This is a genomic window from Aeromonas sp. DSM 116730, assembly GCF_046581335.1.
Classification (GTDB): Bacteria; Pseudomonadota; Gammaproteobacteria; order Enterobacterales; family Aeromonadaceae; genus Aeromonas; species Aeromonas rivipollensis.
This window is the reverse complement of the sequence record NZ_CP144265.1, coordinates 835,172-950,043: the sequence shown is the minus strand read 5'-3', so window position 1 is coordinate 950,043 and position 114,872 is coordinate 835,172. Positions and strand designations below refer to the sequence as shown.

The following is a 114,872-nucleotide window of genomic DNA, read 5'->3' as shown; positions in this document are numbered from 1 at the left end:
CCAGCGGGGTAAAACTCAACTGCTCCGCCATGCCGAGGATGCCGTTCATGGGGGTGCGGATCTCGTGACTCATGGTCGCCAGAAACTCGGCCTTCTTGCTGGCAGCCCGCTCCGCCAGCTCCTTGGCATGGGCGAGTGCCGCCTCCACCTCGCGGCGGCGCCTTATCTCCCGATGCAGACGCCAGTAGGCGATGCTGAGGATGAGGATGGCGAGCAGGACGCCGGCCCCGATGGGGATCAGGGTGCGCAGCAGCTTCTGCCACGGGATACCTTCGCTGTAGTTCAAGGCCAGCCAGGTATTGCGGATCTGCTGTTTCTCCTTGTCGCTCATGCTCGCCAGCACCCGGTTGATCAGGGGCAGCAGGGGGGCATAGGACTCGCGCACCGCCACCACCAGCTCGTCCCGAAACGGGGTGGGGGCGACTATGTGCAGGTTGTCGCCGAAGCGCTCATCAATCACCCGGGAGAGCACGGCCAGGTTGCCCATATAGGCATCCCCACGACCGGCGGCCACCATTGCCAGCCCCTCCTCAGGGCCGGACACCACAGTGACGATGACATGGGGGATACGTGCCTTCAGCTCGGCCACCAGCATGCGATCGGTCACGATCAGCTGCTTGCCCGCCAGCTCGGCAAAGCCCCCTATGCTGTGGTTGCCCCGCGCAGTGGCGATGACCACGGGGAAGGAGGCGATAGGCTGGCTCACCTGCCAGCCGGTGAGCCGCTGGCTGACGCGAAGGGGCAACACTATCAGATCCACCTCCTGATGGAGCTGCGCCTGCAACAGAGCCGAACGGCTTGGGTCCGTTCGATGGCGATAGGCCAGACCCAGTTTTTCCTTGAACAGGCCGAGGTAGTCGCCGATGAGCCCGCTTACCCGCCCCTGGCTGTCCAAAAACGAGAAGGGCGCCCAACCCTCGAGCAGGCCGACTCTGAGCGGGGGCAACTGAGCGAGCCACTCCCGCTCATCCGGTCGCAGCAAGAAGCCGCTATGACCTTGAAAACTCAGGCGGCTACCCCCCAGCCAGCGCCGTTCAAGCTCGGTGCGCTCCTCCACCGTCAGGGCCTGGATGGCGGTGTCGAGCCGCACCCCCAGACTGGGTTTATGTCTGCTGACTCCCAGATGGAGGCTCTCCATCAGGAGGGGGGACTGGGCCACCACGGCCAGCTCAGGGTGCTGCCCGATGAACTCGTTGGTGACATGCAGATTGCCAATATAGGCATCGGCCTTCCCCTCCAGCACGGCGCGCAGGGCCGAGCTCGAATCGGAAAACAGGATGCGGGAAACCGACGGATAGTGCAGCCGGACCAGCTTGTCCGTCAGAAACCCGATCTCGATGGCGATCCTGGCCTGACTCAGGCCGCTGACATCCCGAAAGAGCGAGCTGTCGTGGCGAACCACGACCACGGTCGGGGATGAATAGTAGGGGCGGCTGTAGGAGATACACTTGCGTTCGTCGGCGCGAAAGGCATCCAGCAAAATATCGACGTCACCGCGACAGCTCGCCTTATATAGATGACGCCAGTCCGAATAGACTTTCCATTCGATGCGATAGTCAAGATTCTTGGCCAATAAGGCCATCAGTTCAACACTGAAGCCGCTGCCATTATTTCCATCCCATTGCTGAAATGGCCCCCAGCCACCCTTCAGCACCCCCACCTTTATCACTTGCAAAGGGAGCTTGCTGGCGGCAATAGCAGAGTGGCAATATAGGATGGAATTAAATAGCAGTGCTAAGGTGGCAACTCTGAATAAAATCGATGGGTAACACTTCACCCTGTCGGCAAGCTGGAAAACATGTTTCATTTTATTGCTCGGAAAAAATCGGCGCATAAAGTATTATATAATCCACATGTTTAACACCCTGAATATTATTCATTGATTTATATGAGGCTCAATCATGTCTTTCAAAATCATTCTCGCCGATGATCATCCATTGATACTGGCCGGGATCCGCAGCCTCATTACCCAGAGTCACATCGGTTGCGATATTGTTGCCGAAGCCCATCAGGTTTCTGAATTATTGAAAACATTGCAGCAACATGACTGCGATCTGCTGATCACCGATTTCAGCATGCCGGGGGATGAACGCTGCGATGGTCTGGCCATGATCCAGCAATTGCGGCGGGAATATCCCGAGCTGCCCATTATAGTGCTGACCCAGATACACAACGCCGGTATCTTGCAATCACTTGCCCAGTCGGGGGTGCGCGGCATCATTCTCAAGAAGGCAGTGCTCAATGAGTTGACGGACGCCATTCGCCAGATAAAGACAGGCCGGCACTACATAGGCAACTCGGTCAACACCGTGCTGGCCGAGGCCGGATTGCTTCACCAGCCCCCCGCGGTGCAGCTCACCCCCAGGGAGAACGAGGTGGTGCGCCTGCTTGCCAGCGGCATGTCGGTCACTCAGGTGGCGGAGTACCTCAATCGCAGCGTCAAGACCATCAGCACCCAGAAAAAGAGCGCCATGCTGCGGCTCGGCCTGCAAAGCGATAGCGCCCTGTTTCACTATGCAAAAGAGATGGGACTGTAATAAGGGTTAATTGATGGTCACATCGATGATGATGGTGATATCACCTCTATAGGTACTGCCAGGATATTTCATCATCTCTTGCACGGATTGCTTTTCCACGACGAATCTGAATGGTCTATTAATGTCAGACAATACTTTATGGTATGCATATATATCGGTTTTTCCAGCATAGACAGGCCATTCCTGATTTCGAATGCCGGTGCCATACACCTTGACTGGTACTTTATGGTCACTCTTGTCATTCTTTATCTGACAGCCATCCCCTCGCGCATTCAAATATTGGCAACTCAAGCTGACACGATAAGGCACTGCGACCCAGAAGCGCGCCGGCAGCACGGCATCCAGATAATCAGGGGTACGATAAATCCAGTGAAACCATCCTCCCGGGGGCTGCAAGACGACGCGATTCCCGCCAGCCGGAAAATCAACCTTGATCTGATGGCGAACCTTGATGGTGAAATTAACGGTCAGCTGAGTGTCCGTATAAGTGCCGGCGCCGAAATCGAAGTCCAGGTTATGCCCCATGGATAATGTCAGCTTGCCGGTATAGGTGCCATTTTCCATCGCCAGTGGATTGGGGGCTTTCAACTTATACCCCAGGTAAATCGAACTGATAGTGAGATCCTTGCCTACCGAGCCCGCGTTTTGTCCATGGCAGCGGCCACCGGATGCGCTGGTGGACTCTTTGACGTTGCGATAGACGAAGAGAGACGAGTTGTTCTTCCATGCACTGGCGTAAGCACAATCCCCTTTTTCCGAGATAGTGGTGTCTGCGGGCACCGAGCCCACATTCATCTCGGAGCCGACCGCCGTCACGATAAATTTGAGGGTGTAGGATGCGCCTCCCCCCTGCTTGACCAGGGTCACGTCACGGGCGCCCGGGAAACCGAGATAGTGCACCCCCTCCCGGCTGTCGCTGCTCTCCTTCACCTTTCGCTTGATATTGGCATCGAACCGAACGGCCTGGGGCGTCTCCACAGTGGCAGTGGTGCTGCACCAGAAGCCGGGCGCGTCCGGAAACTGGGTGCAGGGGGTGGTGTTGATAAACTTGGCCCCCCCCGCTTCATAGGCCGCCGGGTTATATTCCGCCGTCACATTCAGGGTGGCGCCCTGGGCGACACCTGCCATCAGCAGGGCCAGCCCCCAACCACCACGCATCATCTGCACTCTCATCTTCGACTCCTGTTCGAGGGCCTATTGACTGGCCCAAATCTCGGGGCTGCACACCAGATCCCCCAGCAACAACAGATCCTGTTGACGTTCGGTACGGGCCGTATCCAGCGCCAGATCGCACTGCTGCGCACCATGGAATTCCACCTGCAAGCTGGGGTTTCGCTCGCTCATCTCCACCGCAAAGAAGCCATCGGCCTCGCTGACGGTACGCCCCGCGTGGTTGACCACCATGGCCCCCTTGAGCGGCGTTCCCTGCCCATCCAGCAGGCGACCTATCACTGTCACCGTCTTCATCACCCGCACCCTGTGATAGGCCACTCCCCCCTTGTTGAGGTGATAGGGCAGCAGGTTGGGGCGAATGGTCACCGACGGCGCTCCGGCACCCGCCATGTCCAGCTGCACGGCACCACCGCGATAGGCAGTGACCGGCACCAGGTTGCGGCCGGGCCTCAGCATCACATTCCCCCCCTGATCGTCATAGGCGCGCAGGGCCAGCTCGGGAAGGTCGGACTCCAGATCCACTATCATGCCCGCCTCATACCCCTGGGATTGACCGGTCAGGGTCAGGCTGCCCTCATCGCCAAAGGCCAGGGTGCTGTCGAGGTTGAGCCCGCCGCTCAGGGCCCGGTTGTAGGAAGAAGAGAGCAGGTGGGCGTCGCCACTGGCGAGCGCCCCCTGAAAGCGGGCATGGCCCGCCATCCCGACCCCATAGCTGTCGGTGGTCAGGTTGGCCCCGACACTCTGCAAGGCGCCCCACTCCAGCCACTGCTGGTAACCGAGGGAGGCATTGCGCTCCTGGCCGCCGGAGCGGGAGGTCCGGCTGCCAATGCCGATGGCAAGCTGGTTGCGCTCTCCCCCCAGGTTCATGCTCAGGGAGAGCATGCTGCCCCTGTCCCGCGCATTGTCGGTGCTGATGCTGCCCGGGCGGTCGAACACCGTCAGGTTCCAGCTCACCCCCTGGCCGAGCAGCTCGCCGTTGTAACGCCAGCCCAGATCGGCCCCCAGCCCCTGCCCCTCCCGATGCGCCAGATAGAGGTTGGCGGAGTGGTGCTCATCGAGTCGCTGCTGCAACGACAGGTTGCTCTGGGCAAGGTCACGCGCCTCCCCCTCCCGCAGCCCCTGATAGCGCTGCTGCTGGTGACTGAGTACCAGGCTGCCATCCCCATAGTGATAGAGCGCCTGCAGATCGAAGCCGCTGCCCACCCCCTGGGTCGCCATCAGGTTGCCAAACAGCCGCCACTGGTTGCCCGGGCTCCAGTCCGCCGAGAGACCATGCTGCCAGCGCTGGTCTATGTACTGGCTGGACGCCCCCAGGATCACCGAGGGGGTGAGCAGGTGGTTGAGCATGACGCCGCCACTCGTGCTCTCGGGGCGCTTCTCGTCCCGGTCGCTGAGCAGCCGGGTCTGCTGGCCCATAAACAGGTTGAAGCGCCAGGTCTCCTCCGGGTTTTGCCAGTTGCCCGGCTTGTAGATCATCTCCCGCCGCCGCTCTGTGACCTGGCCATCTTCCAGCACCCGCAGCTCCACCTCGTAGATGCCGGTGGGCAGCACCCGGGTATCCAGGGCCTGCAGCCCCGAGCCCACCTGCTGGGAGTTGATGAGCAACCCATCCTTGTAGATCTCGACCATGCCGGGCCGACTCGGGGTGACATAGAGCGGGACTGTGCTGGCCTTGCCCTGCTCCACCAGCAGGGTGTCCGAATCCCCCAGCATGACCCCGAGCACGGTCGGCGTACCGCCGCCAAACTGGGCAGGCTGGCGCACCAGCCCCTGGGCATAGGGGGAGAAATAGCCCAGCCGGTAGAAGCGCCCCTCCCCCTCATGCTCGGCATAAAGCTGCTGCACATGGTGCTGGGCAGGCTGGCCGGAAAACTGGCTCAGCTCCCCTTCCAGCAAGGGGGTCCACTGGCCGAGGCTGCCCTGGGCCGTCAGGTTGTAGCGGCCGCTGCGCTGCTCTTCCTCCCCCAGGGTCAGGTTCAGCTGATGACGCATCAGAGCGCCATAGCTGCCCGCGGCAGGCAACTGGTGGTAGCGGGCCTGCTGTGATCCGCTCTCCACCCGGGTAGTCAGCACCGAGAGCTGGGAGTTCTCCAGGCTGTACTCCAGGGCCAGCACGCCATTGGCGCACTCGCCCTGGCACGGGCCCAGACGGTGAGGCACGGCCAGCACCTCGACCCAGCGCTGGCGTGTGCGCTCGTCCAGCTCACTCTCGTGGCCGTCGGTCAGGGTCAGCAGTTGCACGCTGGTGTCTTTGCCCAGCACTATCTCGCCCTCCCCCAGCAGTTGCCCATCCACCAGGATGCGCACCGCCAGCGGGACGTCGAAGAAGTGATCGGCAAAGCCATCAGGCAAGTCCTGGGCTTGTTGCAACACATCGAGGGGCTGGGTGGCGCGACCCTCAGTCGCCCAGGCAGGCTGGACCAGCAGGGCCAGCGCCAGCAGGAAAGAGAAATAGGGCACGGGTCATCTCACTCTTGGCATCAGCGCAAACAAAAAAGGCTCCCCCGATACAGGGAGCCGAACTTAATCGCCGTCATTTGCTTAGGGCTTTTTGGGAGCTTCCGATTCAAACATCATGTTCACCACGCCCTGATAGTTGCCGGGCTGATAGCCAGCCACAGGGGCGTCGGCGGGGATCACTTCCAGTCCCAGCAACTTGCCGGTCTTGGCATCCTCTGCCTTCATCACCTCGACGGAGGTGGTCGACAGGGCGACACCACCCACCTTGACGGTCAGGGGAATGTTGTCGTTGCCGCTGGCCATCACGGCCGGGTTGGTCAGGTAGCCGGTGATGGCGCCTATGGTGCTCTTGGCATCCAGCTGCTTGCTCAGCGTGTCCAGCTTCTTGGTGTAGGGGTTGTAGGCCAGCTTCTGCGGCGTGCTCATCCAGTTGTCGCCACCGGTCGGCTGCACGTAGAAGGCCTCGCTCGGGATCTGGGCGGTCACTGTGACCTGATGTTCAATGCGTTCTGCCGCCATCAGATGGGCCGATACCAGCATCGCCAGGGGCGCAACAATCCATACTTTCATTACTCTCTCCTCGGTCATAAACAAGAAACATCAGTGTCCAATCACCATGTTTCTACTCTGGTCACCCTCAATCAGCACAAAGCGATAGAGGTGATCTTTCTGTTTCACAAGTTGCTTCTTCATGTTCGGCAACAGATGAATTTTTCCTGGTGTTGAACAGTTTTTTGCCCGTCCATCACACTCCTCGAAAAAGTCCAGCACTATGGTGGCATTGCCGTTATTCACGACAGTGGTCATGGTGTCGGTCTCTATCAATTTCGTATCAAAGCGAGTCTCTTTTGGCATGACAAAAATAATGGCGCCGAATCCGGTCAATATATTTACGCCGGCAGAGACTTGTTGCTGACCATCAATACTCTGGTCATCCATATCGAATCCATCCTCTTTCCTGGGCAGCACGGGAATAAAGCGAACCCTGAAATAGCGCTCCTTGTCTCGCACCCCCATATAGAGCAAGCGGGTAGCCTGTACCCCTTTGGCCGGGATGATCAGGCGCGACGGGCTGGCGATCAGGGCCCGGTTGCCTTCGGTCAGCTCCGCTGACTCACGGGGCTGGCCGGCGCCGTCGTAGGTTATTTCGTGAATGGCCACCTTGACGAAGGCGGTGGTATCGCCCTGATTTCGGATCCGCTTCAAATAGGTTCCCTGCTGACCTGCCATATAGTCAAAAAGGGTGCCTATGCTGATTTCGGCCGATGCCGATACGTTGCCGCTGAGCATCAGCAACAAAATAAAAAATATATTTCTCATCTTTATTCCAGACTGAATTTATTGCGGCACTATTTCTTGAACAAGCTATTAATGAGCCGTTCGAATATCACTGGGGCCAGTTTATGCAGCATGCCGGGGGATGTTAATCGGAATAATCCTATATTGAATTTCAGGCGGCAGGCTCATTATCAGATAATTCCTACAGCTGCCGGGTGGCGGCACCCTGTATTATGCGCAGCCATCCATCGCCATCAGGTGAGAGCCATGTTTGCGTTCAAAGAAGAGTATCCGATGAGTGCCATGGCCACGATGGCCATGGCGGATGTCGCCGTTCCCTTTTACCAGCCGATCATAGGTCGGGACCGTCAGGTCAAGGGCTATGAGGCGCTGGCCAGGCGCTGGGATCCGGTGGCCCAGTGTTACAAAGGCATCGATTTTGCCTCCCTCAGCCAGGACGAATCCCTGCATCTGGATATCGTCATGCTCAGGGCCATCATGAGGGATCTGCCTGTCCTGGCGAAGGGGGGGCCCTATGCGCTTTCCATCAACCTCAACCCGGCGCTCTCCAGCCCGACCTATCAGAACCTGTTGCTGCTGGTGCTGGTGCAGGCACGCAAGGTGGGGATCGACATCTGGTTCGAGGTGCTGGAATACGCCCGGCTGGAGAGCCAATACAGGGAGCTGATTGAGGTGCTGCGCGCCCATGGTGCCCACATCGCCTGCGATGACTTCGGCTCCCGGGAGTGCAACTTTCAGCGCCTGATGGCCCTGCCCTACGAGATAGTCAAGCTGGACCGCTCCCTGCTGCTGCAGGCGGCACGCACCTCACACGCCTTCAAGATGCTGGTGGGCCTGGTGGCCTACCTGCAGCGCCTCGGCATGGCCGTGGTGTGCGAGGGGGTGGAGACCCAGACCCATATCGAGATAGCGAACCGCCTCGGCTGCGACTATCAGCAGGGCTACGCCTACGCCATGCCCTCCCCCCTCTCCCGCTGGTCCTAGGCACCCGGGACCAGAGGGTCAGCCGGGGCTCCTCTTGCCCTCGCGCTTATTCAGAACGGCCAGGCCCCTACCACCACAGGGCCTGGCTGCCCCTTCCTCTTCTTCAGGCTGTGAATAGACTCACACTTTGGCTCATTCAGAGCCCGTTTCAGATCAGCATCTCTATAATGGGCCCGCCTGGGCCTCTTCGGTGTCCTGGCATAACCTATTGATGCTACGGAATATTACAATGAAAAATAGCCACAAGACCCTGCTCGCCGCTGCCATTTCCCTCGGATTGATGGCAGGCTGTCACAGCAACAATGACTCCAAGGCCCCAGATCCCATGGTTCGCTTCGCTACCTTCAACCTCTCCTTCGATCGCACCGCCCCCGGCATGCTCTCCGGCGAACTGGCCCTGGACCGCGCCGCCCAGGACGCCCTGCTGGCCCGCTACCAGGAGGGCGACGCCAGCCTCGGCAAGGCCGAGATCACCCAGGCCAAAAACGTGCAGCAGATCCGCAATATCGCCGAGATAGTGCAGCGCACCCGGCCGGATGTGTTCCTGCTGAACGAATTCGACAACGACGGCAAGGGCGAGAGCACAACGGATCTCAAGGCGTTCAACGACAACTACCTGGCCCATGCCCAGCACGGCGAGGTGCAGGCCATCAGCTACCCGGTGCTGCAGAATTTCGCCACCAACACAGGGCTGATGAGCGGTCATGACCTCAATCTGGACGGCAAAGTGAGCCGCGGGCCGGACGACGCCTGGGGCTTTGGCAACTACCACGGCCAGTACGCCTTTGCGGTGATGTCCCAGTATCCCATCGACACCAAGGGGATCCGCACCTTCCAGCACTTCAAGTGGAAGGACATGCCGGGCGAAACCAACCCCGTCATCGACGACTGCAACAACCCCAAGGCGCCGATCCCGGCCGGCCGCCAGTGTGGCGAGCCCTGGTATGACGCCGCGGCCTGGGCCCAGTTCCCGCTCTCCTCCAAGAATCACGCCGACGTGCCGGTGCGCATCAAGCAGGGCAACAAGGAGCAGGTGATCCACTTCCTCATCTCTCACCCGACGCCCCCCATCTTCGGCAATGCGGCGCGCCACAACGTCAAGCACAACAGGGCCGAGGTTGCCTTCTGGCAGGACTATGTGGAGGCCGCCAGCTACATGGTGGACGACGCAGGCAAGGCCGGCGGTCTGCCGGCGGGTGCCCGCTTCGTCATCGCCGGGGATCTCAACGCCGATCCCCAACTCGGCGACGGGGATCTGACCGCCATCCAGGACCTGCACAACCATGTGCTGGTCAATCAGGCGGTCACCAATGGCGCCCTGATCCCGGTCAGCCAGGGTGGCCCCGAGTGCCTCGCCAGCCAGCCGGATCAGTGCAAGCGCAACAACAACAGGCCGACCCCGGAGCGCATCACCAGCAGCAGCGGCCTGCAGCTCGATCACCTGATCCCCTCCGCCAACCTCAATGCGGTGGCCTCGGGGGTGTTCTGGCCCGCCAGCTTCGAGCCGGGTTACCACCTGGTGTATGACGCACAGCTCGGCATCGCCAAGGGAGTGAGCTCGGATCACCGCCTGGTGTGGGTGGACGTCGAACTGGACCAGTGATGTTCAGGATCACTCGATGAAAAGCGGGGCCATGATGGCCCCGCTTTTTGCATCTGGCGCTAGACCAGCTTCTCGACCCGGGCCGGCAGCCCCTGGCGGGCCGAGGAGCCGATGGCCCAGTCCACCAGGGGATAACGGCCGTGGCGACTGGGATCCAGTACCGCCAGATCGTTGAGGTTCACCCCGGCCCCGCGCAGGGCGCTGGCCGCCACCGGCTGGCCGTCTATCCAGTGCGCCCGCGCCCCCAGCTCCTTGTGACCGAAGCCGTGCTCGATGGCGATGGCATCTTCCTGCACTCCGGCCACGCACTCGGCCAGCCCGATCACGCTGCCATTGGGGGTGCTGACCCGCACCCTGTCCCCGCTCACTATGCCAAGGCGGGCCGCCGTCTGGGCGTTGAGCCGCACCCCGTTGCTGGGGTGCACCTGGCGCAGGCGATCCGAGCTTATGCTCATGGAGCTCATGGTGTGGGACTTGTAGCTGGTGAGCAGCAGGGGCCACTGGGCCGGCTTGAACGCCTCATTGAGCGGCGTGCCGTCGGCGAGCTGGGCCCGGAAGAAGCGCGGGGTGCCGCTCAAGAACTGGCCGCTCTGGCTGTGACGCCGGCTGCCCACCGCCGGGTTCCACAGCATCAGCGGCTTGGGCCAACGCTTGCTCGGCTGCCCCGATTCATCGCGCCCCTTGGCCACCGGCTCGAAGCGCCCGCCCCGGGCAAAGAGGTAGGCGGCGCGACTCGCCTCCTCCGCGCTCAGGGTGGCGTTGAGGGTCGGCATAATGCGCTCCACCCCGGACCAGGCGAGGTCCTCAGGCCCTATGGGAGGAACCGGTTCACCCAGATAGGCGACGTTGGCCGCCCCGTAGAGGGAGAAGTCCGCCGCCTTGTGAAGACCGTGCAGCTTGCCATCCGCCCCCTCGATCGCCCCCTCGCCAAAGCCCGGCAACCCCAGGCGTTTCGCCACGGCGATAAGGAAGGACTCCATGCAGACCGGATCCCCCGAGGCTGTCTTGACGACGCGAGGCTCCACCACAGGCCAGCGCCCGGTCGAGACCTTGGTCATGACCCCGTGCCAGGCGGTGGCCCAGCCCCAAGACTCGTAGGTCAGGGTGTCCGGCACTATGTAGTCCGACAGCGCCGAGGATTCGTTGATGAAACTGTCGATGCTGACAAAGAGCGGCAGCACCTTGGGGTCCTTGAGCTGTTCACCTATGGCCTGGTGCAGCCCCGCCTGACCGTAGAGGGGGTTGCCCATGTGGTTGATCCAGGCTTTGGCACGGTAGGGATAACCGTTCACCGCCGCGGTCAGGTGTTCGCCGAGCAGCGGGCCCGAGATGGGGAACCAGGGCTCGTGAGCCGGATAGGGGTTCTGCCCCGCCTCTTTCTTGCGGCGATATTCGGAGGTCTTCTCGTAGGGGAACTTGGAGCGGGACAGGAAGACGCCGGCGGGTTTCACCATGCCGGGGAAACTCGCCAGATCGTAGCGCGGCCCGGCGCCGAAGGGGTCGAACTTGCCGCCGCTCGCCACGGCGCCGCCCTTGGCGTTGAGGTTTCCTATCATGGCGTTGAGCATCATGATGGCCCAGGCCGTGTAGAAGCCGTTGGCGCTCATGGTGCCGCCGTGGGTGATCACCGCCGCCCGGGTGCCGTGGCTGGTGAACTCCCGCGCCAGCTCCTCGATGTCGGCCACCGGCACGGCGCACTCGGCACTGTATTGCTCGAGGGAGTGCTCCCGGCTCGCCTCGGCCAGCAGCTGGAAGCTGCTCTTGACCGCCAGCTCCCCACCCGGGGTCGAAATGCTGCGCGCCACCCAGAGTCGGGCCCGCTCGCAACGGCCGGCCGGTGTCGGCTCGTCACTCCCCTCTTCGACCACCAGCATGGCGTCCCCCTCGCCATAGGCCTCGCCCTCAAAGGGCAGCCCCAGATCGCTGGCGTGCAACATCTGGCCGAAGCGGGGGTGCGACTCGTCGCAGACCACCAGATGGCTGGCGTTGCTGAAACCGCGATAGCCGGCCCGCTCGGCGGCCTCGGCATTGGGGGCCGCCAGGAAGGGTTCGGCGTAGCGCTCGTTGTCGATGATCCAGCGCAGCATGGCCATGGCCAGGGCCGAGTCCGTGGCGGGCCTGATGGGCAGCCAGCGGTTGGCGGGGGCAGACGGCAGGTTCACCGTGTTCGGCAGGCTGGGGGCCACCACCACATAGGAGAAGGGCTTGCCCTGCCGTGCCCGCCCCGCCGCCAGCTGGCGGGACTGGCGTTTGAAGGGGTTGCCGGACTGCTGGGGGGAGGTGCCCATGAACAGCAGGAAGTCGCTCTCGTCCCAGTCGGGCTTGAGGTGGGCGTTCTTCTCCAGATCGTCCAGCAGGGCGCCGGCCCCGACCCGGAACGACAGGCCGCAGTAGGCGCCGTGGTTGGCGAAGTTGCGGGTGCCGAAGCCGTTGAAGGTGAAGCGCTTGATGAAGGCATCGCGCCCCTCGTCCGAGGCGTTGCTCACCAGCAGCTGGTTGGCCCTGGGGCCATATTCCGGGTTGGCGGGATCGAGCGGCTCGGCGAGGTTGCGAATGGCTCTGAGCCCTTCAACCTGGCCCTCCCCGAACAGATCGCCCCCCTCCACCACCTCCTCGATCAGCTGCTCGAAGGGGATGCTCTGCCAGCGACCGCTGCCACGGGGGCCGACCCGCTTGAGACAGCGGGTGACCCTGTGCGGGCTGTCGAGCTGCTCCAGCATGGCGTTGCCACGGGCGCAGGCGGTGGAGCGGCCATCCAGCCCCCCTTCCTGATAGCCGCTGGTAGCGAGCAGCGCCTGCTTGATCGGCGTCTTGAAGTCGATGTGGTGCAGGGCCGAGAGGGGGTGATAGGGGTTACCGAGGATACGCACTATCTTGTCGCTCTCGTTGTCGATGCGGGCCCGCACCCCGCACAGGGTCCAGCAGCCGAGGCACATGGTGTTGGCGAGCCGCTGCGCCGGGTTGGGGTGAAGTTCCCCTCCCTCATCGACCCTGTACTCCACCGCCAGGGAGTTGCCGTGGATGGGATCCCGGGTCGGCTTGCCCGAGCTGCCGGTGGCCAGCCCGCTCGCCACATGCTTTAGGGTGTCGCTGTAACCGGCCACGAAGAGCCCCGTGCCCCCGGCGATGGCGGCTCCCTTGAGAAATTTGCGTTTGCTGTAATCCATCAGAGTGCCTCGCGAGCGCAATGGGTGGTGGCTGCCTGGGTGGCAGATGAAATTGTGGCGGATGGCAGAGCCGGGGCGCGCACCAGCTCGGAGAGCGCCACCAGCAGGGCCAGCAGCAGGCCGAAGGTGCCGAGGATGCCGAGCACACCGGTCGGCCCCCAGGCTATCTGGTAGACATAGACGCCAGCCCCGTATTTCGGGACGAGCTGCCCCTGGATCAGCACCAGCCAGCGCAGGCCCCACACCAGATGCAGTGCCAGCAGCCCCAGACCCCAGGTTTGCAGGCTCGCAGATAGTCTGGGCCCCGCCAACAGCAGCAGGCCGAGCAGGCCCAGGGTCAGCAGCAGCCAGTGGGCCGCCAGCCGCCAGCTCGGATCCAGCCGATAGAGGGCACTCGCCTCAGCCGCCGAGGCGCCGCCAAAAAGGGCCCAGCCCAGCAGGGAGAGAGCCAGCAGGCTCAAGGTCCAGCCACTCTGGCGCAGCAGCCCAGCCTCCGTGCCCTGCTGCCAGCCGGTCAGCAGGCGGTTGAGCAGCAGCAGGGCGCTCTGGGCCGCCAGCAGGGCGCTCAGCGCCAGCAACCAGGGGAGCCAAGAGGTGTGCCAGAGGGGCCGCGCCGCTACCACCATGGTCTCGAGCCCGGTGTAGAGCGCTATGCTGAGCCCGCTCAAAACCGCCATCAAAGCCAACGGCTTGAGCCAGGGCTCGCCGGTCCAGTTCCCCAGGCAGAGCAGCCGCGCCAGGGCGGCGACCCTGTCCCGTTCCTCGCCGCGCCGGGCCAGGTTGGGCCTTATCAGCAGCCAGCCCAGCAGCATGGAGAGCAGGCTGAACAGGGGCAGCAGGTAGGCGCCATACCACATGATGGAGCCGAAGCGGGTCTGGGCGTAGAAGTGCCAAGCCCGGGCGGGCTGGTGCAGATCCGCGGTCAGGGCGATGGGCGCCACCACCCCAGCCCCCATCATCAGCACCGCGGCCAGGGTCTGCAGCCGCCGATCCGGTGCCTTGCGCCACAGATCGGCCGCGCCCAGCCAGAGGGCCCCATAGGCGAGGCCTATGAGGAAGAAATATTGCACCGCCCAGGGCAGCCAGGTGATGGGTTGATCCGGGGCCAGCAGTTCGTTAATGGTCATGGGCTATCTCCTTGCCGTCGTCGCCAAGCAGGGTGCGCTGCGCCGGATGGCCGTCGATCTTGCTGACAAACGCCTCATCCATGCCCAGATAGAAGACCCGCGGCTGGGTATGGGCCTCGGGCTTGAGCACCTTGAGGGCGGATTCGTGCTCACGCAGCAACCGGCTGATCTGGCTCTTGGGATCGTTCAAGTCCCCTATGATGCGCGCCTCGCCGACGCAGCTCTCCACACAGGCGGGCAGCAATCCCGCCTCCAGCCGGTGGGCGCAGAAGGTGCACTTGTCGGCGGTGTTGGTCTCGTGGTTGATGAAGCGGGCGTCATAGGGGCAGGCCTGCACGCAGTAGCCGCAGGCGACGCACCAGTCGTTGTTGACCACCACTATGCCGTCATCGCGCTGGAAGGTGGCGCCCGTGGGGCAGACGCCGAGGCAGGCGGGCTCGGCACAGTGGTTGCAGAGCCTCGGCAACATCAAGAGGGAGGCGGGGGCATCGAGTGCCGCCAGGTCGCTCACCTCGTACTGGCTGACAGTGGTGCGAAACTGGCCGAGAGGGGGCTGGTTCTCTATGGTGCAGGCCACTGTGCAGGCCTGACAACCGACGCAGCGGCGCAAGTCAATCAGCATGCCGTAGCGCTTGCGGCCATCCCCCCGGCTGATGGCCGCCCGCCCATTGCGGGGCACGGGGACGGACTGGGCCTGAACTTGGGCCTGAGTCACGGGGATCAGGGCCGCCCCTGCGGTGAGGGCGGCGATCCCGGATAACAATCGGCGCTTGCTGAGCTCCATGGCGTCTTTCCTTCTGCTGAGCTGGCTTCCCCCAAGAGGGGGGTTGGGCTGATTGTCCGCAACGCAGCAAGTCGCCTCTATTGTGGTTTTCCACATACCGGGAGCCGGGTTGATCCAGCGCAATAAAACCGGCCCCATAACCGCCAAACTGTGACCAAAGCCCCATTCGCCGCCCCATCACGGCGCCAGGGCGGCCCAGCGCACCGCCCCGGTGATAGACTGGCTTCCCCACCCCCATCAGCCGCCCAAGGAGAGCGCCCTGTTCCGTCACCCCCCCTCATCGCTCGCCCGCCAGCCCCTGCTGGCCCTGTTGCTCTGGATCTGGGTCGCCCCTGCCCTGGCCGGGCCTGTGCCCCCACCGACCGAGCCGGTGCGGGCCTTGGCCGAGCCGGTGCGAGTAGGGGTGCTGGCGACCCGCGGCCCGGCGCTTGCGAAGGCTCAATGGCAGCCGCTGATGGGCTGGCTGAATGAGCGCGTGCCAGAGCGGCGCTTCGCGCTGGTGCCCCTGGAGCTCGATGCCCTGGCCGAGGCCGTCGCGCAAAGCAGGCTCGACTTTGTCATCACCAACCCGGGCCAGTCGGTGAGTCTGGCGCGCCAGTATCCGCTGGCCTGGCTCGCCACCCTCAAGAGCCCGGCGGGGGGTGACAACCTCGCCATAGGCGCCGCCCTGGTGGTGCGCGCCCATGCCCCCTACCGGCACTGGCAGGATCTCGAGGGGCGGCCGGTCGCCGCCGTGTCGGAAAACGCCTTTGGCGGCTACCTCGCCTACCGCTTCGAGGCAGACGAGCAGGGGGTCAGGCTGGAGCGCTTCTTCTCCGCCGTGCGCTTCACCGGCTTCCCCCTGGACAGGCTCATCGAATCGTTGGCGGCGGACCAGGTCGCCGCCGCCATAGTGCCCGTGTGCCAGCTGGAGCGCATGGTGCGGGAGGGCAAGGTCGCCGACTCGGATTTTCGGGTGCTGGACAACCAGGCACCGGCGGGCTTTGGCTGCCAGAGCTCGACCCGGCTCTACCCGAACTGGGCCTTCGCCCAGACGGAGCAGGCCTCCCCTGCGCTTGCCCTGGCGGTGACGCGAGCGCTGTTCGACCTGCCAGCAGACAGCGAGGCGGCCATGGCCGCCGATTCGGCGGGCTGGACAGTGCCCACCAGCCAGCTTGGCATCGACCGCCTGCTCAAGGCGCTGGATCGCCACCCCCTGCAGGGCCCCTGGTGGCAATCGGCCTGGCACTGGCTACGCCAGCATCAGCAGTGGGGCTGGGGCGCCCTGGCGCTGGTGCTGCTGCTCGGTGGCCACCACCTGCTGCTGCAACAGCTGTTCAACCGCAGCCAGCGCCGACTGCTCGCCACCCGCCAGCAACTCGAGGAGAAGGGGCGCCAGCTCGAGCAGGCCAGGCGCCTCGCCGAACTCGGCGAACTCGGCGCCAACATGGCCCACGAGATCAACCAGCCCCTCACCGCCATCGCCAACTACAGCCAGGGTGCCCTGCTGCGCCTCGCGAGGCAGGGGCAGGATCCGGCCACAGCCGCATCACAGGAGCCCCTGCGCCAGGCCCTGGAGCAGATTGGCCTGCAGGTCCAGCGCATCACCCAGACAGTCAACCGGCTGAGAGCCCGGCTGCAAAAGCGCCCGCGCCAAGCCGAGCCCACGGACCTGGTCGCCCTGGTGGAGGGCCTGCAACCCCTGCTCGGTCAGATGCTGGTCCCCCTCGGCGTCACCTTCACACTGCGCTGGCGGGGGCAGCCGCGCCTGCTCCCCCTGGATGGCACCGGGGTGGAGCAGTTGCTGATGAACCTCATCAAGAATGGCGCCGAGAGCGCGGCCCGAACGGACGGCCCAGCGGCGCAAAGGGCTGAGCCGGGCCGGGTCGAGCTGCTTGTCTGCTTCGAGGCAGCGCTATTGATCCTGGAGATCCGCGACAACGGTCCCGGTCTGAGGTTGCCAGAGGCGCAGCTGCAGCAGGCGTTTCACAGCGACAAGGCCGACGGCATGGGGCTGGGGCTCGCCATCTGCCGGGACGTGGTCGAGTGTCATCGCGGCCAGCTCGCCTTGAGCAACCTGAGCCCCCATGGCTGCCTGGCCCGGGTGACCCTGCCCGCCCCTCAGCAGCGGCTTGAGGCCGCTTCCTATCCCAATCCAAGGAGCTGATATGCAGTACGTTGACCGCCCTCCCCTCTACCTGGTCGATGACGACGAGGCCGTGCTCGACTCCCTGCGCTTCATGCTGGAGAGCTGCGACGAGCGGCAGCTGCGATGCTTTGCCGACGGCGAGCGCTTCCTGGAAGAGGTCGATCTGCGCCTGCCCGCCTGTCTGATCCTGGATTGCCGCATGCCGGGGCTGTCGGGCCCCGAGGTGCAGCAGCGGCTGAAGGCGGCCCAGAGCCCCATCGCCATACTGTTTCTCACCGGTCACGGGGAGGTGCCCCTGGCGGTGGAGTCCCTCAAGCAGGGGGCGGTGGATTTCTTGCAAAAGCCGGTGCAGCTGGCGCCCCTGCTCGCCGCCATAGCGCGGGCCGAGCAGGCAACCCTGGCCGCGGCGGCGCGACTTGCCCATAGACACGCCTTCGAGCGGCTCACCCCCCGCGAACACCAGCTGTTGCAGCTCATCGCCCAGGGCCACAAGAACCAGCAGATAGCGAGCACGCTCTGCATCTCGGTGCGCACCGTCGAGGTGTGCCGCGCCAGCCTGATGAGACGGCTCGAGGTCGATTCCCTGGCCGAGCTGATGCTGCGCTATGCGGCGGTCAATGGGCGGCCCTGAATCGCTCACGCCATGGGCAAACCCCAACCCCGGGGCATAAAACGTGGCGAGATCACACACTTGGCGCCGCCTTGGGGGTAGAGTAGCCCCTTCCCTTTATCAGGGCCGACCAAGGTCCTGCGCATTATTTCGAGGAGACATCATGGAACTGCTTCTGCTTAGCAATGGCAAAACCACCGAACACCCGGGCCTGCTCGGCTGGGCCCGCGACCGGGTGCAGACCCTGCTCGCCCGCAAACAGGTCAAGCGCATCCTGCTCATCCCCTATGCGGTGATCCGCAGCGACTGGGATGCCCGCGCCCAGGATCTCACCGAGAGCCTGGGAGTGGAGACCATCAGCATCCACCAGTTCGACGATCCCGTGGCGGCCATCCACCAGGCAGACGCCATCTTTATCAGCGGCGGCAACACCTGGCGCCTGAACCAGCTGCTGCACGAATACGGTCTGGTGGTGCCCATACAGCGGGCCGTACGTGAACGGGGCGTGCCTTATGTGGGCTGGAGCGCAGGTTGCAACGTGGCGACCCCGAGCATCCGCACCACCAACGATATGCCGGTGTGCAGCGCCGCCGTGCTGCCGGCCCTGGGCCTGTTCCCGCTGCAGATCAATCCCCACTATCTGGACGCCAGCATCAGCGGCCACATGGGGGAGACCCGGGACGAGCGGCTCGCCGAGTTCTGCGCCATCAACCCGAGCGAATCCGTGGTGGCCCTGCGCGAAGCCAGCCTGTTGCAGATCAGCGGCGAGAGCAACGGCGAGACCGTCGAGTACTGGAGCGTGCGCGGCGAAGGCTTCAAGATCTTCAAGCACGGCGAGACGACCCAGGAGTATGAGGACGCCGCCCCCCTGGCCGCCCTCACCCCCTTCATCCCCAAGATCTGAGTCTGGGGCGCTGCAATGAAAAGAGGGATGGCCAAGGCCATCCCTCTTTCGTTTGCCCGCTCGCACCGGGGTGAGGTCCCGCAAGGGCCCTCACTCCAGGATCGCCAGCGCCTCCTTGCCGCCGCCACGCTTGGGGGCCTTTAGCAGCAACACCAGCGGAATGGCGCACAGGCTGACCCACATCATCAGGCGGAAGTCCTGCAGATAGGCGAGCAGGCTGGCCTGGCGGGTCACCTCGCCGTTGAGCATGGCGAGCCCCTTGGGGGTGACCAGCGCCGCCGTCCCCATCCCCTGCTGCAAACCGGCATTGAAGGGAGTGATGTAGGAGGCGAACACCTCGTGGTTCATCTGGGTGCGCTGGGCCAGGTAGGTGATGACCACAGAGATGCCGATGCTGCTGCCGATGTTGCGCACCAGGCTGAACAGCGCCGTCCCCTCGTTGCGATAGCGCGGCGCCAGGGTCGCGAAGGTGATGGTAGAGAGCGGCACGAAGATGAAGCCAAGCCCCAACCCCTGGACTATGCCGGTGCGCACTATGTCCCAGCTGCTGATGTCGGTGTTGAACAGCGTCATCTCCCACATGGAGAAGCTGGTGAGCAGCAACCCCAGCAGGATCAGGATGCGCACGTCCACCCGGCCCGACAGCCTGCCCACCAGCATCATGGCGAACATGGTGCCGACCCCGCGCGGTGCCAGCAGGTAGCCGACGTCGATCACCGGGTAGCCCATCAGTCCCTGCATGAAGGGGGGCAAGAGCGTCATGGTCGCCAGCAAGATGATGCCGACGATGAAGATGAACACCAGACCGACGCTGAAGTTGCGATCCTTGAACAGGGCCGGCTCTATGTAGGGATGGGGGTGGGTGAAGATGTGCACCACGAAGAGATAGAAGGCCATCACCATCATGACGGTCTCGATCACTATCTCCCGGCTGGCGAACCAGTTCTGGGATTCCCCCCTGTCCAGCGCCATCTGCAGCGCCCCAATCCCCAGGCTCAGCAGGGCAAAGCCCAGCAGATCGAAGCGGCGGCTGGCATCGAGCCTGGTCTCCTCGATGAAGGCGGCGAGCCCGAACCAGGCCAGCAGGCCGAACGGCAGGTTGATGTAGAACACCCAGCGCCAGTTGTAGTACTCGGTGAGCCAGCCCCCCAGCGACGGCCCGAGGATGGGGCCCACCATGACACCTATGCCCCACATTGCCATGGCGGAGCCGTGCTTCTCGGGAGGATAGGTATCGAGCAGCACCGCCTGGGAGAGGGGCACCAGGCTGGCGCCGAAGATCCCCTGCAGCAGCCGGAACAGCACTATCTGATCCAGGCTCTGGGCCGCGCCACACAGCATGGAGGCGACGGTAAAGCCCGCCACCGACCACATAAACAGTCTTTTCCGACCAATTCTTGCCGAGATAAAGCCGGTCAGTGGCATGAAGATGGCGGCCGCCACTATGTAGGAGGTGAGCACCCAGGAGATCTGATCCTGGGTCGCGCCCATGGCCCCCTGCATGTGGGGCAGGGCCACGTTGGCTATGGTGGTGTCCAGCGCCTGCATTATGGTGGCCAGCATCACCGACAGTGTGATGAAGGTGCGGCGGGAGACCTGGTCTGTGCCCTCCGTATCTGTTGTCGTCATATCAACCTCGACCTGACAAGCCGGGCAGAGTGCGCTGGTGGCCGGTATCGATTTCGGCGGTGGCGCTCAGGCCGGCGCGCAGTGTGGGCAGATCCGCCCCGTCCTCCAGCTTGATCCGCACCGCGACGCGCTGGGCTATCTTGACCCAGTTGCCGGTGGCGTTCTGGGCCGGGATCACCGAAAACTCGGAGCCGGTGGCCGGGCTCAGGCTCTCCACCACCCCGTGCCAGCGGGCGTCCGGGTAGGTGTCCACGCTGATGTCGACCTGCTGGCCCGGCTGCACATGGGTCAGCTCTGTCTCGGTGAAGTTCGCCTCCACCCAGGGGTTGTCGGTCTCCACCAGCATCATGGCGGTCATGCCCACCAGGCTGTACTGGCCGGGCTTGGGCAGCTGGCTGGCGATGCCGTTGGCGGGGGCATAGATGGTGGTGCGGGCCAGATCCAGCTTGGCCTTGGCCAGACCGGCGGCGGCTTCCTGATAGGCGGGCTGCTGCTCCACCGGCAGGTTCACGTCACCGTTCAGGGAGGCTTCTATCTTCTTGAGCCCCTCCTCCAGCGCTACCTGCTGCTGGGCTGTCTGTATGGTGAGCTGGCGGGCGTCATCGTAGTTGGCGGTGGAGGTGAAGTGCTTGGCCACCAGATCCGCCTGGCGACGCTCCTCCTTCAGGGCATAGGCATGGCGCGTGCGGGCCACGTCTATCTCCGCCTGCTGACCGCGATAACTGGTCTGCAGCGCCACCAGATCGGTGCGCACCTTGGCGAGTTCGGCCTCGGCCTTGGTCACGGCGACCCGGAAGGACTCGGGGTCCAGCTCGAACAATGGCTGACCGGCCTTGACCTGCTGGTTCTCGGCGACGAACACCTTGGCCACCCGGCCCAGCACCTCGGTACTGATAGGCACCTTGTCCGCCTTCACATAGGCATTGTCGGTCTCCACATAGCGTCCGCCGTGGAGGTAAATGGCGCCCGCCCCGACCAGGACCAGTGCCGGTACCACCACCAGCAGCAGCAGGCGGGTACGGCGCCGGTTCATCTTGGGACGGGGGGAGGAGGGTGAGTCAGTGGTCATAAAATCGCTCCGCTGTGTGTTGCGTCAAAGTGAGAAATCAGGGATGAGAGAGGTTGGCGCGCAGTATCTTGAGGGAGTGACAGAGCGCATCCGTCGCCTCCTCCCCCAGCTCGCCGATGGCGCGCTGGTGCACCAGATCGGACGCCTGCTTGATCATCGCCAGATAGGGGGTTGCGGCCTCGGTCAGGTAGAGCTGATAGGCCCGGCGGTCGCCGGGATCGCTGCGCCGCTCCACCAGGCCGTTCTCGGCCAGCTGATCCAGCTGGCGGGCCAGGGTGATGGGCTGGATATCCAGACCGTCGGCCAGCTCCACCTGACGGATCCCCTCGCGGCGCGCTATGTGCACCAGGGCGCGGGCCTGGGCCAGGGTCAGACAGCTGCCTTCCAGCTGCTGCTGGAACTGACGGCGCATCAGACGCTGTACGTCGCCGATCAGGAATCCGAGGGAGTCGGGTTGTTTGTTCATAGCATGCAACCTATATAGTAAGCTTTGCTTATTATAAGCCATGAGCAGATATATGCAAACTGGCCCCGGCCGCCGTTTGGGTTCATGCTGGGGACCACCACCTCAACGGCAGGAGAAACATCATGGATATCAGGATGGAGCGGGACAGTCTGGGGGAGATAGCCGTCCCGGCGGACAGACTGTGGGGCGCCCAGACCCAGCGCTCCCTGCACCACTTCAACATCTCGGGGGAGCGCCAGCCCATGGAGATCATCCATGCCCTCGCCCGTATCAAGTCCGCCTGCGCCAGGGTGAACCACGCCCTGGGGCTGCTGCCCGCCCGCAAGGCCCAGGCCATCATGGCCGCCGCCGACGAGGTGCTGTGCGGCCTGCACGACGCCGAGTTTCCCCTGATGGTGTGGCAGACCGGCTCAGGCACCCAGACCAACATGAACCTCAACGAGGTGCTGGCGAACCGGGCCAGCGAGCTGCTTGGCGGCGTACGGGGAGAGGCGCGGCTGGTGCATCCCAACGACGAGGTGAACAAGAGCCAGTCCAGCAACGATGTCTTCCCCAGCGCCATGAACCTGGCGGCCGTCACCGCCATCACCGGCCAGCTGCTGCCGGCTCTCATCACCCTCAAACAGACCCTGGCCAGCAAGGCCGCCGCCTTCGACGACATCATCAAGATTGGCCGCACCCATCTGCAGGACGCCACCCCCCTCACCCTGGGTCAGGAGATCTCCGGCTGGGTCACCCAGCTCGCTCAGGGGGAGCGCCACCTGAATGCCGCCCTGCCCCATCTCTGTGAGCTGGCCCTCGGCGGCACCGCGGTCGGCACCGGTCTCAACTGCCCGCCCGGCTTTGCCGAGGCGGTGGCCAAAACCCTGGCCGAGCAGACCGGCCTGCCTCTGGTGAGCGCCCCCAACAAGTTCGAGGCCCTGGCGGCAAGCGATGCCCAGGTCCATGCCCATGGCGCCCTCAAGACACTCGCGGCTTCTCTCATGAAGATCGCCAACGACGTGCGCTGGCTGGCGAGCGGCCCCCGCAGCGGGCTCGGGGAGCTCAGCATCCCGGAGAACGAACCCGGCTCCTCCATCATGCCGGGCAAGGTCAACCCGACCCAGAGCGAGGCGCTCACCATGCTCTGCGCCCAGGTGATGGGCAACGACGTGGCCATCAACATCGGCGGCGCCAGCGGCAACTTCGAGCTCAACGTGTTCAGGCCCATGATTGCCCACAATTTCTTGCAGAGCGTGCGGCTCTTGGCGGACGGCATGCAGAGCTTCCACGATCACTGCGCCCTCGGCATAACTGCGAACCGGGCGCGCATCGACGAACTGCTGGCCCGCTCCCTGATGCTGGTGACGGCGCTCAACCCCCACATCGGCTATGACAAGGCCGCCGAGATCGCCAAACTGGCCCACCACCAGGGGCTGACTTTGCGGGAGGCCGCCATTGCCTCCGGCCACCTCACGGCCCAGCAGTTCGATGCCTGGGTGGTGCCCGCCGACATGGTAGGACGGCAGCCATAGGCCATCTCAGCCCCCGGGAGTCAGATGCCGGTGCCTGCCCAGATGGTGGGACCAGGTAAATGGAGGCGGTTAAAAACAGAAAGGGCGCCATGGCGCCCTTTTCATTAGCAAAGCCGTCTCAGCTCTTGCTCTGGCAGTTGAACATCCAGCGGGTGCCGAACTTGTCCACCAGAGAACCGAAATAGTCACCCCAGAACATCTCCTGCAGCGCCATCTCCACCTGGCCACCCTCCCCCAGGGCCGCAAACAGCCGGTCGGTCTCGGCCCGGCTGTCCGGCTCCAGGTTGAGGTAGCTGTTGTTGCCCTGCACCAGGGTGAATCCCATGCTGGCGGGGGCGTCCGTGCCCATCAGCACGTGGCCCCCGAGAATGGCCAGCTCCACATGCATCACCAGCTCGCCATCTTCCTGTGACAGGGGCGGCTGACCCGGGCAGCCGGGGGACTCCTTGAATCTGTGGAGGGGGCCGTTGAACTCGCCGCCGAACACCTCGCGGTAGAAGAGGAAGGCCGCCTCCGTCTCCCGGGCAAAATTGAGATAGGTACTGACACGCGCCATGATGAGCTCCTTGGTCATTGATAGCGGATTTCGAGGCCAGCTATCAGCATAGAAGAGCCAACGCCACCCAGGTCGTTCACTACACCAGTGAGTCCTGATTGGTGGTTTCCCTCGTTTCCCCATGAGTACCTGGCTGATATTTCATGAAAAAAGAGCAACCCGACCCCACCGAGGGTTGCACCTCGTTACCCATCCCGAAAACATGTATACAACCCATTAATATTTCGGTGAAAACCTGTATCGAGTCCTATTCATAGGCTCAATCCACCGAGTCATTTGCCATAGGAAAATTCAACAATGTAGCCAGGACATTAAAATTTCTTGCTTGAAGGTTGCACCTGGTTGCGCCATTCTCGGCAAAATTTAACCGTCCGGTAATATTGTTACCTTCTAGACACAGGAAGTCCCATGGCCACTACCACCCTCGGCGTTAAACTCGATGAAGCGACCCGCGACCGTCTCAAGCAGGCCGCCCAGACCCTGGATCGCACCCCCCACTGGCTGATCAAGCAGGCGATCTTCACTTATCTGGAGCAGCTGGAGCGCGGCCTGACCCCGCCCGAGCAGTCCGGTCTGGCCGCTGCCGCCGGGGAAGAGGCCATCGAGACCCTCACCGAGCAGGGGATCCAGGTCTTCCTCGAGTTTGCCGAGAGCATCTTGCCGCAGTCCGTGCTGCGTGCCGCCATCACCTCCGCCTATCGCCGCCCCGAGACCGAGGCCGTGCCCATGCTGCTGGAGCAGGCCCGCCTGCCCAAGGAGAAGGCCGAGGCCACCCAGAAGCTGGCCCTCGGCATCGCCGAGAAGCTGCGCAACCAGAAGAGCGCCAGCGGCCGTCAGGGCCTGGTGCAGGGTCTGCTGCAGGAGTTCTCCCTCTCCTCCCAGGAAGGGGTGGCATTGATGTGCCTGGCGGAGGCGCTGCTGCGCATCCCCGACAAGGCGACCCGCGATGCCCTGATCCGCGACAAGATAAGCGGTGGTAACTGGAGCCAGCATCTGGGCCAGAGTGCCTCCCTGTTCGTCAACGCCGCCTCCTGGGGCCTGCTCATCACCGGCAAACTGGTGGCCACCCACAACGAGGCTGGCCTCAACAGCTCCCTCAAGGGGCTGATCGGCAAGGGCGGCGAGCCGCTGATCCGCAAGGGTGTGGACATGGCGATGCGCCTGATGGGGGAGCAGTTCGTCACCGGCGAGACCATAGCCGAGGCGCTGGCGAACGCGGGCAACATGGAAAACCGGGGCTTCCGCTACTCCTACGACATGCTGGGGGAAGCGGCCCTCACGGAGGAGGATGCCAAGCGCTATCTCGCCTCCTACGAGCAGGCCATCCACGCCATCGGCAAGGCCTCCCACGGCCGCGGCATCTATGAGGGCCCGGGCATCTCCATCAAGCTCTCCGCCCTGCACCCGCGCTACAGCCGCGCCCAGTACGATCGTGTCATGGAAGAGCTCTACCCCACCCTGCTGGGCCTGACCCAGCTCGCCAGGCAGTATGACATCGGCATCAACATAGACGCCGAGGAGGCCGATCGGCTGGAGATCTCCCTCGACCTGCTGGAGAAGCTCTGCTTCGACCCATCCCTGGCTGACTGGAACGGCATCGGCTTCGTCATCCAGGCCTATCAGAAGCGCTGCCCCTATGTGATCGACTACGTCATCGATCTCGCCAAGCGCAGCCGTCACCGCCTGATGATCCGGCTGGTGAAGGGCGCCTACTGGGACAGCGAGATCAAGCGCGCCCAGCAGGATGGCCTGGAGGGTTACCCCGTCTATACCCGCAAGCCCTACACCGATGTCTCCTATCTCGCCTGCGCCCGCAAGCTGCTGGCGGTGCCCGAGTCCATCTATCCCCAGTTCGCCACCCACAACGCCCATTCCCTGTCTGCCATCTATCAGCTGGCGGGGCAGAACTACTACCCGGGCCAGTACGAGTTCCAGTGCCTGCACGGCATGGGTGAGCCGCTCTACGAGCAGGTGGTCGGCAAGGTCGCCGACGGCAAGCTGGGTCGCCCCTGCCGCATCTATGCGCCGGTCGGCAGCCACGAGACCCTGCTCGCCTACCTGGTGCGCCGCCTGCTGGAGAACGGGGCCAACACCTCCTTCGTCAACCGCATCGCGGACAACAGCATCTCCCTGCAGGATCTGGTGCAGGATCCGGTACAGCAGATCGAGCAGATGGCCGCCCGTGAAGGCAGCCTGGGTCTGCCCCACCCGCGCATTCCCCTGCCCCGTGAGCTGTACGGCGAAGCCCGCCCGAACTCCGCCGGTCTGGATCTCGCGAACGAGCACAGACTCGGGTCGCTGTCTGCCGCCCTGCTCGCCAGCACCAACACCGCCTATCAGGCCGTGCCCATGCTGGGCTGCGACATCGACGCACCGACCCAGTTCCAGCACGTGGTCAACCCAGCGGATCACCGCGACGTCGTCGGTCAGGTGAGCGAAGCCACGGTAGAGCTGGTGGACAGCGCGCTGGCCTGTGCTCTCTCCAGCGGCCAGATCTGGCAATCGACTCCGCCGGCCGAACGAGCCGCCGTGCTGGAGCGCGCCGCCGATCTGATGGAGTCCGAGCTGCAACCCCTGATGGGCCTGCTGGTGCGCGAATCCGGCAAGACCTTCGCCAACGCCATCGCCGAGGTGCGCGAGGCGGTGGACTTCCTGCGCTACTACGCCGCCCAGGCACGCGATCACTTCGCCAACGAGAGCCACAGGCCGCTCGGCCCCGTGGTCTGCATCAGCCCCTGGAACTTCCCGCTGGCCATCTTCAGCGGCCAGGTCTGCGCGGCGCTCGCCGCCGGCAATACTGTGCTGGCGAAACCGGCGGAGCAGACCCCCCTCATCGCCGCCCAGGCGGTGCGCATCCTGCGTGAGGCCGGCGTCCCCGCCGGTGCGGTGCAACTGCTGCCGGGCCGCGGTGAAACCGTGGGCACAGCCCTTATCGCGGACGAGCGGGTCCGTGGCGTCATGTTCACCGGTTCCACCGAGGTGGCGGGCATCATCTCCCGCAACCTGGCCGGTCGCCTCGACGCCCAGGGCCGCACCATACCGCTCATCGCCGAGACCGGCGGCCAGAACGCCATGATCGTCGACTCCTCCGCCCTGACCGAACAGGTGGTGATGGACGTCATCTCCTCGGCATTCGACAGCGCCGGCCAGCGCTGCTCCGCCCTGCGGGTACTGTGCGTGCAGGACGATGTGGCCGAGCGGGTGATCCGCATGCTCAAGGGGGCCATGGCCGAGTACAAGGTCGGCAGCCCCGAACACCTCTCCACCGACATAGGCCCTGTCATCGACGCCGAGGCCAAGGCCAACATAGAGCGCCACATCAAGGCCATGGGAGACAAGGGTCGCCGGGTGCACCAGATTGCCCGCACCCAAGAGGGTGCCTGCAACCGCGGCACCTTCGTGCTGCCGACCCTGATCGAACTCGACAGCCTGGATGAGCTGGGCCCAGAGGTGTTCGGCCCCGTGCTGCACCTGGTGCGCTACCCCCGCGCCAAGCTCGGCGAGCTGCTCGCGCAGATCAACGACAGCGGCTACGGCCTGACCCTGGGGGTCCATACCCGCATCGACGAGACCATAGCCCAGGTGGTCAACACCGCCAAAGTCGGCAACCTCTACGTCAACCGCAACATAGTGGGCGCCGTGGTCGGGGTGCAGCCGTTCGGCGGCGAGGGCCTCTCCGGCACAGGTCCCAAGGCGGGCGGCCCGCTCTACATGTACCGTCTGCTCGGGGCGCGCCCGCAGGAGGCGGTGACCAGCCAGCTTCGCCAGGAGCAGGGGGCAACCCCGCAAGCCGAGGCCGCCAAACCGGCACTGCTGGCCTTGCGTGGCTGGGCGAGCAAGCAGGCCCCGGCACTGGTGGCCCTGTGCGATCGCTACGGCGAGCTGGCGCTGAGCGGCCTGACCCAGTTGCTGGTCGGCCCCACCGGCGAGCGCAACAGCTACAGCCTGCTGCCCCGGGAGCGGGTGCTCTGTCTGGCCGCCGACGATCAAGAAGCCAGGGCGGATCTGCTTGCCCAGCTGGCAGCCTGTCTGGCGGTCGGGACGCAAGTGCTGTGGCAGGACAATGCCCAGAACCGCACCCTGCTGGCCAGCCTGCCCAGCGAGGTACAAGGGCGTATCCAGCTGGTGGCGGACTGGGCCAACAGCGACATCGGCTTCGATGCCCTGCTGCACCACGGTGACTCGGATCAGCTGCGGGAAGTGGCCAAGCTTGCCGCCGCCCGTGCTGGCGCCATCGTCGGCGTACACGGCCTGCACCGCGGCGAGACCGACATCCCCCTGGAACGCCTGCTGATCGAGCACGCCCTCTCGGTCAACACCGCCGCCGCCGGTGGCAACGCCAGCCTGATGACCATAGGCTAAGCACCACACACCGACAGAGACCCAAGCCCCGCAGACGCGGGGCTTGAGCTTCTTCAGAGCAAGAGAGCATTAAAAATGCTGTACGGAGATGGTATTCAGCTGACAGTTACCCACCAAAGGGGGTGGTCTACGGCTTCACAACGACTACCCCTAACGTTATTTCCAGTTCAACCCACTCTGGAGGAATAGGAAATAAATTAGCGCTTTTACGAGTATTTTGGTCGGCACGCCCCGCCACCAGAGCATATTCTATGTTATTATCCATGTTATTTTTCTCCAAAAATCTGATCGCAAGGGCAATGTTTAGCATCGTACCCTTCTCGTTTACAATAATTTAAACAAGCGTCAATATCTGGTTGGCGTTTAAATGAATCATCACTACTCCAATTCCCCTTTCCATCGTGGATCATGACCAGGCAAGAACCTGTATAAACTGGTTTTCTCAGAATGCTATTCAATTCAGGTTGTTTGAGACCTCTATTTAACTCTTTCATTAACACTGAATTGATTGGGGATTCATCCAGTAGAACTTTCTCATTAGACTTGGTGATTATCACTAAATTTATGCTATCCAATTCAATGGGAAGTTCTTCTAGCGGAATACGTTGCCATACTGGGTTATGGAACTTAAAAATAACATAAGGAGGATTGGGCCTGCCCCATTTATTGTAAGAAAGACATAATGCGGGTTTTGATATAATATATGGAACCCCATTTAATATGTGAAGGGCAAGCGGTGTGAAATTTGATCTCTTGATATCCTCCCCATACTCATTCTTCCATGAAATATATTCATTAGTACCAGGCATGGTAAATGAGATCGTTTGCTCCTTTATTGGAGGAGATTGCCCTAGTTCACGGCGACCACCATAACTCTGTGATCTATCTACTATGATCTTGCTACCATCGTGCAGCACGACCTCTTCCTGCCAACTCACAGTGCCTGGAGCAGTGCAAGATAGGATGATGACAAATAAAATAATGAGCGGCATAATCAAACGCCAGAGAATTTTTTTAATATTCATTGCTATCCCCGATACAGATCAGCATCTTTACTTTATGGTTATTTATCTCATTTTTCGTTGGGTGAGCATCTTCGCAATCAATCTCACTACACGGTCAACCGAGTGTTACGGTCGCAGCGTATTTATTCGAGAACTTCGTCACCGGTAATTTATATTTTTCGTTTGAAATAACACTAGGGCCAGCACCAGAAAACCATGAAACTAGAGATGTCCGACAGAGACCATGAATAGAATCACCATAGCAACCCCTATTATGCGCCCCATAGTGATCAAATTTCTCGAACGTGGTCAAAATAGGGTTAAGCGCAAACATCTCCGCAAATCGGTTGTATGATCGCACTTTGAAATGAGTGAGGGTGGCATTGGTCACTGTGAGCAAAATAACTTTGCTCATTTTATAACCGACACAAAGACCAATAAACTGGCTCTGCATTTCGGCTCAACCAAAAAATAATATGCAAGCCGTGCAGCAACATTGCTGTTAACACTCCCTGTCGATTCCATCACCCAATCCTAGGCTCAATGACATAGAAGACTCGATATTGCCATGCTCCATTGAATCCATCAATAGTGGCAAGATTGACATTTTTAATGATTACCTTCCGCAGACAACCCTTTCTGGGGAATGCCTCCAATCAGTTGAAGTGATACTTCTCGTTAAAGGCTCCGATCACTTTCTCGTGCATGTCGGCAGAGTGCGAAAAACAGATTGTCTTACGAGCCAGCCGTTTAAGCCGGGTCCGACGTGTCGGGTGACAACTCAATCTGCACAAAAAGGCCGCCTTCTGGGGCGGCCTTTTTGTGCATGCTGGCAATTGGATATAGCGCGACTGGGGCTCATAGCCCCTACACATACTCCATAAAAACTCTGGACGTCAGCTTGGTGATCAGCTCATAGGGAATGGTCCCTATCTCCTCGGCGACCCGCTCCACTGGCAAACCTTCGCCCCAGAGCACGGCCTCCTCGCCAGCCTTGTCGGTGGCGCCTGGGCCGAGATCCACTGTGGTCATGTCCATGGAGACCCTGCCCACCAGGGGGACTATGCGGCCATTGACCAGCACAGAGGTGCCGTTGGGTGCCATGCGGGGATAGCCATCGCCGTAACCGATGGCGATGACGCCGAGTCGGGTATCCCGGGTCGACACCCAGTTGGCGCCATAGCCCACCGGCTCGCCCGCCTTGTGATCCCGCACCGCGATGAGCTGGGTCTTGAGAGTCATCACGGGTTTAAGGTCGTAATCCGCCGCCACAGTGTTCGGGAAGGGGGAGACGCCGTAGAGGATGACGCCGGGGCGCACCCAGTCGCAGTGGGAGTCCGGCCAGGCCAGGATACCCGCCGAGTTCGCCATGGCGCGCTCGCCCTTGAGCGGCGCGGTCAGGCGGCTGAAGAGATCGATCTGCTCGCGGGTAGTGGGCTGCTCGAGCTCATCGGAGCGGCTGAAGTGGGTCATGATGTTGAACGGCTGCACCACGTTCTTGCAGCGGGCCAGCCGCTCGATAAAGGCGGGCATCTCCTCGGCCCGCACCCCGAGCCGGTGCATGCCGGTGTCGAGCTTGAGCCAGGCCACCACGGGTGCCGGCAGCTCGGCCTGCTCCAGCGCTTCCAGCTGCTCCCAGGTGTGCACCGCGGTCTGCAGGTTGTTGGCCGCAAGCACGGGCAAGTCTGCGCTCGAGAAGAAGCCTTCCAGCAGCACTATGGGTTTGACCACGGCGCAGGAGCGCAGCATCAGCGCCTCCTCGATGCGGGCCACCGCGTAGGCATCCGCATCCACCAGGGTGCGGGCCACTGGCAGCAGGCCATGGCCATAGGCGTTGGCCTTGACCACGGCGATGATCTTGCAGGAAGGCGCGTGGCGCTTGACCACGGCGAGGTTGTGGCGCAGGGCCGAGGTATCGATTTGGGCAATAGCCGCTTTCATCTGTTTTCCCTTACGAGGGCATGATGGCGCACCTGCGCCAGGCACCGAGTGGTGTCATCCCTTGATAGTCATCGTCTAAGGCCGGACCGGCAGAATTGTCGAACCGGGAAAACTGTGTCTGGTATCCGGGGCGATCTCGACCCCGGCTTAGTAGTCATCATCAAACGCCGGACCGGCATAGTTGTCGAACCGGGAGAACTGGCCCTGGAAGGTGAGGCGCACCCGGCCTATGGGGCCGTTACGCTGCTTGCCGATGATGATCTCGGCAATCCCCTTGTCGGGACTGTCGTCGTGATACACCTCGTCGCGGTAGATGAACATGATCAAATCCGCGTCCTGCTCGATGGAACCTGATTCACGAAGGTCCGAGTTGACCGGGCGCTTGTCGGCCCGCTGCTCCAGGCTTCGGTTCAGCTGGGAGAGCGCCACCACAGGGCATTGCAGCTCTTTCGCCAAGGCCTTGAGGGAGCGGGAGATTTCACCGATCTCCAGGGTTCTGTTGTCAGACAGCGCCGGCACCCGCATCAGCTGCAGGTAGTCGATCATGATCATGGAGAGACCGCCATGCTCGCGGGCGATGCGCCGGGCACGGGAGCGCACGTCGGTCGGGGTCAGGCCGGAGGCGTCATCTATGTACATCTTGCCCTTCTCGAGCAGCAGCCCCATGGTGGAGGAGAGGCGCGCCCAATCTTCGTCGTCGAGCTGGCCGGTCCGCACCTTGGTCTGGTCGATGCGCCCCACAGACGCGAGCATACGCATGATGATCTGCTCGGAAGGCATCTCCAGAGAGAAGATGAGCACCGGCTTGTCGGCGGTGAGGGCTGCGTGCTCGCACAGGTTCATGGCGAAGGTGGTCTTGCCCATGGAGGGACGGGCCGCCACGATAATCAGATCCGAACGCTGCAGACCGGCGGTCATCTTGTCGAGATCGCCGTAACCGCTGGAAACCCCGGTCACCCCGTTGTGAGGGGTCTTGAACAGCTCCTCAATCTTGTCGACCGTCTGCTCCAGAATGAGCTTCAGGGGCTGCGGGCCCTCGTTGGCGCTGGAGCGCTGCTCGGCAATCTGGAACACCTTGCTCTCGGCAAGATCCAGCAGATCGCCTGAGGTGCGGCCCTGGGGCTCGTAACCCGCTTCGACTATCTCGTTGGCGACCGAGATCATCTCCCGCACCACGGCCCGCTCACGCACTATCTCGGCGTAGGCATTGATGTTGGCGGCGCTCGGGGTGTTCTTGGCGATCTCCACCAGATAGGCGAAGCCACCGGACTCTTCCAGCTGCTCGGAGCGCTCCAGCTCCTCCTGCAGTGTGATGAGATCGATGGGGTTGCCCGCGTTGGTGAGGCGGGTCATGGCCTGGAAGATCAGGCGGTGGGGACGGCTGTAGAAATCCTTGTCGATCACCCGCTCGGCCACCCGATCCCAGGCCTCGTTATCCAGCATCAGGCCGCCCAGTACGGACTGCTCGGCCTCAAAAGAGTGGGGGGGAACTTTCAGCTGTTGTGTCTTGGCGTCTTTTTTCGCCGTCACTTGCTCTGCCATACACATAAAAACCGCAGCGGGAAGGGGACGGGAATTTTACAAAAGAAACCCCGCCATCGCGAGCGCTAATGCGCGCTATTCACCTCATCCGTTGGCCTGCCTGCTTCCGGGTGGCCGGCTCATCGGGTCCTGGGGACCTCCTTGCCCCTCACAGCACGAGGAAGGGCCAGACCAGAGTCTGATCCTTCGCCTTGGATTTGAGCTTGTTGCGCAGCCTGCGCACCGAACGACTCGGTCGTCTGTTTCTCATGGGCATCCTCCTTGGCGCCCCCGGGAGGGGCAATCTGTTCATGAATAATTCATGCCAGACATGTTAATCATACCCGCAAGCTGCAACACAAAAAGGGACCGGCAGCCTGCCATGCGCCTCGCTGAGCTTGCACAAGCAGAGCATGCCCCCACCTACATGAGAGTGAAAGAGTCAAAATGAAAAAGATGCTGACCCTGTTTGCCGTGATCCTGGCCATTGGCCTTGGGGCACCCATAGCCGAGGCCAAGAAATTTGGTGGCGGCAAATCCTTTGGCAAGAGCTACAAGACGGCACCGGCCCAACCGGCTCCGACTGCAGCTCCCGTGAATGGCAAGAACCCGACCCTGGCTGCGGCGCCCAAGAAGAGCGGCATGATGGGTGGCCTGCTGGGCGGCCTGCTGGCCGGTGGCCTGTTCGCTTACCTGCTGGGCAGCGGCGCCTTCGAAGGCCTGCAGGGCATGGACTTCCTGCTGATCGCCCTGCTGGCGCTCGGTGCCGTGTTCCTGATCCGCGCCCTGCGCAAGAACAAGGCGGCTGCGACCCCACCACAGGCGGCCTATGCGGGCTATCAGCCACCGTCGGCGCCGCAGCAGTTCGAGCAGAGCAACGGCGCCCCGCAGGCGACCGGCTTTGCCGACAGCGACGTCCCCTTCCGCCTGCCGCCAGGCTTTGACATGAACGGTTTCCTGTCCGGTGCCCGCGATCACTATCGCACCCTGCAAGAGGCCTGGAACAAGAACGATCTGGAGAAGGTACGCGAGTACGTGAGCCCGGAGCTGTTCCAGCACCTCCAGGCCGAGCGCGCCGAACTGACCGGCGAGCAGCATACCGAAGTGATGTATGTGGACACCCAGCTGGTGCGTGCCGACTACGGCAGCGACTGGGCCCAGGTCAGCGTGCGCTTCAGCGGTCGCTACATGGACCGTCAGGAGCAGGTCGAGGAGGACATCAAGGAGGTGTGGCACCTCGAGCGCAACCTGGCCAAGGACAATGCCCCCTGGCACATCGTCGGTATCGAGCAGCTCTAAGCACGCCCGTCCGGCAAGCATGATAAAGGCGACCTCAGGGTCGCCTTTTTATTGCCATCACACTCATCACAGCTGGCCATGGAATATTCCCCCCTCCCTGTGAGGGGCCGAGAATAATCGCCTTCAGCCCGTGTTGATGACCTTGAAAATAAAAAGAGAGGCAGCCATGGCTGCCTCTCTTTTGCTATTGGCCCAAGGCCGCTCTATTATTTGCAGCCATCAGTCGAGGCGGAATTCACATAGCTGACCTCGCCGGCCGGCTGATAATCGGCCACCTGTATGGTCTTCTTCGCCGCGATATAATCCTTCAACACCCCGGCATCCACCAGACCGGCGTTGATGGTATTGATCTTCGGATAGCCGTCGCCACCGGCCGCGCTGAAGCTCGGGATGGAGAAGCTGTAGCTGGCCGCCGGATCGAAGGCCTTGCCGCCCACGCTGGTGATGGTCACGCTCTTGGCCTGGCAGTCCACCGCCATGTTGATGCCACCAAACTGGGCATAGCCGCCGGTGTTGACTGTCTTGGTCGCCACCAGGCCCAGATAGGTTGCCAGCTCGCTGCCGCTCATGGTCGCCTTGTTGACCGTGTTGCCGAACGGATGCACTGTCAGCACGTCGCGATAGCTGATGTCGCCAGCCGCGATGGAGGCACGCACGCCGCCGGAGTTGACGATGCCAAAGTCGGTGCTCAGCTTCTCGGCGGTGGCCGTGGTGATGAGGCGACCCAGGTTGGTCTGCTTGTTGCGCACGTTGGCACGCTCGCCGTCCAGCACGCCGTCGGTGGAGCCTATCACTACGCCCAGCTCCTGCTGACCCTTCTCCTGATAGGTGAGCAGGGTGTTGTAGAGCTCGGGATCCTTGGTGATCTCTTCCTGAATGAAGGCACCGCCAGCGTCTTTGAGATTGACCGGGATGAGATCGTACTGGATCAGGGTCAGCTTGCCATTCTGGTAGTCAAACTGGGCGCGGCCCACATACTTGCCCCACTCGTGGGCCTGCATGATCCAGGTGCCGTTCTGCTGATCCGGCAGACAGTCGTCACCCGGCTTGAAGTCGGCGTACTTGTCCGCCGTGCCCGGCTCCATGCAGACCGGGTTCTGGGAGTGACCGCCTATGATGGCGTCCAGGGTGCCGGCCGGCAGCCCGCGCGCCATCTCCACATCCCCAGGGGCATTGCTGCCGTGCTGGCCATTCTCGTAGTGACCCATGTGGGTGATGGCCAGGACCAGGTTCGCCTCTTTGCTGTCGCGGATCTGCTTGCCGAGCTCGGCCGCTTCCGTGGTCGGATCGCGGAACTCCAGGGTCTGGACGTTGTTGGGATCCACCAGCTGGGCGGTGTCTTCTGTGGTCAGGCCCAGCACGGCGACCTTGAGGCCGTTCTCCAGCTTGAACACCTTGTAGGGGTCGAAGTAGCGCTTGCCGCTGGCCTTGTCGTAGATGTTGGCGGAGATCATGGGGAACTTGGCCCACTCACGCTGTTTCTCGAGGATGCTCAGGGGGTTGTCGAACTCGTGGTTGCCCACCGCCATGGCATCGTAGCGGATGCTGTTCATGGCCATGAAATCCGGCTCCGCATCCTGCAGATCCGACTCCGGCACCCCTGTGTTCACGTCGCCACCGGAGAGCACCAGCACCTCGCTGCCCGCCGCCTTGGCCTCCCCACGCAGGCGTTCAACCAGGGTCTTCTGGGCTGCCATGCCATATTCACCCTTGTCGTTGTGCCAGAAACGACCGTGGGTATCATTGGTGTGCAAAATGGTCAGCTTGCAGACATTTTCGGTACAGGGGGCGACACTTTCATTTTGTGAGGTATTACAGCCACTCAGCGCGGCTAGCACAGCCAGCGCGACAGTTCCTTTGACAAATTTATAATTCATTTCCATATCACCTTGTTATTTTGTTATTGGACGACCCAAGCCATTAGGTCGGGCGCTAATATAACAAACAACATGTGACGCTTTTTCATCGGTGACTCACAAATTCCGCCAAATGTGATCACCAACGCAACCTGTCTCCTCATATTTCCATCACTAGCCAATCTCCTGCCGCCTCATTTCCCCCGCAGGGATGGCAGCCTGCCGGAAACAGTTATGGCATACTTCCCGCCAATCGATGCCAAGGAGAGCCGTGAATGGCAAAGTACGACAAGATTTCCCCCGAGACCCAGCAGGAGGCGATGAAGGTAGCCCGCGCCAACCAGAAACCGGGGCAGACCAAGGAGCAGACCCAGCTGATCGCCCAGGGGATCCAGAAGGGCATAGACGAATACAAGAAACAGATGAAGGCGCGGGCCAGGGAGGCGAGCCGCCAGAAGAAGCAGCAAGCCAGGACGAAGCAGCCACAGCAGGGCGAGCATGAGGAAGAGGCCCAGGAGATTGAGGTTGTCGAGATCAGCCGCCAGCACCCGTTGCCATGGGTATTGCTGGTGCTGAGCTGGCTGGCATTTGGCTGTGCCTGGATCTGGCTGCGCTGAACCCTTGCCTGGCAAACCTTTGCCCTGGGATCGGCCTCACAGCCCGGGGCCGGCGCGCTGGTCATCCCTAGCCCCGGCTGCTTACACTCTTCCCCCCGTTGTCTGGAGACCCCCATCATGAATCCGGCCCCCCTCTATCTGCTGGCCCCCCTTGTCCTCTTTATCGTGACCCTGGTGCTCTATCGCATCTCGCCCCTGCGAGCGGTCGCCGCCGGCAACGCCCGCTGGTTTATCCTGCCCGCCTTCACCCTCTTCATCCTGCTGATCATCATCAACGGGGCGGCAGACCCTAGCCTGCGCAGTCCCGGCTTTCACTGGCTGATGCCGGGGCTTGGCTTCGCGCTCTGCCTGTTCCCGGCGCTGCCCAAGGCGCTGGTGCCGCGCCTGGCCATCAAGGAGGGAGCCTTCGCCGCCCTGGGCCTGATGCTGATGAGCCTGGCCATGGTCTATTGATTTCGATTGCACGGGCTTTTTCATGACCTGAGGGGCGCCCTGTGACGGGCGCCCCTTGTACAAACAATGGGCGATAGGCATCTTGGTGAGAGGGTAACCAGCCAGGAGGCCAGATGGACAATCCGCCCGATTTCATGGCGCAGTGGGATTATCAGGATCCCGCCGCCACTGCCCTGCGTTTTCACGCGCTTCTTCCTGCGGCGCGCGCCGCCGCCGACCTGCAACTCGAGCTTGAGCTGCTGACCCAACTGGCCCGCACCCACTCCCTGCAGCGCCAGTTTGCACAGGCGCACCAACTGCTCGACGAGATAGAGCCCCGCCTCACCGACGCCACCCCGCGAGCACGGCTGCGCACCTTGCTGGAACGGGGGCGGACGTTCAACTCGGCCGGCGACAAGGCCAGCGCCAGGACGCTGTTCGAGCAGGGGTGGCAACTCGGGCTCAAGCTGGGTGAGACAGGGCTCGCCATAGACGCGACCCACATGGTGGCCATCGCCGCCCCGCTGGAGGAGCAGAGCCGCTGGCATCAACTGGCTATGACCCTGGCCGAGCGCAGTGCCGACGATAAGGTGCGCGGCTGGCTGCCCAGCCTCTACAACAATCAGGGCTGGACCCTGTTCGAGCTGGGACGCTTTGAGGAGGCCAGGGCCTGCCAGCAGAAGTGCCTGGCCTGGCACCAGCAACACAGCAATCAGGGCAAGGCCTTTATCGCCCGCTGGAGCCTGGCACGGCTGAGCCGGGCGCAGGGATTGCACGAACAGGCGATGGCCGAGCTGAGCCAGCTGAAGGCCGACATGGCCGAGGCCAGCGCGCCGGAAGATGGTTACCTGTTCGAGGAGCTGGGGGAGAACGGCCTGATGCTGGACGATCCGGCCGCCCCCGAATACTTCGCCCGCGCCTGGTTCTTGCTCTCGCGGGATGGCTGGCTGCAGGCCAACGAGGCGGAGCGGCTGGCCAGGCTCAAGCGCCTCGCCAAGCTCTGACTGCGCGCCACAAAAAGAGCGGGTGGCTCATGCCGCCCGTCACTCAGGCCAGACCCCCTTCCCGACTCGGCCTCTTGCGATAGATAAAGGAAGGGCTGAGCCCAGCCCTACTTAGGCCTCAAGCCAGGCTCGCCTCTTCCCAGCCCTGCTTCTTGCGGTAAATGAGGGAGTGAAGGGTAGATCTCCAACCTCGCGGCCTTAAGCCCTAAGCCCTAAGCCCTAAGCCAGGCTCGCCTCTTCCCAGCCCTGCTTCTTGCGATAAATGGTCGAGGGGCTGATCTCCAGCAGCGCCGCCGCCTTGGGGATGTTGCCGTCACAGCTGGCGATAGCCTGCTCTATGGCCTCCTTCTCCACCAGCCAGAGCGGGCGCACCGGCAGCGGGATCGACATGGGCTCGGCCAGAGTCTCGGGGGGGTCCTCGGCGGGGGCAGGCACCGCGAGCGCACGGCCGCCGTTGAGCGGCGGCGGCAGTATCTCCTTGCTCACCAGCTCGCGATCATTGAGCACCACTATGTTGCGCACCACGTTCTGCAGCTCGCGCACGTTGCCGGGCCAGGGGTAATCGAGCAGCACCCGCACGGCGTCTGCATCGAAATCCCGGAAGCGCTTGTGCTCCTCCTTGGCATATCGCAGCAGGAGGTCGCGCGCCAGCAGCAGTATGTCTTCGCCGCGCTCGCGCAGGGGCGGCAGGGAGAGCGGTATCACGTGCAGCCGGTAGTAAAGATCCTCGCGAAAACGCCCCGCTTTGACCTCCACCAGGGGATCCCGGTTGGTGGCGCAGACGAAACGCACGTCCACCGTCTCCACCTTGCCACTGCCGACCCGCTGCAGGGTGCCGGTCTGGATGAAGCGCAGCAGCTTGCTTTGCAGGTCGAGATCCATCTCGCAGATCTCGTCGAGGAAGAGGGTGCCGCCGTCCGCCAGGCTGGCCGCTCCCTTGCGATCCCCCTGGGCACCGGTAAAGGATCCCTTCACATGGCCGAAGATCTCGCTCTCCATCAGATCGTGGGGAATGGCGGCACAGTTGAGCGCGATGAAGGGCTGATCCCGGCGCGGGCTGCACTGGTGGATCGCTTCGGCACAGACCTCCTTGCCGGTGCCGCTCTCCCCCGTGATGAAGACGGTCGCCTTGCTCGGTGCCGCGCTCTCTATGATGCGATAGACCGCCTGCATCGCCATGGAGGCGCCGATGAAGCCCGCAAAGGAGCTGCGCTCGAAGTTCTCCCTGTACTGGGCCACCAGCGAGCTGAGCTGCTGATGCTTGAAGGCGTTGCGGGCGGTGGCGCACAGCCGCTTGCCGTCGAACGGCTTGGTCAGGAAGTCGAAGGCACCGCACCGCATCGCCTCCACCGCCACGTCCACCGAGCCGTGGGCGGTGATCACCACCACTGAGCAGGGCAGTTGCTGCTCGGTGATCTGCTGCAATATGGCCATGCCAGACATGTCGGGCAGTTCGAGGTCGAGCAGCACCACGGGAGGAGGGCTGGCCAGCAACTGCGCCAGTGCCTGCTGGCCGCAATCGGCCAGCAACACCTCATAGCCATCCTGAACCAGGTACTGCTCATAGACGACGGCCAGACTGCGGGTATCTTCCACCAGCAGGACACGGGGTTTGCTTTCAGCCACGAGATCCATCCTTGCGATTGATTTTGTTGTCTATTCTGGGGGCTAGCCGCCACACACTCAAGACGGGTCCCTGCTTTCTCCGGCCTATCCTGGCGCGACACAAGTAAAAACGGCTCCCTGGGGAGCCGTTTTTATCGCATTGACTGCTTATTTCTTCGCATCGGCGCCATCGGCAGCCGGCTTTTCGATGGCCAGCAGCTCGACGTCAAATACCAGCACGGCGTTGGCCGGGATGGAGCCTGCACCGTGCTCGCCATAGGCCAGCTTGGACGGCAGGAAGAACTTGAACTTGGAACCGACCGGCATCAGCTGCACGCCTTCGGTCCAGCCCGGGATCACCTGGTTGAGCGGGAAGGTAGCCGGCTCGCCGCGATCGACGGAGCTGTCGAACTTGGTGCCATCGGTCAGGGTACCGGTGTAGTGTACCTTGACGATGTCGGTGGCCTTGGGCTTGGCGCCGTCACCCAGCTTCTCGACCTGATACTGCAGGCCGGATTCGGTGCTCTTCACGCCCTCTTTCTTGGCGTTGGCGGCCAGGTACTCTTCACCCTTCTTCAGGTTGTCCACCGCATCCTTGTCAGCCTTGGCCTTGGTCAACTCGTTGATCTTGGCGTCGTATTCCTGCAGGACCTTCTGGATCTCCTCGTCAGTCATGCTGGCTTCCTTGCCCAGACCGTCGGTCACACCCTTGAGGATGACGCTGTTGTCCAGCTTGATGCCGAGCTCCTGCTGACGTTCCAGGGTATTGGCGATATAACGACCCATGGAGAGGCCGATCGCATAGCCGGATTGCTCTTCAAAGCTCTTGGCTGCTGCCTTGGGGGCCTCTGCCGGCTTGCTGGCTTCTGCCTTGACCTCTGCGGTATTGGCAGCAGGCTTCTCATCTTTTTGGCAAGCAGTCAGACTCACGGCAACGGCCGCAGCCAACAGGGACACCTTCAGAAAATTGTTCATCAGTTTCTCCAAAACTCTAAATACCGCTCTCGGTTCCTTCGTGAAATGAGAGGTTTATCGTGATAAGCGCCTTATACTAACGCCGTGATCGCAGGTAACGAAAGCATGAGACAGGAAAAATGATCAAAAGTGCCATTTATCTCATCGGTATCTGCCTGATGCTGACAGGGTGCGAACAGAGCTCACTTCCCGGCCAGCAGATCCGCCTCGCCAACCAGGGCTTGCTGAGTGCGGATCTCGCGAGCTCCGGCAAGCAGGCCATAGTCTCCAGCCTGGGCCAGGGCACAGTGGTCTGGGATCTGGAACAGGGCAAGGAGCGCTGGCGCTGGCGCCAGAGCGAGGACCAGGAAGAGTTCGTCACCCTCACCCGCTTCTCCCCGGGCGACAGCCACGCCATCACGGCCACCCAGCGCACCTTTGCCATCTGGCGCCTGCAAGATGGTCGCTCCCAAGGCTACTATTCACTTCCTGAATCCAGCCTGAGGGATGCGGCACTCTCGGCAGATGGCCGTCTGGTGCTGATCGGCCGGGAAGATGGCAAGGCGGAGCTGGTGGATACCCGCACCGGGCGCAGGCTGCAGTTCCTCGGCCATACCGAGCAGGTCAATACGGTGGATCTCTCCGCCAATGGTCGCTACGCCCTCACCGGCGGCAACGACTACAGCGCCTATCTGTGGGATACCCGCAGCGGCCAGGTGGTGTGGCGTTTCAATCATGGTGGCCGGGTGGTGATGGCGAGGCTGGATCCCGCGGGGCGCTTCGCCTTCACCGCCGACAGCCGTCAGGCCAGCATCTGGGATCTCAAGACTGGCAAGGAGGTAAGCCGGCTGAAGTTCGATCACCGCTTCGAGGTCTACACCAGCGCCCGGTTCGTCAAGGATGGCGACTGGCTCGTCACCGGCGCCCCCTCCCGCCAGCTATCCCTGTGGCGGGTGAGCGATGGCAGCCTGCTGCAAAGCTGGCGCGTCTCCCCCCATCCCAAGGTGAAACCACCGAGCGCTGTGGTCTATGGCGTGGCTTTGCGCGACAATGGCCACCTCGTCAGCGCCAGCTCCAGTGGCCTGGCCGAAATCTGGACTATCAAGTAAGGACCAAAAGGCCCATGAGTCAGCAAGTTAACGATCGTCTCGAGACCCTGGAAAGCCGTCTCGCCTATGCCGAATACACGGTGGAGCAACTCAACGAAGAGGTGACCACCCAGGGCCGTGAACTCGACCGGCTCAAGCATCAGATCCAACTGCTGGTGGACAAGCTGCAGAGCGTGCAACCAAGCCAGATCGCCAGCATGGCCGAAGAGACGCCGCCGCCGCACTACTGAGTGCGCCGCCATAAAAAAACCCGCACGCAGCGGGTTTTTTCATCTTGCCAGTCGGCAGATCAGTGCTGATGGCCCTTGCCACCGCAACCACCGCCGCCACAGCAACCGCCGTGACCTTGCTCGTCGCCGTGGTCATGACCGTGATCGTGGCCGTGACCGCCGCAGCAACCGCCGTGGTCATGGTCGTGATCGTGATCGTGACCGTGGTCATGGCCATGATCGTGACCGCAGCCACCGGCACCGTGCACGTGGCCGTGAGCCAGCTCTTCGGCAGTGGCGGCACGCACGTCCTTGATCTCGACCTTGAAGCCCAGGGTCACACCGGCCAGCGGATGGTTGCCATCCACCTTGATGAACTCTTCGGAGACTTCGATGACGGTCACCGGACGGTGGCCATCGTCGGTCTCGGCCACAAAAGTATCCCCTTCAGACACTTCCATGCCATCGAACAGCTCGCCGGGCACTTCTTGCACCAGGTTCTCGTCATACTCGCCATAGGCCTGGCTCGGCGTCAGGGTGACGTCGAACGCCTCGCCCACGCTGCGGCCTTCCAGCTCGGCTTCGAGGCCGGAGACCAGATAACGGGTACCGTGCAGATACACCAGAGGCTCTTTACCGACAGTGGTGTCGATGACTTCACCGTGTTCGTCGGTGACCGTGTATTCCAGCGTAACCACGCTCAGGGGAGCTACTTTCATGTCAGGGATCCTGCGGATAGAAAAAAACGGGCCCAGAATACCTTAAAAAGGTGGCCAAGCATATGATCTGCCCCGCTCCGCCATGCTGAAAAAGTCAGCAGTCCAGAACGAGCCTTGTCCCACCCCGGGTATTACCAAGAGGCCCAACACTCGGGGCTAAGCACGCTGATTGCCCGTTCGGCCTCGCGGATGACCTTGTCAACCTCGGCCATCCAGCTCTCCCTTACTCCGGGCGGAACACCCCTATGACCTGTTCGGCCTCACGGGTCGCCTTGTCCACCTCGGCCTGAGTCTGCACCTGGGTATCCCCGCAGTCGACGCAGGTCACCTTCTCGACTCCATGCTCCATATACAGCATCATGGTGTCCATCTTGCCGCACGCCGGGCAAACCGCACCGGCAATGAAGCGCTTTTTACGTCTGGTTTCCATTTGTGTTACCTCCAGGCAGCATCATATCAGGGTTTTTACATGCATCACGCCATCGAATATCAGCATTTTTCCACTCCTTGCCTGCAGGTCGGCCCCCGCAAACGCTCCCCTCTGGGTCAGCTGCTGCGCGTCACCCGGGGTGCGGCACTGCTGAGACTCGGCTCCCATGAGCTGTTGCTGACGGCGGGCAGCCACTTCTGGCTGTGCGCCGATGCCCTCGCCGCCTTCACTCCCCTGGCGGGTTGTCAGCATGATCGGCTGACCTGCTCGGTGCGGGTGGCGCAACCGGCCCAGGCAGGCTGGTTACAACCCACCCCGCTGATGGACGCCCTGCTGGACAGCCTGGCCGCCTGGTCCCGGCCCCGTGACTGGCAGGAGGCCTATGGCCACCGGCTGCGGGTCATAGGAGACGAGTTGCAGGCGTGCGCCATCCTGGCGCAGGCGGATCAGCCGCTGCAAGGTGCCTGGCGCGCCCTGGCCGGTCAGTCTGAAGGTAGCGCCGCGGCCTGGCAGGCTTGCCTCACCCAGCGCGGCATCGAGGATCCCGCCCTGGCAGCCGATGCGCTCGGTGCCCAGTGGCAGTTGCTGCAGGGGGTACGCCTGCTCAGAAGTGGCAGCAAGCCGGTCCAGGTGGTGGCAAAGCTCGGTTACCGGGATGAACAGGATTTGGCGCATGCGTGCCAGCACTGGCTCGGACTGACGCTGGAGGCGGTGGCCTCCGCCCAGTGAGCCGGACGAGAAAATAAATGGTGGTGACAGGGTCCAGTTTTGCAGCTCGCGGTCGCTAATAACAAAGGAGTCATCCTTGTCACCATCCTCTATGCTGAACACCAGATTGACCGTCACCGATTAGATCAACAGGACATCCGCCATGACGAGCAAGGCCAACCAATCCCAGGGCATGTTGCTGTTTCACCTCTCTGCCAGGCAATCCTTCGCCATCGGCACCCTCAAGGTGAAGGAGATAGTCCCCTACACCCAGCTCACCGCCCTGCCCCATTCGCACCCGACCGTGCTCGGGGCGGCCAGCATGCGGGGCACCACCATCCCCGTGATCGACATGGCGATGGCGGTGGGCTATCGCCCGATCAGCCGGGAGGAGATGCCCAACTGCTTCATCATCATCACGGACTGCCGCCGCACCCTGGTGGGCTTTCTGGTGCGGGGCATCGACAAGATCACCGAGTGCAACTGGCGTGACATAGAGCCGCCGCCCCCTTCCCTCGGTCAGAACGTCTTCGTCACCGGGGTGACCAAGGTGGGCGAGCAGCTGATCCAGCTGCTGGACGTGGAATTGATCCTGTCCCGGGTCTATCCGGACGATCCCTGCCACCTCTACCCCGTGCTGACCGATGTGCAGCGCGAACGGCTCAAGCCGATGCGGATCCTGCTGGTGGACGACTCCTCCGTCGCCCGCCGCCAGCTGATGGCGGCCCTCGATTACATCAACATTCCCTACGAGGTGTGCACCAACGGGCGCGACGCCCTCAGCCTGATGCAGGCCAGGGTCGCTCAGGGCAGCCGGATAGACATACTGGTGAGCGACATAGAGATGCCGGGGCTGGACGGTTACGAGCTGGCCTTCGAGGTGCAGAGCGATCCCAGGCTGGCGGAGGCTTACATCATCCTGCACACCTCCCTCTCCAGCGAGATCAGCGTGGAGCGGGCCCATCAGGTCGGCGCCCACGAGGCGCTGACCAAGTTTGAAGCCAACGAGCTGATCCAGGCCATGCTGCGCGGCGCCGAACACCACGACCGCCTGCCCGCCTGATACCGCGGCGGGCCATGGGCTCGCCGCCCCTTTCCTCTTCTGCTGCCCCGAGTCGTTGCATGCTGACAGAAAGCCACTTCCACGCCCCCTGGTGGGCCCGCAATGCCCACCTGCAGACCATATTGCCGAAGTGGCTGCGCCGCACGCCGGCCCGCTTCATCCCGGAACGGTTCGAACTCGCGGATGGGGACTTCGTCGACCTCGCCTGGAGCGGGGCCATCAGCCAGGATGAGCGGCCGCTGCTGGTGCTGTTTCACGGTCTGGAGGGCAGCATTCACTCCCACTATGCCAAGGGACTGTTTGCCCATCTGCAGCGGCAGGGGAACGACGCCGTGCTGATGCATTTTCGGGGATGCAGCGGCGAGCCGAACCGGCTGCTGCGGGCCTATCACTCCGGCGCCATCGAGGATGCAGAGGCGCTGATCGCCGAGCTGGGTCGCCGTTTTCCCGGCAAGCCGCTGGTCGCCATCGGCTACTCCCTGGGGGGCAACATGCTGGTCAATCTGCTGGCGCGGGCCTGTCCGGATGAACTGACCGCCGCCGTGGTGATCTCGGCGCCGCTGCAGCTGGCGAGCTGCGCCGACAGGGTCAATCAGGGGTTCTCACGGGTGTATCAGAGTTACTTGCTGCGCACCATGAGAGCCAATCTGCTGCGCAAGATCCGCCAACAAGCCGCAGCTCGCTGGCAACCGGAGCAGGTGAGTCGCATCGCTACCCTGCGCGACTTCGACGAGCAGGTCACGGCCCCGCTCCATGGCTTCGACAGCGCCGATCACTACTATCAGACCTGCTCCGGCCTTGATCTCCTGGCCCGCATCACCATCCCGACCCTGATCATCCACGCCGCCGACGATCCCTTCATGACAGGGGCCGTGATCCCCAGACCGGAGCAGCTCTCTCCCATGGTGCGCTACGAGCTGAGCCGGCGCGGTGGCCACGTGGGCTTCCTGCACGGTACCCCCTGGCGCCCCCGCTTCTGGCTGGAGGAGCGCATCAGCCAGTGGCTGCGGGAACAGACTCAGGATGCCCGGCGGTAGCAGTTGCGCCCTGCCCCCTTGGCTTCATAGAGGGCGCCGTCCACCCGCTCGAGCAGCATGACCAGGCTCTCCCCCTGTCGCCACTGGGCTATCCCCTGGCTCAGGGTGAGATGGGGATCCACCTCTGAGGCTGCGTGAGGCAGCGCCCGGGCGGCCAGGGTAGTGCGGATCCGCTGTGCGACCCGCTCGCCGGCGGCCAGGTCCGTCTCCTGCAGCAACACCACGAACTCCTCCCCGCCGTAACGGGCCACCAGATCCCCGGGTTCCCGCACGCTCTCCTCCAGGCACTCTGCCACCAGGATCAGGCACTCATCTCCCGCCTGATGGCCGTAGTGGTCGTTGTATCGCTTGAAGAAATCCACATCCAGCAGGATCACAGTGAAGGGTGTCTCCAGCGTCGTGCCCTGTGCGATGGCGTTTTTGCAGACCTGATCGAAGTGTCGGCGGTTGGCGAGCCCGGTCAAAGGATCCCTGTGGGCCATGGCATTCATCTTGCGCGCCAGCATCAGGTTGTCATATTCGCGCGACACCGCCAGCTCGAACCAGCCGTTGAGCATCCGCCGCCCCGTCTCCAGGATGATCAACAAGCCACCGGCCGCCAGCCAGTGCACAGTGACGGACGGCACCATCACCCAGTGCTCCTCGAACAGCAGGAAGATCAGGGGCGGAGCACTCAGGCTATAGAAGACGCGCCACTCGTAATAGAAGGCGATCAGGGCCGTCAGCAGCAACAGGCTGACCATGTTGAATGCCAGGCTGAACCCCCCTCTGAGCTCTATGGTGGCAATGGCATAGGCCGTCATCGCCCAGGCCAGTCCCCACAACATGGCGCAGCCCCAGAGCCAGGGCTGCCATCTCTGTGTTCCCTGGCGAGAGAACCAGCGCCAGCCCAGGGGCGGCAGCACGCTCGCCAGCAGCACCAGGGCAATCTGATACTCATAGCGCCAGGGCAGCCCATCGATCGCCACCAGCCGGGCATCCTGATAGAGATAGAAGCGCGCCAGCAGATAGAGGATCGCCAACTGGTTGATGACCCAGAACCAGCGCAGCCCTGCGCTCAGGGCACGCCGACGCGTATCATTAAGGTGCTGGTCGAACTGACTGGTCGGGCGGCGCTGTTCAGCTGATGCCATGGGAACCCTCGCTCAGGTCCAGATAAACTCCTTGCGCTTGCCGGTCAGACACCGACAATATCCGTATCGCTATGACTGAAGATGAAATCATGATTATCCCTTGGCAAGAACTGGATCCAGATACCCTCAACAACCTGCTCGAGCATTTCGTCCTGCAAGAAGGCACCGAATACGGCGAACAGGATGTCAGCCTGACCGACAAGGTTGAAGAGGTCAGACAACAATTACTACAAGGTAGTGCCGTGCTCGTCTACAGCGAGTTGCACGAGAGTGTCAACGTCGTGCCCAAGACGCATTTGAGCAATGCGCCGAGCGACGACTTCCCGGCAGAATGACACAAGAGAAGGAACGTAGGCTGAACAACGTCCGCACGGGCCCCGCCAAGCACGGCGGTGCGGCGCTCAGTTCAGGGGGAAGAGGGGCGGCTCGCCCGATGAGGCTGGCGTTTCAAATCGGCTTATTTTTTGCCTCCGTCGCCGACTGTCTCGGCGCCGATGGAGACCAGCCGCCGAGGGGCATGGGGGCTAATGATGGCGCCCACGCAGCAAGGCTGCACTTGACCGCACTTTGAACCTGCCTTTATAACGGAACTCCCAAGGAAGAGAGAATTCTATGTCGGCCAAGCATCCCATCATTGCGGTTACCGGTTCGTCCGGTGCCGGCACCTCCACCTCCACCAACGCCTTCCGCTCCATGTTCCACCAGCTCGGATACAAGGCGGCCGTGGTCGAGGGGGACAGTTTTCACCGCTATACCCGGCCCGAGATGGACGTGGCGATCCGCAAGGCGCGCGAGCAGGGGCGCCACATCAGCTACTTCGGCCCCGAGGCCAACGACTTCGGCCTGCTGGAATCCTTTTTCCAGGAGTACGGTCAGAGCGGCAGCGGCCAGTACAGACGCTACCTGCACAGCTTCGACGAGGCGGTGCCCTTCAACCAGATGCCGGGCACCTTCACCCCCTGGCAGGGGTTGCCGGGGGAGACGGACCTGCTGTTCTACGAAGGGCTGCACGGCGGCGTGGTGACCGGCGAACACAATGTGGCCCGTCACGTGGACTTTCTCATCGGCGTGGTGCCCATCGTCAACCTGGAGTGGATCCAGAAGCTCATTCGCGACACCTCGGAGCGCGGGCATTCGCGCGAGGCGGTGACCGACTCCATAGTCCGCTCCATGGATGACTACATCAACTTCATCACCCCGCAGTTCTCCCGCACCCACATCAACTTTCAGCGGGTGCCGACGGTGGACACCTCCAACCCCTTCAGTGCCAAGGTGATACCCAGCCTGGACGAGAGTATGCTGGTGATCCGGTTTCGGGGCATCAAGCAGGTGGACTTCCCCTATCTGCTGTCGATGATAGACGGGGCCTTCATGTCCAGAATGAATACCATAGTGGTGCCGGGGGGCAAGATGGGTTTCGCGATGGAGCTGATCCTGCGCCCCCTGATCCAGCAACTGTTAGAAACCGGCAAGATCACCTGAGCCAAGGAGCTTATGATGCGCGGTGCACTTCTCTCATTCACACTGGCAGCCCTGCTGGGCGGTTGCAGCACTGGCCCCGCCGCCCCCACGGTCGAGACGGGCACCATGGTGGTCCGCCCGGCAGAAAACTGGGCCTACGGGGCGACGCCACGCTATGCGCTGGCGGAGCAGTTCCAGTACGCGGGCACCAGCGCCGCGCCCTGGCTGGAACCGGTGCAGCAGGCCGTCACCCAGGCGCTCGATGGCAAGGGCTGGCGCAGCGTGCCCCTCGATGAGGCCGACGTCTGGGTCGCCATCGGGGTGGCGGGCAGCCAGGACATGAGCGATGGGGAGATATTCTCCCGCATCGGCATGACCCCTGGCCTGAATGCCGCCGCCGATGCCCGCAAGGGCACCCTGGCCATACTGCTGATCGACAGGCGCACCCAGCAAAGCGTCTGGAGCAGCGCCATCCAGCTCGCCAGCGACGTGCCCGTCGCCGAGGACGAGCGCAGCCAGCTTAGCCAGCAGCTCGCCGCTCAACTCCTGGGCTCCCTGCCCGCTCAATGAGCGCCCCATAACACAACGGCCTGCTTCAAGCAGGCCGTTGTGGATACACGCCGTTGCACGGCATGGCGATTACTTCAGTTCGCAGGTCAGCAGAGTCACGCCGTTCTTGACCAGAGTGGCCTGTTTTTCCTGATGGGAGAAGGTGGTCACCCCATCGGAATAGCTGGCGGTCTCTTTGGGTGACTCGATGCGACCCAGCTTGTGATAGACCCCGGCATAAGGGAACTGCACCATGTCGGCCTGGGCATCATAGGTGATGGCCAACAACTCTTCCCCGCACTGATACTGGCTGTATTGATACTGGGTGGGCTGCGGCATGCTGCAGGCAGCCAGCCCGAACAGGGGAAGCAACATCATTATCTTTTTCATCGCACTTTCCTTATGTCATGGCGTTATCGACGGGACAAACTACAACTATCAAGCTTCAACGATTTGATAACTATGGGTAATTTCTACCGCTTTTTCCAACATCAGGGAAACGGAACAATACTTCTCCATCGACAAGTCGACCGCGCGGGCAACCTGTTTCTCGGCCAGCCCCTTGCCGGTCACGACGAACTTGAGGTGGATCTTCTCGAACACCCGGGGCACTGAGTCAGCACGGGCCCCTTCCAGCTCCACATGACAGGCGGTCACGCTCTGGCGCGCCTTCTCCAGAATGGAGACCACGTCGATGGAGCTGCAGCCACCGACAGCCAGCAGGATCATCTCCATCGGGCTGGCACCTTCGCCCGGGTTGGCGCCGTCCAACGTCACCTGATGACCGGACTCGCTCTCGCCCACAAACTTCATGCCTTCCACCCAGCTGACCTTGGCTTTCATCTCACATTTCCTCTCAATGACGACGGTTCTGACGCCCATAGCATACCTCAAGCAGGGGTCGAGTGGCACATGCCCCGTCACGTTGCGCCACTCCCGGTTTCATGACCGCCGAGTCCCCGCGCCGCGACTTGTTCCGAAACCGCGGCAGACCCTGAAGGAAATAGATCGAAATCAACATATCTCCCCCCCTTCTTGCCTAGAATGGCCCGGATGGCGCAGCAGATCGATGCACACAGATGGACACCAAAGTCCCAAAGCCTTGTCAGCACAGACAAAGGCTCTTATTCTACTGCGACCAAAGACTAAGGAATGGCAAGCTTGGCAACTTGCCTGGACGCACAGTCCATAAAAATGACACTACAGAGGAAGTCTCATGATCATTGGCAAACCGCAAAGCGATCCCACCCTCGAGTGGTTCTTGTCGCATTGCCACATTCATAAGTATCCCGCCAAGAGCACCCTTATTCACGCCGGTGAAAAAGCGGAAACCCTCTACTACATCGTCAAGGGTACAGTCGCCGTCCTGATCAAGGATGACGAGGGCAAGGAGATGATCCTCTCCTACCTGAATCAGGGGGATTTCCTGGGCGAGATGGGGATGTTCGAAGAGAACGAGAATCCGGAGCGTTCCGCCTGGGTACGTGCCAAAGGCGCCTGTGAAGTCGCCGAGATCTCCTACAAGAAGTTCCGCCAGCTGATCCAGGTCAACCCGGACATCCTGTTGCGCCTCTCCGGCCAGATGGCCAAGCGCCTGCAGCACACCAGCCAGAAGGTCGGCAACCTCGCCTTCCTGGACGTGACCGGCCGGATTGCCCAGACCCTGCTGAACCTGGCCAAGCAGCCGGACGCCATGACCCACCCGGATGGCATGCAGATCAAGATCACCCGCCAGGAGATAGGCCAGATCGTCGGCTGCTCTCGCGAAACCGTCGGCCGCATCCTCAAGATGCTGGAAGAGCAGGAGCTCATCTCGGCCCACGGCAAGACCATAGTGGTGTTTGGCACCCGCTGACCGGGTTCCCCGACGGCTCAGCACAGGGCCGTTGGATAAAAAAGGCTGCCACGGCAGCCTTTTCTGATCTCCTCCCCTATAATCCCGCACGCCCTTCCCCGGCCTCAACCAAGCGAGTGTGTATGCATCTTCAATGTCCCCTGTGCCGCAGCCCCCTGCATCTTCATGAAGCCTCCCGCGGGGTCTATTGCGACAACAAGCACCATTTCGATCCGGCCCCGGAAGGTTATCTGGATCTCATCCCGGGCAAGAAGGATCCCAAGGACAGCGACAGCCGTGCCCTGCTGCGCGCCAAGCGCCGCTTCCTGGAGCAGGGACACCAGCTGCCGCTGGTGGAGGCCATGGCGACCCTGCTGGCTCCGCTAGGCGAGCGCGAACTGATCCATCTCGGCTGTGGTGAGGGGTACTACTGCCGCGCCCTGGCAGAGCGCCTGCCGGGCTGGCAATTTGGCGGCCTCGATCTGGCCAAGAATGCCATCTTCGCCGCCAACAAGGCGCAACCCGACGGCCATTTCGTCATCGCCGATCCGGCCAAGGCGCCGCTGCTGGCCGGCTCAGCCCAGGTGCTGCTGGTCAACGACCTCAAGATCAAGACAGAGCTGCTGGTCAGCCTGCTGACCCCGGGCGGCTACCTGCTTCACCTGCAACCCGGCCCGCGCCACCAGTGGCAGCTGAGGGTCAGCCTCAACCCGGTGAGCATGGAGCACCCCCTCAGCTGGCCAGCCCTGGCCGGGCTAGTCCCCGTTGAGCGGCAACGCTGCCAGTTCTCCATGACCATGGATCAGAGTCTGCGCGCCCATGTGCTGGAAACCAGCCGCCTCGGCTGGCGCGCCGGCGGTGAACAGCGTCACGCCTTCACCCAGCAGGGGCCGGACGAGCTTGAACAGGATCTGCTGCTGAGCCTGTGGCAAAAACCGCTCTGAATCCCATGAAAAAAGGCCCGTACGGGCCTTTTTTTATTTGGCGTCTCAGCCAGTGGCAATGCGTTCTCTCACGGCAATGAAGGAGCGCCCCCCTTACTCGAGCGGGCGCCCGTTGACGGTGAAGGAGAGATCCACTTCCGGCGCCGATATGGACCTCTGATCCAGGGTCCCGGCGGCGCAGATCACGGCGGCGCCCCGTGGCTCGCTGGCCGTGGGCACATTGACATGGAACTTGTTCATCAGGTTGGCATTTAGCCGGTGATTGGCCAGCCGGAAGTGCAGCAAGCCCTCCCGGGTCTCCACCTGCAGCTGGCAATCTCCCGCCCCGATCCGCTCGCCGTCATCCCCATAGCTGAAGCCGTAAGCGCCATGCAGGGCCGGATAGAGGTAGCTCGGCAAGAGCCCGCGAGGATCGTAGTAGCCCACCAGGGTCGTCACCGGCACCCCGAATGCCTGTGGCTTACGCGATACCCGTGCATCCGCCACCGGCCCTTCGTTCCAGCGGCTGCCGTCCGAGGTGTAGCTCTTCTTGAAACCGCGGGAGAGGGTGATCTGCTGACCGTTGATGAAGAGGATGCTGTTGTAGCCGGCACCGTGCTCCAGGGTCAGGATACGCCCCGCATTCCCGGCAGCAGCAGGGGGCACCTGGATGTTGCGCGTCCAGTTGCCGTCCCACATGGCTACCTTGACCAGATCATACTCCGCCAGCAGGGCCGCCAGCTTCACCTCGCTCAGATCCTTGATAGGTGCGCTGATCTGCTCCAGCTGCTCGACCCTGTGCTGATAGGGCACCATGGTGGCGGTGGCAGCATCCCACTTGCGAAATCCGGTCGGGGAAGCGGCATCGAACACCGCCTTGCTCTCGAGGAAGCGCTGGATGATGGCGGCCGAATTCGGGGTGTAGAGGGTAAAGCGGTTGAAGCCGGAGAAGGGCGATCCACCCGCCATGGCATCGAAACCGAACGAGTGCCCCTCGAAAGGCGGCTGGCACTGACCGTCGAGGCAGGCGCTCTGGCCGCTGCGGGTGACGCCGAAGTTGGGAATGAAGCGATTGCGATCCCCATCCCAGCCCCAGCTCGAATTGACTGCCTCGGCGCTGCGGTGCACCGAGCCCTGGAAGCCGCCGACATAGTGGCCTAGGCCATAGTTGTGGCCCACCTCATGGCTGAATTCGTTGCCCAGAGAGGCGTCGAGCGTGACTATGCCGCCTCCGCCCGAACCACCGTGCACCTGCACGCCGTTGGCGTACTTGCCACGGCTGTTATGGGCCGCCAGCTGGGCCACCACATAGGGATGGCTGCTCTCCCCCTCGCCGGCGGTGCTGTTGATGCCGTAGTTCGCATTGTCTATCCCGTGGGAGATCAGCTCCTTGCCGATGCGCTGGCGCATGGTGCCCTCGTGCCAACCGCCCTGGCCGGGATCGAAGTCGGTGAGCAGGGTGCCATTTGGCAGCATCACCTCCGGCAGCGACAGGGGAGCATACTGGCTGACAATCAGCCGGCTGGTCGGCACCGTCTGGAAGTACTCGCGATGGGCTTCGGGATCCCTGGCGAAGGCAAACTGATCTCGGGGAGTAGTCAGCATGCCAAGGTCTATGGTGTGGATGAGCAGCTCGCTCGGGGCACCGACCTGCAAGTCCGTCAGCTCACCGCTGAGCCCGCCCTGGCTGAGTTGCAAGCTGATACCTGGCCGGATCCAGTCCGCTGGCAGCACGACGCTCCAGGTGTCGGTCGCATAGCGGATGCCGTTGTTCTCGAGCTCCCCGTCACGGATCCACTGACCGCCCGCGAACTTGAATTGCAGCGTCTGACCGCGGGAGAGGGTCACCTGGCGGCCGCTGTAGCGCACCGTCGAGGTGTAACCGGCATTGGAACTTGCACGCACCATCTTTCCTTCTAGGGCGGCCACCTCTGGCAGATAGATATCCCTGACCCATCGGCCATCTGCGGTCTTCACCTCCACTAGGGCATGCTGCCCCAGGCGATCCTGCAGCAAGGTCGCAGTGGCATCACCCAGCCGGGCCAGCTCGGCACTGCTGCTGATGACATTGGTGGTCCCCACCGCCGGGGTGAAGTCGACCCCCTCTTCCGGCGAACCATCGAGGTAATAGGCCGTCTTCGGCAACTGCTCGGGCGGGTTGAGGTTGAGCGTCCCTAGGGTCTGTCCGGCGCCATCTCGCGCCGTCACCGTCATAGGCACACCGGTCTCGGCTTGCAAGGGCCTGACCAGCAGCAGGCTCTTGCGCAAGGCGGTCAGCCTGGGCTGGCTGTCCCCTTCGGCGGCATGGGCCGGCAGGATCTGGCTCTGGGCGAATTGAACCTGCGCCGCCAAGGATCCTTGCAGATCGTTGGTCGGTGGCTGGGTATTGAAGGGCAAGGTGGTGGGAGCCTGAACGGCAGCCAACAGAGGGCCGCTCGCCAGGGCGGCCATGATGAGGCTGGCTAACTGTGTTTTTTTCATTGTTATGGTTCTCATTGTGATGGGCATGTCCACATGCCCTGTTGCAGGAAGCGTGACAGCATGGACGCCGGCTGCCGGGTCCTGCACCCGGCGAATTCGGTTCAGCTTGCCCTGCGGCGCCATGACCGCAGACTGACACCGGCGTGGATAAAGGAGTGGGGCCCAGGTCCCACTCCCGCAGACAATCAGTGACAGGTGGCAACCCCCTGATCGGCCCAGACGTCGGCCGTACTGGGCTCGTTGCCCTTGGTCCAGTAGCGGGCCTGCCACTTGCGACCCTTGTGGTTGGCAAGCTCACCGGCGCTATAGGCCACAGCGGCATGCCAGCCAAGCTGCACCTGGCTCACCAGCTTCCACTGATCGGCGCTCTGGCTTGGCTCGTTGCCCCGGGTCCAGTACTTGGCCTGCCACACCAGTTGCTTGTGGCTCACCTTGTCATTGGTGTTGTAGACGGTGCCGGCGCTCCAGGCTGGCCAGTAGGCCGCATCCGGATCGCTTGTCTCGCAGCCGCCACCCGAGCTGAGCGGCCTGACGGTCAGACGGGTGCCGGCGCTGGCGTCCAGCGCCCCGTCGGTCACCATCAGGGTCAGGTCATAGAGGGTGTCGCTGGCGACGTTCGGGCCTGTCACCACCAGGGTCTTGCTGTTCTGGCCGCTGGCACTGAGACCGGCCGGTACAGTCCATTGGTAGCTGAGTGCATCCCCATCGGGATCTGTGGCGCTGGCGGTGACGCTCACCTGCTTGCCCGCCTGTACCGAGGCGGGAGCCAGTGCCGCCAGCACGGGTGGCTGGTTGGGCGGTGGTGCCTGGTGGGTCACCACCATGCTGTCCACACCTGCCTGCCCCTGCTCATCGGTGACGGTCAGCTCGAACGCCAGCTGGGTATCTTGAGAGACTGTGCCCAGACTCAGCCTGGCTCGTGCCTGCTCCGCATCCCTCAGGGAGGCCTGCGGACCGCCGACCTGGCGCCATTGATAACGCAGGGCACCGTTCTCCGGATCCCGGGAAGCGGAGCCGTCGAGCACCAGCTCGGCTGGTCCCCTGGCACTGAGATCACTGCCCGCATTGACCAGGGGGGGCTGATTGACGGCGGGTGGCGGCAGCTCTGGCTCGGCATTCACCTCGCTCACACCGGCATCTCCGGCCGCGATTCTGGCCTCGATGGTGTGGTGCATGGTGCGCCACTGGTCAGCGAAGAAGACCCCCTCGGCTCGACCCGCCGTCATAATGTTGCTGGCCCGGTAAGGCTCCTCATCCCCTGTGTGCCACAGCCCCAGATTGTGACCCAGCTCATGGGTCAAGGTCAGCGACTGCCCATGGACGGTGAGGTTGCCGGGACAGGCGTATCGATAACCGACGCGCGGCGCACCGTCGGTGGCCCCCATACCGATGGAGGAAGCACTCCCCATGTAACTGCACGCCTTGGCGTCATTCTTGTAGCCGCGCAGTACATAGAGGTTGGAGAAGACCTGATCCGCATTCGGGATCCAGCCCTCATTCAACGGAGCCTCAATCTCCGAGCGATCGGGTTCGTTAGCCTGACCATTGCCATTCTTGTCCCATTCGTGCACCAGCACGCCGTGATCCACCCAGTTGACCCGAATGTTGTAGGGGGCCAGGCGGCGGCTCATGTCCGCCATTATGATGTCACCGTCGTCCCACAGGTGGCTCTTGCGCTCACCAGGGAAGGCGATGTAGCTATAGGAGAGGCTGATCGCCTTGGGGGAGGTGATAAACAGCCGCACCTGCTCCACCAGCCGACCGTCTGCCAGGATCTCGAGCCAGGTCTCTCCTTCTGTCAGCCCCTGCAGTTGCAGCCGATCCTGGATCTCGCCCTGCACCAGTTGCAGGCTCGCCAGCGCGGGGTTGGCGATGCGATAGCTCAGCGCGACCTGCTGGTTCGGCACCTTGCCGATCAGCAGCGCCTCCGGCACGCCCTGGCTGCTGAGCAGCTTCTGCTTCATGGCTGAGTCTAAGCCCGGGTCGAAAGCCAGCTTGTTGGCTGGATCGGGCAACACCTGGGCATAGGGGTTCGCCTCATGCACCTGCCGCCCCTCAGCCGTCAGCCAGAGCTCCCCCTCCTCGTTGGCACGAAAGCCCTGTTCGCTCGGACCGGAAACATAGGTCAGACGGAACTCATAGTCTTGATCCGCCCGCAGCTTGATGGGGGCGGTCGGGGTCAACACCTTGCCCGAGCCGAGCAAAACGCTGCCCTCGTAGGCGGGTTCGCCGCTCTCCTTGTCGGTGAGGCGCAGGCTGAACTGGCGATTGTTGCCGCCCCAGAGCCCCTCCTGCACCCTGAACAGGGTGATCTCCAGTTCATCCCCGCTCAGGGGGTGCTCGGTTGAGGTGATACGGATCGTTCGGCTCAGGCTCTGACCGGGACGCTGTTTCAGCAGGCCATTGCCGACAGGGGCCTCCTGCCAGAGGGTGCTCAGCGGTTGAATCAGACTCGGCACGGCCACGGCGGGATCATAGACGGTGACGGGCAACGAGAAGGTCGTGGTGCGAAAACCCCACCCCATATAGCCCACCCCTTTGGGTAAACCATTATCGCTAACCTCGAACTTCGCCAGATAGCTGCCGACCTGCTGGGTGTTCACGCTGCCTACCTGTTTGATACGGCCGCTGAGATCCCCGTCGTTCTCGTCCCAGGCCGTCATCTGGGGGGCGAAGGTCGCTCCGAGCGGCAGTTGCAGGGCGAAGTTGTTGACCCAGGCCTGCTGGTTGTAGAGGCGTGGCGGCGTCTGATCCTTGCGCCACTCCCCGGTGACGGTGTTGTACTCTGCCATGGCACCGGTACCCACGGCCAGCAGGGCGAGCATGCCCCCCTGCACCGCCAGATATCCCTTGTTCTTCTTCATCTGCATCCCTTGATTTCCCTATTATTGGCGCCTGCCAAGGTGGCAAGCTCGTCGTTGTTATTGCGTTGACATGAGCACAGGATTCAATCCCCTCCTCTGCCGCCATTGGCGGCGATCACCTTGACCGGGGGGGTGAGCGGACAGGTTGAGCTCGGTGATGATGAACCGGGTCTCACCCCAGCCGAGGTCGGATTTGTCGGGAGAGGCGACATAAAGGAAGGAGGCGCCAACCAAGGTGGTCGACAACACAGAGGGGTGGACTTTGCATGGCGAATAATCCTTTTCGTTATTAGTCAATACGATAAGGACAAGGCAACCAGCAGATGGGCAGGGTCTTCCCTTGGCAGAAGATCGATACGACCTGTGGCGGCCCCGCTGTCCTAGATCATGGATCCTTAGACCGGAAGCTTTGCGTCCCGGCCTTTCAACCGGTTTGCCCTTATACACAAATTAATCAGTAGTGCGTCGCGATTATTCTCCATAGGCGCAGTCACTGCAAATGGCAGAGCGGGATCTTGACTGGGTGTTCTATCAAGAAATGCCCCTGAAGGCAGGGTTAAGCTCGGCGTGAGAGCGGATGTCAACCATCCAACTCACTCTCTTGAAAGCGATTTCAAGATGAAAATATTTTTTCAACTTTAGGGGGATGATTAATTTCTTAGAAAAGGCTGACGCTGATGGCCATTGCTGGCGGTTGATCCGCCCCGAGCTGAGGTCAGCCCGCCAAGCGCCACAGGAGAAAGGAATGGGGCCAAGGCCCCATTCCCTATGACCATCAGTTGCAGCTGGCAGCCCCCTGATCCACCCAGACGGCGGCCTTGCCGGGCTCATCGCCCTTGGTCCAGTACTGGGCCTTCCACTTGCGTCCGTTGTGGTTGGTGAGATCCCCGGCGTTGTAGGCCACGGCGGCATTCCAGCCGAGCTGCACCTGGCTCACCAGCTTCCACTGATCGGCGCTCTGGCTTGGCTCGTTGCCCTGGGTCCAGTACTTGGCCTGCCACACCAGTTGCTTGTGGCTCACCTTGTCATTGGTGTTGTAGACGGTGCCGGCACTCCAGGCCGGCCAGTTGGCCGCATCCGGATCGGTTGCCTCGCAGCCGCCACCTGTACTGGCTGGCTTGACGGTCAGGCGGGTGCCGGCGCTAGCGTCCAGTGCCCCGTCTGTCACCATCAGGGTCAGGTCATAGACAGTGTCGCTGGTGACGCTCGGGCCTGTGACCACCAGGGTGGCGCTGTCCTGGCCGGTGGCGGTGAGACCCGCTGGCAGGCTCCACTGGTAGCTCAGGGCATCACCGTTCGGATCGGACGCCGTGGCCTTGATGGTCACCTGCTTGCCGGACTCGACGGTCGCACTGGCCGGTACGCTGACCACCGGGGGCAGATTCGGCTGCGGCGCCTTGTTGGTCACCACCACCTGATCCTTGGCCGAGAGCCCTTGATCGTCTGTCACCGTCAGCTCGAACACCAGATTGACGTCGGCACTGACGGCGTCCAACACTACCCGGGCCTTGGCCTGGGTGGCATCGAGCAAGCCAGCCTGCGGACCCGAGACCTGCTTCCAGCTGTAGGTCAGCACGCCGCTTTCCGGATCGTGGGAGGCGGCGCCGTTGAGGGTCACCTCGGCCGGGCCTGTGACGCTCAGATCGCTGCCGGCATTGGCTACCGGCGGCTTGTTGACCGGCGGCAGTGTGCCCTCGCCGTGGCCCAGCCCCTCGTGCATGGCGTTGAGGATGTCGCCGTTGTCCGCATCTATCTCCCAGGCGAACAGGCCACCGAGCTGGTTCGCCAGCACGTACTGCCCCTTGGCCTTGACCGAGCGATCGTTGTCAAAGCTGATGAGATCGCCGCTGCTGGCCTTGAACACATAAGGGGCCTCGGCCGACTCGTCATAGCCCTGCTCCCAGCCTGCGCCCATGCGGTTGTTGACGATGTCGCGATAATCCACCACGCCGTTTTCCCAGGTGCCGCTGACCGGCCCGGTGGCGGTACCTGTGAAGGGGTTGCCGGCCTGGTAGTTCTTCACTCCGGTCCAGCCACGGCCATACATGGCCGCTCCCACCACTATCTTGCCCGGTGTCACCCCCTGACCCAGCAGCGCCTTGACGCCCTTGTCGGTGGTGTACTTGGTAGCCGGATCCCAGCTGGAGGCGAAGAGGTTGGTCTGGTGGGCCAGATTCGTCAGGTCGAAGGCGCCGCTGAAGTCGTAGCTCATCAGGAAGATGTGGTCCATGTACTGCTGGGCCGCCTGATAATCGACCTTGGCAATCTTGTCACCGCCAGCGCTGATGGCCGAAGTGAGCTCATACTGGCGGCCGGTCTCGGCTTCCAGCTCATCGAGCATGGCCCGCAGCTCCTTCATCAGCACCACATAGGTGGCGCCATCGCTCGGGCCGCCCAGGCTGGGGTTGGCCCCCTGACCGCCCGGGAATTCCCAGTCGATGTCCACCCCGTCGAAGAACTTCCAGGTCTGCAGGAACTCTTTGACCGAGGCGACGAAGGTGTCGCGCTTGGTCTTGTCCCCCAGGAAGTAGAAGGGATCGGAGAGGGTCCAGCCCCCGACCGACGGCAGGATCTTGAGGTCCGGATGGGCTTGCTTGAGGGCCATCAGGTTGCCGAAGTTGCCCTTGTAGGGTTCATCCCAGGCGCTGAGGTTACCCTGGGACATCTGAACAGCCGCCCAGGGATCGTGGATGGAGACCTTGAAGTCCTCACGACCGGCACAGGAGCGCTGCAGCGCCTCGAAGCTGCCTGAGATCTCTTTGAGGCTGTCGTTGATGCCGTTGCCGCCGCAGATGGGGGTGAAGCCGTAGAGGATATGGGTCAGGTTCTGGGCCGGGATCTTGTCCACTGTGAACTTGCGTCCATAGACGCCCCACTCCACGTAATAGGCCCCCACCACCTTGCCGGACTTGTTGGCATAGGGCTTGTTGTTCTCCTTGAGGGGCGCATTGAGCGGTGCCAGGTGGCTGCCGTCGGTATCGGCGACCATCAGCTCCTTCTTGTCGGAGAGGGTGCAGCCATCGGCGTTGCACAGGGCGACCTGCATCTGGTAGCGGCCCCCCTTGGTCACCTTGAAGTTGGCGGTGCCCGCGGCGGAAGCCGGGCCTGACCATACCTCCTGGCCATCGAGCAGCACCTTGGCGGTCTGGCCGACATCACCGGACCAGAGGTTCCAGGTCACGCTGACGGGGGCGCCATCCTTGTGGACTGTCACCAGCTGGTTGTAGGCAGAGGCAGCCTGATTGACTTCGACGATGGCGAACTTGGTGGGGCCCGAACCTATGGTGGGTTTGCCCGGGGCAGCGGCGAAGGCGGAGGTAGCACAGAGTCCCCCGACCAGGAGCGCCAGCAGGGAAAGTTTTGGACTTAACATATTTGAACTTCCTTATTTCGTTATTGGAATTAACAACGAAAAAGGCAACGCAACCTGCCAGGTAACGCAGACATCATCGCCACCATGGCTTGGCCCATGGACGATACAACCTGTGGTGACCCCGCTATCCTAGGTACTTTGACCCTTAGACCGGAGGCTTTGCGTCCCGGACTTTCGTCCGGTTTGCCTTTTTGCACAACTTGATTTGCGACAAAAATAATCGCCGAATGACTATAGATGAGCCTTCGGGCACCACCACCTGGCAGAAATGACATCGATGGACGGCAATTCATACAAGTTGCCGCCATATTACGCGAATGCGAGGGCATTGGTGGCGATACGCCACTTAAAACCCAGATTCACCATCTGCATTTCACGTGCTGGTTCTGTGAACTGCCTCACTCTATTGGCAGCAGCAGGCTGTTCATCAATGCCCGCAGCTTGAGGGGTTTGACCGGCTTGCTGACGTAGCCAAAGCCGTGCTCGCGGATCTGGGTCTGCAGCTCGCTCTTGCGATCCGCGCTGATGATGATGCCGCCTATACCGTTACCATGGGCCAGCCGGATCATGTGCAGCGCCTGCAGCCCCGTCTTGCCGTCATCCAGGTGGTAGTCGGAGAGCACCAGCCGGGGCAGGAAGCCAGCCCCTATGATCTCCTCTGCCTGCTCCAGGCTCTGGGCGCAGCGCACCTCGCAGCCCCAGCGTCCCAGCAGGGAGGCCATGGCGATGAGGATCTCCTCCTCGTTGTCGATACAGAGGATCCTGACCCCTTCCAGCTGGCTGTCCCGCACGGCGGGCGCCGCCACCGGACTCGGCATCACGGGCCGGGTCGCGAGGTTGAGGGTGATGGCAAACACGGAACCCGCCCCGGGCCAGCTGCGCAGGGAGAGCTGATGGCCAAGCACCTGGGAGATGCCGCGGGCGATGGCGAGCCCGAGGCCAAGCCCCTGCTCCCTGGCGGTGCGGGAGTGATCGAGGCGGGAGAACTCGTCAAAGATCGCCTCCTGCTTGTCCAGCGGTATGCCGGGGCCATTGTCCCACACCTCGATACGCACCTTGTCCCCCAGTCGGCGACAGCCGAGCAGCACCCGCCCGCCCGGGTTGTAGCGAAACGCATTGGTGAGGAAGTTCTGCAACACCCGGCGCAGCAGGCGCACGTCGCTGTAGACGGCGAGGCGGTTCTCCACCACGGAGAACTGGATCTCCCCCGCCTGGGCCAGCACCCCGAACTCCGCCTTAAGGTTGCCCAGCACGTCGCTCAGGGCGAAGTCGAGCTTCCTGGCCTTGAACTTGCCCGCCTCGAGCCGCGAGATGTCCAGCAGATCAGTGATGAGATCCTCGGTCGCCCCCAGGGCATCGTCGATGTGGCGGGCGATGCGGACCTGCTCCGCCGCCTGCTCTCCCCCCTGCGGCAGCATCTCCAGCAGGGACGAGGTAAACAGCTTGGCCGCGTTGAGCGGCTGGGTCAGATCGTGGCTCACCGCCGCCAGGAAGCGGCTCTTGGAGTGGTTAGCCCGCTCCACCTGCTGGTTGACCAGCAGCAGCTGGCGGTTGAGCTCGGAGAGTTCGTGGGTACGCTCGGCCACCCGCGCCTCCAGGTGCTCGTTCGCTTCGCGCAGCACCCGCTCCGCCGCCCGGAAGGGGGTGATGTCGGTGAAGGTCATCACGAAGCCCCCCGCCGGCATGGGATTGCCCTGCATCTCGATCACCCGGCCGTCCGGTCGCTCCCGCGCCGAGACATGGGGGCTGCCCCGCTTCATGAAGGCGACCCGGCGCGCCACCTGGGCCTCTATGTCTCCCGGACCGCAGAGCCCCTGCTCGGCGTTGTAGCGGATGATCTCCTCGATGGAGCGCCCCACCTGGATAAGCCCGTGCGGATAATGGAACAGCTCTATGTAGCGCCGGTTCCAGGCCACCAGCTTGAGCTCCCTGTCCACCACCGAGATCCCCTGCCCCATGTGCTCTATGGCTCCCTGCAGCAGGCCGCGGTTGAAGCGGAACACGTCCGAGGCCTCGTCCACTATGGTGGCTATCTCCTCCAGCTGCATGTTGCGCCCCTGCAGGGCAGAGGCCAGCACCAGCCGGGCGGACGAGGTGCCAAACACCCCGGCCAGCAACCGCTCGGTATGGGCAATCAGATCGGCCGACGCCTGCATCTGGGGCGCCAGGGTGCCGCCGTGCTCGCCGGCGAAGCGACCGAAGGCGCGCTTGACCCGGCTCGAGCCGACGAAGCGGGCCGCCAGCATCTCCAGCTCCTTGACCGAGACCCGCGCCTGGTAGAGCGCCGTGGTGTCCCGGCTCGGCTTGCCGACGAAGTTGGCGGCCTGCAGCCGCTCGCTCACCGCCGCCCGTGACAGCAAGGAGCCCGCCACGTAGCCGAGCAGGTTGAGCAACAGGCTCAGGAAGATGCACCAGGCCCCCAGGCTCAGCTCGCGAAAGGCGGGCCAGTCGGGGGGCGCCAGCAGCGCCTCCAGGGGTGAGCCCGCCAGCAGGCCGCTTTCGGCCAGCAGGGTGAGGAACCAGAGGCTGACCCCCAGCGCCAGCCCGAGGTAGACCCCCTTGCGATTGCCGTGCCGCCAGTAGAGGCCGAGCAGCAGGGCCGGTGCGAACTGGGCCACGGCGCCGAACGACAGGTAGCCGATGCGCGACAGGCTGGTGAGATCCCCGAGCCAGAGATAGAGCACCCAGGCCGCCAGCAGGATCAGCAAAATGGCGCCCCGGCGCACCTGCAGCAGCAGCCGCATCAGGCGCTCGTCCCGCCCCTGCTGCCAGAAGCGGCGCAGCAGCACCGGCAGCACCAGATCGTTGCTGACCATGATGGCCAGGGCTATGGTGCAGACGATCACCATGCCGGTGGCCGCCGAGGTGCCGCCGAGAAACGCCAGCATCGCCATGCCGTCGAAGCCGAGCGACATGGGCAGGCTGATGACATAGGTATCCGAGGCCATGTCGGCCCCCACCCACTGCTTGCCCGCCAGCGCCAGCGGCCAGATGAAGAGCCCCATCAGGAACAGGTAGAGCGGGAACAGCCAGCGCGCCCAGTGCAGATCCTGGCCCTGATTGTTCTCCACCACAGTCACGTGGAACTGGCGCGGCAGGCAGATGACGGCGCACATGGCCACCAGGGTATAGATGGCGAGCTCCAGCAGACTGCCTGGCGACACCGCCACCACCGCATCGAGAAAGTCGGTGGCCACCAGGGTGCGAGCCTCGCTCGGCCTGGCGATGATGAGCCAGAGCGCGAAGCCCCCCACCGCCATGAAGGCGAGCAGCTTGACCACGGATTCGAAGGCGATGGCCACCACCATGCCGCGATGGTGCTCGGTGGCATCCAGGTTGCGGGTGCCGAACAGTATGCTGAACAACGCCAGCAACAGGGCGACGCCGAGAGCCAGCTCGGCCGTGTTGCCCGTGGGCCCCGCCGGCACCGAGTTGGCCATCAGCAGATCCAGCCCTGTGACTATGGCCTTGAGCTGCAGCACCAGGTAGGGAAGTATCCCCATGACGGCGATCAGGCTGATCACCATGGCCAGGCGCTGGGACTTGCCATAGCGGGCGGCGATGAAGTCGGCGATGGAGGTGATGTGCTCGCGCTTGGCCACCAGGATGAGGCGGGCCAGCAGGCGCCAGCCAAACAGGAACACCAGCATGGGGCCAAGATAGATGGGCACCGGCGACCAGGGGGATTCGCTGGCCTGGCCCACTGTGCCGAAGAAGGTCCAGGAGGTGCAATAGACGGCGAGCGACAGGCTGTAGAGCAGGGGCTGGCCCTTGAGCCGGCGGCGCTTGCTCTTGTCCGCCACGTAGGCGATGAGGAACAGCAAGCCCAGATAGGCGAGCGACAACCCGATCAGCAGCCATCCTTGGTGCATCTACATTCTTCCCTTGTTCAGATGTGTTGAGCGCCACGCCGGCTCAGCGTGCCGACGGGCAACCGTCATTAAGTGTGCCCGCTCAGGCGGCGGCGCCCTCATGCTCCCCGCGCAGCCGCAGCACGAAGACCGGCAGCACCACCAGCACCATGATGAAGAAGATGCCCCCACCAAGCGGCTCGAACAGCACACCGCAGATCGCCATCAGGGCCGCCACCGTCATGCCGAGGCCGAGCGCCGCATAGAGCGCCTGGGTGGGGATCTGCTGCTCGGCGGGCAGTTGCCGGGTCATGAAGCGCACGGCGCCGAGGTGGCTGATGCAGAAGGTGACCCCGTGCAGCAGCTGACCCAGCACCAGCACCGCCAGCTCGGTGGAGGCGCCGAGCAACACCCAGCGCACCACGCAGCCGACGGCCCCCACCAGAAACAGGGTCTGGGCCCCGAAGCGGTGGAAGAAGCGCTTGTCCGCGGCAAACACGGCGATCTCCGCCACCACCCCCAGGGCCCACAGGTAGCCGATCAGGGTGCCGCTGTAGCCCGCCCCCTTCCAGTACATGGCGCTGAAGCCGTAGTAGGCGGCATGACTACCCTGCAGCAGGGCGGTGATGAGCAGGAAGCGGCGCACCGGCGCCGACTTGAGGGTGACGAGCAGGGAGGCCCGGGTCCGCTCCCCCTTGAGCTCCTGGGGCAGCGGCCGCAGCGGCAGCACGCTCAGCGCCAGCATGGCCAGCAGTCCCGCCACCATGGTGTGCAGCACCCAGTCGCTGCCGAAGTTGCTCACCAGGGCGCCGACCAGGGTGGAGGCGACGATAAAGGCGAAGGAGCCGCACAGCCTCACCTTGCCATAGTCGAGGTGCGTCTGCACCACCATGCGGGTGGCGAGCGCCTCCCCCATGGGCATCAGGGTCGGGTAGATGAAGTTCGCCACCAGGGTCAGCAGCACCAGCCACCAGAGGCTGTGGCTGAGGTAGAAGCCCAGAAACGCCAGCAGGCTCAGCAGGCAGAGCAGCCGGGTGACGGGCAGCAACTGACCGGCCCCCTTGACCCGTCCCATCACCATCAGGTTGCCGGCAAAACGGATGGCCATGCCGACCCCCAGCAGCAAGCCTATCTGCTCGGCGCTCACCCCTTTGCCCTCGAGCCACAGGGACCAGAACGGCAGATAGGCGCCGTAGACGAAGTAGAAGGCGCCAAAGAACAGGGCTAACCAGGAGAAGGCGGGCATAGGGGCTCGGCAGCGGGACAAGGGGCACAAATGATAACCGATTTTGGCGCGGGGATCCCCAGGGGTAAGAAGAGATAAAAACGATAAATATCAATAAAGTTGAACCTTTGTCACATCCCCCTGTCTATTGGTTAACACCGCTTCCTGATGAGTGTTGCAATCCTTACACCCGCCCCTGGCGGGTTTCTTTTTGGGGCCGGTTTGGGCCGCCAGAAACAGAGAAGGGGCCCTGGGGCCCCTTCATCATCGTCATTGGCAAATATCAGAACACGTACTTGACCCTTGCGCTCAGGTTGCGGCCCGGCTCGGTCTGGTTGCTGGTGTCCGTGGTGGCGGAGAGACCCGTGATGCTCTCGTAGCTGACGTACTCCTTGTCAAACAGGTTGAAGACACCGACGTTGAGCTGCAGATCCTGCATCGGCTTGAACTGGGCGTAGATATCCACCACGCCCCAGCCGGCGCTCTTGATGTTGTCGTTGCCTCTGGCGTCCTTGCCCACCTTGTCCATGTCGTCGGCGAAGCGCAGTGCGGTGTTGATGTTCCAGTTCGGCTGTTCCAGACGCACACCCAGGCTGCCGTTGAACGGGCTCAGGCTGTTGATGTAGTTGCCGTCGCCGTCCTTGCCCTCTATGTAGGCCAGGTTGCCCCAGACGTTCACCAGCTCGTTCAGCCAGTAGTCCGCCTTGACCTCGGCCCCCTTGGTGGTTGCCTTGTCCAGATTCTGGTACTGATAGATGGCGGTGCGCCCTTCGGTCCCCACGGCCGTCAGCTCGATGAAGTCATCAAACTGGTTGTAGAAGGTCGCCACTTCATAGCTGAAGCCGCCACTGCTGCCGCGTACCCCCAGATCGATGCCGTCGCTGCTCTCGGGCTTGAGGTTAGGGTTCGGCTCGATGCGATAGCCATAGGCCTGATGGTTCAGGGTGGAGAAGGCGTTGTCATACATGGGCGCCTTGAAGCCGTGGCTGTACTGGGCGAACAGGTTGGCCGCCTCATGTGCCTTGAACACCAGCCCCAGCTTGGGCGAGAACTCCCCTTCGGAGATCTTCTGCATGTTCTCGCCGGTGTAGGCGGGGTCCTGGTCCGGGGTCATCTTGTAGTAGTCGTAACGGGCACCCGGGGTCAGCACCCAGCGCTCGCCAAACTTGATCTCGTCGAAGGCCCAGAGCGCGCTGCGCTCGCTGGTGGTGGAGGGGAAGCTCAGCTCGCTGTAACCGACGAAGTCACCCGGAGTGGTCGGCCCCTTGAAGCGGGTACGCTCGTTGTCGGTGTGCTCATACTCGACACCCCAGGCCAGACGCTGGTTGGCGAGCGCCTTGCTGAACTTCACCTGGGCCCCCAGGCTCTCCTGCTCGAAGCCGTTGTGATCCAGGGAGTTCTTGGTCACATAGGGGTTGCCCGGATTGACCGGATACTTGGAAGAGGCGTACTGATCCAGGGTCTGCTTGGTGCGGGTGTAGTAAATCTTGCTGTCCACCCGATCCGCCCAGGGGGCGTTCAGGGCGAGGCCGTGATCCAGCACCAGGGAGAGGTTGTCGGTCTCCTTGTCGGTGATCGGCTGATTGAAGACGGAGCCCGCCTTGGTCAGATCGATGGCATCCGGATCCTGCCCCTCGGTGAAGTAGTCGACCGTCAGCTTCAGGAACTGATCATCGGAGAGGTTCCACTTGCTCTTGAGCAGCACCGCCTGGCTGACGATGTCGAACTCGTCCTTGTCGCTGTCGTAGTTCTGGGTCACCCCGCCGTCACGCCAGGTGTAGCGCAGCAGATTCTCGAACTCGCCGGTGCGCAGCGCCCCCGTGATGCCGGCCATCTTCTGGTGGCTGCTGGAGGCATACCCAGTGGTCGCGTCCAGGTAGCTGTCCTTCCCCTTGAGGAAGTCGCCGGCATCCTTGGTGGTGATGGCGATGACGCCCCCCAGGGCATCGGAGCCGTAGGCCGCGGACGCGGGCCCCTTGGCCACTTCCACCTGCTTGATCATGTCGGTGTCGAAGTAGGTCTGGCCCACACCGCCGTTCTTGTAGGCGTCGTTCTGGCGCACCCCGTCCTGCACCACCTTGACCCGGTTCTCGCTCATGCCGCGTATGGTGAAGGTCTGTGCATCCCCCGCCCCGCCCTGCACGCTCACGCCCGGCTCATAACGGAACAGATCGGCGACATTGCTGACGACCTGCTCCTCGATCTGCTCCGAGGTGATGACGGCGATGGGGCCGGAGACGTCTTCCAGCTTCTGCTCCATGCGGGAGGCGCTGACGACCATGACTTCATCCGTTTTCTTGTCTGCGGCGAAAGCAGGGGATACCAGCCCGGCCGCCACGGCGAGGGCAATCAGAGAGGGGGTGTTGTTGTGCGCCACTGCAAAGTCCTTATTGAGAATCATTATCAACCGAACGGCATCTTACCCAGCCCGCAACAAAGATCAATAATAAAGTGAATCATTCTCATTTTCTTTTGCTTCTAAACGGCTTTACACTAGCGCCTCTTTTTTCCTACTCGCCATACTGCCATCGTATGGTGCAGTGCCTTTGCCAATCTCTGCCTCTGTGAGTGAGATGCCATGACTCGACGACTCCCCCTGCTCGCCCTGCCCCTGCTGCTGGCCGCCTGCGCCACCCCGCCGCAGAGCCAGCCTCCCCAGACCCTCTATCACTACCAGCTTGGCGAGGGGACGGACGACAGGCCCCTCAGCCTCGCCCAGGCGGTGGACAAGGTCAGGGATGCCGACATAGTGCTGGTGGGCGAGCTCCACAGCCACCCGGCCGTGCACCTGCTGCAGGCAAACCTGCTGGCACAGCTGGCCGGCATGTCGCGCGTCGATGGCCGGGGGCTGGTGCTCTCCATGGAGCAGTTCACCCGCGCCGATCAACCCGTGCTGGATGCCTACCTGGCCGGGCGCATCGGCGAATCCACGCTAATCCGCGAGGGCCATGCCTGGCCCAACTACCCGAGCGACTACCGCCCCCTGGTGGAATTTGCCAAGGCGCAGCAGCTGACGGTGATCGCCGCCAATGCCCCCAAGCCGCTGGTGAGCTGTGTCGGTCAGGAAGGCCCCGAGTGGCTCGACAAACTGCCCGCCAGCCGCCGCAGCCAGCTCGCCCGCGAACTCACCCTGGGAGAGGATCCCTATCGCCAGAAGTTCATGGCCTCCATGCATCATGGGGATGCGGACGGCAATGCCCGCCGCTTCGCCGCCCAGACCAGCTGGGACGACACCATGGCCGAGAGCATGGTCGATTATCTCGAGCAGCATCCCGGCCGGCGCATCATGCACATCGCCGGCAACTTCCACGTGGAGGGGGGGCTGGGGATCGCGAGCCGCATCGCCAGCCGCAATCCGGCGCTGAAAGTCGCCCTTGTGGTGCCTGAGACTGGCTCCCAGGATGGCAAGGCCGCCCCCGGACGGAGCGCCGACGTGCGGGTGCACATAGCCCCCCTGCCGGAACGCTGGCTAAATGCAGAGGAAATGAAGCAAGATATGGGCGCGCTGCATCAATCCCGCAGCCGTGACTGCAGCCAGTGGCTGCAACCCTAATCTTCCAGGATACGGCGGGTAAAATATGGACGTGTTACTGATCATCGATGTGCAGCAAGGGGTCATGAAAGCGACCCATCACCAACAGCCACAAGTTCTGGCCAACATCAACCGGGCCGCGGCCCATGTCAGACAGCATCATGGCCGGGTCATCTACATCCAGCATGACGACCTGCCAGGGGACGAGCTGGAGCCTGGTACCCCGGGCTGGCAACTTCACCCGGCGGTGCAACCCGCCAAGGGGGACAGCCGGGTGCGCAAGACGGCGTGCGACAGCTTCCTCGAGACCGAGTTGGCCTTCCTGTTGGCCGAGCAGTCCGTCGACCGGCTGATCCTCTGTGGCAGCAACACCGATTTTTGCGTCGATACCACGGTACGCAGTGCCGCGGCTCATAGCTTTGAGGTGCTGGTGTTGAAGGATGGTCACACCACAGCCGATCGTCCCCACCTGAGCGCCGAGAAGATCATCGAGCACCACAACTGGATGTGGCAGCACCTGAGCCTGCCAGAGGGCAGAAGCATAACCCTGCTCACCACGGATCAGCTGCTCGAGGCGGCTCAACCTGCGCTGGCGTGCTAATCTGCCCGCTTTGAAGTGATCACCTGATTGGAGTCTTGCGTGCGTCTATTCTCTGCCGTTGCCCTTGTGCTGTTGTTACCGGCGATCACGGCCTGCTCCGGAATGCCGGGCACCACGCCCGACGGCCCGGCTCCCCTGTTTCATACCAACATCAACGAAGAGGGGAGCAAGCGCTTCACCTTCGAAGCCGCTCCCCTCGACGTCCTGCCGAGTCGGTTGCAGGAGGATGACAGTCGGCTGAGCCGCAACAGCAAGAGCCTGCTAGAGCGCCGCGAGGCCCTGCAGGACGAGCAACTGACCGAGACGCTGGCGGCACGCAACTATTGCCGCACCGGCTACATAGTCCTCAGCCAGACCTCCTGGAAGATCCGGGGGGAATGCAACGAGACAGCCACCCAGGCCGATCGCGACGCCTTCCCCAACAAGGCCTCCTGGCTGGAGTGATCCCGATTTGGGGACAGGCAACAAAACGGGCAGCCCAGGCTGCCCGTTTTTTCATCTCATGACCTCGATCCTCAGACAGGTGCGTCCGTCTCGCTGGTCAACTCGGCGCCGTTGTCGACGCGCTTGTGCCCCTCCACCAGATGGACGAAGTCCACCAGCTCGTCACCGGAGACCCGGAACGCCTGGCCGAAGCCCTTGACGAACAGCCCCTGCTCGGGCTTGAGGCGAAACAGCACGAAGTCCTTGAGGTTGGAGAGCCCTTTGACGATGTCGCCGAAACGCCCTTCCAACGCCGCTATCGCCTTGCCCCAGCGCTCGTCATCCCGCGCCACCACCTCGGCCACGGCGTCAAAGGTGAGCCGCTTGCGAGCGAACAGCTCCCGGGCGCCGGTCTCGTCCTCGATCAGCATCAGGGAGACCTTGGGCACCTGCTGCAGGTTGCGGGCATGGCGGGCTATCTCGGAGATCAGCACATAGTAGCCATCTTCCTGCAGCACGAAGGGGGCGTAGCTGGCATTGGGGTTCCCTTCGCCATCCACGGTCGCGAGTTGCAGGGTGCGGCAACCGTCACGAAATTCGCGGATCTCCGGTTGCAGACGGTTCTGCAGACGCTCCTGACGTTCACTCATGCTTTCACGTCCTCTTGATACTGGTGGCGCAGGGCCTTGAAACGCTCCACCTGGTCAGGCAGCAGCTGACGCTGCTCGTCACGCCCCAGGTAGATCTTGAAAATGCAGCGGCCGCTGTGGCCGAAGAACTGGAAGGAGTGCCCCTCCTTGCCCATGAACAGCTTGCTGACCAGGGCTATGCCGACCACGTTGTCGAGCTTGAGATGACCGTGCATCTCGCCGTCCCGCCCCATCAGGTTGTAGTAACCGCGGGCCGTCTTGCCCTTGGGGAAGGGGGCCTTCACCTCGAAGATGGAGCCGTCGGACTCCACAATGGTGGTCACCTGACCCCAGCTGGCCAGATCCGCCAGCAGGGCTTCGGCCTGATCGCTCGGCACCAGCGTCATCAGCTCGGCGGGCAGGTGGCGCACCACCTCCCATTCACTGACGGCCAGCTCGGTGGCGATGCTGGAAGGATGGGCGCTGGGATCTTGTTCCAGCAGCGCATGAATGCGTTGTGCAATGCTCATCGGTTCTCCCTGGATGATCTGGCGATGGTGCTCAGTCTCGCGGCGGATACTGTAATAAAGCGGCCCCATTAACGCAATTGATAATCGCTTTCATTATCAGTGCATTTTTTTCACCGGCTTGATATTCTCGGCGGCAATCCCACTCTCATAGACCCTTCGGAGGTTCGCATGGGCCGTCGTTTTGCCCTCGCACTCAGCCTGCTCGGCTGTTCAGCCCTTTCCCTGCCTGCTGTCGCGCAGGAACGTATCGTCAGCATAGGCCCGGCCACCACAGAGCTCATCATGGCCCTGGGGGGCGAGCAGAGCCTGATTGCCACCGACGTCAGCAGCCCTGAACCCAAGGGGCTGCCGAGAGTCGGCTACCACCGCGCCCTGGCTGCCGAAGGGATACTGAGTCTGGCCCCGACCCGACTGGTCGGCAGCGACGAGATGGGGCCGCCACCGGCCCTGGAGCAACTGCGCCGGGCCGGCGTCGAGGTGACGGTGCTGCCGACGGCACCCACCCTGGCCAACCTCAACGAGCGGATCGACGCCCTGGCCGGCTTGCTGGGAAATGAAGCCGCCGGCACCAGGCTGAAAGCCGAGATCGCCGTCCAGAGCGACCAGCTGGCGGCGCAGGCCAGACAGAACAAGCCGCTCAAGGTCGCCTTCCTGCTGCTGCACAAGGGCCAGCCCACCAGCATAGCCGGTGGCAATACCACCGCCAGCGCCCTGGTGACCCTGGCTGGCGGCATCAACCCGGTCGCCCGCTTGCACGACTACAAGCCCGTCTCCACCGAATCCCTGATCGAACTGCAGCCGGATCTGGTGCTGGTGAGCGGCCGTGACTGGCAACAATACCAGAGCGCCGACAGCGTGCTGGCCCAGGTGCCGGCCCTGGCCGCCACCCCGGCAGGCAAGAACAGGGCCATCCACGCCATCGACGGTCACGCCCTGCAAGGGGGTCTCAGCCTGAGATCCTTGCAGCAGGCCAACCAGATAGCCCAGTGGATCAAGCAGGGTTCATGATGCGTCTGCCGCTGCCCTGGCTGCTGGTGCTCACCGGTTGCACGCTCGCCCTGCTGCTGGTCGGCTCCCTCGCCACCGGCCCCATGTCGCTCTCCTTGGCCGAGAGCCTGCAGGCCCTGTTTGCCGGGGCAGAGAGCGGGATAGAGGCACACAAGCTGCTGATAGTGCAGGAAATCCGCCTGCCACGTACCCTGCTGTGCATCGCCGTGGGGGGCATTCTCGGCCTCTGCGGCGCCGTGATGCAGGGGCTGTTTCGCAACCCCTTGGCCGACCCCGGCATCATAGGGGTCTCCGGCGGCGCGGCGCTCGGTGCCGCCCTGGCCATAGTACTGCTGGCCCCCCTCGGCCAGCAGTTGCAGAGCCTGCTCGGCCTCGGTCTGCTACCCCTGCTCGCCTTCCTCGGCGGGGCGCTCACCACCACGCTTGTGTATTTGCTCGGCACCCGTGAGGGGGGCACCTCGGTCACCGTCATGCTGCTGGCGGGCGTCGCCATCACGGCGCTGTCAGGGGCCGTGATAGGGCTGCTCACCTACCTGGCGGACGATCAGATGCTGCGCAACCTGAGCCTGTGGCAGATGGGCTCCCTGGCCGCCGGCAAGCCGGTGGATGTGGGGCTGGCGCTGGCGACCCTGGTCGCCCTGCTGTGGCTCTTCATGCGCGATGCCAATCCCCTCAACGCCCTGTTGCTGGGGGAGGGTGAGGCCCGGCATCTGGGGGTGAATGTGCAATGCCTCAAGCGGCGCCTCATTCTGCTCACCGCCGCCGGCGTCGGCGTCGCGGTGGCAGTGGCCGGCATGATCGGCTTCGTCGGCCTGGTGGTGCCCCACCTGGTGCGGCTGCTGGCTGGCCCCAATCACGTCAGGCTGCTGCCGCTCAGCGCCCTGCTCGGCGCCGCCCTGTTGCTGGGGGCCGACATGCTGGCCCGCACCCTGCTGGCGCCGGCCGAGCTGCCGGTGGGCATCATCACGGCCCTGCTCGGTGCCCCCTTCTTCATCTGGCTCTTGGTCAAGAGTCGCCGGACGCTGTAACAGGAGAACGTCATCTTGCCCGGATCCCCCTCCCCCCTGCTCACTTGCCAAAGCGTCAGCCTCACCCGGGGCAATCGCCTCATCCTGGACAGCCTGGATCTCGACCTGCATGGGGGCAGCCTGACCGCCCTGCTCGGCCCGAACGGGGCGGGCAAGAGCTCGCTGCTCAAGTGCCTGACCGGCGAGCTGACCTATGAGGGCACCATCTCCCTGTTCGGTCGCAAGCGACAAGAGTGGGCCGGCGAGACCCTGGCCCACAGAGTCGGGGTGCTGCCCCAGAGCTCGTCCTTGAGCTTCCCCTTCCTGTGCGAGGAGGTAGTGGCAATGGGGCGGCTGCCCCACTGCGAGCCCGTCAGCCGCCGCGACCAGATAGTGCAGGCCGCCATGACCCATGCCGGGGTCGAGCACCTGGCCGGCCGCCTCTATCCCGGCCTCTCCGGAGGGGAGCGCCAGCGGGTGCAGTTTGCCCGGGTACTGGCCCAGATCTGGCAGGAGCCGTCACCGGGACGGCTGTCGGATCCCGAGCAGCCGCGACTGCTGCTGCTGGACGAGCCCACCTCGGCCCTCGATCTCAAGTACCAGCATCAGCTGCTCACCATGGCCCGCGCCCTGGCCGCCCGCAACACCGCCGTGCTGGTGGTGCTGCACGACCTCAACCTGGCGGCGCGCTACGCCGACCGGCTGGTGATGCTGGAGCAGGGCAGGCTGATGGCGGACGGCTCCCCGGCAGAGGTGCTCACCCCCGAACTGATCGCCCGCCTCTACGATTATCCCGCCCAGGTGATCCATCACCCCGAGACGGGGCAGCCCATGGTGGTGTGAGAGGGTTCGGGATCCTGGATAGCAAAAGAGCGCCCTTGGGCGCTCTGTCTTCAAAGTGAAGGGGGGCTCAGGCGATCTGGTAGCGGCCCGGCTTGTGATTGAGTGTCAACACCAGGTTACAGATGATGGCCGCGACCACGGAGAGCGCCAGCAGCCAGGGGGAAACCACGAAGAAGGAGGCGATGACGATGGCGCAATCCAGCCCCATTTGCAGCTTTCCAGCACGGATGCCGAACTTGTCCTGAATAAACAGCGCCAGGATATTGAAGCCGCCCAGGCTCGCCTTGTGGCGGAACATGATGAGCAGCCCCATGCCGATCAGTGTACCGCCGATCAGGGCCGCATAGACGGGCTCTATCTTGCCTATCTGCAGCACGGCATTGAGGTGATCCGTCATGAAGGAGACGGTCGCCACGGCGGCGAAGGTGTTGAGGGTGAAGCGCGGCCCCATCCTGAGCCAGGCCAGGGCATAGAAGGGCAGGTTCATGGCGAAGAACAGCAGACCGAAGCTCAGGCCAGTGACCTGCTGCAGCAGCAGCGCCAGCCCGGCGGTGCCGCCGGTGAGCAGACCGACCTGATGAAACAGGAAGATGCCGAGGGAAACGAAGCCTGCCGCGGTCAGCAGGGCGAGCACATCCTCATAGAGCGGATGGGCCGAACGGGGGGTGTTGTCCATAACCTTATGTCCAGTAGCGAAGTGAAAAGAGTGTCTGAGGCCCGGTGACGGGCGCGAGCCCCGTGAGTCGGGACTTCGTTATGGTCACAGTGTCCATTTTGAGTGACCCGGATCACAAGTACGGGATCGAATGCGCCGAAATGGTGCGCGTCAGCGCCGCGTTACAACCCTTGCACCAAAATATGTCACGCCCTCCCCCTCTCAAGCTGAAGCCAGCCTGAAGCGCGCCTGAAAAACCCGGGCTATCTCGCTGCCAGCAGGCGGGAATCGTTCTAAAATGAACCCCTTGCCACAGGCTGCGGAGCGACAGCAGATGAGAGTCAGCGTATTCGGAATAGGTTATGTGGGGCTGGTTCAGGCCGCCGTGCTCGCCGAGATGGGCCACAGGGTAACCTGCGTGGACGTGGACGCCGCCAAGGTCGAGCGCCTCGAAGAGGGCATGATCCCCATCTTCGAGCCCGGTCTCGCCCCCCTGGTGCAGGCCAACCATCAAGCCGGTCGCCTGCAATTCACCACAGATGTCGCCCAGGGGGTGGCGTTCGCCGAGCTCATCTTCATCGCGGTCGGCACCCCGCCGGATGAAGACGGCTCGGCCGATCTGCAGCACGTACTGGCGGTGGCCGGCACCATAGGGCGGCTGATGCAGGACGGCAAGGTGGTGGTCAACAAGAGCACAGTGCCGGTCGGCACCGCACACCGGGTGCACCAGCATATCGCAGCCATCCTGCGCGATCGCGGGGTCGACTTGCCCCTCGAGGTGGTCTCCAACCCGGAGTTTCTCAAGGAGGGGGCCGCGGTGGCCGACTGCCTGCGGCCGGATCGCATCATCATAGGCACAGACTCGGCCCACGCCCTCTCCCTGCTCGAAGAGCTCTATGCCCCCTTCAACCGCAATCGGGATCGCATCATACAGATGGATACCCGCAGCGCCGAGCTGACCAAGTACGCCGCCAACGCCATGCTGGCCACCAAGATCTCCTTCATGAACGAGATGGCCACCCTGGCGGAGAAGCTCGGTGCCGACATCGAAGCCGTGCGCAAGGGCATAGGCGCCGACCCGCGCATCGGCCATCACTTCATCTATCCCGGCTGCGGCTATGGCGGCTCCTGCTTCCCCAAGGACGTCAAGGCGCTGATCCACACCGCCAGCCAGATTGGCTGTGATGCCCCTTTGCTCCATGCGGTGGAACGGGTCAACGACGGCCAGAAACACAAGCTCATGGCCCGCCTGCAGCAGCATTTCGGTGCCGATCTCACGGGGCGGACCTTCGCCCTCTGGGGCCTGGCCTTCAAGCCCAATACCGACGACATGCGCGAAGCCCCGAGCCGGGTGCTGATGGAGGCGATCTGGGCCGCCGGTGGCAAGGTGCAGGCGTTCGATCCCGAGGCCATGAGCGAGGCCCAGCGCCTCTATGGCCTGCGGGACGATCTGACCCTGTGCGGTACCCAGGAGGCCGCCCTCAAGGGGGCCGACGCCCTGCTCATCTGCACCGAGTGGCAGCAGTTCCGCGCACCGGACTTCGAGCTGGTGCGGCAGACCCTGAAGCAGGCCGTCATCATCGATGGCCGCAACCTCTATGACCCGGCCCGCCTGCGCCAGCGCGGCTTCACCTACTACGCCATAGGCCGGGGCGACAGCCTGGCCGCGGGGCTGTGCGAGGAGCAACAACAATGAAATATCTGGTCACCGGCGCCGCCGGCTTCATCGGCTTCCATGTGGCGCAGCGGCTCTGCCGCGACGGCCATCAGGTGGTTGGCCTGGACAACCTCAACGACTACTACGAGGTCAGCCTGAAGGAGGCGCGGCTGGCCTTGCTGCTGCCACTGCCCGGTTTTCGCTTCGAGCGGATGGACCTCGCCGATCGCGCAACCATGGCGGCGCTCTTTGCCCGCGAGCGGTTCGATCGGGTGATCCACCTGGGGGCCCAGGCCGGGGTGCGCTATTCGCTGGACAACCCCTTTGCCTACGCCGACAGCAATCTCAACGGCACCCTCACCGTGCTGGAGGGGTGCCGCCATCACGGGGTGCAGCACCTGATCTACGCCTCCTCCAGCTCGGTTTATGGCCTCAACGAGCAGATGCCGTTCAAGACCTCGGACGGGGTGGATCACCCCGTCTCCCTCTATGCCGCGAGCAAGAAGGCCAACGAATTGATGGCCCACTCCTACTCCCACCTCTACGGGTTGCCCACCACGGGCTTGCGCTTCTTCACCGTCTACGGCCCCTGGGGGCGACCGGACATGGCGCTGTTCAAGTTCGTGCGCGCCATCCTGAGCGACGAGCCCATCGACATCTACAACCAGGGCCAGCTCAGCCGGGACTTCACCCATATCGACGACATAGTGGAGGGGGTGATCCGGGTCGCGGACAGGCCCCCGCAAGGAGACCCGAGCTGGCAGGGAGCGGCCGACACCAGCCCGGCCCCCTACCGCCTCTTCAACATCGGCCATGGCAGCCCGGTGCGACTCATGGATTTCGTGGAGGCCATAGAGGCGGCGCTCGGCAAACGAGCCATCCGCAACCTGCTGCCCATGCAGGCCGGAGACGTGCAGGCAACCTGGGCCGATACCCAGGCGCTGTTCGATGCCACCGGCTACAGAGCCGGAGTCGGGCTTGAAGAGGGAGTTGCCAGCTTCGTCGACTGGTACAGGGCCTACTACGGGGTCTGACCCGAACACCCGGGATGAAAAGGGGCTGCCACTGGCAGCCCCTTTTGCTGGGTCCCTGCCTCAGGGGCCCGGGGTATAGCGGAAGGGTTCGAGCCTGGGGGTCAACCCCTGGCATGCGGGCTTGAGGGCCTCAGCCCCCGCCAGCAGCCAGTCGGTGCGATGGCGGTTGCCGAGGTTTTCCATCTTCTCGGGCTCGAAACACAGCACCATCAGATCCGCGCTGCCCAGCACATGGCGATTCGGCGCGGCCGCCACCCAGGCCGCCGCCTCGCGAGCCTGCTCCCCATCCCCCAGCAGGTAGGGGTAATGTTGCACGGGTTGCCGGGCGAACAGCAGGTGCTGTTCCTTGAAACCGGCAAGCAGCAGTTCCTCCCCCGCAGGCACCTTCTGGGCCGCCAGCGCCATCACCCCCTGCGGCGTGCGCATGTCGTTGAGGCGCACGCAGATCCAGCAGGAGTAGAGCAGCCAACCCACCGCCAGCGAACAGAGGATGGCGCTGAGCGGTGCCCGGCGCAGCAGCACATTGACCAGTAGCAGCACCGCCCCCAGCACCAGCAGGGGCAGCCAGGGTGCTGGTCCCAGATCCCCCAACCGGTTCGCCAGCTTGTCGCTGACGGCCAGGGCCCCGGCGCCACCCACGCAGACGATCCCCAGCAGCCAGCCGAGCCCCCCCAGCAGACGCCCGGGCCAGACCCGCGCCAGCAGTGTCCCCATGTAGGGAGCAGTCAGCAGCGCCAGTGCCGGCGTGCCCGGCGTGACATAGACGCCGCGTTTGCCCGGCGACAGGGAGAAGAACAGCACCACCAGCACCAGATAACCGAGCAGCAGTATGATGCGCTTGTCCTGGCCCTGGATCCCCTTGCGCCACTCCAGCACCAGCCAGGGTATCAGCAGGGAGAGCGGCAGCCAGAACGGCGGGATCACCGAGCTGAGGTAGTACCAGAAGGGTTTGACGTGATGCCAGGCATTCGCATAGCGGGTCACCGTCTGGCGCAGCAGTATGTTGTCTCTATAGGCCTGCAGCACTGGATCCCCGCTCTGGGCCACGGCGCTCAGCATGGGCACCAGCCACAGGCCGATGGCCAGCAGCATGAAGAGCGGCCCCGCCAGCGCCTTCAACCAGTCGGCATTGGAGGCGGCGCGGATCTTCTCCCTGTGGGTCCAGACAGCCGGGATCAGGATCAGCAGGGCCAGCAACCCCACCCCCTTGGTGATGATGCCGAGCCCGGCGGCAAACCAGCCGAGCCAGTACCAGCGCCAGCCTCCCTCGCAGAGCAGGAAGCGCATGAAACCGTAGACCCCTAGCGTGATGAAGCTGGTCACCAGCGCATCGATCTGGGCCGTCTTGGCCTGCAGAGTGAACTGGACGGTGAACAGCAGCAGCAGCCCGGCCATGAAGCCCGTCGCCGGGTTCCACAGGCGGCGACCCAGGTCCCACACCAGCACTATGGTCAGCAGACCCGCCAGCAGGGAGGGCAGCAAAAACGCCACCTTGATGGAGCCGGTCAGCAAATACCCTATCGCTATGCCCCACATAAACAGGGGGGGCTTGTCCGGGTAGATCTCGCCGCCACGCATGGGGAAGAGCCATTGGCCGCTCTCCACCATCTCCTTGGCGATCAGGGCGAAGCGCGGCTCGTCGGCGGGCCAGGGATCCCGCAGGCCGAGGCCTGCACCCAGCACCATCAGGGCGATCAGCAGCAACCAGCCGAGGGAGCGCTGATTGAGCAGGAAGCGATCATTTACCATGGCGGACCTCATTGATATCGACGAGCTTGCCACGTCTCCAGCCTTGGAGCGGGATGACCAGAGGGAAACGACGGAACTGGACATGCTCATTTGCCATGGTGGATCTCGTTCTCATCGACGAGCTTGTCCCGCTTCCAGCCCCGGTGCTGGATATCCAGATAGAGGCTGTAGAGGGCGGTGAAGGTGGGGAAGAGATTCTGCAGCACGCCGACGGAGTCCTGCTTGGGGGAGAAAACAAAATAGCTAAGGGTCATCAGGCTGCCGAGCACGCTCATGTACCAGAACATCCGGGGTATGACGGGTTTGCCGGCCCGCTTGGAGGCCAGGAACTGCACCAGCCAGCGGCCGCCGAACATCAGCGCCCCGGTGTAGCCGATGAGCTTCCAGCCGGTGACATGCAGGCCGGTCCAGTCGAACCAGGTCAGCTCCATGGAGAGCAGGGCATCGATCATATCAGCCACTCCAACGGCATCGAGAGCAGAGAGTCGATCACTCGAGTGTCTCCCTGACTTCGACCACCTTGGAGCGGCGTTGCAGCCAGCAGACACCGACCACGTCCACCAGCCCGACCCAGAGCCGGTTCCAGACCCCGTATTTGGAGACACCCGCCTGCCGTGGCCTGTGGTTGACCGGCCAGGGGGACATGCGCCCGCCCTGGGCCTGGATCAGAGCCGGAATGTAGCGGTGCATGTGGTTGAAACCGGGCAGGCGCAGATACCAGTCGCGCCTCACCACCTTGAGACCGCAGCCGGTATCCGGGATGCCGTCGCGCAGCAGCAGATCGCGAAAACCGTTGGCCAGCCTGGAGGAGAGTCGCTTGACCCAATCATCGCGGCGGTTGACCCGGTGTCCGATAAGTCCCACTTGCGTGGGATCCTGCGCGAAGCGGCGCTTGGCCTCCTCCAGCATGGCGGGAATGTCGGCCGGATCGTTCTGGCCGTCACCATCCAGCACCACCAGCCAGTCGCCGCGACCGTGGCGCACGCCACTGAGCACCGCCATGCTCTGGCCCACGGCCCTGGCATGGCGGATCACGCGCAGCCCGGCATAACGCCTCTTCAGATCGCACAGGACGGCATAGCTGTCATCCTCGCTGCCATCGTCCACATAGAGCAGCTCGTAGCTGTATTTCCCCGCCAACGCGGCATCTATCTCGCCGATGAGGGGGGCCAGATTGTCCCGCTCATCCTTGGCGGGCACGACGACAGAGACATCGATTGAATCAAGCATATGAAGTTCCCGACCATGACGAGGAACGCAGTCGCCTCGACCGCCTTTCCTCATTAACATTCTCTCGACAAGCGGACTAACATCATGCAAATACAAGGCGTTAGACAGCAAGTGCGGCAGTTTATTGCCCCAAAAGTAATAAATCTATCAATTTGAGTTGTGCCGCGATCAGAGGGCCAGGTCGCACAACCCCCAGGCTCCCCTTCACACTCACCAAGAGCGCCTTTTTTTCTCTGCCAAAAGTTCCAGACCGTTTTCATCTCTGATGGCCTGACACATAACCAGATGTTCCATCCCCTGGCTGGCGTCCCCCCCATATCGGGCCTATATCTTGCGGATACGAAATTCGAGGTATCCATCATGCAGAGACTCTGCACCTGGGGCTGGGGAGTCCTGCTACTGCTTGCCACTTACACCCATGCCGACGCCTTTCGTCAGGCCCCCAAAGCGATGAGTGCCTTGCGCCAGGGCGCCGCCATGGAACAGAGCAACCCGCGGCGAGCCATAGCCCACTACTGCACCGCGGCCAGCATGGGCAACCCGGAGGCCTACTATCGCATCGGCCGCCTGCTGGCTCGCGGGCCCCAGGGGATCCGCAGCCCCCGCCACGCCAACGCCTACCTCGCCATGGCCATGCGCCTTGGCAATCAGCAAGCGGCTCGCTACTACAACGAGCGGGTGGGCAATGCCCCCCTGGGCACCTGCGGTATCGGCGGGGGCGGAGGAGGCGCACCCTGGGTACGCCCCAGCACCCCCTTCGATCAGGATAGCTATCTGGCTCGGCAATCCCTCACCAAACAGAAGCTGGCCGTCATGATCCGCCAGGCCGCCCACCGTCACAAGGTCGACCCCCAGCTGGCGCTCGCCATCGCCATCGCCGAGTCCAATCTCAACAGCACAGCCGTCTCCCCCAAGCAGGCGCAAGGGGTCATGCAGCTCATTCCTGAGACCCAGGTGCGCTTCGGCGTTACCCGCCCCTTCGATGCGCAGCAGAACATCCGTGGCGCCATGATCTACCTGAAGTGGCTGGAGAAGCAGTTTGGCCCCGACTGGGTCAGGATCAGCGCCGCCTACAACGCCGGCGAACAGGCCGTGATCCGCCATGGCGGCGTACCGCCCTACCAGGAGACCCAGGAGTATGTGCAACGGGTGCTCTACTACTCGGGGCAGGACCCTGCCAAGAGCACCAGGCAGCCCCGCTGACCCTTGGCATAAGCTGATTCCATGGCTTCTCAAGGTCAGCTGATGAATCCTATCGAGCCAGAGTTAAGGAAGTCTTAAGCCAGCTCGACCCGGAACCTTGATCGGCCATCTGCCAGATGCCAGCCTCTTTTCCTCCCTCTGCCGGAGGGGATCCCGACACTCAATGCCCCCCGGTTGTCCACTTTGCCGCCCTCTTCCCATTGGTTTACAATCGACGGGTTTTTTGGAACCGGGTCGGCCCCTGCCGACCAGGCCCCACCACGACGTCAGTTTGTTGATGCAAAGACATTAAACTGCTGAAAAGGAAGAGAATTAGCCAATGGCTCAATTTATTTACACCATGAACAGGGTCGGCAAGGTCGTGCCGCCCAAGCGTCATATCCTCAAGAACATCTCCCTCTCCTTCTTCCCGGGCGCCAAGATCGGTGTGCTGGGTCTGAACGGCGCCGGTAAATCCACCCTGCTGCGCATCATGGCGGGGATCGACACCGAGATCGAAGGGGAAGCCCGTCCGCAGCCCGGCATCAAGATCGGCTACCTGCCCCAGGAGCCGAAGCTGGATCCGGAGCAGACAGTACGCGAAGCGGTGGAAGAGGCGGTCGGCGAGGTGAAACGCGCCATGGCTCGCCTGGATGAGGTCTATGCGGCCTATGCCGACCCGGATGCGGATTTTGACAAGCTGGCCCGCGAACAGGGCGAGCTGGAAGCCATCATCGCCGCCCAGGGTGGTCACAACATGGAGAACCAGCTGGAGCGCGCGGCCGACGCCCTGCGCCTGCCGGCCTGGGACGCCCAGATCAAGCACCTCTCAGGTGGTGAGCGCCGCCGGGTAGCCCTGTGCCGCCTGCTGCTGGAAAAGCCGGACATGCTGCTGCTGGACGAGCCGACCAACCACCTGGATGCGGAATCCGTGGCCTGGCTGGAGCGCTTCCTGCACGACTATGAAGGCACAGTCGTCGCCATCACCCACGATCGCTACTTCCTCGACAACGTGGCGGGCTGGATCCTGGAGCTGGACCGCGGCGAGGGTATCCCCTGGGAAGGCAACTACTCCTCCTGGCTGGAGCAAAAAGACGCCCGTCTGGCTCAGGAAGCCAGCTCGGAAGCGGCCCGTCGCAAGTCCATCGAGAAAGAGCTGGAGTGGGTGCGTCAGAACCCGAAAGGCCGTCAGGCCAAGTCAAAGGCCCGTATGGCTCGCTTCGAGGAGCTCAACACCAACGACTACCAGAAACGCAACGAGACCAACGAGCTGTTCATTCCGCCCGGACCCCGTCTCGGCGACAAGGTGGTCGAGGTGGCGAACCTCTGCAAGTCCTACGGTGACAGGCAGCTGATCGACGATCTCTCCTTCGCCATTCCGAAGGGGGCCATCGTCGGCATCATAGGTCCGAACGGCGCCGGTAAATCCACCCTGTTCCGCATGATGTCGGGCCAGGAGCAGCCGGACTCCGGCACCATCACCCTGGGCGATACCGTAGTGCTGGCGTCTGTGGATCAGTTCCGCGACAGCATGAACGACAAGAAGACGGTGTTCGAAGAGGTCGCCGACGGTCAGGACATACTGCGCATCGGCAACTACGAGTTCCCGAGCCGTGCCTACATAGGTCGCTTCAACTTCAAGGGCGCCGATCAGCAGAAGCGGGTAGGCGAGCTCTCCGGTGGCGAGCGCGGCCGTCTGCACCTGGCCAAGCTGTTGCAGACCGGCGGCAACGTCTTGCTGCTGGATGAACCGACCAACGATCTGGACATCGAAACCCTGCGCGCCCTCGAGAACGCCCTGCTGGAGTTCCCGGGTTGTGCCATGGTCATCTCCCACGATCGCTGGTTCCTCGACCGTATCGCCACCCACATCCTGGACTACCAGGACGAGGGCAAGATTGCCTTCTTCGAGGGCAACTTCACCGAATACGAAGAGTGGAAGAAGAAGACCTATGGTGCCGATGCGGTTCAGCCACACCGCGCCAAGTACAAACGCATTACCAAGTAATTGCGTCTGGCGATGGAGTGAGGCGGACCAACCGCACCGCTCCAGATAGACAAGCGCATCGCCCCATCGGGGTGATTGCAACGTCACAAGGGGAGCCCGGGCTCCCCTTTCTCTTGCCTTTTCGCTTACAATCTTCCCGCTTCCCCCTACCGGCACTCACCGATGACCCAGACCAGCGCCCCCCCGAAGAGACTCACCATCCAGATCCGGATCGAACCCGGCTGCCTGGGCCCGGATGGCAAGCGCCACATCGATACCTTCTGCGCTGCGGCCGGCCGTATCTTTGCCGCCATCGAACCCGAACGGGTGAGCTGGGTGCTGCTGCCGCGTCATGACAAGCAGTTGCCCGAACAGGAGTTTTTCATTGAGGGGCGCAAGCTGAGCGAAGAGCAGGCCAGCCTGCTGCTGCAGCGCATGGGGCTGACGCTCGCCACCTTGCAGGAGCACAGCGACGCCGTGCTGGCCCAGCTGGTGGAGCGCTACCTCAAGAGCCTCTGAGGGTCGCCATCGCAGCACAAGCCTCTATCGAACCTTGTTTTTACCTCTCGATGGGCAAACGTTTGAATTTTTACTCTATTCATTGATCCCCCTCGCAGATCCGGGGTTTGTAAACGTCGCGGCCTGTGTAAAAATGTGCGCGCTGTCACGGTATCAGGACGAGTCTGGTCACTCAGTCGCCAGAAACAGGGCCATTTACCCCGCATGGATGGGATTGGCCGTTCGCCTGCTGCTTATTTCACGTCACCCATTGGAATCCAACATGAATCAACAACACCAAGCTGCCAGCCAGGCCGCCGGGCAAGGATTGCTCGAGCGCCTGTTTGCCCTGAAAGGCCATGGCACCACGGCCCGCACCGAGGTCATCGCCGGCATCACCACCTTCCTGACCATGGTCTACATAGTGTTCGTCAACCCGCAGATCCTCTCTGCGGCGGGCATGGACACCCAGGCGGTATTCGTCACTACCTGCCTCATCGCCGGCATCGGCAGCATTCTCATGGGGTTGCTGGCGAACCTGCCCATCGCCCTGGCCCCCGCCATGGGGCTGAATGCCTTCTTCGCCTTCGTGGTGGTGGCCGGCATGGGCTACTCCTGGCAGATCGGCATGGGCACCATCTTCTGGGGCGCCTTAGGATTGCTGATCCTCACCCTGCTGCGGGTGCGCTACTGGCTGATTGCCAACATCCCGCTCACCCTGCGGGTCGGCATCACAGCCGGCATAGGCCTGCTCATCGCCCTGCTCGGCCTGCACAACGCCGGCATAGTGGTAGCGAGCCCCGCCACCATGGTGACGGTGGGCGACCTCACCTCACTGCCCTGCCTGCTGGGGCTGCTCGGCTTCTTCCTGATCTGCATCTTCTCCGCCCGCGGCGTGCACTCCGCCGTGCTGATCGCCATAGTGGTCACCACCACTCTGGGCTGGCTGTTCGGCGACGTGACTTTCAAGGGCTTCGTCTCTGTGCCGCCGAGCATCACCCCCGTCTTCGGTCAGCTGGACCTGATGGGGTCGCTGGACATCAGCCTAGCGGGGATCATCTTCTCCTTCATGCTGGTCAACCTGTTCGACTCTTCCGGCACCCTGATCGGCGTCACCAACCGCGCCAAGCTGGCGGATGACAAGGGCCACTTCCCGCGCATGAAGCAGGCGCTGCTGGTGGACAGCGTGAGCTCGGTGGGCGGCGCCTTTATGGGTACCTCCTCGGTCACGGCGTATATCGAGAGCAGCTCGGGGGTGGCCGTCGGCGGCCGTACCGGCCTGACCGCCATAGTGGTCGGCGTGCTGTTCCTGCTGGCGATCTTCTTCTCCCCGGTCGCCGCCATGGTGCCGGCGTACGCCGCTGCGGGGGCCCTCATCTACGTGGGCGTGCTGATGTGCTCCGAGCTGACCCGGGTCAAGTGGGAAGACCTGACCGAAGCGGTTCCGGCCTTCATGACAGCGGTGATGATGCCGTTCAGCTTCTCCATCACAGAGGGGATAGCCGTGGGCTTCATCTCCTACTGCGTGATGAAGGCGGGCACCGGCCGCTGGCGCGAGATCAACCCTTGCGTGCTGGTAGTGGCCCTGCTGTTCGTGCTCAAGTTCGTCTGGGTCGACAGCCACTAACCCCGGCTTGCGCACACAAAAATGCCCGTCATCGACGGGCATTTTTTATGGCTGGCAAAGGGCAAGGTTCAACGGATGCCGCGGGCCTCGCGGATCCACTCCCAGGCCTGCTGGATCTCCTGGGTCTTCTCCTTGGCCATCTCCATCATCTCGGGCGGCAGCCCCTTGGCGGCCAGCTTGTCCGGGTGATGCTTGCTCATCTCCTTGCGATAGGCGCGCTTGATCTCCTGATCGCTGTCGCTCTCGCTCACCCCCAGCAGCTGGTAGGCATCCTTGAGACGATCCTGGGAGGGGGCCTCCTGCCGGTATTGCTGCCCTTGTCCACTCTGCTGCTGGCGGTGGAAGAAGTTCATCTGCGCCTCGGCCATCGCCAGGATCCGCCCCAGCTCGATACGGCTGAAGCCGAGCTCGTCCGCTATGGTCTGCAGGATGGCGCGCTCGTTGGCCTCCACCTTGCCGTCGGCAAAGGCGGCCTGCAGCTGCACCTCGAGGAAGAAACGCAAGATGTCACGCTGCCCCAGACTGGCACGGCGGAATTCCGCCAGGGTTTCCCGCAGCGGGAAATCGCTCTCCTTGCCCTGGCGGAACGACTCCTGGGCACGCACCCGCTGCTCGCCGGAGAGACGCATCCTGTCCATCAGGCTGGAGGCGACCCGGATCTCGTGCTCGGTGACCTGACCGCTCGCCTTGGCGATGTGGCCCATGACGGCGAAGGTGGCGTGGAAGAAGACCGCCTGCTGCTGCTGGCTGGGGGCACGCTGGAACGCCCCCCGAATGCCCATGCCCCGATCGAAGCGGTGGCCGATCCAGAGGCCAAGCAGGGCGCCGAAGATGTTGCCGAGCAGAAAACCGAAGAAGGCGCCAAGCACCTTACCCCAAATACGCATGGTTCAAGACCTCGTGATGTTAATGAGTGCCGGCAAGCAGCTGGTCATCCAGCTCGCGCAGCCGATCGACTGTGCCTATGTCACGCCATTCGCCGGTCAGCAGGCTGCCACCGACCCGGCCTTGCGCCATCCAGTCGCGCAGCAGGGGTGCCAGCTTGCGGGCACCGCAAGGCAGGGAGACAAAAGCCGCCGGGTGATAGAGGCCGACGCCGCTGAAGGTCAGCGCCGGCGCATCCAGCACCCGGCCGCCTTGCAGGGAGAAATCCCCCTGAGGGTGCTGGGGCGGATTAGGCACCAGCCAGAGATGGGCCAGGTCATCCGCCAACGGCTGATTCACCAGAGCGCCATAATCCCCATCAATCCAGGTATCGCCATTGATCACCAGAAACGGCGCCTCACCCAGCAGTGGCAATGCCTGCACTATGCCGCCCGCGGTCTCGAGGGCGCTCTCCTCCGCCGACCACAGGATCTCGACCCCGAACTGGCGGCCATCGCCGAGCGCCTCCACCAGCTTGTGGCCGAGCCAGGCGTGGTTGATCACAAGCTGGGTCACCCCGGCCGCCTTGAGCTTCTCGATGTGGTGGACGATGAGGGGCTTGCCCCCCACCGCCAGCAGCGGCTTGGGCAGCAGGTCGGTGAGCGGGCGCATCCGCTCCCCACGACCCGCGGCCAGGATCATCGCCTTCATGAGGCCACCCCGGTGCGTGCCAGACCGGGCAGCACCACCCGCTGCAACCAGTCGCCGAAGCGAGCCAGCACCGGATGCTCGGCACCATGGGTGTGGCAGACATCCACCACATAGCCCAGGGTGCGGGGGATGTCCTTGAGGTAGCCAGACTTGCCGTCGCGATGGTAGAGACGGGTGAAGAGGCCGGCCGCCTTCAGGTGGCGCTGCATGCCGGTCAGGTCGGCGTGACGACGGAAGCTGGCATAATCGAGCCCGCCGAGCAGGCCCGCCCGGCTCAGGGTGTCGAAGCCATGGCCCATACCCTGCTCGATCACCTCATCGGGCCAACGCACGTAACAGTCTTTCAGCAAGGAGACCAGGTCGTAGCTCAGCGGCCCCATAACCATGTCCTGGAAGTCGATGACGGCAAGTCGGCTGTCGTCCGGCGTATCGCCGCCGCACACCATCAGGTTGCGGCTGTGGAAGTCTCTGTGCATCACCCCCTGGGGCTGAGCCAGGTTGTTCTCGGTTAGGCAGGCGAACATCTCGTCCAGCAGTTGCTGTTCGGTCTCGTCGAGAATCAGGTTCAGGTGATGACCCAGCAGCCACTCGGGGAAGATGGCATTCTCGCGCGCCATGAAGGCCTCGTCGAAGGGCTCGAGCGCCAGCCCGACAGCTCCCAGCCGGGGCAGCAGCCCTATGGCCTTGTCATACCAGGCCAGCACGTTGCCATCGTTCAGGCAGCCGATAAGCTGGGTATCGCCAAGGTCACTGACCGCCAGCAGGCCCTGCTCGTAGTCCACCGCCCTGACCTCGGGAGCCAGCAGCCCCACGGCGTGCAGGGCGGCCGCATTGCGAACGAATTCATGATTTTTTTCGGTTTTCGGATTAGCATCCACCCACACCAGGCCACCACCACGGAAGTAGCGGCGGAAACTGGCGTCACCGGAGATCAGGGTCAACTGGAGGTTGGCATCACCGGTAATCCGGCGTGCCCATTGCAATAGCAGGGAAGTGCGATCGTGCATGAGTCGGGAACCAAATTGGAAAGCAGCACTTGGCTGTTAGCCCTGGCCGCAATAATGCTTTATCATTGCCGGCTAACATAAAGCAATGACATGCAATGTCAACTCGATGGATCCTGACATAAAATGCATGCCCTGAATCAACCGTTTTTACTACGGATTGCGCGAGCCCTTCACATGACAAAATGGACACTGGGGTCTTCTTATCCCATCGCCCTGACCATCAGCCTTGTTCCTGCCCTGAGTCCGCTCACGGTCCAGGCGGCGCCCCTCAACGCGCCACCGGCCACCGGGATCCTCAACAGCCTCTGCTATGACTATGTCCCCAAGGTCGAGAAACCCAGCGCGAGTCAGGACGCCAATGCCCAGCCCGTCGAAGTGGATGCCGATCGCCTGGAGGCCAAGCAGGGCGGTACCGCCGTCTATGAAGGTGACGTCAAGGTTCGTCAGGGCGTGCGCAAATTTGACTCCGACTACGCCCAGCTGGATCAGAAGAGCCGGGATGTCATCGCCATCGGCAACATCTATTACAACGATGGCCAGATTACTGTCACCAGCGACAAGACCCTCAAATCCAACCTGGACACCAAGAATTCCGAACTGGAAGAGGGCAAGTATCAGGTACATGGCTCACCGGTGCGCGGCTTCGCCGAGAAAGTCACCATGACCAACAACAACCAGAACATCACCCTGGAGGGCGCCCAGTACACTACCTGCCCCCCGGGTCAGGAAGCCTGGACCCTGAAAGCTGGCAGCATAGACATCGATCAGTCCGAGGTGTTCGGGGAAGCCTGGAACGCCAGCCTCTGGCTCTATGACTATCCGGTCTTCTATTTCCCCTATATCAACTTCCCCATCAAGGATGAGCGCAAGACGGGCCTGCTCTACCCCGGCTATACCCAAAGCTCCAAGAACGGCATGGACATCACCCAGCCGTTCTACTGGAACATAGCCCCCAACTACGACTCGACCATCACCTCCCGCTTCATGGACAGACGGGGCCTGATGGAGCAGGTCGAGTTCCGCTACATGCCGGATCCGGCCCACTCGGGCAGCCTCTATTTCGAAAACCTGGCGGATGACAAGCAGTACGACGAGACGGACAGCCTCAATGACTACCTGTCCGACGGGCATCGCTATCTGCTCAACGCCCGCCACACCTCCATGTTCATGGACAACACCCTGCGAGTGTCGGTGGACTACACCAAGGTGCGGGATCGGGACTACAACTACTTCAACGACTTCTCCCCCAGCGTGGGCACCCAGGTCGACAACCAGTTGCAGCAGTCCCTCACGGCCGGCTACTTCCAGCAGAACTGGAACCTCAATGCCGAGGTGCGGACCTACCAAATTCTGCTGGCCAGCGCCCAGCAGCCCCACGAGCTGATGCCGCGCATCAACCACAACTACTACCAGCAGGGCAGCTGGTACGATCTGGCCTGGAGCACAGAGCTGACCAACTTTGGCTACAACAACGACCAGGCAGTCCAGCAGAACCAGGGAGAGGCCTATACCGGCACCCGTGTCTACACGGCGCCCACCCTGACCATACCGCTCATCGACGAAGCCGGCTACTTCCTCGACAGCCAGTACAAGCTGATGTACACCCGTTACGATCAGACGGTGCCGGATGACATGAGCAGCACCTTCACCAACAGGTTCACTCCGCAAGGTGGGGGGGATGTCACCCTGGAAGAGGGCATCATCACCCGGGTTCTGCCCTCGTTTCGCCTCAAGGGCGGCATGACCTTCGAGCGCAACCAGCAATGGTTCGGCGAAGGGGCCAGCCAGACCCTGGAGCCTGAGTTCCAGTACCTCTATGTGCCCTACAAGGATCAGGACAACATAGGTGTCTACGACTCCACCACCATGCGCCAGGACTACTACAGCCTGTTCAGCGACCGTCGCTTCGCCGGCTTGGATCGCATCAGCGACTCCAACCGGCTCTCGGTCGGCGTCACCACCCGCATCTATGATCCGGCCGGCGATGAACGAATTCGGCTGGCCGTTGCCCAAGCCTTCGACTTCGTGGCCCCCAGGGTCAAGCTCTACTCCAGCGACGCGCTGAGCACCAATACCCGCTCCCCGCTCTCATTCGAGGGAGACGCCAAGATCAACGAGCAGTGGTATGCCCATGCCGGGGCGCAATATGACCTGGAGCAGCGTCAGATAAGCTCCTCCAACAGCGCCCTGGAGTACCGCCACGAGAAGCTGATCAGCCAGTTGAGCCACCGCTTCGTGCGGGACGCCAACTACGACCTGGATCGCAAGGGCGAGGTGACGGATCTCAACCAGATCGGCCTGCTGTTGACCACACCGCTCAACGATCAGTGGCACCTCTATGGCGGCTACTATCAGGAGCTCGACCAGAACGTCAAAGTTGACCGCAAGGTGGGTCTGAAATATGACTCCTGCTGCTGGAGCATCAACTTCAACCTGGAGTGGGTCAATACGCCGGACAACGTGAACCTGGCCCCGACGTCCGAGCGCAGCCTCGGCATTCAATTTGAAATGAAAGGATTGGGTAGCGTGGGTACCGGCTCCAAGGGTACCTCCCTGGATACCGAAGCACTGCCTTACATTCGTCCGTTTAACCTGCGAGACCAATAACGGGTCTGGCAAACGCCTTGAGAGATGGATATGAAGAAGACGTTGATTTCCCTGCTGACCGCAGGCCTGTTTGGAGTCATGAGCCAGGGTGCCTTCGCCGCGCCCGAACTGGTGGACAAGGTGCTTGCCGTGGTCAACAAGGACGTGGTGCTGGCCAGTCAGCAGGAAGCCCTGGTGCAGAAGGTGAAGGCCTCCGCCCAGGAGAGCGGCCAATCCCTGCCCGATGACGTCACCCTGCGCAAGCAGGCGCTGGATCGCCTGATCCAGGAGAGCCTGCAGCTGCAACTGGCGGATCGCCAGGGGCTCAAGATCAGTGATACCCAGCTGGAGCAGGCCATCCAGAGCATAGCCGCCGACAACAAGATGAACCTGGAGCAGCTCCGTGCCCAGCTCGAGCGGGAAGGGCTGACCTATGCCCAGTACCGGGAAGAGGTGCGCCGCGAGATCCTGATGAACGAGGTGCGCCGCAGCCAGGTGCGCCGCCGCATCAACATCTCCGAGCAGGAGGTTAAGCAGGTGGTCGAGGCCCTGAGCAAGCAGGGTCAGCAACAGAGCGAATACCACGTCGGCCACATCCAGGTTGCCCTGCCTGACAACCCGAGCGCCGAGCAGCTCAACGCCGCCAAGGCCAAGATAGAACGCATCCTTGCCGCCCTGAAGGAAGGGGCAGACTTCCGCAAGCTGGCCATCGCAGAGAGTAACGGTCCCAAGGCCCTGGAAGGGGGTGACTGGGGCTGGATGAGCCCGCAGGAGATGCCCACCCTGATGTCAGAGGCGGTACAGGGCGCCAGCAAGGGTGACATAGTCGGGCCGCTGCGCTCGGGCGCCGGTCTGCACATCGTCAAGATCTTCGACACCAAGGGTCAGCAGCAAGTGATGCAGACCGAGGTGAAGGCCCGCCACATCCTGATCAAGCCCTCCATCATACTGAGCGAGGAGAAGGCCAAGGGAACCCTGGACGGCATTCTGCACGACATCAAGAGCGGCAAGGCCAGCTTCGCCAGCATGGCGGAGAAGTACTCCGAAGACCCGGGCTCTGCGGTGCAGGGTGGCGAGCTGGGCTGGTCCGATCCCAACGTCTATGTGCCGGAGTTCCGCGACATGGTCAACCGCCTGCAACCGGGCCAGATCAGCGAGCCCTTCCGCACCAGCCACGGCTGGCACATAGTGCAGCTGGAAGATCGCCGCAGCCAGGATGCCACCGGCAAGGCCCAGGAGCAGCGCGCCTATCAGCTCATCTTCAACCGTCGCTTCACCGAAGAGTCCCAGGCCTGGCTGGATGAGCTGCGCGACGAAGCCTACATCCAGATCGAACCCAATTAATGGGCGATGAGCAGATGAACAGCCATCGTCTTGCCATCACGCCGGGTGAGCCCGCCGGCATAGGCCCGGACCTGGTGCTGCAGATAGCCCAGCGGGACTGGCCGCACCAGCTGGTGGTGATCGCCGACCCGGCGCTGCTGCGTGAGCGCGCCGCCCTGCTGGGGCTGCCCATCGAACTGGAACCCTATGATGCCGCTGCCCCCGTGAGGGGTCAGCGGGCGGGAACCCTGACGGTGTGTGCCGTTCCCCTCGGTGCCCCCGTGGTGCCGGGCGAGCTCGACGAGGGCAATGGCGCCTATGTGCTGGCCACCCTGCAGCGCGCCTGCGACGGCAACCTGAGCGGCGAATTCGCCGCCGTGGTGACAGGCCCGGTGCACAAGGGGATCATCAATCAGGCGGGCGTCTCGTTCAGCGGCCACACCGAATTCTTCGCCCAGCAGTCAGACACCGCAGACGTGGTGATGCTGCTGGCCACCGAAGGGTTGCGGGTGGCGCTGGCGACCACCCACATCCCGCTCGCCTACGTGGCCATGGCCATCACGCAGGAGCGCCTTGCCAAGGTGATCCGCATCCTGGATGCGGATCTCAAGGGCAAGTTCGGCATAGCACACCCCAGAATTTACGTCTGCGGCCTCAACCCCCATGCCGGGGAAGGGGGCCATCTCGGCCGTGAAGAGATCGACGTGATCGAACCCGCCCTGGCCAGCTTGCGCCAGGAAGGGATAGATCTGGTCGGCCCCTTGCCTGCCGATACCCTGTTCCAGGAGAAATACCTCAAGGATGCGGATGCGGTACTCGCCATGTACCACGACCAGGGGCTGCCAGTGCTCAAATACAAGGGCTTTGGCAACTCGGTCAACATCACCCTCGGACTTCCTTTCATCCGTACTTCGGTGGATCACGGCACAGCGCTGGATCTGGCAGGCAAGGGCCTGGCAGACTCGGGCAGCCTGATCACCGCGATTAACCACGCCATCCAGATGGTAGAGAAAAAAAGATATGAGCAGTAAGGTGCAGAGCAACAAGGTGCACATGGGCCACACGGCCCGTAAGCGTTTCGGTCAGAACTTCTTGCACGACCGTTATGTGATCGATCAGATAGTCGCCGCCATCAACCCGCAGCCGGGTCAGAACCTGGTGGAGATAGGCCCGGGTCTGGCGGCACTGACCGAACCGGTCGCCTCCCAGATGGACAAGATGACTGTGGTCGAGCTTGACCGGGATCTGGCGGCTCGCCTGCGCGAGCACCCGACCCTCAAGGACAAGCTGACGGTGATCGAGGCCGACGCCATGCGCTTCGACTTCGGCACCCTGATGGGAGAAGGCAAACCGCCCCTGCGCATCTTCGGCAACCTGCCCTACAACATCTCCACCCCGCTCATCTTCCACCTGTGCGAGTTCGCCGACCGGGTGGAGGACATGCACTTCATGCTGCAAAAGGAAGTGGTATTGCGGATGTGCGCAGGCCCGGGCAGCAAGGCCTATGGCCGCCTTAGCGTCATGGTCCAGTACTACTGCCAGGTGATCCCGGTGCTGGAAGTGGGCCCGGGTGCCTTCAAGCCTGCCCCCAAGGTGGACTCCGCCGTGGTGCGACTGGTGCCACACAAGAACCCGACCATAGTCGCGAAGGATCTGCGCTGCCTGAGCCGGGTCTGCACCGAGGGCTTCGGCCAGCGTCGCAAGACCATCCGCAACAGCTTCTCCAACTTCATCACAGACGCTCAGCTGACCGAGCTTGGCATAGATGGCAACCTGCGCCCGGAGAACCTCTCCCTCGAGCAGTTCGTCATGATAGCCAACTGGCTGGCCGATCAGCAGCAGGCCTGATCCCATGGCATCCCCCCGGATAGTGGTTCGCCCGCACCCCAGCTATGTGGCGGGCACCGAGGATCCTTACCATTTTCTCTATCTCATCGAGATAGAGAATTTGGGGCCGGGCAAGGTGCAGCTGCTGCACCGGCGCTGGCTCATCACGGATGCCAATGGCAAGATGCTGGAAGTGGAAGGTCCCGGGGTCGTGGGCGAGCAGCCCTTCATCGCCCCCGGCGAGACCTTCAGCTATCAGAGTGGCGTACCGCTGGCCACCCCCTTCGGCGTGATGGAAGGCAGTTACACCCTGCAAGACGAATCGGGGCAGCAGTTTGAGGCCCCCATAGCCCCTTTCACACTGGCCGTTCCCAACATTATCAACTGAGGTTTCATGGCGAATTGTTTCGTCGGTGATATCCAGGGCTGCTACGACGATCTGCGCCGTCTGCTGGATCTTGCCGAATTCGACCCCGACAACGACACCCTCTGGCTGTGCGGCGACCTGGTCGCCCGCGGGCCGGACTCTCTCAACACCCTGCGCTTCGTCAAATCACTGGGAAGCCGCGCCGTGACCGTGCTCGGCAACCACGATCTGCACCTGCTGGCGGTGGCTCATGGGGTCGCCCCCCTCAAGAAGAAAGACAAGCTGCAGGCCCTGATGGAGGCCCCGGATCGGGACGAGCTGCTGGAATGGCTGCGCCACCGTCCCCTGCTGGCGGAGCACCCGGACCTGCCCATCATGATGGTCCATGCCGGTCTCTCTCCGGCTTGGGATGCCCACACGGCACGCAGCTGCGCCCGCGAGGTGGAGACGCTGCTGCGCGGCGATCAGTACAGCTGGCTGCTGCACAACATGTATGGCGATCAGCCCGATACCTGGGACGAAAATCTGCTGGGGATAGAGCGCTACCGCTACATCATCAACAGCTTCACCCGGATGCGCTTCTGCTACTTCGACGGCCGACTCGACTTCAAGTGCAAGAAGGGACCCACGGAGTCCACCCCTGGCCTGCGCCCCTGGTTCGAGCAGCGGGAGCACCACGTGGACGATCCCATACTGGTGTTCGGCCACTGGGCGGCCCTGATGGGCGCCACCGGCAAGGCGGACATCAAGGGGCTGGACACCGGCTGCGTCTGGGGCAACAGCCTCACCCTGTGGCGCTACGAAGACGATGCCCTGATAGCTACCCCCTGCCCCGCTTACGCCAAATAAGCCGTCGGTGCAGCCGCCCAGCCAGCACCGAGTTAGGCGATAGACGGACAATAAAACGGGCCCGGCATTGCCGGGCCCGTGCTTTATGGGGTGAGGTAGCGGCTTACAGCTTGCGCCCCAGCCGTTTCTCGACCTGGCGTCGCTCCCAGTCGGGCCCGAACAGCTTGAACGGCTGGAACAGGTTGATGGCGTGGGACATCAGGCCCAGCCCCCAGCCCAGCATGGGCCACCAGGCCCAGATATAGTCCGGGTTGCTCAGGTAGTTGATGACAAACAGACCCCCTATCACCAGCACATAGCTGATGAGGTGGCCGTAGAAGCCTTTGAGCCCCTCGACGAACTTCATCGCCTCCCGCTCATCCCTGGCCACATGCACTGTCCCCTGACTATCTGTCTCGTTCCCTTTCATCTCGCTCTCCTGCAGTTGAGTCACATCGAGCTCAAAGACGGAGGCCAGGGCCTTGAGGGATTCCAGTCCAGGTTGCTGGCCCTGCTCGATCCGCTGTATGGTGCGGACACTCAAGCCAGTCAGGGTCGCCAACTGATCCTGGGACCAACCCCGTTGCAATCTCAACTTCCTGACGATCATCTCGAACTCCTTGTGGTGACTGACAGGGCCAGCATAGGGCCGGTGAGGCCAGAGGTGACACGACATAGGGCCGACATCCACCTGACTATTCTTTAAAATCAATCAGTTGTAACTAGCTGTTGGATTGATACCTATGCCCGGGCGCACAGACCAGCGCGCCCGGTCAGGCCTTCACAGGCTCCGCATCAGCTCGGCGGCGATCTCGAAAGAGCGCAACCTGGCCTGATGATCGACGATGGGACCGTTGAACATCAGCTCGTCGGCCCCGGTTTCGGCCAACAGGGCCTTGAGGCCGTGACGCACCTGATCCGGATCCCCCACCAGGGATCGAGCCAGGGTCTGCTCCATCGCCATCAGCTCCCGGGGCGACCACTCCTCTCCCAGACTCTGCACCGGCAGCGGCAGCTTGCCGGCATCACCCCGATAGAGGCGCAGGAACTGCTGCTGGAGCGTGGTGAACAGGAAGCGGGCCTCCCGGGTTGTGTCGGCAGCGATCACATTGATGCAGACCACCGCATAAGGCTTTGGCCAGCGCGCGGAAGGGCGGAACTGGGTACGGTAGATCTCGAGTGCCTGCAACAGCAGGCCGGGAGCAAAGTGAGAGGCAAAGCCGAACGGCAAGCCCATTGCCGCCGCCAGTTGCGCGCTGTAGAGGCTGGAACCCAGCAGCCAGATGGGCAGATGCAGCCCCTGACCGGGCACCGCCTGCACGGCGCCGACCTCGTCACCGAAGTAGCCCATCAGCTCGCGCACGTCCGCCGGAAAGTCATCCACCTCGCCGCTGCGCTGGCGGCGCAGCGCCTGCATGGTGCGTTGATCCGTGCCAGGCGCGCGACCGAGACCGAGATCGATGCGATCCGGGTAGAGAGAGGCCAGCGTGCCGAACTGCTCGGCGATAACCAGAGGGGAGTGGTTCGGCAGCATGATGCCGCCGGCCCCCAGCCGCAGTGTGCTGGTGGCACCGGCCAGATGGCCGATCAGGACCGAGGTGGCGGCGCTGGCGATCCCCGGCATGTTGTGGTGCTCCGCCAGCCAGTAGCGGTGGTAGCCCCAGCGCTCGGCATGGCGGGCCAGATCCTGCGAATGACGAAACGACTCGGCTGGCTGGCTTCCTTCGGGGACGGGCACCAGATCCAGGACGGAATAGGGGATGGCAGACATGGGACACTCCATTGATTCACAGGCGATTCACCAGTGGAGCAATGTAGCACGAGATATCTGAATGAATCACCTGACCAGGCTGTCGGGACCCGCGCCATGCAGCTCGCGGCAAGGGGAACGCCGGAAGATAACGGTTCCTCTTCTGGCCCCACCTCCTATGCTTTTTGTCATCTTGCGAGCACACTGTTGGCAGATCATCGCGGGAAGCGCCCGTAGGACAAGGATAGGTCCATGACAAAAGCAAGCCTCGGCAGCAAGCCCTTTTACGTGCACATTGCCACCCTCTTCATACTGCTGTTCTCCGTGCTGGGGGGCGCCCTCATCATGCTGCAGTTCCAGCAGGGCCTGCAGCAGGGGCTGGAGCACGAACGGCAAAACTTCCAGCAGTACAGGGAACAGCTGGCGCTCGCCATCAAGCTGAACCAGCGCCCGGCCCGCATGTCCCTGAGCCTGCTGCGCAGTGGCCAGCTGGCCGCCATGACCAGCCTGGAGTCCCGCCTCGGCTACCTGCCCCAGCTGGCCGAGGTGCTGGCCAACAGCGCCAGCTATGGCGCCATCTATGCCGGTTACGAGAACGGCGACTTCTTCCTGGTACGCAAGCTGACCGAGCGGGCCAGGGGGGTGCTGGACACCCCCCCTCCCGGAAGCCACCTGCTGGTGCAGAGTCTGACTGAGGGCCGGGGAGAGTTTCTCTATTTCAACCAGCGCCTGCGGCTGCTGGAGCGGCGGCCCATGCCGGACTACCAGTTCGATCCCCGCGATCGCGGCTGGTACAAGGAGGCCCGCTGGGGCACGGGCATCATAGTGACCCACCCCTATCTCTTCTTCACCACCAAGGAGCCGGGCATGACGCTGGCGGTGGAGAGCGACGATCGCCGGGCGGTGATAGGGCTGGATGCAGGCGTGGAGGGGCTCTCCTCCCTCATCGGCGAGCTGCCCCTGCCGAGCCACTGCCAGCTGGTGCTGTTCGACGAGTTCGGTACCCTGCTGGCGACGGATCCCAAGCGGCTGCCCAGCTTCGAACAGCTGAGTCGCCTGCCCATGCTGTCGGCGCTCAAGCACCCCATACTGGCCAAGCTGCAGCAGGAGATGGCATCCAGGCCCACCCTGCTGCACGCGCCGACCGAGCTGACCCTGGCCGCCGAGGATGGCAGCGACTGGCTGGTCAACCTCTCCTCCCTCGACGAGGGTTCCCCCTTCTACCTGGCCCTGCTGGTACCGGCGGACGAACTCACCGCCCCGGCCCGCCACGATGCCCTGCGTAACCTGGCCTGGGCCCTGGCCGGTCTGCTGCTGCTGCTACCCGTCATCTGGCTGGTGGCGAGGCGCACCGCCGCCCCCTTGCTGGCACTGACGCAAGAGGCCGAGCGGATCCAGCACTTCGACTTCGGCGAGAGCGAGCGGCCAGACTCGGCGATCCGCGAGATAGACGATCTCGCCCGCGCCATGTCCAGCATGCGGCTGACTCTGGGCAACTTCATGAGCATGGGTCTGGCGCTGGCGGCGGAGCACCGCTTCGATTCCCTGCTCAGCCGCATACTGCACGAGACGGTGGCGGCGGCCCAGGCGGAGGGCGGCTGCCTCTATCTGGCCCAGGACAAGCAGATGAAGGCGGTTCAGGCCATCTGGCAACGGCAGCCCCTGGATTGTGAGCGGGTGCACTGGCAGGAGTCCCTGCTCGGCGGCCTCTATCATTCCGAGCGGCTCAGCCTGCCCCTCAATGCCGAGCAGTGGTCGCACTACCTCGTCGACTGGGGCCCCTTCCCCGGCCCCCGCCAGCTGCTGGCCGAGCCCCTCTACAACCACCGCCAGGAGTTGATCGGCTGCCTGTTGCTGATCCTGCCGGACTGCGCGCCACGGGAGCTGGCGTCGCGCATCAGCCTCATCGAGGCGCTGGCGGGCATGTCCGCCTCCGCCATCGAGAATCAGCGCCTGCTGGAGGAGCAAAAGCAGTTGCTGGAGGCCTTCATCGAGCTCATCGCCGGCGCCATCGACGCCAAGAGCCCCTACACCGGAGGCCACTGCCAGCGCGTGCCCGAGCTGACCCGCATGCTGACGGAGGCGGCCTGCGCCCAACGCCAGGGCCCCTTTGGCGATTTCACCCTCAACGACGAGGAGTGGGAGGCCATCCATATCGCGAGCTGGCTGCACGACTGCGGCAAGGTCACCACACCTGAATTCGTGGTCGACAAGGCCACCAAGCTTGAGACCATCTACGACAGGATCCACGAGATCCGCACCCGCTTCGAGGTGCTCAAGCGCGACGCCCATATAGAGGCGCTGGCGGCCCGATTACCTGCCCCCGAGCAACAGGCAGCCCTCGAGGCCGTGGCCCCGACCTGGCAGATGCTGGATCAGGAGTTCGCCTTCGTCGCCGAGTGCAATCTGGGGGGCGAGTGGATGGCACCGGAAAAACTGGCACGGCTCGATGCCATCGCCAGCCGCACCTGGCTGCGTACCCTGGATGATCGCCTCGGCGTCAGCCCGGAGGAACTCAGACGCCATCCCGGGGAGGCGGCTCCGCTGCCCTGCCGCGAGCCGCTGCTGGCCGACAAGCCGGTCCACCTCATTCCCCGCCCCGCCCACGACAACCTGGCCAGGCACAATCCCTGGGGCTTCAAGGTCAGGGTCCCCACCCATCTCTACAACCGGGGGGAGCATTACAACCTCGCCATCGTTCGTGGCACCCTCACCGAGGAGGAGCGCTACAAGATCAACGATCACATCATCCAGACCATCCGCATGCTGGAGCGGCTCCCCTTCCCCCGCCACCTGCGCAAGGTGCCGGAGATAGCGGGGGGCCATCACGAGCGGATGGATGGCACCGGCTACCCGCGCCAGCTGCTGGGTGAGCAGATGAGCATTCCCGCCCGCATCATGGCCATCGCCGACATCTTCGAGGCCCTGACCGCAAGCGATCGCCCCTACAAGTCGGGCAAGACGGTCTCCCAGTCGCTGACCATAATGCTGCGCATGGTGCAGGAGCGGCACATAGACGGGGCGCTCTTCGAGCTCTTCGTCGACAGCGGTGTCTGGCGGGACTATGCCCTGCGTTTCCTCGCCCCAGAACAGCTGGACGAGGCAGCCTGTCAGGCCCTGCTGGCGGAGCCGCGCTAGCCGCAATCCCCCCGAGCGCCCATAAAAAAACGGTCAACCCAGGTTGACCGTTTTTCATCTCCAGGCAGCCCCTTAGAACAGCAGGTGCGCCACGCCGGCGATGACCGGCAGGGTGACCAGGGTGCGCAGCAGGAAGATGACGAACAGCTCCCACAGCTTGACCGGGATCTTGCTGCCCAGCAGCAGGGCGCCCACTTCCGACATATAGATGAGCTGGGTCACCGACATGGCGGCGATCACGAAGCGGGTGATGTCGCTCTCTATGGTCGAGGCCAGCACAGCCGGGATGAACATGTCGGCGAAGCCCACCATGATGGTCTTGGACGCCGCCTCGGCCTCCGGCAGTTGCAGCAGCTCAAGCAAGGGCACGAAGGGGGCGCCCAGCCAGTTGAAGATGGGAGTGTGCTCGGCCAGCATCAGGGCACAGGTCCCGATCGCCATGACCACCGGCAGCACGCCAAACACCATGTCCAGGGCGTTCTTCACCCCTTCCCGCGCCACGGCGCCGAGATCCGTCATGCTGTCGGCCTTGGCCAGGGCCCGCTGATAGCCATAGCTCAGCACGCTGTGCTGATGGGGAATGGCCTCCTGTTTGCGGCACAGGGGAGTGCCGTCGCTGTAGACATCCTTCTTCCAGGAGAGCGGGGGCAGGCGCGGCACCACTATGGCGGCCACCACCCCGGCCAGGCAGACGGTCAGGTAGAAGGGGACGAACATATGCTCCAGCTTCACCTGGGAGATCACCACCAGACAGAAGGTGATGGAGACAGCCGAGAAGGTGGTGCCGATGACGGCGGCTTCACGCTGGGTGTAGAACTTGCCCTCGTACTGCTTGCTGGTGAGCAGGATGCCGACGCTGCCATCCCCCAGCCAGGAGGCGAAGCAATCCACGGCGGAGCGACCTGGCAGGCGGAACACAGGGCGCATGATGCGGGTCATCATGGTGCCGACAAACTCCAGCAGACCGAAGTCCAGCAGCAGCGGCAGCAGCAAGCCGGCGAAGATGAAGACGGAGAACAGCACCGGCAGCAGATCGTGCAGCACCAGGCCACCGGTAGCCCCGGAACGCAGCACCTCGGGACCGGCCTCGAAGAAGGTCAGCAGCACGAAGAGGCCCCCCAGTACCCGCACGCAGGCCCAGAAGGGGGAGACGTTGAACAGGCTGTTGAGGAAGGGGCGTCTCACCAGGATCGCCGGCTTGAACAACCAGGCGATCAACGTCATCAGCATGGTGGTGGTAATGATGGCGCTGACCATGGCCACCAGATAGTCGGCGAACACCGTCTGTACCAGCTTCGCCAGCACGGCGACGGGGATGGTGACATTGCCGTCATAGATGACGGGAGTCATGAACAGCAGGATCCCGATGAGCGACGGGATCAAAAACATCAGCACGTTGCGGCGAGTATGGATCGCCGGTGCTTCCAGGGTCTTTTCCAACATGATAGACAGCCTTAAATATGACTTTTCCTTCAGCCAGGCAGCCTGCATATTCATGCCCTCGCCCGGCAAACGGGCGCAAGAATAACCCAAAAAACTGCACAAACAAGCTTTTAATGGATTATTTCAAGCATAAATATTTTATCAGGCGAACCATCCATAAGAACAAACCAAAACAGTCATGCATATCAATTCAGTTTGACAGGTTAGCATAATGTTTCAAATTGGTTACGTTCAGGGGCGCAGTATAATCAGTTGCGGTTGGCAGGCAATAAGTGGCATGAGAAATATATCTATATGGTGATCCCGTCGATCCTCCCATAAAAAAAACCGGAGCCTGTCGGGGCTCCGGTCTTGTCACGAGAGAGTGTCTCAGTCGCGTACGTAGATCACTTCGACGCCGTCGTCGTCTTCGTCATCCCAGTCGTCGTCCTCGTCCAGCGCCTCATCGAAGGCCTTGGAGGCCGCCAGGGCTTCCGCCTCGGCCTGGGCCAGCTGGTTCTTGTGGTAGTCGTCCCACTTGAACTCCACCTTCTCGATGGCGGCCTTGGCATCGGCTTCCAGCTGACGGGGCATGGTGTCCAGCAGATCCAGGATGTCGTAGCAGACCTTCTTGGTGCCTTCCTTGCTGATGGCGGTGATCTGGTAGACAGGGCCTTCGTAGGCCAGCGCGGCCTTGACTCTGTCCATCACTTCCTGGGCTTCTTCTTCCAGGATCAGATCCATCTTGTTGAACACCAGCCAGCGCGGTTTGCCTGCCAGCTCGGGGCTGTACTTCTCCAGCTCCCGGACTATGGTCACGGCATTCTCAGCCGGATCGGAACCGTCAACCGGGCAGATATCCACCAGGTGGATCAGCACGCGGCAACGCTCTAGGTGCTTGAGGAAGCGGATACCGAGGCCGGCGCCTTCGGCGGCACCTTCGATCAGACCCGGGATATCGGCTATCACGAAGGAGCGGGAGTTCTCCCCACGCACCACACCCAGATTCGGCACCAGGGTAGTGAAGGGATAGTCGGCCACTTTCGGGCGGGCGGCAGAGACGGCGCGAATGAAGGTGGACTTGCCCGCGTTGGGCAGACCCAGCATGCCGACGTCCGCCAACAGCAGCAGCTCCAGCTTCAGGGTGCGAACTTCCCCCGGGGTGCCGTTGCTCTTCTGATAGGGGGCGCGGTTGACCGAGCTCTTAAAACGGGTGTTGCCAAGGCCGTGGAAACCGCCCTTGGCGACCAGCAGCTTCTGGCCGTGGGTGGTCAGATCCCCCAGCAGTTCACCGGTATCTTCATCGCTGGCTCGGGTACCGACCGGGACGCGCAGGGTGCGATCCTTGCCGCGACGACCGGTACAGTTGGCGCTCTGGCCGTTCTCGCCACGCTCGGCGGCATGGAAACGTTCGAAACGGTAGTCGATCAGGGTGTTCAGGTTCTCGTCGGCGATCAGATAGACATCGCCGCCGTCACCACCATCACCGCCGTCCGGACCACCGTTCGGGATGTACTTTTCACGGCGAAAGCTCACACAACCGTTACCACCGTCACCGGCATCGACTCGAATCTGGACTTCATCAACAAACTTCATAGGTAACCGTCACCTTAATTCGAAAAACCGATACGCAATTATAGTGGTACAGGCCCCTTGGGGCGAGACGCAACTGGCCGATGAGGCCCGTCTGCGCCGGCTCATCCGCGTGCCGTTTTTTCGTCAAACTCATCAGAAAAACAAAAGCCCCGCCTGTTGGCGGGGCTTCGGATCCTTGCGGTCCGTAATTACTCAGCAACGATGCTGACGTACTTACGATTCAGCGGACCTTTAACTTCGAACAGGATCTTGCCAGTCGCTTTCGCGTACAGGGTGTGATCCGTGCCCAGGCCAACGTTGGTGCCAGCGTGGAATTTGGTACCACGTTGACGAACGATGATGCTGCCTGCCAGAACTGTTTCGCCGCCGAAACGCTTAACGCCAAGGCGTTTAGCTTCAGAATCGCGACCGTTGCGGGATGAACCGCCAGCTTTTTTATGTGCCATTTATCGGACTCCTCTAATTAAGCGCTGATGCCAGTGATTTTGACTTCAGTGAACCACTGACGGTGGCCCGCTTGCTTACGATGGTGCTTACGACGACGGAACTTGACGATAGTCACTTTCTCGCCACGGCCGTGAGCCACAACTTCAGCTACAACCTTGCCACCTTCAACGAAAGGAGCACCTACTTTAAAAGTGTCGCCTGCAGCAACCATCAGAACTTCGTTGAAGTCGATGGTAGCGCCAGTCTCAACGTTCAGCTTTTCCAGACGAACGATTTGACCTTCGGCCACACGGTGTTGTTTTCCGCCGCTTTGGAATACCGCGTACATTTGATTAACTCCGTAAAGGCGTGTCTTTTGCTCAAGGCCAGACACGCGCAAAAACCTATAACAATGGGCGGGCATTCTACGCAGAACGATTTGCCTAGGCAAGGCCAATTTAGCAAAAAGTTTATTTTGTGCGCATATCTGCCGCCGTGAATAAACGCTTAACTGTAACCCATTGTGAAATCGTGTAGAATCCCCGCCATTGCTAAAAACGCAGTAATTGCTGCCGTCACGTTACGAGACTTATGGACCAACAGACTATCCGTGCGCTCTGTGCCGCCGACATGACGGCGGTCAATGAACTGATCCTGGCCAGACTCCAGTCCGATGTCAGCCTGATCAACCAACTGGGTTTCTACATTGTCAGTGCAGGCGGAAAACGGATGCGCCCCATGCTGACGGTAATGGCCGCCCGCGCACTGGGGTACCAAGGTCAGGACCATCTCAAGCTCGCCGCCATCATCGAATTCATTCATACCTCTACCCTGCTGCACGACGACGTGGTCGATGAATCCGACCTGCGCCGCGGCCGGGAGACCGCCAATGCGCTGTTCGGCAACGCCGCCAGCGTGCTGGTCGGTGACTACCTCTACAGCCGCTCCTTCCAGATGATGAGCGAGCTCTCCAACTTGCGGGTGATGGAGATCCTGTCGGATGCCACCAACACCATAGCCGAGGGGGAAGTGCTGCAGTTGATGAACTGCAACGATCCGGACACCACGGAAGAGAGCTACATGACGGTCATCTACTGCAAGACCGCCAAGCTGTTTGAAGCCGCCACCCGCCTCGCCGCCGTGCTGACCCATCAGCCCGAGCCCGTCGAGCAGGCCATGACCGACTACGGCAAGTACCTGGGTACCGCCTTCCAGATCATCGACGACGTCATGGATTACTGTTCCCAGAGCGATGAGATGGGCAAGAACGTCGGTGACGACCTGGCCGAAGGCAAGCCCACCCTACCGCTGCTGCGCGCCATGGCCGTGGGCACCCCGGAAGAGCGTCAGCTCATCCGCGACGCCATCGAGCACCGCAACGGCATGGAGCATCTCGACCGCATCCTGGCCATCCTGGATCGCACCGGTGCCCTGGAGTACTCCCGCGAGCGGGCCCGGGAAGAGGCCGACAAGGCCATTGCCGCCCTCGCCATCCTGCCGGACTCCCAGCACAGGCAGGCGCTGGAGACCCTGGCCCAGATGGCGGTACAGCGCAGCGCCTGAGCCTATGTGTCAGCATCCATAAAAAAAGAGGCCATAGGCCTCTTTTTTTATGGTCTGCGTTTTGCTCTCAGGCGCTGTATTGACTGCTCAATGGGCCAGCGCCCAGAGGATGACGGCCCCCGCCACCACCAGACAACCGCCGATGCGACGCAGCTGCTCCGGCGGCTGATCGCTCATCAGTCTCAGCATCTGTTGCCAGGCCCTAGGCGCCAGCAAGGGGCCCAGCCCCTCGAACAGCAGCAATAGCCCCACTCCCATCAAGATGGCTGCCAGCATGACTCCTCCTACCCTCTGGGCCCTTGTCTCATCAAGCAAAAGGGCCTGAATCATCAGGCCCTTTGGGTTATGGCGCTATGCCTGCTTACTGCTTGTCACCGTGAGGCGACTTGAGGTAGCGGAAGAACTCGCTGTCAGGCTTCAGGACCATGAGGTCGTTGCCGCCGGCGAAGCTCTTGCGATAGGCCTCCATGCTACGCACGAAGCTGAAGAACTCGGGGTCCTTCTTGTAGCTGTCGGCATAGATCTTGGCGGCTTCGGCATCCCCTTCACCACGCAGCTGACGCGCATTACTCTCGGCGTCGGCGATCATGACGGTGACCTTGCGGTCGATGTCGGCACGCAGGATCTCGGCCTGCTCGCGGCCCTGGGAGCGGTGCTCACGGGCTACCGCAGTCCGCTCGGCACGCATCCGCTGATAGATGGAGCTGGAGACTTCCACCGGCAGGTTGATCTGCTTGATGCGCACATCCACCACCTTGATGCCGAGCTCGGAGGAGCGCGCCATCTTCATCAGGGCATCTTCCATCACGGTACTGCGCTCACCGGAGACTATGTCCTTGATGGTGCGGTTACCGATCTCGGAACGCAGACCGTTGTTGATCTTGCGCTTGAGCAGGTCTTCGGCCTGGATCTTGTTGCCACCACCTGTTGCCAGGTAGTACTTGGAGAAGTCCTCGATCTTCCACTTCACGTAGGAGTCGATGATGAGGTCTTTCTTCTCTGAGGTGACGAAGCGATCCGCCTGGCCTTCCAGAGTCTGGATGCGGGCATCCATCTTGCGAACCTGGTCGATGAGCGGCACCTTGAAGTGCAGGCCCGGCTCATAGAGGCGGGGCTCACCGGAGTCAACCCGCTTCACCTTGCCAAACTGCACCACTATGCCCTTCTGACCTTCATCGACGATGAAGACGGAAGAGAAGCAGACCATGGCGGCCACAGCGATGACACCAATAGCTATTTTCTTCATCTATTAGTTTCTCCCTGTGCTGAAACGATCACCGCCACGCAGCGGGGTCGGAGTGGAATTGGCCCCTTCGTTGGACGGCTGGGCCGGCTCCACCGCAGGTGTGCCCGCCGGACCCGCCGGTTGCACGGCATTTGCCTTGCCGGAGAGCTTGTCGAGCGGCAGGTAGATCATGCTGTTGTTGCCAGCAGGCATGTCGACCAGCACCTTGTTGGCTTGCTGATAGAGCTCTTCCATGGTTTCCAGGTAGATACGCTCACGAGTCAACTCGGGGGCGGACTGGTACTGGGGCAGCAGCTCGTTGAAGCGCGCGACTTCACCCTTGGCCTTCAGCACGATCTGGGACTTGTAGCCTTCGGCTTCCTGTTCCAGACGCTTGACCTGACCACGGGCCTTGGGCTCGACTTCACGGGCATAGGCTTCCGCTTCACGGATGAAGCGCTGTTCATCTTCCTGGGCGGAGATGGCGTCATCGAAGGCGTCTTTCACCTCTTCCGGCGGACGCGCCGGCAGGAAGTTGACGTCGACGATCTGCAGACCCATCTGGTAGGGCTCTATGATGCCATCGATCACCTGCCAGGTCTCCTGACGGACTTTTTCCCGACCCGTGGTCAGGACATCATCCATCTTGGTGTGACCCACCACGTAGCGCAGGGCGCTGTCGGTGGCCTGGCTCAGACTCTCGTCTGCATTGGTGACGCTGAACAGATACTGCTCGGGATCGACCACGCGGTACTGCACGTCCATCTCGACCCGGACCACGTTCTCGTCCTGGGTCAGCATGAAGCCGGAGGCAGGCAGGGAGCGCACCGATTCCACATCCACCGGGATCACCCGATCGATGAAGGTCGGCTTCCAGCGCAGACCCGGATCCACGTTATGGGAGTACTCCCCAAAACGCAGCACCACGCCCCGCTCGGCTTCGCGAATGGTGTAGAAGCCGCTGACGACCCACACCACCACGGCCACCACCAAGGCGATGGAGAGGCCAAACTTGCCCACATCACCACCCGATTTGCCACCACCGAACAGGCCACCGAAACGACGGCTCACCTTGCGCAGCATCTCATCCAGATCAGGGGGTCCCTGATTCTTGCCGTTGTTCCCCCAAGGGTCACGGTCTTTGCCGTTGTTACCAGGCTCATTCCAAGCCATCAGCGTCTCCATTAATACATGCGGATGGATATCATCTCTACCGGGCCATCAACCCTTGACGAAGTCTGTCTTCATCGCCGGATCAATGCCTGATAAAGCGTTGTAAACTCTCACCTTCTTGTTTCATGAGGCGGTTCCAGTCGGCAAGCTGCAAGCGTACCTCCAGGACAAAATCCCCCTCCTCGCTGAAACCTTCCTGCTCGATGCCTTTCAGCCGATAGAGCGCACTGCGCAATCTCGCGGCCGAGGGCGGCAACTGCAGGGTGTGATGGACCATGGATCCGGCCAGCAGTTCGGTCAGGGCCTGGAACAGGTATTCACTGCCTTCACCAGTCTGGGCCGACAGCCAGACCCGCTGCGGGCGCCCTTCGTCATCCCGCTCCAGACCGGCCGGACGATCGGTCAGCTTGTCGATCTTGTTGCAGATCATCAGCTGGGGACGGTCGTCCGCCTCGATCTCGGCCAAAACGGTCTGCACCGAATCGACATTCTCCTGCATCTGCTCATCGGCACAGTCCACGACGTGCAGCAGCAGGTCCGCTTCGCGGGTCTCCTGCAGCGTCGCCTTGAAGGCCGCGACCAGATCATGGGGCAAGTGCCGAATAAATCCAACTGTATCCGCCAGGATCACATCACCCACATCCTGGATCACCAATTTACGCAGCGTGGGATCCAGAGTTGCGAACAATTGGTCGGCAGCATACACGCTGGCATCTGTAAGTTGGTTGAACAAAGTGGACTTTCCGGCGTTGGTGTAGCCCACCAGCGACACGGTCGGCACCTCGTTGCGGTTACGGGCGCGACGGCCCTGCTCCCGCTGCTTCGCCACCTTGTCGAGCCGACGCAAAATCGCCTTGATGCGCTCTCGCAGCAGGCGTCGGTCGGTTTCAAGCTGGGTTTCACCCGGGCCGCGCAGACCTATGCCGCCCTTCTGACGCTCGAGGTGGGTCCAGCCTCGCACCAGGCGAGTAGAAAGATGTCGCAATTGGGCCAGTTCGACCTGCAACTTGCCTTCGTGGGTACGGGCGCGCTGGGCGAAGATATCGAGGATGAGGCCTGTCCTGTCCACCACACGGCACTGGAACAGACGCTCCAGGTTGCGTTCCTGGGCAGGAGTCAGGGCATGGTTGAAGATGACCACGTCCGCACCCAGCATCTGGACCTGGGACGCGATCTCTTCCGCCTTGCCGCTGCCGACAAAATATTTGGCACTGGGCGCGCTGCGACTGGTGGTGATCACCCCCAGCGCATTGACCCCGGCCGAGCTCACCAGCATCTTGAGCTCGTCCAGATCCTCCCGCTCACCCTCATCGCTGAAGTTGACATGTACCAGAACGGCCTGTTCACCAGCTTCGTAACGGTCAAACAAGCGCTTGCTCCTTGACAGGTATCATGATGATTCTGAGTTGGCGAGTGGGCTCGCCGCGGGATATCACGCCTCGGCTTCACCCTGCTCTTCACCGGCGGCGCCCGGGGCGTGCTGGTGATGGTTGACGGCACGGGCCGGCACCACGGTGGAAATGGCGTGCTTGTAGACCATCTGGCTCACGGTGTTCTTCAGCAAAATGACAAACTGGTCAAACGATTCGATCTGACCCTGCAGTTTGATGCCGTTCACCAAATAGATAGAAACAGGAATCCGCTCACGGCGCAGCGCATTCAAAAACGGGTCTTGGAGAGATTGCCCCTTAGCCATCTTTCTTTTCCTTATAGTTTGTTGTTTTTAAACACCGGATATCAATATAACAACCTGATTATACAGGGAGTGTCAAGCCGCACCAGCTCGGGCGACCACCCTGGCCACATTGCCAGACTCACCAGATTCCAACCAGGTCAGGTCGGGCCAGCCACGCAACCAGGTCATCTGGCGCTTGGCCAGCTGACGGGTGGCCACGATGCCACGATAACGCATCTCATCATATCCCACTTCCCCTGCCAGGTAGTCCCACATTTGGCGGTAGCCAACGCAACGAATAGCTGGCAGATCCGGGTGAAGATCACCCCTCTCATAGAGCGCCCTGACCTCCTGTTCGAACTCCCCCTGCAGCATCTTGTCGAAACGCAGCTCGATACGCTGATGCAGCACGGCGCGATCGGAGGGGGCAATGGCAAACTGGTGCACCCGGTAGGGCAAGCCTTCCCCCTGCACCTGGGTCAGCTCGGTGAGGGTCTTGCCGCTGATGCGATAAACCTCGAGCGCCCGGCTGAGCCGCTGAGGGTCGTTGGGGTGGATGCGGGCACCGGCCACAGGATCGATGCGCACCAGCTCATCGTGCAGGGCTTGCCAGCCGAGGCGAGCGGCCTCTGCCTCAATCTCGGCGCGAATGGCCGGATTGGCGGAGGGCAGCGGAGAGAGCCCCTCCAGCAGCGCCTTGAAGTAGAGCATGGTGCCCCCCACCAGCAGCGGGATGCGGCCGCGGTCGGCGATCTCTTTCATCTCGCGCAGGGCATCGCGGCAGAAATCCGCCGCCGAATAGCTCATGGCCGGATCCAGGATGTCGATCAGGCGATGCGGGGCCTGGGCCAGCTCGGCGGCAGTCGGCTTGGCGGTGCCAATGTCCATGCCGCGATAGATGAGCGCGGAGTCCACGCTGATGATGTCGCAGGGCAGGGCCTGACACAGAGCGATGGCGAGATCCGTCTTGCCGGAGGCCGTCGGCCCCATCAGAAAAATTGCAGTCGGCAAGTCAGCCACTTTCATGTTCCTCTGGCACGGTCGCCCCGTCGGGAGGCGTACCATGCAAATAGCGTTCAATGGATTGAAGAGGTCAGCCCCGGCGGTTCAATCGCCCCGTGCAAACCCCTCCAGCACGGCCGCCAACGACAGAGGGCGCACCATGCGAATGTCTGCCAGTTGGTCACCGTAATCGGTCACAAGTTCCGTCAGCAGCCGGCTGGCCGTTGAAAAATCATATATTTTCTCGGTGCTTATCCCCTGCTCCACCAGCCACTGGCATAGTACTTCAGCCTGCTGGTCGGCATCACTGTCAGATCCGCTCTCGATCAATTGCAGCAATTCGGGTAAGAGGCGTACCAGATCGGTCTGGCGCAGCAAGGCGGGCACCCGAGTCAGGATCATGGTGTCGCGCCCCCCGCTTTTCAACTCCAGCCCCATGCGTTTGAGCAAACGTTCCTGCTCCTCCGCCAGCGCAATCAGGTTCTTTGGCAGCTTGAAGGAGACCGGCAGCAGCAGGGGTTGCGCCGCCAGTCCCTGGCCCCAGGTCTCCAGCAGCCAGTGGCGCAGCAGCACCCGCTCGGCCCGCACCAGGGAGAGCAGCGCCAGTTGTCCCTCCCGCTCGATCAGCAGATAGGCCTGCTCCACCAGGGTCAGGGCGCGAGTCCCCTGGGGCGACGGACCGGCCGGGGTGACGGGAGCAGCCTGAGACGCCTCCCCCACCACCGGCAATGTGGTGAGCAGGGCGCCCATGCCGCGCATCGCCTCCCGGCTGGGGGGCTCGGGGGGCTGGTAGTTGCCCGCGCGGCCGGCACCTTCGCGCACGGCACCGCCATCCCGCGTCTGGGCGGGGGCTCTATAGCTGTGCTCGGCGCCATACCACTCGGGGCGTGGCGCCTGGCCGGGATACTCGATCTGCGGGCTGGTCGGCAGCTCGACCAGGCTCTCGGCCAGCGGCTCGTCCTGCTCGCTGGCTCCCGCCCCTTCCCGGCGCAGGGCGGTAAAGAGCGCCTGGAAGATAAAGTCGTGGATGAGCCGCGCCTGATGGAAACGCACCTCGTGCTTGGCGGGATGGACGTTCACATCCACCTGACGGGGATCCAGCTCTATGTAGAGCACATAGGCGGCGAAGCTGCCGGCAGGCAGCAGCTCGTCATAGGCCTGGCGGATGGCGTGGTTGATGAGTTTGTCGCGCATCATGCGGCCGTTCACATAGGTATATTGCAGATCGTTTTGCGGTCTGGCCCCCGCGGGCAGCGCCAGCCAGCCCCACAGACGCACGTCGCTGTGCTCGCTCTCCACCGCCAGCGCGTGGTGCATGAAGGGGGTGCCGCAGACGGCGGCGAGGCGGCGCTCCTGCTCAGGCACCGTATTGGCGGCCTTGTACTGGCGCACCACCTTGCCGTTGTGACGCAGGATCAGGGTGATGTCGAAGCGGGAGAGCGCGATGCGGCGCACCAGCTCGTCGATGTGGGCAAACTCTGTCTTCTCGCTGCGCATGAACTTGCGTCGCGCGGGCGTATTGAAGAAGAGATCCACCACCTCTACAGTGGTGCCCACCGGGTGGGCTGCCGGCTTGACGGTGACGCTCATCTCGCGTCCCTGCGCCTCGGCCTGCCAGGCTTCGGACTGCTCCGCAGTGCGGGAGGTGAAGGTGAGACGGGAGACAGAGCTGATGGAGGCGAGCGCCTCGCCGCGAAAGCCGAGGCTGTTGATCCCTTCCAGGTCATCCAGAGTCGCCACCTTGGAGGTCGCGTGCCGCGACAGCGCCAGCACCAGCTCGTCCCTGGCGACACCGCTGCCGTTGTCACGGATGCGGATCAGCTTGGCGCCCCCCTTGTCGATGTCGATCTCGACCCGGTCGGCCCCCGCATCCAGGCTGTTTTCCACCAGCTCCTTCACCACCGAGGAGGGCCGCTCCACCACCTCGCCGGCAGCAATCTGGTTGGCCAGGATAGGAGGCAATATACGGATCGGCATGGCTGACTCCTGCTTTTTAACCTTGGGGATCTAGGTTGGTGCTGAGCGAAGCCCAACATGGAAAAGATGAACACATCAACCTCACCCAGCCCTCCTCTTCATAAGGGGAGGGAGCACAAGACTCCCCCCCTTTGAAGGGGGAGGCTGGGAGGGGGTTAACCCAACGACAACCGTGTTTTCGATGGGCTATCCACCCGAACAATCACTAAAACAACCCATTTATTTCGGGATATAGAGCACCTGCCCTATCTGGATATCCCGTGACTTGAGCTTGTTGATCTCCACCAGCCGCGCCTGGCTCACGCCGTGCTTCTCGGCGAGGCGGGAGAGGCTCTGGCCGCGGGTGACCACGTGGCGGATCATCTGGGACTTGTCATCGCTCTGCACGCTTGCGACCGGCACGCTCGGCTCCTTGGCCGCCACCTTGTAGGGTTTGATCACCCCGGCACCGGAGGCGCTGCCGACGCTGCTGACCGGGGCGCCGCCATCACTGCTGCGGCTCGGCACTGTCGCCGGCATCCGGTTGGTCACCTGCTGCCGGGGCGCGGGGGCGACCGCCACCATTTTCGCCGCTGGCTGGCTGGCGCTGGCCACTCGCTGCCCCTTGCCCGTCATCATGGGGCCCTTGGTCGGGTGGCTGCGATAGTAGCTGCGGATCCCCTCGAAAATGGCCCGGGCCAGCTGATCCTGGTAGCTGGCAGTGGCCAGCAGCTTCTCTTCCGCATGGTTGGAGATGAAGCCGGTTTCCACCAGCACGGAGGGGATGTCCGGCGCCTTGAGCACCGCCAGGCTGGCGTGCTCCGGTGCCTTCTTATGCAGCCGGGCAACCCGTCCCATGGAGCGCAGTATCTGGCGACTCACCTCATAGCCCTCGGCCCTGGACTTGTCCATGGAGAGATCGAGGAAGGTCTGCGCCAGATAGGGATTGGGGTCGGATTCGGCCAATACCTTGCCGACGCCGCCCAGCAGTTCCCCCTGCTTCTCCTGCTTCTCCAGCCAGCTACCCATCTCGCGGTTGGCGCGATTGGTCGACAGCACCCAGACCGAGGCGCCGCGCGGCGTCGAGTTGTGGAAGCTGTCCGCATGCACGGACACCAGCAAATCCGCCTTGGCCTTGCGGGCGATTTCGGAGCGCTTGTTGAGGTCGACGAAGTAGTCACCACGACGGGTCATCACGGCACGCATGCCCGGCTCGCGGTCGATCAGCGCCGCCAGCTTCTGGGACACCGACAGGGTCACCCGTTTCTCGTAGGTGCGGCGCGGGCCTATGGAGCCGGGATCTTCCCCGCCATGGCCCGGATCGATGGCGATGACGATGGCCTTGCCCTGGCCGCCGACGGGAGCGGGCTGCGCCGTGGCGCCCCCTTTCTCTTCATAGGGCAGATCGATCACCAGGCGATGGCCATAGGGGCCGGCCGGTGCCAGCGGGAACACCACCGGCTTGATGGCGGAGCTGAGATCCAGCACCAGACGCATACTGCCCTTCTCAAGGGGCGTGCTCTCGCGGATCTTGCGCACCAGCTCGCTCTTGTTCTCGATGCGAGCCAGGTTGGCGGCGTTGCTCGCCCCCTTGAGATCGATCACCAGGCGACTCGGGCCGCTCAGGGTGAAGTAGTTGAAATTGGGGGCGCTGCTCATGTCGAGCACCACCCGGGTGTTATCCGGCGATGGCCAGACCCGCACACTCTTGAGCTGATTCGCCCAGGAGGGTAAGGCCATCAGGGAGAGGGCAATAACAAGGATCAAGCGCACTGAGATGACAACCGTTCCAGAATGGCTTCGCCAATAGCAGTGCGGGCCGCAATCAGGGCCTCGCGCTGCTCGTTCACATACGTCAGGGTAATCTCGAGATCGGGGGATGGCAGCCAGCCCTCCCCTTTCTCCGGCCACTCCACCAGACAGAGGGTGTCGGCGCCGAAATAGTCCCGAATGCCCATGAATTCCAGCTCTTCCGGATCCGCCAGTCGATAGAGATCGAAGTGATAGACCTGCCAGTCGGCCAGTTCATAGGGCTCCACCAGTGTATAGGTAGGACTCTTGACCTTGCCTTGATGGCCAAGCCCTTGCACCCAGCCGCGGGTCAGGGTGGTCTTGCCGGCCCCGAGGGCGCCGTGCAGAAATACGGTAGTGGCCTGCTGGCACGCCTGCGCCAGACGGCCACCCAGTGCCACAGTTGCTGCCTCGTCCGGCAGTGTCATCATCAAGGTTTTTGCCATGTTCTTCTTGTTACTTGTTACGGTGTCGGATTGACCAGACGGCGGATCCAGGGCAGCAGATCCGATGCCAACATGCCCCGCTCACCCTCGGCGGCGGCCAGATCGGCGGCCTCTGCGTGGATCACGGCCCCCAGTCGCGCGGCCATGCCGGCAGACCAGCCCTGGGCCAGGAGGGCGGCGATTATACCAGATAACAGATCCCCCATGCCGCCACTGGCCATGCCGGGATTGCCTTCATCGCAGAGGCTGATGCACTGGCCATCGCAGATGAGCGAGCCCGCCCCCTTGAGCAGCACCACGCCGCCGTATCGCTGCTGCAGCCGGGAAACGGCGGCGAAGCGATCCGCCTCGATCTCGGCGACGGCGCAGCCCAGCAGGCGGGCCGCCTCCCCGGGGTGGGGCGTGAGCACCCAATTATCCTGATGACGGG

At 62.8% G+C, this 114,872-nt stretch carries 96 protein-coding genes, 1 pseudogene and 2 riboswitches (2 of these 99 running past the window's edge); of the genes and pseudogenes, 42 read left to right on the top strand and 55 right to left on the bottom strand.

What is annotated here, in order from left to right:
* Positions 1-1,807, bottom strand: the 5' portion of a protein-coding gene (locus Aeroheme_RS04520; RefSeq protein ID WP_411166767.1) for a transporter substrate-binding domain-containing protein. Its footprint begins 1,643 nt before the window's first position; the window shows 1,807 of its 3,450 coding nt (coding positions 1-1,807); its start codon is at positions 1,805-1,807; the stop codon falls past the left edge of the window.
* Between the two features lie 94 nt (positions 1,808-1,901).
* Here Aeroheme_RS04520 and Aeroheme_RS04515 point away from each other — a divergent pair, with 94 nt between their 5' ends.
* Entirely contained in the window at positions 1,902-2,537 is a 636-nt protein-coding gene (locus Aeroheme_RS04515) for a response regulator (protein WP_338890804.1), read from the top strand.
* A gap of 6 nt (positions 2,538-2,543) precedes the next feature.
* Here the strand turns inward: Aeroheme_RS04515 and Aeroheme_RS04510 are convergent, their stop codons facing one another.
* The 4 genes from Aeroheme_RS04510 to Aeroheme_RS04495 form a co-directional block, all read right to left on the bottom strand.
* Entirely contained in the window at positions 2,544-3,710 is a 1,167-nt protein-coding gene (locus Aeroheme_RS04510) for a hypothetical protein (protein WP_411166766.1), read from the bottom strand.
* A gap of 21 nt (positions 3,711-3,731) precedes the next feature.
* Positions 3,732-6,170 carry a CS1-pili formation C-terminal domain-containing protein gene (locus Aeroheme_RS04505; RefSeq protein ID WP_411166765.1) on the bottom strand — a complete coding sequence of 813 codons (2,439 nt, stop codon included), beginning with the start codon at positions 6,168-6,170 and terminating at the stop codon, positions 3,732-3,734.
* 81 nt (positions 6,171-6,251) lie between these two features.
* Positions 6,252-6,740, bottom strand: coding sequence for a CS1 type fimbrial major subunit (locus tag Aeroheme_RS04500; protein ID WP_202047046.1), 489 nt, complete (start codon positions 6,738-6,740; stop codon positions 6,252-6,254).
* A gap of 30 nt (positions 6,741-6,770) precedes the next feature.
* Positions 6,771-7,490, bottom strand: coding sequence for a hypothetical protein (locus Aeroheme_RS04495; protein WP_411166764.1), 720 nt, complete (start codon positions 7,488-7,490; stop codon positions 6,771-6,773).
* A 225-nt stretch (positions 7,491-7,715) separates the two neighbouring features.
* On the opposite strand from Aeroheme_RS04495, the gene Aeroheme_RS04490 reads away from it, so the two are divergent.
* Both Aeroheme_RS04490 and Aeroheme_RS04485 read left to right on the top strand, forming a co-directional pair.
* A complete protein-coding gene (locus tag Aeroheme_RS04490; RefSeq protein ID WP_408752635.1) occupies positions 7,716-8,453 on the top strand; it encodes an EAL domain-containing protein in 738 nt (245 codons plus the stop codon).
* A gap of 229 nt (positions 8,454-8,682) precedes the next feature.
* On the top strand, positions 8,683-10,056 hold the full coding sequence (locus Aeroheme_RS04485; protein ID WP_411166763.1) for an endonuclease/exonuclease/phosphatase family protein: 1,374 nt from the start codon (positions 8,683-8,685) through the stop codon (positions 10,054-10,056).
* A 59-nt stretch (positions 10,057-10,115) separates the two neighbouring features.
* Here the strand turns inward: Aeroheme_RS04485 and Aeroheme_RS04480 are convergent, their stop codons facing one another.
* The 3 genes from Aeroheme_RS04480 to dsrO are packed head-to-tail and all read right to left on the bottom strand — an operon-like array spanning position 10,116 to position 15,134.
* Complete coding sequence (locus tag Aeroheme_RS04480; protein ID WP_411166762.1) at positions 10,116-13,223, bottom strand: tetrathionate reductase subunit A; 3,108 nt, start codon at positions 13,221-13,223, stop codon at positions 10,116-10,118.
* Positions 13,223-14,350 (bottom strand): NrfD/PsrC family molybdoenzyme membrane anchor subunit, encoded by a 1,128-nt coding sequence (nrfD, locus tag Aeroheme_RS04475; protein WP_411166761.1) that lies wholly within the window; start codon positions 14,348-14,350, stop codon positions 13,223-13,225. Before nrfD ends, Aeroheme_RS04480 begins: the two co-directional genes overlap by 1 nt.
* The gene (gene dsrO, locus Aeroheme_RS04470) at positions 14,340-15,134 is read right to left on the bottom strand and encodes a sulfate reduction electron transfer complex DsrMKJOP subunit DsrO (protein WP_411166760.1); all 795 of its coding nucleotides are present in this window, start codon (positions 15,132-15,134) and stop codon (positions 14,340-14,342) included. Before dsrO ends, nrfD begins: the two co-directional genes overlap by 11 nt.
* A gap of 307 nt (positions 15,135-15,441) precedes the next feature.
* On the opposite strand from dsrO, the gene Aeroheme_RS04465 reads away from it, so the two are divergent.
* The 3 genes from Aeroheme_RS04465 (at position 15,442) to pepE (ending at position 18,776) form a co-directional block, all read left to right on the top strand.
* The gene (locus Aeroheme_RS04465) at positions 15,442-17,280 is read left to right on the top strand and encodes a PhnD/SsuA/transferrin family substrate-binding protein (protein ID WP_411167219.1); all 1,839 of its coding nucleotides are present in this window, start codon (positions 15,442-15,444) and stop codon (positions 17,278-17,280) included.
* 1 nt (position 17,281) lies between these two features.
* A complete protein-coding gene (locus Aeroheme_RS04460; RefSeq protein ID WP_411166759.1) occupies positions 17,282-17,893 on the top strand; it encodes a response regulator transcription factor in 612 nt (203 codons plus the stop codon).
* 142 nt (positions 17,894-18,035) lie between these two features.
* Positions 18,036-18,776, top strand: coding sequence for a dipeptidase PepE (gene pepE / locus Aeroheme_RS04455; protein ID WP_408752641.1), 741 nt, complete (start codon positions 18,036-18,038; stop codon positions 18,774-18,776).
* A 90-nt stretch (positions 18,777-18,866) separates the two neighbouring features.
* Here the strand turns inward: pepE and Aeroheme_RS04450 are convergent, their stop codons facing one another.
* The 3 genes from Aeroheme_RS04450 to Aeroheme_RS04440 are packed head-to-tail and all read right to left on the bottom strand — an operon-like array spanning position 18,867 to position 21,940.
* Positions 18,867-20,405 (bottom strand): DHA2 family efflux MFS transporter permease subunit, encoded by a 1,539-nt coding sequence (locus Aeroheme_RS04450; RefSeq protein ID WP_303807484.1) that lies wholly within the window; start codon positions 20,403-20,405, stop codon positions 18,867-18,869.
* 1 nt (position 20,406) lies between these two features.
* A complete protein-coding gene (locus tag Aeroheme_RS04445; protein WP_139745949.1) occupies positions 20,407-21,474 on the bottom strand; it encodes an HlyD family secretion protein in 1,068 nt (355 codons plus the stop codon).
* Positions 21,475-21,511: 37 nt separating this feature from the next.
* Positions 21,512-21,940 carry a MarR family winged helix-turn-helix transcriptional regulator gene (locus Aeroheme_RS04440; RefSeq protein WP_106885974.1) on the bottom strand — a complete coding sequence of 143 codons (429 nt, stop codon included), beginning with the start codon at positions 21,938-21,940 and terminating at the stop codon, positions 21,512-21,514.
* A 122-nt stretch (positions 21,941-22,062) separates the two neighbouring features.
* Between Aeroheme_RS04440 and fumC the strand changes: the two genes are divergently transcribed.
* Complete coding sequence (gene fumC, locus Aeroheme_RS04435) at positions 22,063-23,454, top strand: class II fumarate hydratase (RefSeq protein ID WP_411166758.1); 1,392 nt, start codon at positions 22,063-22,065, stop codon at positions 23,452-23,454.
* Positions 23,455-23,572: 118 nt separating this feature from the next.
* On the opposite strand, the gene Aeroheme_RS04430 is transcribed toward fumC, so the two are convergent.
* Positions 23,573-24,010, bottom strand: coding sequence for a VOC family protein (locus tag Aeroheme_RS04430; RefSeq protein WP_411166757.1), 438 nt, complete (start codon positions 24,008-24,010; stop codon positions 23,573-23,575).
* Positions 24,011-24,418: 408 nt separating this feature from the next.
* Here Aeroheme_RS04430 and putA point away from each other — a divergent pair, with 408 nt between their 5' ends.
* The gene (gene putA / locus Aeroheme_RS04425; RefSeq protein ID WP_411166756.1) at positions 24,419-28,372 is read left to right on the top strand and encodes a trifunctional transcriptional regulator/proline dehydrogenase/L-glutamate gamma-semialdehyde dehydrogenase; all 3,954 of its coding nucleotides are present in this window, start codon (positions 24,419-24,421) and stop codon (positions 28,370-28,372) included.
* Positions 28,373-28,638: 266 nt separating this feature from the next.
* Here the strand turns inward: putA and Aeroheme_RS04420 are convergent, their stop codons facing one another.
* From Aeroheme_RS04420 to dnaB, 4 genes and pseudogenes are all read right to left on the bottom strand, one after another.
* A complete protein-coding gene (locus Aeroheme_RS04420; protein WP_290030209.1) occupies positions 28,639-29,397 on the bottom strand; it encodes a hypothetical protein in 759 nt (252 codons plus the stop codon).
* 635 nt (positions 29,398-30,032) lie between these two features.
* Positions 30,033-30,146, bottom strand: a pseudogene (locus Aeroheme_RS04415) (IS1 family transposase); the annotation flags it as partial.
* A gap of 97 nt (positions 30,147-30,243) precedes the next feature.
* On the bottom strand, positions 30,244-31,317 hold the full coding sequence (gene alr / locus Aeroheme_RS04410) for an alanine racemase (RefSeq protein WP_411166755.1): 1,074 nt from the start codon (positions 31,315-31,317) through the stop codon (positions 30,244-30,246).
* A 147-nt stretch (positions 31,318-31,464) separates the two neighbouring features.
* On the bottom strand, positions 31,465-32,859 hold the full coding sequence (gene dnaB, locus Aeroheme_RS04405; protein WP_106885969.1) for a replicative DNA helicase: 1,395 nt from the start codon (positions 32,857-32,859) through the stop codon (positions 31,465-31,467).
* A gap of 426 nt (positions 32,860-33,285) precedes the next feature.
* Between dnaB and Aeroheme_RS04400 the strand changes: the two genes are divergently transcribed.
* A complete protein-coding gene (locus Aeroheme_RS04400) occupies positions 33,286-34,137 on the top strand; it encodes a Tim44 domain-containing protein (protein ID WP_106885968.1) in 852 nt (283 codons plus the stop codon).
* Between the two features lie 206 nt (positions 34,138-34,343).
* On the opposite strand, the gene ushA is transcribed toward Aeroheme_RS04400, so the two are convergent.
* Positions 34,344-36,014, bottom strand: coding sequence for a bifunctional UDP-sugar hydrolase/5'-nucleotidase UshA (ushA, locus tag Aeroheme_RS04395; protein WP_411166754.1), 1,671 nt, complete (start codon positions 36,012-36,014; stop codon positions 34,344-34,346).
* Positions 36,015-36,268: 254 nt separating this feature from the next.
* Between ushA and Aeroheme_RS04390 the strand changes: the two genes are divergently transcribed.
* The 3 genes from Aeroheme_RS04390 to Aeroheme_RS04380 all read left to right on the top strand — a co-directional run bounded on the left by Aeroheme_RS04390 (position 36,269) and on the right by Aeroheme_RS04380 (position 38,046).
* The gene (locus Aeroheme_RS04390) at positions 36,269-36,610 is read left to right on the top strand and encodes a DUF2956 domain-containing protein (RefSeq protein WP_411166753.1); all 342 of its coding nucleotides are present in this window, start codon (positions 36,269-36,271) and stop codon (positions 36,608-36,610) included.
* A 117-nt stretch (positions 36,611-36,727) separates the two neighbouring features.
* Entirely contained in the window at positions 36,728-37,063 is a 336-nt protein-coding gene (locus Aeroheme_RS04385; protein WP_025328067.1) for a hypothetical protein, read from the top strand.
* Between the two features lie 113 nt (positions 37,064-37,176).
* Positions 37,177-38,046: a tetratricopeptide repeat protein gene (locus Aeroheme_RS04380; protein WP_411166752.1), complete on the top strand. Its 870-nt coding sequence runs from the start codon at positions 37,177-37,179 to the stop codon at positions 38,044-38,046.
* A 219-nt stretch (positions 38,047-38,265) separates the two neighbouring features.
* Here Aeroheme_RS04380 and Aeroheme_RS04375 read toward each other — a convergent pair whose 3' ends face one another.
* Positions 38,266-39,672, bottom strand: coding sequence for a sigma-54-dependent transcriptional regulator (locus Aeroheme_RS04375; protein WP_234568327.1), 1,407 nt, complete (start codon positions 39,670-39,672; stop codon positions 38,266-38,268).
* Positions 39,673-39,819: 147 nt separating this feature from the next.
* The gene (gene fkpA, locus Aeroheme_RS04370; RefSeq protein WP_111909827.1) at positions 39,820-40,626 is read right to left on the bottom strand and encodes an FKBP-type peptidyl-prolyl cis-trans isomerase; all 807 of its coding nucleotides are present in this window, start codon (positions 40,624-40,626) and stop codon (positions 39,820-39,822) included.
* Between the two features lie 119 nt (positions 40,627-40,745).
* Between fkpA and Aeroheme_RS04365 the strand changes: the two genes are divergently transcribed.
* Both Aeroheme_RS04365 and Aeroheme_RS04360 read left to right on the top strand, forming a co-directional pair.
* Positions 40,746-41,714 (top strand): WD40 repeat domain-containing protein, encoded by a 969-nt coding sequence (locus Aeroheme_RS04365; RefSeq protein ID WP_163148728.1) that lies wholly within the window; start codon positions 40,746-40,748, stop codon positions 41,712-41,714.
* A gap of 14 nt (positions 41,715-41,728) precedes the next feature.
* The gene (locus Aeroheme_RS04360) at positions 41,729-41,944 is read left to right on the top strand and encodes a SlyX family protein (protein WP_005330500.1); all 216 of its coding nucleotides are present in this window, start codon (positions 41,729-41,731) and stop codon (positions 41,942-41,944) included.
* A gap of 59 nt (positions 41,945-42,003) precedes the next feature.
* On the opposite strand, the gene Aeroheme_RS04355 is transcribed toward Aeroheme_RS04360, so the two are convergent.
* Positions 42,004-42,642 (bottom strand): FKBP-type peptidyl-prolyl cis-trans isomerase, encoded by a 639-nt coding sequence (locus Aeroheme_RS04355; RefSeq protein WP_411166751.1) that lies wholly within the window; start codon positions 42,640-42,642, stop codon positions 42,004-42,006.
* A 223-nt stretch (positions 42,643-42,865) separates the two neighbouring features.
* Positions 42,866-43,072, bottom strand: coding sequence for a YheV family putative zinc ribbon protein (locus tag Aeroheme_RS04350; protein ID WP_033130616.1), 207 nt, complete (start codon positions 43,070-43,072; stop codon positions 42,866-42,868).
* 39 nt (positions 43,073-43,111) lie between these two features.
* Between Aeroheme_RS04350 and Aeroheme_RS04345 the strand changes: the two genes are divergently transcribed.
* From Aeroheme_RS04345 to Aeroheme_RS04335, 3 genes are all read left to right on the top strand, one after another.
* Positions 43,112-43,801, top strand: coding sequence for a hypothetical protein (locus tag Aeroheme_RS04345; protein WP_411166750.1), 690 nt, complete (start codon positions 43,112-43,114; stop codon positions 43,799-43,801).
* Positions 43,802-43,943: 142 nt separating this feature from the next.
* Positions 43,944-44,843 (top strand): chemotaxis protein CheV, encoded by a 900-nt coding sequence (locus Aeroheme_RS04340; protein ID WP_411166749.1) that lies wholly within the window; start codon positions 43,944-43,946, stop codon positions 44,841-44,843.
* 59 nt (positions 44,844-44,902) lie between these two features.
* The gene (locus tag Aeroheme_RS04335; protein ID WP_139745961.1) at positions 44,903-45,880 is read left to right on the top strand and encodes a hydrolase; all 978 of its coding nucleotides are present in this window, start codon (positions 44,903-44,905) and stop codon (positions 45,878-45,880) included.
* On the opposite strand, the gene Aeroheme_RS04330 is transcribed toward Aeroheme_RS04335, so the two are convergent.
* Positions 45,862-47,013 carry a diguanylate cyclase gene (locus tag Aeroheme_RS04330; protein WP_106885959.1) on the bottom strand — a complete coding sequence of 384 codons (1,152 nt, stop codon included), beginning with the start codon at positions 47,011-47,013 and terminating at the stop codon, positions 45,862-45,864. The two genes, Aeroheme_RS04335 and Aeroheme_RS04330, sit on opposite strands and share 19 nt — an antisense overlap.
* Before the next feature lie 89 nt (positions 47,014-47,102).
* On the opposite strand from Aeroheme_RS04330, the gene Aeroheme_RS04325 reads away from it, so the two are divergent.
* The 3 genes from Aeroheme_RS04325 to Aeroheme_RS04315 all read left to right on the top strand — a co-directional run bounded on the left by Aeroheme_RS04325 (position 47,103) and on the right by Aeroheme_RS04315 (position 49,044).
* The gene (locus Aeroheme_RS04325) at positions 47,103-47,348 is read left to right on the top strand and encodes a YheU family protein (protein ID WP_411167218.1); all 246 of its coding nucleotides are present in this window, start codon (positions 47,103-47,105) and stop codon (positions 47,346-47,348) included.
* Between the two features lie 277 nt (positions 47,349-47,625).
* On the top strand, positions 47,626-48,495 hold the full coding sequence (locus tag Aeroheme_RS04320; RefSeq protein WP_106885957.1) for a phosphoribulokinase: 870 nt from the start codon (positions 47,626-47,628) through the stop codon (positions 48,493-48,495).
* 15 nt (positions 48,496-48,510) lie between these two features.
* Positions 48,511-49,044 (top strand): DUF4136 domain-containing protein, encoded by a 534-nt coding sequence (locus Aeroheme_RS04315; RefSeq protein ID WP_411166748.1) that lies wholly within the window; start codon positions 48,511-48,513, stop codon positions 49,042-49,044.
* A 69-nt stretch (positions 49,045-49,113) separates the two neighbouring features.
* Here the strand turns inward: Aeroheme_RS04315 and Aeroheme_RS04310 are convergent, their stop codons facing one another.
* Both Aeroheme_RS04310 and Aeroheme_RS04305 read right to left on the bottom strand, forming a co-directional pair.
* The gene (locus Aeroheme_RS04310) at positions 49,114-49,413 is read right to left on the bottom strand and encodes a hypothetical protein (RefSeq protein ID WP_025328080.1); all 300 of its coding nucleotides are present in this window, start codon (positions 49,411-49,413) and stop codon (positions 49,114-49,116) included.
* A gap of 48 nt (positions 49,414-49,461) precedes the next feature.
* Positions 49,462-49,866, bottom strand: a complete 405-nt coding sequence (locus Aeroheme_RS04305) for an OsmC family protein (protein ID WP_106885955.1) — start codon at positions 49,864-49,866, stop codon at positions 49,462-49,464.
* Positions 49,867-50,239: 373 nt separating this feature from the next.
* Here Aeroheme_RS04305 and crp point away from each other — a divergent pair, with 373 nt between their 5' ends.
* Both crp and Aeroheme_RS04295 read left to right on the top strand, forming a co-directional pair.
* Positions 50,240-50,878 (top strand): cAMP-activated global transcriptional regulator CRP, encoded by a 639-nt coding sequence (gene crp, locus Aeroheme_RS04300; protein ID WP_025328082.1) that lies wholly within the window; start codon positions 50,240-50,242, stop codon positions 50,876-50,878.
* A gap of 122 nt (positions 50,879-51,000) precedes the next feature.
* Complete coding sequence (locus Aeroheme_RS04295; protein WP_171276757.1) at positions 51,001-51,801, top strand: putative RNA methyltransferase; 801 nt, start codon at positions 51,001-51,003, stop codon at positions 51,799-51,801.
* Between the two features lie 93 nt (positions 51,802-51,894).
* Here the strand turns inward: Aeroheme_RS04295 and Aeroheme_RS04290 are convergent, their stop codons facing one another.
* The 6 genes from Aeroheme_RS04290 to Aeroheme_RS04265 all read right to left on the bottom strand — a co-directional run bounded on the left by Aeroheme_RS04290 (position 51,895) and on the right by Aeroheme_RS04265 (position 67,951).
* Positions 51,895-54,261 carry a M66 family metalloprotease gene (locus Aeroheme_RS04290; protein ID WP_411166747.1) on the bottom strand — a complete coding sequence of 789 codons (2,367 nt, stop codon included), beginning with the start codon at positions 54,259-54,261 and terminating at the stop codon, positions 51,895-51,897.
* 185 nt (positions 54,262-54,446) lie between these two features.
* On the bottom strand, positions 54,447-57,125 hold the full coding sequence (locus tag Aeroheme_RS04285; RefSeq protein WP_411166746.1) for a PKD domain-containing protein: 2,679 nt from the start codon (positions 57,123-57,125) through the stop codon (positions 54,447-54,449).
* A 362-nt stretch (positions 57,126-57,487) separates the two neighbouring features.
* Positions 57,488-57,573, bottom strand: a riboswitch (cyclic di-GMP riboswitch).
* Positions 57,574-57,900: 327 nt separating this feature from the next.
* Positions 57,901-60,498 (bottom strand): glycosyl hydrolase family 18 protein, encoded by a 2,598-nt coding sequence (locus Aeroheme_RS04280; protein WP_411166745.1) that lies wholly within the window; start codon positions 60,496-60,498, stop codon positions 57,901-57,903.
* Positions 60,499-60,609: 111 nt separating this feature from the next.
* A riboswitch (cyclic di-GMP riboswitch) is annotated at positions 60,610-60,696 on the bottom strand.
* 200 nt (positions 60,697-60,896) lie between these two features.
* Positions 60,897-64,370: a NahK/ErcS family hybrid sensor histidine kinase/response regulator gene (locus tag Aeroheme_RS04275; RefSeq protein ID WP_411166744.1), complete on the bottom strand. Its 3,474-nt coding sequence runs from the start codon at positions 64,368-64,370 to the stop codon at positions 60,897-60,899.
* 82 nt (positions 64,371-64,452) lie between these two features.
* Positions 64,453-65,595: a 3-phenylpropionate MFS transporter gene (locus tag Aeroheme_RS04270; RefSeq protein WP_411166743.1), complete on the bottom strand. Its 1,143-nt coding sequence runs from the start codon at positions 65,593-65,595 to the stop codon at positions 64,453-64,455.
* Positions 65,596-65,857: 262 nt separating this feature from the next.
* On the bottom strand, positions 65,858-67,951 hold the full coding sequence (locus Aeroheme_RS04265; protein WP_411166742.1) for a TonB-dependent hemoglobin/transferrin/lactoferrin family receptor: 2,094 nt from the start codon (positions 67,949-67,951) through the stop codon (positions 65,858-65,860).
* Between the two features lie 201 nt (positions 67,952-68,152).
* On the opposite strand from Aeroheme_RS04265, the gene Aeroheme_RS04260 reads away from it, so the two are divergent.
* The 3 genes from Aeroheme_RS04260 to Aeroheme_RS04250 are packed head-to-tail and all read left to right on the top strand — an operon-like array spanning position 68,153 to position 70,151.
* Complete coding sequence (locus Aeroheme_RS04260; protein ID WP_411166741.1) at positions 68,153-69,127, top strand: ChaN family lipoprotein; 975 nt, start codon at positions 68,153-68,155, stop codon at positions 69,125-69,127.
* A 25-nt stretch (positions 69,128-69,152) separates the two neighbouring features.
* Entirely contained in the window at positions 69,153-69,707 is a 555-nt protein-coding gene (locus Aeroheme_RS04255; protein ID WP_411166740.1) for a cysteine hydrolase family protein, read from the top strand.
* A gap of 39 nt (positions 69,708-69,746) precedes the next feature.
* Positions 69,747-70,151 (top strand): hypothetical protein, encoded by a 405-nt coding sequence (locus Aeroheme_RS04250; protein ID WP_392416865.1) that lies wholly within the window; start codon positions 69,747-69,749, stop codon positions 70,149-70,151.
* 71 nt (positions 70,152-70,222) lie between these two features.
* Here Aeroheme_RS04250 and hutZ read toward each other — a convergent pair whose 3' ends face one another.
* Positions 70,223-70,780, bottom strand: a complete 558-nt coding sequence (gene hutZ / locus Aeroheme_RS04245; protein ID WP_005329149.1) for a heme utilization protein HutZ — start codon at positions 70,778-70,780, stop codon at positions 70,223-70,225.
* Positions 70,777-71,289, bottom strand: a complete 513-nt coding sequence (gene hutX / locus Aeroheme_RS04240) for a heme utilization cystosolic carrier protein HutX (RefSeq protein ID WP_411166739.1) — start codon at positions 71,287-71,289, stop codon at positions 70,777-70,779. Before hutX ends, hutZ begins: the two co-directional genes overlap by 4 nt.
* A gap of 168 nt (positions 71,290-71,457) precedes the next feature.
* On the opposite strand from hutX, the gene Aeroheme_RS04235 reads away from it, so the two are divergent.
* From Aeroheme_RS04235 to Aeroheme_RS04225, 3 genes are read left to right on the top strand one after another with little or no spacing between them, the layout of a single operon-like run.
* Positions 71,458-72,297, top strand: coding sequence for a hemin ABC transporter substrate-binding protein (locus tag Aeroheme_RS04235; RefSeq protein ID WP_411166738.1), 840 nt, complete (start codon positions 71,458-71,460; stop codon positions 72,295-72,297).
* Positions 72,294-73,325: a FecCD family ABC transporter permease gene (locus tag Aeroheme_RS04230; protein WP_234691670.1), complete on the top strand. Its 1,032-nt coding sequence runs from the start codon at positions 72,294-72,296 to the stop codon at positions 73,323-73,325. The genes Aeroheme_RS04235 and Aeroheme_RS04230 overlap by 4 nt, the downstream gene beginning before the upstream one ends.
* 15 nt (positions 73,326-73,340) lie before the next feature.
* Positions 73,341-74,147 (top strand): heme ABC transporter ATP-binding protein, encoded by an 807-nt coding sequence (locus Aeroheme_RS04225; RefSeq protein WP_368169797.1) that lies wholly within the window; start codon positions 73,341-73,343, stop codon positions 74,145-74,147.
* Between the two features lie 67 nt (positions 74,148-74,214).
* On the opposite strand, the gene Aeroheme_RS04220 is transcribed toward Aeroheme_RS04225, so the two are convergent.
* Entirely contained in the window at positions 74,215-74,823 is a 609-nt protein-coding gene (locus tag Aeroheme_RS04220) for a YitT family protein (protein WP_106885945.1), read from the bottom strand.
* Positions 74,824-75,136: 313 nt separating this feature from the next.
* Here Aeroheme_RS04220 and Aeroheme_RS04215 point away from each other — a divergent pair, with 313 nt between their 5' ends.
* Positions 75,137-76,498: a UDP-glucose/GDP-mannose dehydrogenase family protein gene (locus Aeroheme_RS04215; RefSeq protein WP_368169796.1), complete on the top strand. Its 1,362-nt coding sequence runs from the start codon at positions 75,137-75,139 to the stop codon at positions 76,496-76,498.
* Positions 76,495-77,493: an NAD-dependent epimerase gene (locus Aeroheme_RS04210; protein WP_368169795.1), complete on the top strand. Its 999-nt coding sequence runs from the start codon at positions 76,495-76,497 to the stop codon at positions 77,491-77,493. The genes Aeroheme_RS04215 and Aeroheme_RS04210 overlap by 4 nt, the downstream gene beginning before the upstream one ends.
* 60 nt (positions 77,494-77,553) lie before the next feature.
* Here the strand turns inward: Aeroheme_RS04210 and Aeroheme_RS04205 are convergent, their stop codons facing one another.
* The 3 genes from Aeroheme_RS04205 to Aeroheme_RS04195 all read right to left on the bottom strand — a co-directional run bounded on the left by Aeroheme_RS04205 (position 77,554) and on the right by Aeroheme_RS04195 (position 80,472).
* Positions 77,554-79,242: an ArnT family glycosyltransferase gene (locus Aeroheme_RS04205; RefSeq protein ID WP_411166737.1), complete on the bottom strand. Its 1,689-nt coding sequence runs from the start codon at positions 79,240-79,242 to the stop codon at positions 77,554-77,556.
* A gap of 86 nt (positions 79,243-79,328) precedes the next feature.
* Entirely contained in the window at positions 79,329-79,694 is a 366-nt protein-coding gene (locus tag Aeroheme_RS04200; RefSeq protein WP_234568359.1) for a lipid-A-disaccharide synthase N-terminal domain-containing protein, read from the bottom strand.
* A 37-nt stretch (positions 79,695-79,731) separates the two neighbouring features.
* Positions 79,732-80,472, bottom strand: coding sequence for a glycosyltransferase family 2 protein (locus tag Aeroheme_RS04195; protein ID WP_411166736.1), 741 nt, complete (start codon positions 80,470-80,472; stop codon positions 79,732-79,734).
* Positions 80,473-80,832: 360 nt separating this feature from the next.
* Here Aeroheme_RS04195 and Aeroheme_RS04190 point away from each other — a divergent pair, with 360 nt between their 5' ends.
* From Aeroheme_RS04190 to Aeroheme_RS04175, 4 genes are all read left to right on the top strand, one after another.
* Positions 80,833-81,675 (top strand): lytic transglycosylase domain-containing protein, encoded by an 843-nt coding sequence (locus Aeroheme_RS04190; protein WP_267965447.1) that lies wholly within the window; start codon positions 80,833-80,835, stop codon positions 81,673-81,675.
* Between the two features lie 319 nt (positions 81,676-81,994).
* Positions 81,995-83,662: an energy-dependent translational throttle protein EttA gene (gene ettA / locus Aeroheme_RS04185; protein ID WP_106885939.1), complete on the top strand. Its 1,668-nt coding sequence runs from the start codon at positions 81,995-81,997 to the stop codon at positions 83,660-83,662.
* A 162-nt stretch (positions 83,663-83,824) separates the two neighbouring features.
* Positions 83,825-84,160, top strand: a complete 336-nt coding sequence (locus tag Aeroheme_RS04180; protein ID WP_106885938.1) for a hypothetical protein — start codon at positions 83,825-83,827, stop codon at positions 84,158-84,160.
* Positions 84,161-84,422: 262 nt separating this feature from the next.
* Entirely contained in the window at positions 84,423-85,766 is a 1,344-nt protein-coding gene (locus Aeroheme_RS04175) for an NCS2 family permease (RefSeq protein ID WP_139745139.1), read from the top strand.
* Between the two features lie 68 nt (positions 85,767-85,834).
* On the opposite strand, the gene djlA is transcribed toward Aeroheme_RS04175, so the two are convergent.
* The 3 genes from djlA to Aeroheme_RS04160 are packed head-to-tail and all read right to left on the bottom strand — an operon-like array spanning position 85,835 to position 88,348.
* On the bottom strand, positions 85,835-86,653 hold the full coding sequence (djlA, locus tag Aeroheme_RS04170) for a co-chaperone DjlA (protein ID WP_163137104.1): 819 nt from the start codon (positions 86,651-86,653) through the stop codon (positions 85,835-85,837).
* 19 nt (positions 86,654-86,672) lie between these two features.
* The gene (gene murU, locus Aeroheme_RS04165; RefSeq protein WP_234690448.1) at positions 86,673-87,341 is read right to left on the bottom strand and encodes an N-acetylmuramate alpha-1-phosphate uridylyltransferase MurU; all 669 of its coding nucleotides are present in this window, start codon (positions 87,339-87,341) and stop codon (positions 86,673-86,675) included.
* The gene (locus tag Aeroheme_RS04160; RefSeq protein ID WP_234690449.1) at positions 87,338-88,348 is read right to left on the bottom strand and encodes an aminoglycoside phosphotransferase family protein; all 1,011 of its coding nucleotides are present in this window, start codon (positions 88,346-88,348) and stop codon (positions 87,338-87,340) included. The genes murU and Aeroheme_RS04160 overlap by 4 nt, the downstream gene beginning before the upstream one ends.
* A 174-nt stretch (positions 88,349-88,522) precedes the next feature.
* On the opposite strand from Aeroheme_RS04160, the gene lptD reads away from it, so the two are divergent.
* The 6 genes from lptD to Aeroheme_RS04130 are packed head-to-tail and all read left to right on the top strand — an operon-like array spanning position 88,523 to position 95,300.
* The gene (lptD, locus tag Aeroheme_RS04155; protein ID WP_411166735.1) at positions 88,523-90,955 is read left to right on the top strand and encodes an LPS assembly protein LptD; all 2,433 of its coding nucleotides are present in this window, start codon (positions 88,523-88,525) and stop codon (positions 90,953-90,955) included.
* Positions 90,956-90,985: 30 nt separating this feature from the next.
* Positions 90,986-92,278 carry a peptidylprolyl isomerase SurA gene (gene surA / locus Aeroheme_RS04150; RefSeq protein ID WP_411166734.1) on the top strand — a complete coding sequence of 431 codons (1,293 nt, stop codon included), beginning with the start codon at positions 90,986-90,988 and terminating at the stop codon, positions 92,276-92,278.
* 14 nt (positions 92,279-92,292) lie between these two features.
* Positions 92,293-93,288: a 4-hydroxythreonine-4-phosphate dehydrogenase PdxA gene (pdxA, locus tag Aeroheme_RS04145; protein WP_106887867.1), complete on the top strand. Its 996-nt coding sequence runs from the start codon at positions 92,293-92,295 to the stop codon at positions 93,286-93,288.
* On the top strand, positions 93,278-94,105 hold the full coding sequence (gene rsmA / locus Aeroheme_RS04140; RefSeq protein WP_043130439.1) for a 16S rRNA (adenine(1518)-N(6)/adenine(1519)-N(6))-dimethyltransferase RsmA: 828 nt from the start codon (positions 93,278-93,280) through the stop codon (positions 94,103-94,105). The genes pdxA and rsmA overlap by 11 nt, the downstream gene beginning before the upstream one ends.
* Positions 94,106-94,109: 4 nt before the next feature.
* Positions 94,110-94,472 (top strand): Co2+/Mg2+ efflux protein ApaG, encoded by a 363-nt coding sequence (gene apaG / locus Aeroheme_RS04135; RefSeq protein WP_041206340.1) that lies wholly within the window; start codon positions 94,110-94,112, stop codon positions 94,470-94,472.
* Between the two features lie 6 nt (positions 94,473-94,478).
* Positions 94,479-95,300, top strand: coding sequence for a symmetrical bis(5'-nucleosyl)-tetraphosphatase (locus tag Aeroheme_RS04130; RefSeq protein ID WP_411166733.1), 822 nt, complete (start codon positions 94,479-94,481; stop codon positions 95,298-95,300).
* Between the two features lie 103 nt (positions 95,301-95,403).
* Here the strand turns inward: Aeroheme_RS04130 and Aeroheme_RS04125 are convergent, their stop codons facing one another.
* Together Aeroheme_RS04125 and Aeroheme_RS04120 are read right to left on the bottom strand one after the other, a co-directional pair.
* Complete coding sequence (locus Aeroheme_RS04125) at positions 95,404-95,889, bottom strand: 2TM domain-containing protein (protein ID WP_025328116.1); 486 nt, start codon at positions 95,887-95,889, stop codon at positions 95,404-95,406.
* Between the two features lie 171 nt (positions 95,890-96,060).
* Complete coding sequence (locus Aeroheme_RS04120) at positions 96,061-97,050, bottom strand: luciferase-like monooxygenase (protein WP_163155730.1); 990 nt, start codon at positions 97,048-97,050, stop codon at positions 96,061-96,063.
* Between the two features lie 231 nt (positions 97,051-97,281).
* Between Aeroheme_RS04120 and Aeroheme_RS04115 the strand changes: the two genes are divergently transcribed.
* On the top strand, positions 97,282-100,167 hold the full coding sequence (locus Aeroheme_RS04115) for an HD domain-containing phosphohydrolase (RefSeq protein WP_411166732.1): 2,886 nt from the start codon (positions 97,282-97,284) through the stop codon (positions 100,165-100,167).
* A 72-nt stretch (positions 100,168-100,239) separates the two neighbouring features.
* Here Aeroheme_RS04115 and Aeroheme_RS04110 read toward each other — a convergent pair whose 3' ends face one another.
* The 4 genes from Aeroheme_RS04110 to rplU all read right to left on the bottom strand — a co-directional run bounded on the left by Aeroheme_RS04110 (position 100,240) and on the right by rplU (position 103,960).
* Entirely contained in the window at positions 100,240-101,610 is a 1,371-nt protein-coding gene (locus Aeroheme_RS04110) for a YjiH family protein (RefSeq protein ID WP_025328120.1), read from the bottom strand.
* Positions 101,611-101,979: 369 nt separating this feature from the next.
* A complete protein-coding gene (cgtA, locus tag Aeroheme_RS04105; RefSeq protein ID WP_005327243.1) occupies positions 101,980-103,185 on the bottom strand; it encodes an Obg family GTPase CgtA in 1,206 nt (401 codons plus the stop codon).
* 188 nt (positions 103,186-103,373) lie between these two features.
* Complete coding sequence (gene rpmA / locus Aeroheme_RS04100) at positions 103,374-103,631, bottom strand: 50S ribosomal protein L27 (protein ID WP_005311678.1); 258 nt, start codon at positions 103,629-103,631, stop codon at positions 103,374-103,376.
* 17 nt (positions 103,632-103,648) lie between these two features.
* The gene (gene rplU, locus Aeroheme_RS04095; protein WP_005304210.1) at positions 103,649-103,960 is read right to left on the bottom strand and encodes a 50S ribosomal protein L21; all 312 of its coding nucleotides are present in this window, start codon (positions 103,958-103,960) and stop codon (positions 103,649-103,651) included.
* 242 nt (positions 103,961-104,202) lie between these two features.
* On the opposite strand from rplU, the gene ispB reads away from it, so the two are divergent.
* Positions 104,203-105,174, top strand: a complete 972-nt coding sequence (ispB, locus tag Aeroheme_RS04090; protein ID WP_234568380.1) for an octaprenyl diphosphate synthase — start codon at positions 104,203-104,205, stop codon at positions 105,172-105,174.
* 87 nt (positions 105,175-105,261) lie between these two features.
* Here the strand turns inward: ispB and Aeroheme_RS04085 are convergent, their stop codons facing one another.
* The 10 genes from Aeroheme_RS04085 to Aeroheme_RS04040 form a co-directional block, all read right to left on the bottom strand.
* Positions 105,262-105,450 carry a DUF2065 domain-containing protein gene (locus tag Aeroheme_RS04085; RefSeq protein ID WP_411166731.1) on the bottom strand — a complete coding sequence of 63 codons (189 nt, stop codon included), beginning with the start codon at positions 105,448-105,450 and terminating at the stop codon, positions 105,262-105,264.
* 85 nt (positions 105,451-105,535) lie between these two features.
* Positions 105,536-106,420, bottom strand: coding sequence for a protease modulator HflC (gene hflC / locus Aeroheme_RS04080; protein ID WP_106885927.1), 885 nt, complete (start codon positions 106,418-106,420; stop codon positions 105,536-105,538).
* Between the two features lie 3 nt (positions 106,421-106,423).
* Positions 106,424-107,572, bottom strand: a complete 1,149-nt coding sequence (hflK, locus tag Aeroheme_RS04075) for an FtsH protease activity modulator HflK (RefSeq protein WP_411166730.1) — start codon at positions 107,570-107,572, stop codon at positions 106,424-106,426.
* Between the two features lie 82 nt (positions 107,573-107,654).
* Complete coding sequence (gene hflX / locus Aeroheme_RS04070) at positions 107,655-108,941, bottom strand: ribosome rescue GTPase HflX (RefSeq protein WP_139435032.1); 1,287 nt, start codon at positions 108,939-108,941, stop codon at positions 107,655-107,657.
* Between the two features lie 63 nt (positions 108,942-109,004).
* A complete protein-coding gene (gene hfq, locus Aeroheme_RS04065; RefSeq protein ID WP_011704864.1) occupies positions 109,005-109,268 on the bottom strand; it encodes an RNA chaperone Hfq in 264 nt (87 codons plus the stop codon).
* Between the two features lie 72 nt (positions 109,269-109,340).
* The gene (gene miaA / locus Aeroheme_RS04060) at positions 109,341-110,273 is read right to left on the bottom strand and encodes a tRNA (adenosine(37)-N6)-dimethylallyltransferase MiaA (RefSeq protein ID WP_290030273.1); all 933 of its coding nucleotides are present in this window, start codon (positions 110,271-110,273) and stop codon (positions 109,341-109,343) included.
* Between the two features lie 81 nt (positions 110,274-110,354).
* Positions 110,355-112,226, bottom strand: a complete 1,872-nt coding sequence (mutL, locus tag Aeroheme_RS04055; RefSeq protein ID WP_411166729.1) for a DNA mismatch repair endonuclease MutL — start codon at positions 112,224-112,226, stop codon at positions 110,355-110,357.
* Between the two features lie 219 nt (positions 112,227-112,445).
* Positions 112,446-113,978: an N-acetylmuramoyl-L-alanine amidase gene (locus Aeroheme_RS04050; RefSeq protein WP_411166728.1), complete on the bottom strand. Its 1,533-nt coding sequence runs from the start codon at positions 113,976-113,978 to the stop codon at positions 112,446-112,448.
* The gene (gene tsaE / locus Aeroheme_RS04045) at positions 113,969-114,442 is read right to left on the bottom strand and encodes a tRNA (adenosine(37)-N6)-threonylcarbamoyltransferase complex ATPase subunit type 1 TsaE (RefSeq protein WP_041206351.1); all 474 of its coding nucleotides are present in this window, start codon (positions 114,440-114,442) and stop codon (positions 113,969-113,971) included. Before tsaE ends, Aeroheme_RS04050 begins: the two co-directional genes overlap by 10 nt.
* 17 nt (positions 114,443-114,459) lie before the next feature.
* Positions 114,460-114,872 carry the 3' portion of an NAD(P)H-hydrate dehydratase gene (locus tag Aeroheme_RS04040; RefSeq protein ID WP_411166727.1) on the bottom strand. 1,090 nt of this gene lie beyond the right edge of the window, so only the last 413 of its 1,503 coding nucleotides appear in the window; the start codon falls outside the window, past its right edge; it ends in the stop codon at positions 114,460-114,462.

Coding starts and splice junctions, on each gene's coding strand:
- Aeroheme_RS04485 (WP_411166763.1), top strand. CDS start 8,683: ATGAAAAATAGCCACAAGACCCTGCTCGCCGCTGCCATTTCCCTCGGA.
- Aeroheme_RS04480 (WP_411166762.1), bottom strand. CDS start 13,223: ATGGATTACAGCAAACGCAAATTTCTCAAGGGAGCCGCCATCGCCGGG.
- Aeroheme_RS04280 (WP_411166745.1), bottom strand. CDS start 60,498: ATGTTAAGTCCAAAACTTTCCCTGCTGGCGCTCCTGGTCGGGGGACTC.
- Aeroheme_RS04195 (WP_411166736.1), bottom strand. CDS start 80,472: ATGCTTGATTCAATCGATGTCTCTGTCGTCGTGCCCGCCAAGGATGAG.
- murU (WP_234690448.1), bottom strand. CDS start 87,341: ATGAAGGCGATGATCCTGGCCGCGGGTCGTGGGGAGCGGATGCGCCCG.
- pepE (WP_408752641.1), top strand. CDS start 18,036: ATGGAACTGCTTCTGCTTAGCAATGGCAAAACCACCGAACACCCGGGC.
- ettA (WP_106885939.1), top strand. CDS start 81,995: ATGGCTCAATTTATTTACACCATGAACAGGGTCGGCAAGGTCGTGCCG.
- surA (WP_411166734.1), top strand. CDS start 90,986: ATGAAGAAGACGTTGATTTCCCTGCTGACCGCAGGCCTGTTTGGAGTC.
- Aeroheme_RS04385 (WP_025328067.1), top strand. CDS start 36,728: ATGAATCCGGCCCCCCTCTATCTGCTGGCCCCCCTTGTCCTCTTTATC.
- Aeroheme_RS04335 (WP_139745961.1), top strand. CDS start 44,903: ATGCTGACAGAAAGCCACTTCCACGCCCCCTGGTGGGCCCGCAATGCC.
- hutZ (WP_005329149.1), bottom strand. CDS start 70,780: ATGAGTGAACGTCAGGAGCGTCTGCAGAACCGTCTGCAACCGGAGATC.
- ispB (WP_234568380.1), top strand. CDS start 104,203: ATGGACCAACAGACTATCCGTGCGCTCTGTGCCGCCGACATGACGGCG.
- Aeroheme_RS04315 (WP_411166748.1), top strand. CDS start 48,511: ATGCGCGGTGCACTTCTCTCATTCACACTGGCAGCCCTGCTGGGCGGT.
- alr (WP_411166755.1), bottom strand. CDS start 31,317: ATGAAAGCGGCTATTGCCCAAATCGATACCTCGGCCCTGCGCCACAAC.
- Aeroheme_RS04495 (WP_411166764.1), bottom strand. CDS start 7,490: ATGAGAAATATATTTTTTATTTTGTTGCTGATGCTCAGCGGCAACGTA.
- Aeroheme_RS04205 (WP_411166737.1), bottom strand. CDS start 79,242: ATGGTAAATGATCGCTTCCTGCTCAATCAGCGCTCCCTCGGCTGGTTG.
- rplU (WP_005304210.1), bottom strand. CDS start 103,960: ATGTACGCGGTATTCCAAAGCGGCGGAAAACAACACCGTGTGGCCGAA.
- Aeroheme_RS04450 (WP_303807484.1), bottom strand. CDS start 20,405: ATGACGACAACAGATACGGAGGGCACAGACCAGGTCTCCCGCCGCACC.
- Aeroheme_RS04270 (WP_411166743.1), bottom strand. CDS start 65,595: ATGCCCGCCTTCTCCTGGTTAGCCCTGTTCTTTGGCGCCTTCTACTTC.
- Aeroheme_RS04175 (WP_139745139.1), top strand. CDS start 84,423: ATGAATCAACAACACCAAGCTGCCAGCCAGGCCGCCGGGCAAGGATTG.
- Aeroheme_RS04500 (WP_202047046.1), bottom strand. CDS start 6,740: ATGAAAGTATGGATTGTTGCGCCCCTGGCGATGCTGGTATCGGCCCAT.
- Aeroheme_RS04515 (WP_338890804.1), top strand. CDS start 1,902: ATGTCTTTCAAAATCATTCTCGCCGATGATCATCCATTGATACTGGCC.
- Aeroheme_RS04400 (WP_106885968.1), top strand. CDS start 33,286: ATGAAAAAGATGCTGACCCTGTTTGCCGTGATCCTGGCCATTGGCCTT.
- Aeroheme_RS04200 (WP_234568359.1), bottom strand. CDS start 79,694: ATGATCGATGCCCTGCTCTCCATGGAGCTGACCTGGTTCGACTGGACC.
- putA (WP_411166756.1), top strand. CDS start 24,419: ATGGCCACTACCACCCTCGGCGTTAAACTCGATGAAGCGACCCGCGAC.
- lptD (WP_411166735.1), top strand. CDS start 88,523: ATGACAAAATGGACACTGGGGTCTTCTTATCCCATCGCCCTGACCATC.
- miaA (WP_290030273.1), bottom strand. CDS start 110,273: ATGAAAGTGGCTGACTTGCCGACTGCAATTTTTCTGATGGGGCCGACG.
- Aeroheme_RS04290 (WP_411166747.1), bottom strand. CDS start 54,261: ATGAAAAAAACACAGTTAGCCAGCCTCATCATGGCCGCCCTGGCGAGC.
- Aeroheme_RS04260 (WP_411166741.1), top strand. CDS start 68,153: ATGACTCGACGACTCCCCCTGCTCGCCCTGCCCCTGCTGCTGGCCGCC.
- tsaE (WP_041206351.1), bottom strand. CDS start 114,442: ATGGCAAAAACCTTGATGATGACACTGCCGGACGAGGCAGCAACTGTG.
- Aeroheme_RS04365 (WP_163148728.1), top strand. CDS start 40,746: ATGATCAAAAGTGCCATTTATCTCATCGGTATCTGCCTGATGCTGACA.
- Aeroheme_RS04490 (WP_408752635.1), top strand. CDS start 7,716: ATGTTTGCGTTCAAAGAAGAGTATCCGATGAGTGCCATGGCCACGATG.
- Aeroheme_RS04305 (WP_106885955.1), bottom strand. CDS start 49,866: ATGAAAGCCAAGGTCAGCTGGGTGGAAGGCATGAAGTTTGTGGGCGAG.
- crp (WP_025328082.1), top strand. CDS start 50,240: ATGATCATTGGCAAACCGCAAAGCGATCCCACCCTCGAGTGGTTCTTG.
- Aeroheme_RS04420 (WP_290030209.1), bottom strand. CDS start 29,397: ATGAATATTAAAAAAATTCTCTGGCGTTTGATTATGCCGCTCATTATT.
- Aeroheme_RS04380 (WP_411166752.1), top strand. CDS start 37,177: ATGGACAATCCGCCCGATTTCATGGCGCAGTGGGATTATCAGGATCCC.
- Aeroheme_RS04460 (WP_411166759.1), top strand. CDS start 17,282: ATGCAGTACGTTGACCGCCCTCCCCTCTACCTGGTCGATGACGACGAG.
- hfq (WP_011704864.1), bottom strand. CDS start 109,268: ATGGCTAAGGGGCAATCTCTCCAAGACCCGTTTTTGAATGCGCTGCGC.
- Aeroheme_RS04180 (WP_106885938.1), top strand. CDS start 83,825: ATGACCCAGACCAGCGCCCCCCCGAAGAGACTCACCATCCAGATCCGG.
- Aeroheme_RS04340 (WP_411166749.1), top strand. CDS start 43,944: ATGACGAGCAAGGCCAACCAATCCCAGGGCATGTTGCTGTTTCACCTC.
- Aeroheme_RS04215 (WP_368169796.1), top strand. CDS start 75,137: ATGAGAGTCAGCGTATTCGGAATAGGTTATGTGGGGCTGGTTCAGGCC.
- Aeroheme_RS04120 (WP_163155730.1), bottom strand. CDS start 97,050: ATGTCTGCCATCCCCTATTCCGTCCTGGATCTGGTGCCCGTCCCCGAA.
- Aeroheme_RS04510 (WP_411166766.1), bottom strand. CDS start 3,710: ATGAGAGTGCAGATGATGCGTGGTGGTTGGGGGCTGGCCCTGCTGATG.
- rsmA (WP_043130439.1), top strand. CDS start 93,278: ATGAGCAGTAAGGTGCAGAGCAACAAGGTGCACATGGGCCACACGGCC.
- Aeroheme_RS04190 (WP_267965447.1), top strand. CDS start 80,833: ATGCAGAGACTCTGCACCTGGGGCTGGGGAGTCCTGCTACTGCTTGCC.
- Aeroheme_RS04325 (WP_411167218.1), top strand. CDS start 47,103: ATGATTATCCCTTGGCAAGAACTGGATCCAGATACCCTCAACAACCTG.
- Aeroheme_RS04355 (WP_411166751.1), bottom strand. CDS start 42,642: ATGAAAGTAGCTCCCCTGAGCGTGGTTACGCTGGAATACACGGTCACC.
- hflC (WP_106885927.1), bottom strand. CDS start 106,420: ATGAAGAAAATAGCTATTGGTGTCATCGCTGTGGCCGCCATGGTCTGC.
- Aeroheme_RS04330 (WP_106885959.1), bottom strand. CDS start 47,013: ATGGCATCAGCTGAACAGCGCCGCCCGACCAGTCAGTTCGACCAGCAC.
- Aeroheme_RS04320 (WP_106885957.1), top strand. CDS start 47,626: ATGTCGGCCAAGCATCCCATCATTGCGGTTACCGGTTCGTCCGGTGCC.
- Aeroheme_RS04350 (WP_033130616.1), bottom strand. CDS start 43,072: ATGGAAACCAGACGTAAAAAGCGCTTCATTGCCGGTGCGGTTTGCCCG.
- Aeroheme_RS04295 (WP_171276757.1), top strand. CDS start 51,001: ATGCATCTTCAATGTCCCCTGTGCCGCAGCCCCCTGCATCTTCATGAA.
- ushA (WP_411166754.1), bottom strand. CDS start 36,014: ATGAATTATAAATTTGTCAAAGGAACTGTCGCGCTGGCTGTGCTAGCC.
- pdxA (WP_106887867.1), top strand. CDS start 92,293: ATGAACAGCCATCGTCTTGCCATCACGCCGGGTGAGCCCGCCGGCATA.
- fkpA (WP_111909827.1), bottom strand. CDS start 40,626: ATGAACAATTTTCTGAAGGTGTCCCTGTTGGCTGCGGCCGTTGCCGTG.
- Aeroheme_RS04160 (WP_234690449.1), bottom strand. CDS start 88,348: ATGCACGATCGCACTTCCCTGCTATTGCAATGGGCACGCCGGATTACC.
- Aeroheme_RS04220 (WP_106885945.1), bottom strand. CDS start 74,823: ATGGACAACACCCCCCGTTCGGCCCATCCGCTCTATGAGGATGTGCTC.
- Aeroheme_RS04125 (WP_025328116.1), bottom strand. CDS start 95,889: ATGATCGTCAGGAAGTTGAGATTGCAACGGGGTTGGTCCCAGGATCAG.
- mutL (WP_411166729.1), bottom strand. CDS start 112,226: ATGCCGATCCGTATATTGCCTCCTATCCTGGCCAACCAGATTGCTGCC.
- fumC (WP_411166758.1), top strand. CDS start 22,063: ATGGATATCAGGATGGAGCGGGACAGTCTGGGGGAGATAGCCGTCCCG.
- Aeroheme_RS04130 (WP_411166733.1), top strand. CDS start 94,479: ATGGCGAATTGTTTCGTCGGTGATATCCAGGGCTGCTACGACGATCTG.
- Aeroheme_RS04085 (WP_411166731.1), bottom strand. CDS start 105,450: ATGCTGGCAGCCATCTTGATGGGAGTGGGGCTATTGCTGCTGTTCGAG.
- Aeroheme_RS04310 (WP_025328080.1), bottom strand. CDS start 49,413: ATGAAAAAGATAATGATGTTGCTTCCCCTGTTCGGGCTGGCTGCCTGC.
- Aeroheme_RS04255 (WP_411166740.1), top strand. CDS start 69,153: ATGGACGTGTTACTGATCATCGATGTGCAGCAAGGGGTCATGAAAGCG.
- apaG (WP_041206340.1), top strand. CDS start 94,110: ATGGCATCCCCCCGGATAGTGGTTCGCCCGCACCCCAGCTATGTGGCG.
- Aeroheme_RS04115 (WP_411166732.1), top strand. CDS start 97,282: ATGACAAAAGCAAGCCTCGGCAGCAAGCCCTTTTACGTGCACATTGCC.
- nrfD (WP_411166761.1), bottom strand. CDS start 14,350: ATGACCATTAACGAACTGCTGGCCCCGGATCAACCCATCACCTGGCTG.
- Aeroheme_RS04390 (WP_411166753.1), top strand. CDS start 36,269: ATGGCAAAGTACGACAAGATTTCCCCCGAGACCCAGCAGGAGGCGATG.
- rpmA (WP_005311678.1), bottom strand. CDS start 103,631: ATGGCACATAAAAAAGCTGGCGGTTCATCCCGCAACGGTCGCGATTCT.
- Aeroheme_RS04285 (WP_411166746.1), bottom strand. CDS start 57,125: ATGAAGAAGAACAAGGGATATCTGGCGGTGCAGGGGGGCATGCTCGCC.
- dnaB (WP_106885969.1), bottom strand. CDS start 32,859: ATGGCAGAGCAAGTGACGGCGAAAAAAGACGCCAAGACACAACAGCTG.
- Aeroheme_RS04430 (WP_411166757.1), bottom strand. CDS start 24,010: ATGGCGCGTGTCAGTACCTATCTCAATTTTGCCCGGGAGACGGAGGCG.
- cgtA (WP_005327243.1), bottom strand. CDS start 103,185: ATGAAGTTTGTTGATGAAGTCCAGATTCGAGTCGATGCCGGTGACGGT.
- Aeroheme_RS04440 (WP_106885974.1), bottom strand. CDS start 21,940: ATGAACAAACAACCCGACTCCCTCGGATTCCTGATCGGCGACGTACAG.
- Aeroheme_RS04110 (WP_025328120.1), bottom strand. CDS start 101,610: ATGTTGGAAAAGACCCTGGAAGCACCGGCGATCCATACTCGCCGCAAC.
- hflK (WP_411166730.1), bottom strand. CDS start 107,572: ATGGCTTGGAATGAGCCTGGTAACAACGGCAAAGACCGTGACCCTTGG.
- Aeroheme_RS04445 (WP_139745949.1), bottom strand. CDS start 21,474: ATGACCACTGACTCACCCTCCTCCCCCCGTCCCAAGATGAACCGGCGC.
- Aeroheme_RS04230 (WP_234691670.1), top strand. CDS start 72,294: ATGATGCGTCTGCCGCTGCCCTGGCTGCTGGTGCTCACCGGTTGCACG.
- Aeroheme_RS04275 (WP_411166744.1), bottom strand. CDS start 64,370: ATGCACCAAGGATGGCTGCTGATCGGGTTGTCGCTCGCCTATCTGGGC.
- hutX (WP_411166739.1), bottom strand. CDS start 71,289: ATGAGCATTGCACAACGCATTCATGCGCTGCTGGAACAAGATCCCAGC.
- Aeroheme_RS04210 (WP_368169795.1), top strand. CDS start 76,495: ATGAAATATCTGGTCACCGGCGCCGCCGGCTTCATCGGCTTCCATGTG.
- dsrO (WP_411166760.1), bottom strand. CDS start 15,134: ATGGAGCTCAGCAAGCGCCGATTGTTATCCGGGATCGCCGCCCTCACC.
- djlA (WP_163137104.1), bottom strand. CDS start 86,653: ATGCGTATTTGGGGTAAGGTGCTTGGCGCCTTCTTCGGTTTTCTGCTC.
- Aeroheme_RS04235 (WP_411166738.1), top strand. CDS start 71,458: ATGGGCCGTCGTTTTGCCCTCGCACTCAGCCTGCTCGGCTGTTCAGCC.
- Aeroheme_RS04345 (WP_411166750.1), top strand. CDS start 43,112: ATGCATCACGCCATCGAATATCAGCATTTTTCCACTCCTTGCCTGCAG.
- Aeroheme_RS04360 (WP_005330500.1), top strand. CDS start 41,729: ATGAGTCAGCAAGTTAACGATCGTCTCGAGACCCTGGAAAGCCGTCTC.